Annotated in this window: 113 protein-coding genes and 3 riboswitches (1 of these 116 running past the window's edge); of the genes, 83 read left to right on the forward strand and 30 right to left on the reverse strand. The window is 51.4% G+C overall.

Going from position 1 to position 115,343, the window contains the following annotated elements; translation table 11 throughout:
- Positions 1-112: 112 nt before the first annotated feature.
- From JNE38_RS02265 to JNE38_RS02300, 8 genes are all read left to right on the forward strand, one after another.
- Complete coding sequence (locus JNE38_RS02265; protein WP_203355064.1) at positions 113-1,204, forward strand: sensor histidine kinase; 1,092 nt, start codon at positions 113-115, stop codon at positions 1,202-1,204.
- Positions 1,179-1,835, forward strand: a complete 657-nt coding sequence (locus JNE38_RS02270) for a response regulator (RefSeq protein WP_275296674.1) — start codon at positions 1,179-1,181, stop codon at positions 1,833-1,835. Before JNE38_RS02265 ends, JNE38_RS02270 begins: the two co-directional genes overlap by 26 nt.
- Before the next feature lie 129 nt (positions 1,836-1,964).
- Positions 1,965-2,690 carry a hypothetical protein gene (locus JNE38_RS02275; RefSeq protein WP_203355065.1) on the forward strand — a complete coding sequence of 242 codons (726 nt, stop codon included), beginning with the start codon at positions 1,965-1,967 and terminating at the stop codon, positions 2,688-2,690.
- Positions 2,691-2,715: 25 nt separating this feature from the next.
- Positions 2,716-3,705, forward strand: coding sequence for an FAD:protein FMN transferase (locus JNE38_RS02280; protein ID WP_203355066.1), 990 nt, complete (start codon positions 2,716-2,718; stop codon positions 3,703-3,705).
- A gap of 20 nt (positions 3,706-3,725) precedes the next feature.
- Entirely contained in the window at positions 3,726-4,292 is a 567-nt protein-coding gene (locus JNE38_RS02285) for a ferric reductase-like transmembrane domain-containing protein (protein ID WP_203355067.1), read from the forward strand.
- Positions 4,267-4,962, forward strand: coding sequence for a response regulator transcription factor (locus JNE38_RS02290; protein ID WP_203355068.1), 696 nt, complete (start codon positions 4,267-4,269; stop codon positions 4,960-4,962). Before JNE38_RS02285 ends, JNE38_RS02290 begins: the two co-directional genes overlap by 26 nt.
- Positions 4,955-6,265: a sensor histidine kinase gene (locus tag JNE38_RS02295; protein WP_203355069.1), complete on the forward strand. Its 1,311-nt coding sequence runs from the start codon at positions 4,955-4,957 to the stop codon at positions 6,263-6,265. The genes JNE38_RS02290 and JNE38_RS02295 overlap by 8 nt, the downstream gene beginning before the upstream one ends.
- A gap of 18 nt (positions 6,266-6,283) precedes the next feature.
- The gene (locus tag JNE38_RS02300; RefSeq protein ID WP_203355070.1) at positions 6,284-6,823 is read left to right on the forward strand and encodes a hypothetical protein; all 540 of its coding nucleotides are present in this window, start codon (positions 6,284-6,286) and stop codon (positions 6,821-6,823) included.
- Positions 6,824-6,904: 81 nt separating this feature from the next.
- Here JNE38_RS02300 and JNE38_RS02305 read toward each other — a convergent pair whose 3' ends face one another.
- Together JNE38_RS02305 and JNE38_RS02310 are read right to left on the reverse strand one after the other, a co-directional pair.
- Positions 6,905-7,648: a LytR/AlgR family response regulator transcription factor gene (locus tag JNE38_RS02305; protein ID WP_203355071.1), complete on the reverse strand. Its 744-nt coding sequence runs from the start codon at positions 7,646-7,648 to the stop codon at positions 6,905-6,907.
- Between the two features lie 16 nt (positions 7,649-7,664).
- On the reverse strand, positions 7,665-9,335 hold the full coding sequence (locus JNE38_RS02310; protein ID WP_203355072.1) for a LytS/YhcK type 5TM receptor domain-containing protein: 1,671 nt from the start codon (positions 9,333-9,335) through the stop codon (positions 7,665-7,667).
- Positions 9,336-9,639: 304 nt separating this feature from the next.
- On the opposite strand from JNE38_RS02310, the gene JNE38_RS02315 reads away from it, so the two are divergent.
- From JNE38_RS02315 to JNE38_RS02330, 4 genes are all read left to right on the forward strand, one after another.
- A complete protein-coding gene (locus tag JNE38_RS02315) occupies positions 9,640-10,998 on the forward strand; it encodes an MFS transporter (protein WP_203355073.1) in 1,359 nt (452 codons plus the stop codon).
- Between the two features lie 275 nt (positions 10,999-11,273).
- Positions 11,274-11,441: a cytochrome c oxidase subunit 2A gene (locus tag JNE38_RS02320; protein ID WP_203355074.1), complete on the forward strand. Its 168-nt coding sequence runs from the start codon at positions 11,274-11,276 to the stop codon at positions 11,439-11,441.
- A gap of 24 nt (positions 11,442-11,465) precedes the next feature.
- A complete protein-coding gene (locus JNE38_RS02325; RefSeq protein WP_203355075.1) occupies positions 11,466-11,933 on the forward strand; it encodes a cytochrome c oxidase subunit II in 468 nt (155 codons plus the stop codon).
- 17 nt (positions 11,934-11,950) lie between these two features.
- Positions 11,951-13,624 (forward strand): b(o/a)3-type cytochrome-c oxidase subunit 1, encoded by a 1,674-nt coding sequence (locus JNE38_RS02330; protein ID WP_203355076.1) that lies wholly within the window; start codon positions 11,951-11,953, stop codon positions 13,622-13,624.
- Between the two features lie 226 nt (positions 13,625-13,850).
- On the opposite strand, the gene JNE38_RS02335 is transcribed toward JNE38_RS02330, so the two are convergent.
- Entirely contained in the window at positions 13,851-14,606 is a 756-nt protein-coding gene (locus JNE38_RS02335; protein WP_203355077.1) for an SDR family NAD(P)-dependent oxidoreductase, read from the reverse strand.
- Between the two features lie 157 nt (positions 14,607-14,763).
- Here JNE38_RS02335 and JNE38_RS02340 point away from each other — a divergent pair, with 157 nt between their 5' ends.
- From JNE38_RS02340 to JNE38_RS02350, 3 genes are all read left to right on the forward strand, one after another.
- A complete protein-coding gene (locus JNE38_RS02340) occupies positions 14,764-15,396 on the forward strand; it encodes a nitroreductase family protein (protein WP_203355078.1) in 633 nt (210 codons plus the stop codon).
- 167 nt (positions 15,397-15,563) lie between these two features.
- Positions 15,564-16,145 (forward strand): TetR/AcrR family transcriptional regulator, encoded by a 582-nt coding sequence (locus tag JNE38_RS02345; protein ID WP_238933534.1) that lies wholly within the window; start codon positions 15,564-15,566, stop codon positions 16,143-16,145.
- 94 nt (positions 16,146-16,239) lie between these two features.
- Complete coding sequence (locus tag JNE38_RS02350; protein ID WP_203355080.1) at positions 16,240-17,430, forward strand: MFS transporter; 1,191 nt, start codon at positions 16,240-16,242, stop codon at positions 17,428-17,430.
- Between the two features lie 84 nt (positions 17,431-17,514).
- On the opposite strand, the gene JNE38_RS02355 is transcribed toward JNE38_RS02350, so the two are convergent.
- From JNE38_RS02355 to JNE38_RS02365, 3 genes are read right to left on the reverse strand one after another with little or no spacing between them, the layout of a single operon-like run.
- Positions 17,515-18,936 carry a sensor histidine kinase gene (locus tag JNE38_RS02355; RefSeq protein ID WP_203355081.1) on the reverse strand — a complete coding sequence of 474 codons (1,422 nt, stop codon included), beginning with the start codon at positions 18,934-18,936 and terminating at the stop codon, positions 17,515-17,517.
- Complete coding sequence (locus tag JNE38_RS02360) at positions 18,923-19,630, reverse strand: response regulator transcription factor (protein ID WP_203355082.1); 708 nt, start codon at positions 19,628-19,630, stop codon at positions 18,923-18,925. Before JNE38_RS02360 ends, JNE38_RS02355 begins: the two co-directional genes overlap by 14 nt.
- A 28-nt stretch (positions 19,631-19,658) precedes the next feature.
- Positions 19,659-21,023: a VCBS repeat-containing protein gene (locus JNE38_RS02365; RefSeq protein ID WP_203355083.1), complete on the reverse strand. Its 1,365-nt coding sequence runs from the start codon at positions 21,021-21,023 to the stop codon at positions 19,659-19,661.
- A 219-nt stretch (positions 21,024-21,242) separates the two neighbouring features.
- Between JNE38_RS02365 and JNE38_RS02370 the strand changes: the two genes are divergently transcribed.
- The 3 genes from JNE38_RS02370 (at position 21,243) to rpmG (ending at position 24,133) form a co-directional block, all read left to right on the forward strand.
- Positions 21,243-22,193, forward strand: coding sequence for a hypothetical protein (locus JNE38_RS02370; protein ID WP_203355084.1), 951 nt, complete (start codon positions 21,243-21,245; stop codon positions 22,191-22,193).
- Positions 22,194-22,755: 562 nt separating this feature from the next.
- The gene (locus JNE38_RS02375) at positions 22,756-23,967 is read left to right on the forward strand and encodes a GTP-binding protein (RefSeq protein ID WP_203355085.1); all 1,212 of its coding nucleotides are present in this window, start codon (positions 22,756-22,758) and stop codon (positions 23,965-23,967) included.
- 16 nt (positions 23,968-23,983) lie between these two features.
- On the forward strand, positions 23,984-24,133 hold the full coding sequence (gene rpmG, locus JNE38_RS02380) for a 50S ribosomal protein L33 (RefSeq protein ID WP_203355086.1): 150 nt from the start codon (positions 23,984-23,986) through the stop codon (positions 24,131-24,133).
- 77 nt (positions 24,134-24,210) lie between these two features.
- Here the strand turns inward: rpmG and JNE38_RS02385 are convergent, their stop codons facing one another.
- From JNE38_RS02385 to JNE38_RS02400, 4 genes are all read right to left on the reverse strand, one after another.
- Positions 24,211-25,638 carry a GntP family permease gene (locus JNE38_RS02385; RefSeq protein ID WP_203357389.1) on the reverse strand — a complete coding sequence of 476 codons (1,428 nt, stop codon included), beginning with the start codon at positions 25,636-25,638 and terminating at the stop codon, positions 24,211-24,213.
- A gap of 42 nt (positions 25,639-25,680) precedes the next feature.
- Positions 25,681-26,817, reverse strand: a complete 1,137-nt coding sequence (locus JNE38_RS02390; RefSeq protein WP_203355087.1) for a glycerate kinase — start codon at positions 26,815-26,817, stop codon at positions 25,681-25,683.
- 129 nt (positions 26,818-26,946) lie between these two features.
- On the reverse strand, positions 26,947-28,122 hold the full coding sequence (locus tag JNE38_RS02395) for a CdaR family transcriptional regulator (protein WP_203355088.1): 1,176 nt from the start codon (positions 28,120-28,122) through the stop codon (positions 26,947-26,949).
- 153 nt (positions 28,123-28,275) lie between these two features.
- Complete coding sequence (locus JNE38_RS02400; RefSeq protein WP_203355089.1) at positions 28,276-29,442, reverse strand: cation:proton antiporter; 1,167 nt, start codon at positions 29,440-29,442, stop codon at positions 28,276-28,278.
- A gap of 246 nt (positions 29,443-29,688) precedes the next feature.
- Here JNE38_RS02400 and JNE38_RS02405 point away from each other — a divergent pair, with 246 nt between their 5' ends.
- Positions 29,689-30,039: a cupin domain-containing protein gene (locus tag JNE38_RS02405; protein ID WP_203355090.1), complete on the forward strand. Its 351-nt coding sequence runs from the start codon at positions 29,689-29,691 to the stop codon at positions 30,037-30,039.
- Between the two features lie 57 nt (positions 30,040-30,096).
- On the opposite strand, the gene JNE38_RS30900 is transcribed toward JNE38_RS02405, so the two are convergent.
- The 3 genes from JNE38_RS30900 to JNE38_RS02415 form a co-directional block, all read right to left on the reverse strand.
- A complete protein-coding gene (locus JNE38_RS30900; RefSeq protein WP_269084421.1) occupies positions 30,097-30,231 on the reverse strand; it encodes a hypothetical protein in 135 nt (44 codons plus the stop codon).
- A 39-nt stretch (positions 30,232-30,270) separates the two neighbouring features.
- Complete coding sequence (locus tag JNE38_RS02410; RefSeq protein WP_203355091.1) at positions 30,271-30,552, reverse strand: hypothetical protein; 282 nt, start codon at positions 30,550-30,552, stop codon at positions 30,271-30,273.
- A gap of 127 nt (positions 30,553-30,679) precedes the next feature.
- Positions 30,680-31,093, reverse strand: coding sequence for an Lrp/AsnC family transcriptional regulator (locus JNE38_RS02415; RefSeq protein ID WP_203355092.1), 414 nt, complete (start codon positions 31,091-31,093; stop codon positions 30,680-30,682).
- A 118-nt stretch (positions 31,094-31,211) separates the two neighbouring features.
- On the opposite strand from JNE38_RS02415, the gene JNE38_RS02420 reads away from it, so the two are divergent.
- The 6 genes from JNE38_RS02420 (at position 31,212) to JNE38_RS02445 (ending at position 36,445) form a co-directional block, all read left to right on the forward strand.
- Positions 31,212-31,973 (forward strand): MBL fold metallo-hydrolase, encoded by a 762-nt coding sequence (locus JNE38_RS02420; RefSeq protein ID WP_203355093.1) that lies wholly within the window; start codon positions 31,212-31,214, stop codon positions 31,971-31,973.
- A gap of 132 nt (positions 31,974-32,105) precedes the next feature.
- On the forward strand, positions 32,106-32,699 hold the full coding sequence (locus JNE38_RS02425; RefSeq protein ID WP_203355094.1) for a winged helix-turn-helix domain-containing protein: 594 nt from the start codon (positions 32,106-32,108) through the stop codon (positions 32,697-32,699).
- Positions 32,696-32,956: a hypothetical protein gene (locus JNE38_RS02430; RefSeq protein ID WP_203355095.1), complete on the forward strand. Its 261-nt coding sequence runs from the start codon at positions 32,696-32,698 to the stop codon at positions 32,954-32,956. The genes JNE38_RS02425 and JNE38_RS02430 overlap by 4 nt, the downstream gene beginning before the upstream one ends.
- Before the next feature lie 37 nt (positions 32,957-32,993).
- Positions 32,994-33,575, forward strand: a complete 582-nt coding sequence (gene clpP / locus JNE38_RS02435) for an ATP-dependent Clp endopeptidase proteolytic subunit ClpP (protein ID WP_203355096.1) — start codon at positions 32,994-32,996, stop codon at positions 33,573-33,575.
- 17 nt (positions 33,576-33,592) lie between these two features.
- A complete protein-coding gene (locus JNE38_RS02440) occupies positions 33,593-34,609 on the forward strand; it encodes an NAD-dependent epimerase/dehydratase family protein (RefSeq protein WP_203355097.1) in 1,017 nt (338 codons plus the stop codon).
- A 147-nt stretch (positions 34,610-34,756) separates the two neighbouring features.
- The gene (locus JNE38_RS02445) at positions 34,757-36,445 is read left to right on the forward strand and encodes a methyl-accepting chemotaxis protein (RefSeq protein ID WP_203355098.1); all 1,689 of its coding nucleotides are present in this window, start codon (positions 34,757-34,759) and stop codon (positions 36,443-36,445) included.
- A 63-nt stretch (positions 36,446-36,508) separates the two neighbouring features.
- Here the strand turns inward: JNE38_RS02445 and JNE38_RS02450 are convergent, their stop codons facing one another.
- Positions 36,509-37,864, reverse strand: a complete 1,356-nt coding sequence (locus JNE38_RS02450) for an MFS transporter (RefSeq protein ID WP_428993690.1) — start codon at positions 37,862-37,864, stop codon at positions 36,509-36,511.
- A 13-nt stretch (positions 37,865-37,877) separates the two neighbouring features.
- On the opposite strand from JNE38_RS02450, the gene JNE38_RS02455 reads away from it, so the two are divergent.
- From JNE38_RS02455 to JNE38_RS02470, 4 genes are all read left to right on the forward strand, one after another.
- Positions 37,878-39,698: an SgrR family transcriptional regulator gene (locus tag JNE38_RS02455; protein ID WP_203355100.1), complete on the forward strand. Its 1,821-nt coding sequence runs from the start codon at positions 37,878-37,880 to the stop codon at positions 39,696-39,698.
- A 16-nt stretch (positions 39,699-39,714) separates the two neighbouring features.
- Positions 39,715-40,071, forward strand: coding sequence for a cupin domain-containing protein (locus JNE38_RS02460; RefSeq protein WP_203355101.1), 357 nt, complete (start codon positions 39,715-39,717; stop codon positions 40,069-40,071).
- Positions 40,072-40,159: 88 nt separating this feature from the next.
- A complete protein-coding gene (locus JNE38_RS02465; protein WP_203355102.1) occupies positions 40,160-40,627 on the forward strand; it encodes a metal-dependent hydrolase in 468 nt (155 codons plus the stop codon).
- 23 nt (positions 40,628-40,650) lie between these two features.
- The gene (locus JNE38_RS02470) at positions 40,651-41,535 is read left to right on the forward strand and encodes a proline iminopeptidase-family hydrolase (RefSeq protein WP_203355103.1); all 885 of its coding nucleotides are present in this window, start codon (positions 40,651-40,653) and stop codon (positions 41,533-41,535) included.
- Positions 41,536-41,579: 44 nt separating this feature from the next.
- On the opposite strand, the gene JNE38_RS02475 is transcribed toward JNE38_RS02470, so the two are convergent.
- Complete coding sequence (locus tag JNE38_RS02475; RefSeq protein ID WP_203355104.1) at positions 41,580-43,232, reverse strand: DUF6583 family protein; 1,653 nt, start codon at positions 43,230-43,232, stop codon at positions 41,580-41,582.
- A gap of 280 nt (positions 43,233-43,512) precedes the next feature.
- Here JNE38_RS02475 and JNE38_RS02480 point away from each other — a divergent pair, with 280 nt between their 5' ends.
- Complete coding sequence (locus JNE38_RS02480; RefSeq protein WP_203355105.1) at positions 43,513-44,427, forward strand: LysR family transcriptional regulator; 915 nt, start codon at positions 43,513-43,515, stop codon at positions 44,425-44,427.
- A 121-nt stretch (positions 44,428-44,548) separates the two neighbouring features.
- Positions 44,549-45,652, forward strand: coding sequence for a citrate synthase/methylcitrate synthase (locus JNE38_RS02485; RefSeq protein ID WP_203355106.1), 1,104 nt, complete (start codon positions 44,549-44,551; stop codon positions 45,650-45,652).
- Positions 45,653-45,733: 81 nt separating this feature from the next.
- Here the strand turns inward: JNE38_RS02485 and JNE38_RS02490 are convergent, their stop codons facing one another.
- On the reverse strand, positions 45,734-46,387 hold the full coding sequence (locus tag JNE38_RS02490; RefSeq protein WP_203355107.1) for an MBL fold metallo-hydrolase: 654 nt from the start codon (positions 46,385-46,387) through the stop codon (positions 45,734-45,736).
- A gap of 177 nt (positions 46,388-46,564) precedes the next feature.
- Between JNE38_RS02490 and JNE38_RS02495 the strand changes: the two genes are divergently transcribed.
- Positions 46,565-47,593 carry an NADH:flavin oxidoreductase/NADH oxidase gene (locus tag JNE38_RS02495; protein ID WP_203355108.1) on the forward strand — a complete coding sequence of 343 codons (1,029 nt, stop codon included), beginning with the start codon at positions 46,565-46,567 and terminating at the stop codon, positions 47,591-47,593.
- Between the two features lie 90 nt (positions 47,594-47,683).
- Here the strand turns inward: JNE38_RS02495 and JNE38_RS02500 are convergent, their stop codons facing one another.
- The 4 genes from JNE38_RS02500 to JNE38_RS02515 all read right to left on the reverse strand — a co-directional run bounded on the left by JNE38_RS02500 (position 47,684) and on the right by JNE38_RS02515 (position 53,108).
- Positions 47,684-49,204: an ATP-binding protein gene (locus tag JNE38_RS02500; protein WP_203355109.1), complete on the reverse strand. Its 1,521-nt coding sequence runs from the start codon at positions 49,202-49,204 to the stop codon at positions 47,684-47,686.
- Between the two features lie 460 nt (positions 49,205-49,664).
- Positions 49,665-50,984, reverse strand: coding sequence for a DUF4129 domain-containing protein (locus JNE38_RS02505; RefSeq protein WP_203355110.1), 1,320 nt, complete (start codon positions 50,982-50,984; stop codon positions 49,665-49,667).
- The gene (locus tag JNE38_RS02510) at positions 50,981-52,165 is read right to left on the reverse strand and encodes a DUF58 domain-containing protein (protein ID WP_203355111.1); all 1,185 of its coding nucleotides are present in this window, start codon (positions 52,163-52,165) and stop codon (positions 50,981-50,983) included. Before JNE38_RS02510 ends, JNE38_RS02505 begins: the two co-directional genes overlap by 4 nt.
- A gap of 4 nt (positions 52,166-52,169) precedes the next feature.
- Positions 52,170-53,108 carry an AAA family ATPase gene (locus JNE38_RS02515; RefSeq protein WP_203355112.1) on the reverse strand — a complete coding sequence of 313 codons (939 nt, stop codon included), beginning with the start codon at positions 53,106-53,108 and terminating at the stop codon, positions 52,170-52,172.
- A gap of 383 nt (positions 53,109-53,491) precedes the next feature.
- On the opposite strand from JNE38_RS02515, the gene JNE38_RS02520 reads away from it, so the two are divergent.
- The 11 genes from JNE38_RS02520 (at position 53,492) to JNE38_RS02570 (ending at position 63,392) form a co-directional block, all read left to right on the forward strand.
- On the forward strand, positions 53,492-55,045 hold the full coding sequence (locus JNE38_RS02520; protein ID WP_203355113.1) for a sensor histidine kinase: 1,554 nt from the start codon (positions 53,492-53,494) through the stop codon (positions 55,043-55,045).
- Positions 55,038-55,661, forward strand: a complete 624-nt coding sequence (locus tag JNE38_RS02525) for a response regulator transcription factor (RefSeq protein WP_203355114.1) — start codon at positions 55,038-55,040, stop codon at positions 55,659-55,661. Before JNE38_RS02520 ends, JNE38_RS02525 begins: the two co-directional genes overlap by 8 nt.
- Before the next feature lie 41 nt (positions 55,662-55,702).
- Complete coding sequence (locus JNE38_RS02530; protein ID WP_203355115.1) at positions 55,703-56,857, forward strand: HD-GYP domain-containing protein; 1,155 nt, start codon at positions 55,703-55,705, stop codon at positions 56,855-56,857.
- Between the two features lie 96 nt (positions 56,858-56,953).
- The gene (locus JNE38_RS02535) at positions 56,954-57,163 is read left to right on the forward strand and encodes a hypothetical protein (RefSeq protein WP_203355116.1); all 210 of its coding nucleotides are present in this window, start codon (positions 56,954-56,956) and stop codon (positions 57,161-57,163) included.
- Positions 57,164-57,327: 164 nt separating this feature from the next.
- Positions 57,328-57,885: a signal peptidase I gene (locus JNE38_RS02540; RefSeq protein WP_203355117.1), complete on the forward strand. Its 558-nt coding sequence runs from the start codon at positions 57,328-57,330 to the stop codon at positions 57,883-57,885.
- Entirely contained in the window at positions 57,882-59,198 is a 1,317-nt protein-coding gene (locus JNE38_RS02545; protein ID WP_203355118.1) for a right-handed parallel beta-helix repeat-containing protein, read from the forward strand. The genes JNE38_RS02540 and JNE38_RS02545 overlap by 4 nt, the downstream gene beginning before the upstream one ends.
- On the forward strand, positions 59,188-59,865 hold the full coding sequence (locus JNE38_RS02550; protein WP_203355119.1) for a hypothetical protein: 678 nt from the start codon (positions 59,188-59,190) through the stop codon (positions 59,863-59,865). The genes JNE38_RS02545 and JNE38_RS02550 overlap by 11 nt, the downstream gene beginning before the upstream one ends.
- A gap of 12 nt (positions 59,866-59,877) precedes the next feature.
- Positions 59,878-60,708 carry a hypothetical protein gene (locus JNE38_RS02555; protein ID WP_203355120.1) on the forward strand — a complete coding sequence of 277 codons (831 nt, stop codon included), beginning with the start codon at positions 59,878-59,880 and terminating at the stop codon, positions 60,706-60,708.
- A 261-nt stretch (positions 60,709-60,969) separates the two neighbouring features.
- Positions 60,970-61,728: a TasA family protein gene (locus JNE38_RS02560; protein WP_203355121.1), complete on the forward strand. Its 759-nt coding sequence runs from the start codon at positions 60,970-60,972 to the stop codon at positions 61,726-61,728.
- A 398-nt stretch (positions 61,729-62,126) separates the two neighbouring features.
- Positions 62,127-62,666 carry a signal peptidase I gene (locus JNE38_RS02565; protein ID WP_203355122.1) on the forward strand — a complete coding sequence of 180 codons (540 nt, stop codon included), beginning with the start codon at positions 62,127-62,129 and terminating at the stop codon, positions 62,664-62,666.
- 102 nt (positions 62,667-62,768) lie between these two features.
- Positions 62,769-63,392, forward strand: coding sequence for a TasA family protein (locus JNE38_RS02570; RefSeq protein WP_203355123.1), 624 nt, complete (start codon positions 62,769-62,771; stop codon positions 63,390-63,392).
- A 133-nt stretch (positions 63,393-63,525) separates the two neighbouring features.
- On the opposite strand, the gene JNE38_RS30490 is transcribed toward JNE38_RS02570, so the two are convergent.
- Positions 63,526-63,717, reverse strand: coding sequence for a PLP-dependent transferase (locus tag JNE38_RS30490; protein WP_343071683.1), 192 nt, complete (start codon positions 63,715-63,717; stop codon positions 63,526-63,528).
- A 213-nt stretch (positions 63,718-63,930) separates the two neighbouring features.
- Positions 63,931-64,086: riboswitch (cyclic di-AMP (ydaO/yuaA leader) on the forward strand.
- A gap of 3 nt (positions 64,087-64,089) precedes the next feature.
- On the opposite strand from JNE38_RS30490, the gene JNE38_RS02580 reads away from it, so the two are divergent.
- Positions 64,090-64,674, forward strand: coding sequence for a 3D domain-containing protein (locus JNE38_RS02580; protein WP_238933536.1), 585 nt, complete (start codon positions 64,090-64,092; stop codon positions 64,672-64,674).
- An 88-nt stretch (positions 64,675-64,762) separates the two neighbouring features.
- On the opposite strand, the gene JNE38_RS02585 is transcribed toward JNE38_RS02580, so the two are convergent.
- On the reverse strand, positions 64,763-66,064 hold the full coding sequence (locus JNE38_RS02585) for a homocysteine synthase (protein WP_203355125.1): 1,302 nt from the start codon (positions 66,062-66,064) through the stop codon (positions 64,763-64,765).
- 93 nt (positions 66,065-66,157) lie between these two features.
- Positions 66,158-66,265: riboswitch (SAM riboswitch) on the reverse strand.
- Between the two features lie 83 nt (positions 66,266-66,348).
- Here JNE38_RS02585 and JNE38_RS02590 point away from each other — a divergent pair.
- From JNE38_RS02590 to JNE38_RS02600, 3 genes are all read left to right on the forward strand, one after another.
- Positions 66,349-66,597 (forward strand): hypothetical protein, encoded by a 249-nt coding sequence (locus tag JNE38_RS02590; protein ID WP_203355126.1) that lies wholly within the window; start codon positions 66,349-66,351, stop codon positions 66,595-66,597.
- A gap of 356 nt (positions 66,598-66,953) precedes the next feature.
- A complete protein-coding gene (locus tag JNE38_RS02595) occupies positions 66,954-67,265 on the forward strand; it encodes a rhodanese-like domain-containing protein (RefSeq protein ID WP_203355127.1) in 312 nt (103 codons plus the stop codon).
- 26 nt (positions 67,266-67,291) lie between these two features.
- Entirely contained in the window at positions 67,292-67,918 is a 627-nt protein-coding gene (locus JNE38_RS02600; RefSeq protein ID WP_203355128.1) for an SCO family protein, read from the forward strand.
- Between the two features lies 1 nt (position 67,919).
- Here the strand turns inward: JNE38_RS02600 and JNE38_RS02605 are convergent, their stop codons facing one another.
- Positions 67,920-68,186, reverse strand: a complete 267-nt coding sequence (locus tag JNE38_RS02605) for a DUF3889 domain-containing protein (protein ID WP_238933692.1) — start codon at positions 68,184-68,186, stop codon at positions 67,920-67,922.
- Between the two features lie 312 nt (positions 68,187-68,498).
- On the opposite strand from JNE38_RS02605, the gene rnjA reads away from it, so the two are divergent.
- The 3 genes from rnjA (at position 68,499) to JNE38_RS02620 (ending at position 71,696) form a co-directional block, all read left to right on the forward strand.
- Positions 68,499-70,172 (forward strand): ribonuclease J1, encoded by a 1,674-nt coding sequence (gene rnjA, locus JNE38_RS02610; protein ID WP_203355130.1) that lies wholly within the window; start codon positions 68,499-68,501, stop codon positions 70,170-70,172.
- Between the two features lie 100 nt (positions 70,173-70,272).
- Entirely contained in the window at positions 70,273-70,704 is a 432-nt protein-coding gene (locus JNE38_RS02615) for a BrxA/BrxB family bacilliredoxin (RefSeq protein WP_203355131.1), read from the forward strand.
- Positions 70,705-70,808: 104 nt separating this feature from the next.
- Positions 70,809-71,696, forward strand: coding sequence for an aldo/keto reductase (locus JNE38_RS02620; RefSeq protein WP_203355132.1), 888 nt, complete (start codon positions 70,809-70,811; stop codon positions 71,694-71,696).
- A 92-nt stretch (positions 71,697-71,788) separates the two neighbouring features.
- On the opposite strand, the gene JNE38_RS02625 is transcribed toward JNE38_RS02620, so the two are convergent.
- Positions 71,789-73,021 carry an MFS transporter gene (locus JNE38_RS02625; RefSeq protein ID WP_203355133.1) on the reverse strand — a complete coding sequence of 411 codons (1,233 nt, stop codon included), beginning with the start codon at positions 73,019-73,021 and terminating at the stop codon, positions 71,789-71,791.
- Between the two features lie 196 nt (positions 73,022-73,217).
- Between JNE38_RS02625 and JNE38_RS02630 the strand changes: the two genes are divergently transcribed.
- The 9 genes from JNE38_RS02630 to JNE38_RS02670 all read left to right on the forward strand — a co-directional run bounded on the left by JNE38_RS02630 (position 73,218) and on the right by JNE38_RS02670 (position 83,774).
- Positions 73,218-74,213 carry an LCP family protein gene (locus JNE38_RS02630; protein ID WP_203355134.1) on the forward strand — a complete coding sequence of 332 codons (996 nt, stop codon included), beginning with the start codon at positions 73,218-73,220 and terminating at the stop codon, positions 74,211-74,213.
- 81 nt (positions 74,214-74,294) lie between these two features.
- The gene (locus JNE38_RS02635) at positions 74,295-75,746 is read left to right on the forward strand and encodes a spore germination protein (protein WP_203355135.1); all 1,452 of its coding nucleotides are present in this window, start codon (positions 74,295-74,297) and stop codon (positions 75,744-75,746) included.
- A gap of 11 nt (positions 75,747-75,757) precedes the next feature.
- Entirely contained in the window at positions 75,758-76,888 is a 1,131-nt protein-coding gene (locus JNE38_RS02640; protein ID WP_203355136.1) for a GerAB/ArcD/ProY family transporter, read from the forward strand.
- Positions 76,869-78,029, forward strand: coding sequence for a Ger(x)C family spore germination protein (locus JNE38_RS02645; RefSeq protein WP_203355137.1), 1,161 nt, complete (start codon positions 76,869-76,871; stop codon positions 78,027-78,029). The genes JNE38_RS02640 and JNE38_RS02645 overlap by 20 nt, the downstream gene beginning before the upstream one ends.
- Before the next feature lie 139 nt (positions 78,030-78,168).
- Positions 78,169-78,287, forward strand: a riboswitch (SAM riboswitch).
- Between the two features lie 104 nt (positions 78,288-78,391).
- Positions 78,392-79,405, forward strand: coding sequence for a methionine ABC transporter ATP-binding protein (locus JNE38_RS02650; RefSeq protein ID WP_203355138.1), 1,014 nt, complete (start codon positions 78,392-78,394; stop codon positions 79,403-79,405).
- Positions 79,406-80,071 carry a methionine ABC transporter permease gene (locus JNE38_RS02655; RefSeq protein WP_203355139.1) on the forward strand — a complete coding sequence of 222 codons (666 nt, stop codon included), beginning with the start codon at positions 79,406-79,408 and terminating at the stop codon, positions 80,069-80,071.
- Positions 80,072-80,126: 55 nt separating this feature from the next.
- Complete coding sequence (locus tag JNE38_RS02660) at positions 80,127-80,972, forward strand: MetQ/NlpA family ABC transporter substrate-binding protein (RefSeq protein ID WP_203355140.1); 846 nt, start codon at positions 80,127-80,129, stop codon at positions 80,970-80,972.
- Positions 80,973-81,164: 192 nt separating this feature from the next.
- Positions 81,165-82,805 (forward strand): peptide ABC transporter substrate-binding protein, encoded by a 1,641-nt coding sequence (locus JNE38_RS02665; protein WP_203355141.1) that lies wholly within the window; start codon positions 81,165-81,167, stop codon positions 82,803-82,805.
- 144 nt (positions 82,806-82,949) lie between these two features.
- The gene (locus tag JNE38_RS02670; RefSeq protein WP_203355142.1) at positions 82,950-83,774 is read left to right on the forward strand and encodes a helix-turn-helix transcriptional regulator; all 825 of its coding nucleotides are present in this window, start codon (positions 82,950-82,952) and stop codon (positions 83,772-83,774) included.
- 225 nt (positions 83,775-83,999) lie between these two features.
- On the opposite strand, the gene JNE38_RS02675 is transcribed toward JNE38_RS02670, so the two are convergent.
- Together JNE38_RS02675 and JNE38_RS02680 are read right to left on the reverse strand one after the other, a co-directional pair.
- Positions 84,000-84,245, reverse strand: coding sequence for a hypothetical protein (locus tag JNE38_RS02675; protein WP_203355143.1), 246 nt, complete (start codon positions 84,243-84,245; stop codon positions 84,000-84,002).
- Positions 84,242-85,252, reverse strand: coding sequence for a nucleotide-binding protein (locus JNE38_RS02680; protein WP_203355144.1), 1,011 nt, complete (start codon positions 85,250-85,252; stop codon positions 84,242-84,244). Before JNE38_RS02680 ends, JNE38_RS02675 begins: the two co-directional genes overlap by 4 nt.
- 371 nt (positions 85,253-85,623) lie before the next feature.
- Between JNE38_RS02680 and JNE38_RS02685 the strand changes: the two genes are divergently transcribed.
- The 8 genes from JNE38_RS02685 to JNE38_RS02720 all read left to right on the forward strand — a co-directional run bounded on the left by JNE38_RS02685 (position 85,624) and on the right by JNE38_RS02720 (position 95,972).
- On the forward strand, positions 85,624-87,252 hold the full coding sequence (locus tag JNE38_RS02685; protein WP_203355145.1) for a peptide ABC transporter substrate-binding protein: 1,629 nt from the start codon (positions 85,624-85,626) through the stop codon (positions 87,250-87,252).
- Positions 87,253-87,430: 178 nt separating this feature from the next.
- The gene (locus JNE38_RS02690) at positions 87,431-89,056 is read left to right on the forward strand and encodes a peptide ABC transporter substrate-binding protein (RefSeq protein ID WP_428993712.1); all 1,626 of its coding nucleotides are present in this window, start codon (positions 87,431-87,433) and stop codon (positions 89,054-89,056) included.
- A gap of 374 nt (positions 89,057-89,430) precedes the next feature.
- Positions 89,431-91,080: a peptide ABC transporter substrate-binding protein gene (locus JNE38_RS02695; protein WP_203355146.1), complete on the forward strand. Its 1,650-nt coding sequence runs from the start codon at positions 89,431-89,433 to the stop codon at positions 91,078-91,080.
- Positions 91,081-91,223: 143 nt separating this feature from the next.
- Positions 91,224-91,481 carry a hypothetical protein gene (locus JNE38_RS02700; RefSeq protein WP_203355147.1) on the forward strand — a complete coding sequence of 86 codons (258 nt, stop codon included), beginning with the start codon at positions 91,224-91,226 and terminating at the stop codon, positions 91,479-91,481.
- Positions 91,482-91,486: 5 nt separating this feature from the next.
- Positions 91,487-91,993: a hypothetical protein gene (locus tag JNE38_RS02705; RefSeq protein ID WP_238933537.1), complete on the forward strand. Its 507-nt coding sequence runs from the start codon at positions 91,487-91,489 to the stop codon at positions 91,991-91,993.
- Between the two features lie 157 nt (positions 91,994-92,150).
- Complete coding sequence (locus JNE38_RS02710; RefSeq protein ID WP_203355148.1) at positions 92,151-93,521, forward strand: M28 family peptidase; 1,371 nt, start codon at positions 92,151-92,153, stop codon at positions 93,519-93,521.
- A 195-nt stretch (positions 93,522-93,716) separates the two neighbouring features.
- Complete coding sequence (locus JNE38_RS02715; protein WP_203355149.1) at positions 93,717-95,408, forward strand: N-acetylmuramoyl-L-alanine amidase family protein; 1,692 nt, start codon at positions 93,717-93,719, stop codon at positions 95,406-95,408.
- Positions 95,409-95,420: 12 nt separating this feature from the next.
- The gene (locus tag JNE38_RS02720) at positions 95,421-95,972 is read left to right on the forward strand and encodes a GerMN domain-containing protein (protein ID WP_203355150.1); all 552 of its coding nucleotides are present in this window, start codon (positions 95,421-95,423) and stop codon (positions 95,970-95,972) included.
- Between the two features lie 78 nt (positions 95,973-96,050).
- Here JNE38_RS02720 and JNE38_RS02725 read toward each other — a convergent pair.
- Together JNE38_RS02725 and JNE38_RS02730 are read right to left on the reverse strand one after the other, a co-directional pair.
- Positions 96,051-97,195 (reverse strand): IS3 family transposase gene (locus tag JNE38_RS02725; protein ID WP_203353188.1). Its coding sequence is split into 2 segments (ribosomal slippage): positions 96,051-96,922 and positions 96,922-97,195, totalling 1,146 coding nucleotides; the frame shifts between segments, so codons are not numbered across the junction.
- Positions 97,196-97,312: 117 nt separating this feature from the next.
- Positions 97,313-97,507 carry a DUF378 domain-containing protein gene (locus tag JNE38_RS02730; RefSeq protein ID WP_203355151.1) on the reverse strand — a complete coding sequence of 65 codons (195 nt, stop codon included), beginning with the start codon at positions 97,505-97,507 and terminating at the stop codon, positions 97,313-97,315.
- A 196-nt stretch (positions 97,508-97,703) separates the two neighbouring features.
- On the opposite strand from JNE38_RS02730, the gene JNE38_RS02735 reads away from it, so the two are divergent.
- From JNE38_RS02735 to pstB (JNE38_RS02750), 4 genes are all read left to right on the forward strand, one after another.
- Entirely contained in the window at positions 97,704-98,648 is a 945-nt protein-coding gene (locus JNE38_RS02735; protein ID WP_203355152.1) for a phosphate ABC transporter substrate-binding protein, read from the forward strand.
- Between the two features lie 201 nt (positions 98,649-98,849).
- A complete protein-coding gene (pstC, locus tag JNE38_RS02740) occupies positions 98,850-99,740 on the forward strand; it encodes a phosphate ABC transporter permease subunit PstC (protein WP_203357392.1) in 891 nt (296 codons plus the stop codon).
- A 1-nt stretch (position 99,741) separates the two neighbouring features.
- Complete coding sequence (gene pstA / locus JNE38_RS02745; RefSeq protein ID WP_203355153.1) at positions 99,742-100,632, forward strand: phosphate ABC transporter permease PstA; 891 nt, start codon at positions 99,742-99,744, stop codon at positions 100,630-100,632.
- Positions 100,633-100,645: 13 nt separating this feature from the next.
- Positions 100,646-101,419 (forward strand): phosphate ABC transporter ATP-binding protein PstB, encoded by a 774-nt coding sequence (gene pstB / locus JNE38_RS02750; RefSeq protein WP_203355154.1) that lies wholly within the window; start codon positions 100,646-100,648, stop codon positions 101,417-101,419.
- A gap of 80 nt (positions 101,420-101,499) precedes the next feature.
- Here pstB (JNE38_RS02750) and JNE38_RS02755 read toward each other — a convergent pair whose 3' ends face one another.
- Positions 101,500-103,524, reverse strand: a complete 2,025-nt coding sequence (locus JNE38_RS02755; RefSeq protein ID WP_203355155.1) for a methyl-accepting chemotaxis protein — start codon at positions 103,522-103,524, stop codon at positions 101,500-101,502.
- Between the two features lie 209 nt (positions 103,525-103,733).
- Here JNE38_RS02755 and pstB (JNE38_RS02760) point away from each other — a divergent pair, with 209 nt between their 5' ends.
- The 6 genes from pstB (JNE38_RS02760) to JNE38_RS02785 all read left to right on the forward strand — a co-directional run bounded on the left by pstB (JNE38_RS02760) (position 103,734) and on the right by JNE38_RS02785 (position 109,066).
- On the forward strand, positions 103,734-104,486 hold the full coding sequence (pstB, locus tag JNE38_RS02760; RefSeq protein WP_203355156.1) for a phosphate ABC transporter ATP-binding protein PstB: 753 nt from the start codon (positions 103,734-103,736) through the stop codon (positions 104,484-104,486).
- Between the two features lie 111 nt (positions 104,487-104,597).
- On the forward strand, positions 104,598-105,890 hold the full coding sequence (locus JNE38_RS02765; protein WP_203355157.1) for an arsenic transporter: 1,293 nt from the start codon (positions 104,598-104,600) through the stop codon (positions 105,888-105,890).
- A gap of 119 nt (positions 105,891-106,009) precedes the next feature.
- Positions 106,010-106,402 (forward strand): hypothetical protein, encoded by a 393-nt coding sequence (locus JNE38_RS02770; protein ID WP_203355158.1) that lies wholly within the window; start codon positions 106,010-106,012, stop codon positions 106,400-106,402.
- 6 nt (positions 106,403-106,408) lie between these two features.
- Positions 106,409-107,008 (forward strand): gluconate 2-dehydrogenase subunit 3 family protein, encoded by a 600-nt coding sequence (locus tag JNE38_RS02775; protein WP_203355159.1) that lies wholly within the window; start codon positions 106,409-106,411, stop codon positions 107,006-107,008.
- A 52-nt stretch (positions 107,009-107,060) separates the two neighbouring features.
- Complete coding sequence (locus JNE38_RS02780; RefSeq protein ID WP_203357393.1) at positions 107,061-108,638, forward strand: GMC family oxidoreductase; 1,578 nt, start codon at positions 107,061-107,063, stop codon at positions 108,636-108,638.
- 92 nt (positions 108,639-108,730) lie between these two features.
- The gene (locus JNE38_RS02785) at positions 108,731-109,066 is read left to right on the forward strand and encodes an ArsR/SmtB family transcription factor (RefSeq protein WP_203355160.1); all 336 of its coding nucleotides are present in this window, start codon (positions 108,731-108,733) and stop codon (positions 109,064-109,066) included.
- A 129-nt stretch (positions 109,067-109,195) separates the two neighbouring features.
- On the opposite strand, the gene JNE38_RS02790 is transcribed toward JNE38_RS02785, so the two are convergent.
- Entirely contained in the window at positions 109,196-109,444 is a 249-nt protein-coding gene (locus JNE38_RS02790; RefSeq protein WP_203355161.1) for a glutaredoxin family protein, read from the reverse strand.
- A gap of 219 nt (positions 109,445-109,663) precedes the next feature.
- Between JNE38_RS02790 and JNE38_RS02795 the strand changes: the two genes are divergently transcribed.
- The 6 genes from JNE38_RS02795 to ade form a co-directional block, all read left to right on the forward strand.
- Positions 109,664-109,909, forward strand: coding sequence for a gamma-type small acid-soluble spore protein (locus JNE38_RS02795; RefSeq protein WP_203355162.1), 246 nt, complete (start codon positions 109,664-109,666; stop codon positions 109,907-109,909).
- Between the two features lie 120 nt (positions 109,910-110,029).
- Complete coding sequence (gene acpS / locus JNE38_RS02800) at positions 110,030-110,416, forward strand: holo-ACP synthase (RefSeq protein ID WP_203355163.1); 387 nt, start codon at positions 110,030-110,032, stop codon at positions 110,414-110,416.
- Positions 110,417-110,662: 246 nt separating this feature from the next.
- Positions 110,663-111,700, forward strand: coding sequence for an outer membrane lipoprotein-sorting protein (locus tag JNE38_RS02805; RefSeq protein ID WP_203355164.1), 1,038 nt, complete (start codon positions 110,663-110,665; stop codon positions 111,698-111,700).
- A 187-nt stretch (positions 111,701-111,887) separates the two neighbouring features.
- Positions 111,888-112,166, forward strand: a complete 279-nt coding sequence (locus JNE38_RS02810) for a hypothetical protein (RefSeq protein ID WP_238933538.1) — start codon at positions 111,888-111,890, stop codon at positions 112,164-112,166.
- A 214-nt stretch (positions 112,167-112,380) separates the two neighbouring features.
- Positions 112,381-113,778 carry a coiled-coil domain-containing protein gene (locus JNE38_RS02815; protein WP_203355165.1) on the forward strand — a complete coding sequence of 466 codons (1,398 nt, stop codon included), beginning with the start codon at positions 112,381-112,383 and terminating at the stop codon, positions 113,776-113,778.
- A gap of 212 nt (positions 113,779-113,990) precedes the next feature.
- Positions 113,991-115,343: the 5' portion of an adenine deaminase gene (ade, locus tag JNE38_RS02820; protein WP_203355166.1), read on the forward strand. It continues 426 nt past the right edge of the window; the window shows 1,353 of its 1,779 coding nt (coding positions 1-1,353); its start codon is at positions 113,991-113,993; its stop codon lies off the right edge, out of view.

The raw sequence follows: 115,343 nt of genomic DNA on the forward strand, positions 1-115,343 counted from the left end.
TCGTGTCAATAGCACTAGCGATGGTAGCGAGGTTCAGGGAATTCCCCGATACACAATCTCGCCTGTAAACTCTACAATAGCGGTAAGAAGATTGTCTTACGAGGAGGAGCGCATGAGTACGTGGAGAGAAGAGCTGGGTACGTCCAGTGAAATGATTTCGCTGATGCAGTCCATCTTTGAAGGCGTAAGTGATGCCATCCTGGTGGTAGACCGCGACGGCTTGATCATAAGGGTCAATGCCGCACTGGAGCAAATGACAGGCTGGACCGAGAGTGAATTGGTCGGGATCAAACATATTTGTGAGCTGTGTCTGGGGATGGCGACCTGCATGGAAGAGTCGACCTGTGCCGATTGCTTCTTCAAACAGGTGCAGATGCCTTCCTTTGAGATGCGTCTGCGAACGAAAGACGGCAGGGACTATCCAGTTGCTGCGAGCTCTGCGCGATTGCCGGATGGAACGAACGGCGAGCTGGTGATGGTCATCCGGGACATGTCTGCGCAGCAGCGGGCTGAAAAGGAGCGCTACCAGCACAAGCTGACCAATTACGTGATTCAGGCGCAGGAGGAAGAGCGTAAGCGGATTGCCCGCGAGCTTCATGATGGAGTGGGGCAGGCCCTCTACAGCATCCTGGTCGGGCTCAACGTAGTCGGGCAGAGCCAACTGAGCGACCCGATCCGGCAGCATGTGACAGACCTTTTGCAGATGACGTCCAAGGCGATGGAAGAGGTAAAGCGCATGGCTCTCGAGCTGCGGCCATCCGCGCTGGATGACTTGGGGCTTTTGCCGGCCTTGCGTTCCTTGATGAAGCGAGTGGAAAAAAGCTTTGACATACAGGTCGAGCTGCATGTGCAGGGAGGGCACCGCCGCTATTCGGCCGCCATGGAGACCGCGCTCTACCGCATCGTCCAGGAGGCGATGACCAATACGGCAAAATACGCCAAGGCAAGTCAGCTGGGGATCGTGTTCGAAGACAGAGAAAAAGAAGTTGTGGTGACCATCGTAGATGATGGCGTCGGCTTTGAGGTAGAGAAGGCTTTGCATACGGGCAAGGGCTTGGGTGTTTTTGGCATGAAGGAGCGGGCACAGCTATTGGGTGGCACGGTAGACATCCGTTCGGCTCCCGATGAGGGCACGACTGTCATCGTGCGCATCCCGGTTTCAAAGGAGGAGACAGAACATGGCTATTCGCGTGCTGATCGCTGACGACCACGCCGTTGTGCGCTCAGGGTTGGGAATGCTGATTAACGCCCAGGAGGATATGGAAGTCGTCGGATACGCTGCTGACGGAAAAGAAGCGTGTGAAAAAGCAGTGGACATCCATCCCGATGTCGTTTTGATGGATTTGAGCATGCCTCCGGGGGAAAACGGATTGACAGCCACGGCGAGGCTAAGGGAGACCGCTCCCGAGATACAGGTGCTCGTCTTGACCATGCACGATGACGAGGAATACTTGTTTCGTGTCCTGCAAGCAGGGGCGGCGGGATATATTTTGAAAAGCGCCCCCGATCTGGATCTCATCGCGGCCATTCGGTCTGTGCACAATGGCATGGCGTACCTGTATCCATCCGCGACCAAATCGTTGATCGAGGAATTTCTGCAGATGGTCAAAAGCGGAGAAGAGCAGGCGAAATACGAAATTCTCACGGAACGGGAAAAGGAAGTACTCGTGTTGATCGCCAAAGGCTTCAGCAACAAGGAAATTGCTGAGCAGTTGACCGTCTCTGTCAAAACGGTAGAATCGCACAAGGCGCATATCATGGAGAAGCTGCATCTGCGAACGCGTCCAGATCTGGTGCGGTATGCGATCAAAAAAGGCTGGCTGGATTTTGAATAGGAAGTAGAGAGAGGCGAGACCCGGGACATATGGTTCCCGGGTTTTTCCGTTTTTGAATTTCAGGATATTTTCAGGATGCGCTCGCTATGATGGAGGGGAAGAAAGGACGGAAAGGACTGTAGAGAAGGCATGCGAAAACAATCGAGATGGTCGAAATGGAAAGTGGGAGGCGGTCTGGTGGTCTCCCTGGCAGTTCTCTTCCAGGTGGCGAAAGCAGATCCGGCGTTTGGGAAAGCGGTACAAGCAGCTCAGGAAAATGAGGATGCCTACGACTCCGACGATAGCGAACAGGCATCTTCGGAAATGCTGCCAGTCGTTGAAGGAGACGAAGATGATGACGCAGTGGGGCATGATTTTGAGGGTGCTCTTTTGCATGATGCGGACGAGTCTGGAAAAAGTGAGACGAGCGGGGATGAGCACCCGGATTCGGATGACAGGAGGTCCACTCTCCCGACTGTTCCCGCTGCGTCCATGCAGACAGCGGTTCATAAGCCAGCGGGGCATGCCCCTGTCTCTTCAACTCATACACAAAAGAGCACAGGCTCTTCGAAGCAAACGACAGCTTCCACCCAGGCGAAGGGCGTGTCGACAGCATCCAGTACAGCCCCAAAAGCAGCGACAGCGGTACCTTCTGCTACCAAAACGCCTGCTCCTGTGGTGGATCAAGAGCCGCAGCAGCAACCACAGGAGGCACCGCCTGCGGATATTCCCCCTGCCCCTGAGGAGAGCACAGCAGCGCCGTTGGATGCAAGCAAGGAAGCCAGCCTGGACGCCGCTCCTCAATCAGAAGAAAGCTCGTCCACGAAAACGGAGACCAAGAAGAAAAAGTCACATACGAAAAGCCGCCGATCGTAAATTTCTGCCAAAGGAGTGGGTTTTGATGCAACCAGAGGTGCCCTTGCATGTCTATCGCTCTCGAGCCATGAATACCGAGATAGAGGTGATCTGGGAGAGCCAGGCTCTTCGGAAGAGCCGTGCGCTGGAGAAGATCGCAGACAAGTGGTTCCATGCGGTTGAGCAGCGCTTTAGCCGGTTTATGCCTGACAGTGAGCTTTCCTATCTGAATCGCCAGAGCGGAAGTCTGACGCTTATCTCGGGGGCGATGGCAGAGGTGCTGTCTCTGGCCGAAATCTTTCATATTCAGACAGAAGGCATGTTCAGTCCATTCGTGTACGATGCGCTTCATGCTGCCGGCTACAGCCAGTCCTATGACATCGTGAAACAAGCAGATGCTGTGACGTCAGACAGTTCATGCTCCGGCGCTTATTCCATGACGCTCCATTCAGGCATGAAAGCGGTGCAGTTGCAAGACGGCACGCACCTTGATCTGGGCGGAATTGTCAAAGGATGGTCAGCCGAAAAAATGGCTGATAAGCTGAGACTCGCGTACGGGGTCCGGCGGGGATTGGTCAACGCAGGTGGAGATGTGCAGGTATGGGGGGGCAGCAGCGCGCAAGAGCCATGGCGCATCGGTATTGCCAGCCCGTGGCATCCAGAGGAGGAGCTGGCGATGGTTTCCTTGAGAGACGGGGCTGTGGCCACCTCCAGCTCATGGGGAAGAAGATGGAACCACGCAAAGCATGGCGTCCAGCATCATCTGATCGACCCTCGCACCATGCGTCCCGGCAGCAGCGATGTCATCCAGTGCAGCATCGCAGGAGACAGTCTCATCTCCTGTGAAATTTGGGCGAAGGTCGTTTGTCTGTTCGGGCTGGAGCGTGGACTAGCGCTGCTGCAAACGAAATGTCCGCGCATGGAAGCATTGATTGTTTCCGAGACAGGAGACCTTCATTTGCTCCGGCGGCATCCGCAGGAAAAGGAGAGATGGGAGACGGAGCATATCGATTTTATACATGAGAAGGCCAATTAGGGGAAAGGAGCGCATTTGAAATGACAGAATGGATCTTGCAGCTGCCTACGTGGGAAATGATTCGATTCTTCGGGTTGCTTTCGTATTTTATGCTTTTTGCCGGCGTTGCCATCGGCATTAGCTACAGCTTCCCGGGATGGGCTCCAAAGACAAAGGGGAAACTTTACAGGATGCACGAAGCAGCTTCGGTTTCCGGTATGTTTTTGGGAGTATTTCATGCTATGCTGCTCGTGATTGACACGTACATGCCTTTTTCTTGGCATGAAATCCTGCTGCCGTTTGCCGCTTCGCATGCCCCTGTCATAAATGGTCTGGGAACGATTGCGGCATACGGTATGGTAATCATTATTTTGACGACCGATCTGCGAAACAAGCTGAACAGGAAAGTATGGCGATTGATTCATTTCGCCTCTTATCCCACCTTTGTACTGGCGCTTGTTCACGGAATCAGCGGCGGCACGGACACCAAAGTGGGATGGATCTTTTTATCCTACGTCCTCACGTTTGCGGTCGTCACGATTCTCTCGATTGCCAGAGCCTTTCTAGGAGGGAAACGCAGCCTTGCACATTCTGCTGGTAGAAGATGACCCCAAGCTGGGGCCGCTGATTCAATACAAATTAAGCCAGGACTATCATACAGTCGAATGGGTGGCAGACGCCGAGCTCGCCATGGAGTACCTGCAGCAGACCCACTATGATCTGTACATTTTAGACTGGATGATGCCCAAAAAAAGCGGGTTAATGCTATGTGAGGAAATCCGTGCCCGCAATGATCGCACCCCCATCCTGATGCTGACTGCACGGGACTCCATCGATGATCGGGTGGCTGGACTTACGATAGGAGCAGATGATTACCTGGTGAAGCCATTTGCTTTTGAAGAGCTGTTCGCCCGCATTCATGCATTGGCGAGGCGGATCCCTGTGGCTCTGCATCAGGAACAGAGCTGCGAGTACGCGGGAATCAGGCTGGACAGACAGACGCATGAGGTATGGCGAGATGAAAGGCTTCTCAACTTAACCAAAAAGGAGTTCCAGCTTCTGGAGTTTTTCCTGCGCCATCCGGAAAAAGTGCTCACTCGCGAGCAAATCATCAATTACGTCTGGGGGCTGGACGCGATGATCACTCCCAATGCGGTCGACGCAGCGATCAAGCTGCTGCGAAAAAAAGTGGACGACGGATTCACGCAAAAGCTGATTCACAACGTCAGAGGTGTCGGCTATCGTCTCTATGAAGCGGAGGAGCACGAGCGTGTTTGAGCAGACGAGGAAACGATTGACCCTCATGTACAGCGGGATGCTGGCATTGATATTGCTGGTGGTGTTTGTCGGTTTCTATTGGACGCTCTCCGCCATTATGTTTCGCAACGAGCAGTCACAGCTGGAAGCAATAGGGGAAAAAGCCATTCATGAATGGAAGGAATCGCGGGAGAGAAAGCTCCTTCCCCAGGGCTCGGAGGAGGCCGGGAATCTCGGCGAGAGGAGGATGGACTTCGACTTTTTGCAGCCCAACCAGCTATTCATGCTTCTGACAAAAGAGGAGCAGCTTTTCAAACTGAATGCTGAGCATGACGGTGAGCTAGCTTCGGCTATTCAAACAGCGATTTTGGAGCATGAGCCAGGCGCAGGGAGGATGTCGCACATCTCCGTAACAGCTGCGGGAGAAAACAAAATCTTTGCCGTCTACCGTCCCTTCTTCGCGGAAGATGACGTCCGGCTCTATCTTGCAGAAGACGTTTCCCGCATGGAGCAGCTTCTGCACCAAATGAGATGGGCGTTGATTGTGACCGGAATTCTTTTGCTGGGGGTAGCGGCGCTGGTCGGATACTGGTTTTCAGGACGAGCGATGATCCCGATCAACCAGTCCTATAAAAGGCAAAAAGACTTCACAACGGATGCTTCGCACGAATTTCGCACGCCGCTGAGTGTCATATTGTCATCCGCCGAAATTTTGCAAGAAAAAAAGGAGGCGCTGCCTCCTTTTCACCAAACGGTGCTGCAAAGCATGGTGGACGAGATTCACCGAATGCGCAGGCTCGCGGATGACCTTCTGACGTTGGCCAGAAGTGATGTCGAGACCAATCAAAAGCGCTCATTTCAGCGAGTGGAATTGCACGATCTGATTCGCGAGGTCGCAGAACGGATGCAAATCAAGGCATCTGCTAAAAAAGTAAGCGTCGTTAACCGTGTCGCTCTCGAAGGGGCATATCTGTTGGGGGACGGCGACTCCATCCGTCAGTTGTTCTACATTTTGCTCGATAACGCCGTAAAGTACAGCGAAGAAGGGAACGAGGTAGTCGTAGACGCGGTTCTGGAAGGGCCAAACCGGGTGGCATGCTCGGTTCGCGACTACGGAAACGGAATCCCTGAAGAAGATTTGCCGTATGTATTCGAGCGTTTCTATCGCGCGGACAAGGCACGTTCGCGGGATGTGGAAGGAACGGGCCTCGGGCTGGCAATTGCGGCCCAAATCGTGAAAATGCACAAAGGCCAAATCAGCGTTAGCAGCACCAAGGAACGAGGCACTGTATTCACCGTTGCCTTTCCGATCATATTGAGTTAGCCAAGAGGTGATTTTTTCATGACAAGCCAAGCGAAACCGCATTGGATACAAAACAAGACAGAACGAATCTGGGTATACATCGCCCTTTTGCTGGCTTCATTCATCGTGCTGGGGGGGATCTGGCAGCTTTATCAGTATCCGGGTGGCACCTTTCACACGCGGGCATTCAAATCAGTCTTCAAGGACAACGGCTCTCTGGCAAGGCTGGCGGTTTTTGTCGTTCTCGCCCATTACGCCATTTTGTTTCTGTTTAAGAAGGGTCTCGTGGAACGGTGGGACAAAGTGAAAAAATGGCTGATAACGGCATCGCGCTTGGCTCGCAAATGGCATACGCCTGCTGCCCTGGTGGCGTTGTCGCTTATCGTCCTGCATGTTGTCGGAGCATTTCTGTACGGAATTGAGCTCAATTTTGAGAATGTGAGCGGACTGCTCGCACTCTGTGTGCTGCTTCCTGTACCAATATCTGGGCTTCTGCGGTACCGAAAGCTGGATAAGAAGTGGCATTTGCGTTCAGGACTCGCGTTTGCTGTTCTTTTTTTCGTGCATGCTTTTCTTTAATGAAGTTGCGAGAGATGAAAAGCGGAGAGTAGGCGGCGCATAGGCCGAGCTTACTCTCCTCTTTGTTTTGGGTAGGTGCCGTCACAGGTTCATCATGCTGCGAAACGCTTTGACTTTTCCTCTGCTGACAGGAATATCCGTCTGGCTGTCGTCGTTCATCTTGATCAAGTACGTATTGTTGAACCAAGGGATGATTTCCTTGATCTGTTTCACATTCAGGATGTAGTTTCGGTGGCTGCGAAAGAAAGAGCCCGACCGGTTCAAGATCGTTTCCAGCTCATTGAGGGACAAGTCGCATTTTTCGATGCTCTCCTTTGTCGCAATGAACAAATCTCGTTCCCGGACAAAGGCGAAATAAATGCTGCTCACCTGGATCGGGATAATCTTGTTGTTTTTGCGGATGCAGACTTGCTCATCCAGCATCGGGACCGTCGCTGCGCGATCGTACACATCCGGCTTATTCAGAAGCGTCTTCACTTTTTTGATCGCATCATCCAGCTGAGATTCAAGGATCGGTTTGGTCAGGTAGCCAACAGCCGGAGTCGAAAAAGCTTCCAGCGCGTGCTCATAAAAAGCAGTCGAAAAAATAATCAGCGGAGGCTTGGACATCTGGTTCAATTTCTTGGCGAATTCGAGGCCGCTCATGCCAGGCATGTGAATATCGAGAAAAAGCAAATCTGGCTCGGAATGGACGATATGGGGCAGCGCATCGATCGGATTGTAGTGGATCGATGTCACTTCGATATCGATATATTTTTTCAGCAAGTATTCCAATTCGGAACAAATAGCCGGTTCGTCATCAATAATAACCGTCTTCAAGAACATGTAGTTTCACATCCTTTCAGGAATCGGATAACGGGGCAGCGAAAGATACGATCGTTCCGGCACCAAGCTTGCTTTGAATCTGCAGGCCGTACTCTTTTCCGTAGATGGATTGCAGCCGCTGATGGACATTGGAAAGACCGATTCCCTGGGAGTGGTGGTTCCAAATTTCGGCCAAACGCTCCTCGCTGATTCCCACCCCGTTGTCTTCAATGCAAATTTTCACCTCATCGCCGTACTTCTCTACGCGAATCGTAAGCAGGCAATCGCTCACTTTTGGAAACAGGCCGTGGTGAATGGCGTTTTCAATGATCGGCTGCAAGGTCAGGATGGGCAATTTTCGTGTCAGCAGTGATTCATCGACCTCCATGTTCACTTTCAAGCGGTTGGCGAACCTGACCTTTTCGATTTCGAGGTAAGAGGTAATTCCGTCCAGCTCTTCCTGCAAGCTGTGATAATTCCCCTTGCTTTTCAAATTGCGTCTGAAAATGTCGCTTAAATTGCCGATCAGATTTCTCGCCTGTTCAGGGTCTGTCCGACAATAAGACATGATGGTGCCCAGCGTATTGAACAGGAAATGCGGGTTGATTTGCGCTTGCAGGGCGTTCACCTCTGCCTGCTGCCGCATCTTGGTATGATACTCGATCTCGGCCAGCTCGATTTGGACCGATAACAGCTTGGCCAAGCCGTCCAGTAAATTCAGGTTGGTCTGGTACGTACTGAAGGAAGAGCTTTTCAAGTAGAATTGCAGCGTTCCAATCGGCTGGTTGTGATGGCACAAGGGTGCGCCGATGACCGTTTTGAGCCGAAGCGAGCGGGGAGCGGCTAGATCTTTTTCGTGGTGCACCACTGCATTTTGGCTCAATACGGATTTTGCCACCTGTGCGCAGAGCGCCTCTTTATCCAAATGATTCTCTAACACATTTCCCCTTGCGCTGAGCAGCTTCTCACGGTCGGTAATGGCGACTGCGTCCACCCTGGCGATTTCACGAATGATTTCAGCGGTTTTTTCAGCCGAATCCAGATTCAGTCCTGTCCGGAGATGAGGCAGAGTCTGGCTTGCAATGGACAAGGCAAGATTGGCTCCCTGAGCACCTGACTGGTCTTGGATCATTTTCATATTGAGAAAAATACGAGTGAAGATCAACAGTCCTATGACTGTCACGAGCGTAGTTGGAATGGCGATTTTTATCTCCAGCTCCAGTGCCGCCGAAAAAGGCCTCGCGATGAGCAGCACCATTACTTTCTGGATCAGCTCGGCTGTCACGCCCACCAGCACAATATGGTACCATTTCAAGCGAAACAGATTGATCTTGGTACTGACCATTCCCCCGAAGAGGCCGGCCATGACGGTCGAGATGGCACAAGCCGCAGCGGTAAATCCGCCAATCGAATAGCGATGAATGCCTCCGATGACGCCGGAAATAAAGCCGACGACAGGCCCCCCGATCAACCCGCCCACAACGGCCCCGACAATGCGCGTATTGGCGAGCGCATCATTGATCCGGATTCCATGCTCGGTTCCGATCACGGACAGGAGACCGAACAGCGCGGAGAGGATCAATACCCGCATCCAATTGTTTTTTCCGTATACGATGTTTCGAAAGTAATCCAGCTGGCCGAGGATGAGGGAGATCACCGCGATGGCGGAGATGTTTTCCAGCAGTCTGAGCAGCATAGTGAAATTCATAGTAGCCCCCTTATGGTAAAGGGTATCTTGATCCCGCTGATAAATCAACGCAACTCAAATGGGAATATTGGCAGGTCAGTTACCGATTTTGCACGCTCAGGACAATGAGATAGATGCGTGATAAATAATCGCTCTAAAATAGGGACAGTTCAGATTATTCGAATCGGTTTTCGGGAGAAAATGAAATCCCTTTCAAAGCAAATGATGCCCCCCTTGCGTGAGCAAAGGTATTGTTTCATTTGCAAGCGGTTTCAATATCTCCCTTGCAAATTAGGTTCGGGTCAAACATGAGGAGGGTGCAGCTATGAATCAATCGAGCGATCGCGAAAAGTCGCGGCGCATCACAAGTAACATCTTTAAAGGTTCGCTCGGGAACCTGATCGAATGGTACGACTGGTATGCCTATGCTGCTTTTGCGGTATATTTTTCGTCCCAGTTCTTTCCGAAAGGTGACCCGACCAGCCAACTGCTGAATACAGCAGCCGTATTTGCCATCGGGTTTTTGATGCGTCCCATCGGGAGTTTGCTCTTGGGACGCTACGCTGACCGTCACGGGCGCCGTGCAGCGCTGACGCTGTCCGTCACCATCATGGCCGGCGGATCCTTGGTGATTGCTTGTACGCCAGGCTATGAAACGATCGGCGTGTTTGCTCCTATCATTCTCGTCCTGGCTCGCCTGCTCCAAGGCCTGTCGCTTGGCGGGGAATACGGAACATCTGCCACGTATTTGTCCGAGATGGCTGACAGAGGTCGTCGCGGTTTCTACTCCAGCTTTCAGTACGTCACACTGATCAGCGGCCAGCTGGTGGCGCTGGGTGTGCAAATTATTTTGCAGCAGATCCTTAGCGAAGCAGATATGCACACATGGGGCTGGCGCATTCCTTTCGTGATCGGTGCATTGGGCGCTCTGGCTGTACTGTGGCTGCGCCGCAGCATGGACGAATCCGAACAGTATGAGAAAATGGGCTCGAAAACGCGGGACAAGGCCGGTACGCTAAAGGAGCTGATGAAGCATCCGAAGGCAGTGATGGCGGTAGTCGGTTTGACTCTCGGGGGAACCATCGCATTCAACACGTACACGACCTATTTGCAAAAATTCATGGTGAATACAGTAGGACTGCCGAAAGAGGAAGTCAGCTGGATTAACTTTATCGCTTTGTTCGTATTCGTGATCCTGCAGCCGATTGCCGGCGCGCTGTCCGACCGGATTGGCCGACGTCCACTGCTGATTGGCTTCGGGGTTCTGGGAACATTGTTTACCGTTCCGCTGTTCCTGATCATGGAACAGACGAAAAGTCCGTACATGGCTTTCGTACTGATGCTGGTTGGTCTCATCATCGTCACAGGCTATACGTCCATCAACGCGATCGTGAAAGCCGAGCTGTTCCCAACGGAAATCCGTGCGCTGGGCGTTGGTTTCCCGTACGGGGTGACCGTGGCGATCTTCGGGGGTACAGCGGAGTTCATCGCGCTGTGGTTCAAGAGCATGGGTGTCGAGTCGCTCTTCTATTACTACGTAGCCGCTTGCATCGCATTGAGCCTCGTCGTCTACTGGCGCATGGGTGAGTCGTCGAAAACTTCCCAGATCGAAGCCGAGCTGGATGCTGAAAAAGGCAAAAAAGCTGCGGATCATCGCAAGGTGTCTTCCAAGGTAGCAAACTAACATTTTCGAAAAGCCTATCCGCCAACCTGACGCACATGAAGATGTGCCGGGTTGGCGGATTTTTTGCTGCAAATCTCGAGCTTCCGGATGTGACCAGCTTGCTTGCAGGCTGGTCATTTTGCTGTGTCTAACCTGTGACAGAAACTGGATAATATCAGGGTGTTTTCCCCTCACTTTAGGGGATTTCCCCGAATTACTTCGACCGCTGCCGCGGGATAGAATGAAGGCGTAACGGAAACACGCCATGAAAGGCAAAAAGAAAGGAGGAGAGAACGATGGAGACGCAGACAAACAGCCCGAAAAAGAAGCCGGGTCAAAAGCAAACAGGCCCGCAGACGGGAGAAGAAAATCTCCAGGGAACGTTTGCCGCTGTGCTGATCGTCGGAGGGATCATTCTCCTCAGTTGGTTTGGCGTATTTGGCCTTTTCCTGGAACGTGCATAAGAGGGGAAGCAAAGGAGGGTACGTATGCATTTGCATCGGTATGAAAAAATTTGGTTGATGCTCGGCGGTGGCGCCTTGGCGTTGTTTATCCTGCTGCTGTGCGTCAATGCGTTTGCGATGGGGATGGCGCCACCCAGCAATATGGAAATGATTGACCCGGCGAAGGTCACGGAGACGCCGCCTTTTGATAAACCGGGCCTGAAGCAGGTAGGCGATCAGGAGTACGACGCCTACATGACAGCTTTTGCATTTGGCTTCTCGCCAACGAAGATGGAAGTCCCGGTCGGTTCTACGGTGAACTTTCACGTCACGAGCCCGGATGTCATCCACGGTTTTCAGATACCCGGAACGAACGTCAATTTTATGGTGATGCCCGGGCATATCAACTCGGCGACCTACACCTTTGACAAACCGGGCGAGTATCTAATCATTTGCAACGAATACTGCGGCGCCGGTCATCAGGTGATGGCGACCACGATCATTGTGAAATAAAGGGAGGTGAATTTCATATGGTAATCGCACGAAAGGTTGAAACGGATCGGCTGCCTGCTGCTGTCACACGTCCTGCTGCCCGCCTCGGATTGTCCTATGTTTGGGTGGCGTATATCGCATTTGGACTTGCGGCTCTGGCAGGGATGCTGCAAGGCATGGTGCGTGGCGGGATCATCGAGCTGCCTAGCTGGACGAATTACTATCAGATTTTGACTGCCCACGGTGTGCTGATGGCACTTATTTTTACCACGTTTTTCATCGTCGGCTTTCTTTTGACTGGCGTAGCGCGCACGACGGGCGGATCGCTGCATGGAACGGCTCTCGGATGGGGCTGGGCTGGCTGGATTCTGATGGTCTTGGGTACATTGATGGCCGTCGTCACCATCGTGATGAACGAGGCTTCGGTCCTGTATACGTTTTATGCGCCACTGAAGGCATCCCCGTACTTTTACGTGGGAGCGGCGCTTCTGGTCGTCGGCAGCTGGTTCGCAGGCTTTGCGGTTTTTGCCAGCTACCGTAAATGGAAACGGGAGCACCCGGGGCAGATTTCGCCACTCTTCGTCTTCATGTCGGTCACGACGTTTGTGATGTGGATCATCGCGACGCTTCCGGTAGCAGTCGAGGTTATTTTTCAGCTCATTCCCTGGTCGCTGGGCATCTCTCCGACGATCAACATCATGCTCAGTCGCACCTTGTTCTGGTTTTTCGGGCATCCTTTAGTTTACTTCTGGCTGATGCCGGCCTACATCGCTTGGTATGTGTGTGTGCCACGGATCATCGGAGGGAATGTTTTCAGTGACTCGCTCAGCCGTCTCGCGTTTATTCTCTTGCTGCTGTTCTCGATCCCGGTCGGCTTTCACCATCAGTTGATGGAGCCGGGCATCTCGGCTGGGTGGAAGATGATTCACGTGACGCTGACGCTCATCGTCGTCATACCGTCGCTCATGACTGCCTTCTCCATGTTTGCGATCTTCGAATCAACCGGACGCAAAAAAGGAGGGCTGGGCCTCTTTGGCTGGCTGAAGAAGCTGCCATGGACGGATGTGCGCTTTTTCGCACCGTTTGCAGGGATGCTGTTCTTTATCCCAGGGGGAGCGGGCGGAATCATCAATGCAAGTAACCAGATCAATGCCGTGGTGCACAATACCATTTGGGTAACCGGACACTTCCACATTACCGTGGGGGCCGCAGTGGCACTGACGTTCTTTGGGGTCAGCTTTTGGCTGATACCGGTACTGACCGGCCGCACACTCACTCGCACTGCGAATCGGATGGGAATGGTGCAGACTGTCTTTTGGTCCGTAGGGATGTTCCTGATGTCGTTTGCGATGCACACGATGGGACTCTCAGGGGCGCCGCGCAGGACTGATTATACGACCTATATGGATCATCCGACGGCATTGGGCTGGATGGATTATCAGCGGATGATGGCATTCGGAGGCGGTCTGCTGTTCGTATCGGCGATCCTCTTGATCCTGATTCTTTTGTACCTGACATTCTACGCACCGAAAGGGTATATGGAGTACCCGATCGGAGAGACAGAGAAGGAACAGCATGTCCCGCGTTTGCTGGAGCGCTGGCCGGTATGGATTGGTCTCGTCGCTTTCCTGATCGTGCTCGCTTACGGCTATCCGATCTTGGAGCAAATCCAGCACCAGGCACCGGGCTCCCCGCCGTTTAAAACTTGGTGATGTAGAAAAATCCACTCGTTTTTAGCAACGAGTGGATTTTGGCGTGTGTGCGGCTACTTTTTGTTTGGCTACAAGGCGGCCCATTCGGTATAGGCAAGAATCAGAAAGCCGATGGCAATCAGCCATAACGCGAGCACTCTGAGGTCTTCCTCTTCAAATGGCATGGAACTCCTCCTTTATCTCTTGGTAGTACCAAGGTATTCAAAAGGAGGGGCATTGGTTTAGCCTACGGCAGGTAAATCATTTTGCGAGTCATCCCGCCGTCGATGACCAGCTCGGTTCCGGTAATGAAATCATTGTCCTTTTGCGTCAAGAACAGGCAAGCGCGGGCAATGTCATCCGGCACACCGACACGTCCGGCCGGGTGCTGTTCGTGATCCTCTGGACGAAGGGCGGAGTAATCGCCATTTTCAATCCATCCTGGGGAGATCGCGTTGACACGGATGCCGTCCGGACCGAGTGAAACAGCCAAGGCGTGGGTCAAGGCGAGAATGCCGCCTTTGGAGGCAGCGTATGCCTCGGTATTGGGCTCAGACATGTGCGCACGGGACGAAGACATGTTGAGGATCGCACCGCCGCCGTGCTTGCGCATGATTTTGGCCGCCTCCCGCGAACCGAGGAAAACGCTGCGCAAATTGGTATTGAGTATATGATCCCATGCCTCCACTGCGAGCTCGTAGGGAGATTCCCAGGTGGAAAGGCCGGCATTGTTGACCAATACGTCCAGTCTCCCCCAGCGTTCGTCTGTCATCTGCATCAACTGCTCGATGTCCTTCGGCTGGCTGACGTCTACCTGGTGGAAAGTAGCGGTTCCAGTTGAGCTGTCTGATGCATTTATGGCTTGGGCTGCCGCTTCGCCCATTTCTGCGTTCCGCTCGGCAATTACCACATGAGCGCCATGGGCCGCATACATTCCGGCGATAGCCCGTCCGATACCGCTGCCTGCTCCCGTGACAATGACAATCTTATCCGTGAATTGCATTAAGATCCCCTCCAAACAATAAGAAAGTGTGAACGATCCGGTTGTCCTGTGAAAAAACTGTAAAAATGGTAAAAACATGATTGCAAAATGTATCTAACTATAATAAAGTAAGTATCATCTTTTGGTGAGATCACCGAAATTAGAGGAGGTCACTTTTGTGCAAACTGAAATGAAATTAACAGCCGAACAGGCGATGGAAGCGAGACATAGCGTACGTAAATACGATCCGAATGCTGTGATTCCCCAAGGCGAACTGAACGAAATTCTGCGTCTGGCTTCTACAGCGCCTTCCTCATGGAACCTGCAGCACTGGCGTTTTCTCGTGGTGACCGATCCGGCAATCAAGCAAAAGCTCCTGCCAATCGCCTACAACCAGCAACAAGTAGTGGATGCCTATGCTACTATCATCATACTGGGAGATCTGGAAGCAGACAAGGCGGCAGCTGTCGTATACGACAAGGCGCTGGCGAAAGGTCTGGTGTCTCAGCAAGTGCGTGACACAATGGTCGGTCAGGTCGAGGGTGCTTACAAGAACAATCCGGAAATTGCCCGCGACGAGGCTATCCGAAATTCCTCCTATGCAGCTATGCAGCTGATGCTGGCTGCCAAATCGAAAGGGTATGACACCTGCCCGATGGGAGGCTACGACAAAGCGAAGTTGATTGAAGCTTTGAACATCCCGCCTCGCTACATCCCGTCGCTGATGCTCACACTCGGCAAAGCGAGCGTGCAAGCACATCCGACCGAGCGTCTGAGCCTGGACGAGTTGGTTATTGAAAACAGCTTCTAATCAATGCAAATAGGAAAAGGGAGCGCTATCGCTAGCGTTCCCTTTTTTACTGCTTCTAGAGTATCCCTATTGTATTTGACTGATCGTTACAAAATATCTATAATGGTACTCATTCCCAGTCTCACATGTAAATAACGAACATGGGTCCAGGAAAGGAGCTGGTTGATATGAGCGCCAGACCTCGAGAATTCAAAGATACAGCCGTGATTGATGCAGCCATGGAAGTGTTCTGGGAGCATGGCTTCGAGGGCAGTTCCACGGAAAAATTATGCGAGCGGACAGGTCTCGGCCGGGGAAGCCTGTACAATGCGTTCGGCAGCAAGCAAGCGCTATACGAGAAGGCGTTGGAACGCTATCAGGAGCTGGGCATTGAAATCCAGGTGGATGTATTGGAACAGCCGGGACCAGTGAAAGACAGGCTGCGTGCCCTCATGGTGTGGGGGATCGACCAGGATTTCGATGGAGCAAAGCGGCGTGGCTGTCTCTCGATCAATGCAGCGATTGAGCGTGGAGTGAAGGACGCGGAGGTAGCACGTTTGGTGGGCGGTCATGTGGGACGACTCGAACAGGCGTTGTGCCATGTCATTGCAGTCGGTCAACGTTCAGGTGAGATTACCTCCAAGCGACCGGCCTTGGAGCTTTCCCGATCCTTTTTGAGCAGCTTTTACGGTCTGCGTGTACTGGGCAAGATCGTAGAGGATCGCCGTGTACTGGAGGATATCGTGGAAGGAACGCTGGCTGCTTTGTAATTTGTCAGCAAGTTGCTCATGGGCAATTTGCGCTCAGTTTTGTACTGATCATTACAAAATTAGTGAAAAATTGAGGGATAGGAGAGAAGGAATCATGCCATTTGCCGTCTATGTGCTAGGGTTGATGATTTTTTCCATGACGACTTCGGAGTTCATGGTGGCAGGGATGATGGCGTCCCTTTCGGAAGAATTCGGGGTGTCTGTCGCTGCTGTTGGTTATCTGATTTCCGCTTATGCCGCAGGGATGATCGTGGGCGGTCCGCTGCTGACGGTTGGATTGTTGAAGGTTCCGCGGAAACAGGCTTTTCTGGCATTGGGCGGTGTCTTTCTCGTCGGGCAGACTCTGGGAGCTCTCGCCACCAGCTACGAAATGATGATGGCGGCGCGAGTGATCACGGGCATTTCGTCAGCTGCGACTTTTGGTGTTTCTTTGTCCATTGGTTTTACCCTTGTCCATCCCGGAGCTCTAGGGCGTGCAGCTTCTGTCATTCTCGGAGGATTGATGGTCGCGACGGCCATTGGGCTTCCAGCGGCTATGGTGTTTGACCAGTACTTCGGGTGGCGGGCCAGTTTCTGGGGAGTCGTTGTTTTCGTCCTGCTATCGGGAGTGCTCGGGCAATTTGTCATTCCAGCTACACCCAAACCGGAGTCCGTCAGCATTCGTGGAGAGCTGGCTGCTTTCCGCAATGGGAACCTGTGGGCGGCGTACGCCACGAGCATGCTCATTATTGGAGCGACCTTTGCTGCATTCAGCTACTTTTCTCCGATCCTGACTGACCTCACTGGCTTTGGCGCGGCCATGGTTCCTCTGCTGTTGGGGATTTATGGTGTCGCGACGGTTGCTGGGAATATCGTGACGGGCAGGTTCGCCGATCGATACATGATGCCAATTTTGATCGTCGGGCTTCTCACATTGACGGTGGCACTGGTATTCTTTGGACTTTTTGCCCACAGTAGTGTTGTCGCCATGATTGCGGTTATCGTGGTTGGTCTGGCAGGTGTCCCGATGAATCCAGCGATGACGACTCGGATCACACGAGTTGCCAATACCGGATCATTGGTTACGACCGTCCATGGTTCTGTCATCAGTTTCGGCGTAGTGGTAGGATCATCGCTCGGCGGGCTCACCATCGACGCTGGCTACGGACTCGCGTCACCGCTATGGGTAGGTGCTGTCTTAGGGATCATAGGTCTCCTGTCTCTGCTGCCTTTCCTACGTGATACAAACCGCAGACAACAAACTAAAATGCATGAAAAGAAAGTGGCAAATTGCGTAGAGCAATAAGAGAACAGATGGACATGGGGGACCCATTTCCTACCATGTGTGGTGAAGGGCACGAAAAAGGGCAGGAGAGTCTTCACGCTCTTCCTACCCTTTTTCTGCGGATTCAGGAGTGCTCATAGCCTCTGCCACAGGCAAATCGACGGTGATAGTCGTACCTTGTCCGAGGATGCTGTTTACGAATAAACGACCCCCGTGGAACTCGATAATTTCCTTGCAGATGGCAAGCCCCAGGCCGCTCCCGGATTGCTTGGACCGTCCTTTGTAAAACTTCCCGGTGATATGCGGCAAGTCGCCCTCATCGATGCCCTCCCCCGTATCGGTTACGGAGATGATCAATCTGCGGGCAGATTCAGCTGCTGTGACACTGATCGTGCCCCCGCGCGGTGTAAATTTGAACGCATTGTCCAGCAGATTCACGAAAACCTGCATGAGACGGTTGAAATCTCCCATGACTGCCAAGGGAGAAGAGGGGATTTCCATCTGAAGGTCCACCCGTTTGTCCTGGGAGCGAATGGCAAACTGCAGATGCACGTCGTCCAGCACTTCCCGCAAATCCATTCGCTCCAAGGAGAGCTTCATCTCGCCGGACTGAAACTTGGAGAAGTCGAGCAGCTCCTCCACCAAGCTGATCAGGCGATCTGTTTCCTTGGAGATGACCTCCAGTCCCAGCATCGTTTCTTCCGGTTCATCCAAGCCTCCGGAAATCAGTGTCTCACTCCAGCCCTTGATCGAGGTCAGGGGGGTTCGCAGCTCATGAGAAACGGAGGAAATAAAATCGTTTTTCAGCTTTTCGTTTTTACCGATTTCCGCGGCCATGTAGTTAAACGTCTCAGCCAAGGTCCCTACTTCATCGTCGTAGCGTTTGGCGGCACGTGCTGAGAAGTTGCCGGTTGCCATTTGCGTAGCGGCTTTGGTCAGATCTTCGATGGGATCGACAATGCGCTTTGCAATGATCAGGCTGAGGGCAAAGGCGAAAAACACGACGCCAGCCCCAACGCCAGCTCCGTACAGGGCAATCTGGTTGACTGCTTGATAGAGAGGCTCCGCTGAAATCGTATAGCGCAGGACCCCCGAATATTCCGTTTCAAAGGTAAGCGGGGTGGACACAGCGATGACACGCTCGCGAGTCATGGGGCTTTTCCCCACATGGATTCCTGTCATCCCCTTCAAGGCGTCCAGCACATCGGGCGTTTGGATCACTTCTCCTGTCTGAAAGCCGTACGAGTTCAGAATGACCTTGCCGCTGGTATCCAGGACCTCGATCTTGGCGTATTCCTCGTTCGAGGCGTTCTCCAGAATGTAGCGCGCCTTGTCTTTGAGGCGATAGCCGGTCGCGTATTTATTGATAAAGTTGGTAAATGTCGTGGAGCGGGTCACCAAGGCTTCGGTCGCTGTGCCGAAGTAGTAGGTGTGCACAGCCCAGTAAAACAACCCTTCCAGCACGAGAACGATCAAGAGCAGGATCAGGCCGAAATAGACGATCAGCCGGGTCCTAATTCCCTTCATCGGAAACTTCCTTTCGCCATAAATACCCGTAACCCCATACCGTCTCCAGGAAGGCGGGATGGGCAGGGTCGTGCTCGATTTTTTGGCGGATGCGGCGGATGTTGACGTCGACAATTTTCAGGTCGCCTACGAAAAATTGCCCCCAGACAGCTGTCAGGATTTCATCGCGGCTGATGGCCTTGTTGGCATTTTCAGCGAGCAGCTTGATAATCGCAAATTCTTTGGGAGTCAGTACGATTTCCTGATCTTTTTTAATCAGCTTCCGTTCATCCAAGAGGAGGGTAAACGGATGGATGTCGATTTCATTCTTTTCCACAGGAGACTCGATGGGGGAGAGTCGTCGGTGCAGCGCTTTTACGCGAGCCAACAGCTCTGCCGGACTAAAGGGCTTGCTCACGTAATCGTCTGCACCGAATTCCAGTCCCATCACTTTGTCCAGCTCCTGGCTTTTGGCGGTAAGCATGATGATCCCGAGACGAGGGTATTTTTTGCGCAGAAGGCCGCAGACCTCGAAGCCATCGATGCCCGGCAGCATGACATCCAGGATGGCGATCTCGATATCCTGATGGATGCCGGCCAGCTCCAGCGCTTCTTCCCCTGTCGCTGCTTCCACCACCTCGAAGCCTTCCCGCTTCAGGTTGATGCGGACAAAATCACGGATTGATTTTTCGTCTTCCAGCAGCAGTACTTTCATCTTGTGCGACTCCTTTCCCGTTTCGTGTCTAAAAGCGCAAACGCATCTGACGGTACAGCTGACGAATCTCATCCGGCGTCAGGAGCATCGTTTTATATTCCTGCATAGCAGACTGGTTCAGTTCAGGAGAACCCTGCGGCTGAATCGCCACATTTACCTGCTTACCTTCTTCTTTGAGTAAGACGTAAGGCACGTGCTTTTGTTTGAGGTCATTTTCAAATTGGCTCCAGGACTTCTGCGGGACGATCTGGATCGTGAGCAGCTCCGCTTTTTTCTTGCTCGTCTCATCGAAGTAGAGGAAGTGGATCGGAGGGATTTCCGGCTCCTGGCCTATCTCGATGGTATACTTTCCATCCCATTTCTGCGGGATTTGAAAATCGATTCCGTACGAGTAGTTCTGGTAATGATCTTCTACGTGAGTGAGTCCGGTCGCGCCGTCCCAATGGAAGTAGGAAGAAATCCATGGGATGGCGGCCATAGGCAAATCGTCGGTACCGAGCGGTTGGGTACTGACACCTATTTCGATGATGCCATCGTCGTTGATGTCCTCGCTGTAGAGCGGATAGGGCTTGAAGGTCAGGTCCATTTGGCCGTCGATCTTGGCCAGAGGGTTGCGCAGCTGGCCGTTGTCCCACACTAGCAAGTCAGTGGAGGCCGAGTGTGCTCCGAGACCGGCTTCGATGAAAAGTCCATTCTGATTGGCGGAAGCTTTTCCGATAATCGCTTGCTCATAACCATTCACAGAGCCATCCAGCTCCAGCTCTGTCAGCTTTCCCAGCTTCTTTTGCGTGGCGCCGTAGACCTGGGCTTTGGAGGTCAGGTTATTGTGATCGTGTATGACCAGGGCGAGCTCGGAAACATGGTCTCCGTTCAAATCACCCACAGCCATGACGGAATACGTCTGCTTCAACAGCTCTTGCAGGCTTCCTTCCGCGAGTGAGTAGACGGAAAGCTCCTTGTTCAGGTCGTCTCCCCCGCCAAAGCCGATCATCATCTCAGGGATATGGTCACCCGTTATGTCTGTAAACATGACGTAATCGAGCTCGCTGCCGATTCCTGTGAAAGAAGCGACCTTGGCCCAGTTTCCCTGTTTTTGCGAAAGGATCAGGACGCCGATCTCGTAATCCGTTTTTTCCGACTTGTAGAAAGCCGTGACCTCCGGGGAACCATCGCCGTCCAGATCCTGCAACGACACGGCGCTTGATTCGTCCGGATGCGTGGGGACGGTCAGCTGAGAGCCGGGTGGCAAAAATTGCATCACGGCCTGATTGATCGATTGTTGGTCGCCATCTGCGGAAGGGGCGCGCATCAATTCGTTGGGCGTATCGGTAAGTCCGCATCCACTGATCAGCATCGTGGAGATCGCGGCAACGTATAGCCATGCCTTTTTCATGAGGAGAATTCCTTTCTGTTTCTAGGTCGATTGACTCTATTGTAGCCTGATAGACTCATAAAGTTGTTGCAAACCGGTAAAAAAGCGGTAACGAATCAGGAAAATATTACTTGCAACATTTGGCTTATCTCCATCGTTAAAAATACGACAGGGAAGGACATACATGGGTGTAACGTTTTGGAAATAGAAAAGGAAACCCGGTAGAAGGAGGACGATAGTATGAAAGCTTGGCATAAATCTTTGGTGGCTGTCGCATGCAGCGGCGCGATTCTGTTAGGCGTAGGTCTAGGAGCCGATCCGGTTCAAGCGAAAGCACTCAATACACAATCCTTTGCATCCGTTGTCCTATTGCAGCCGCAGACGAATATTCCGTTTCACATTCAATTTGCAGATGGCTTCAAGGTGAATGTTACGAACGGTCTGACGAAAGCAGTCAGTACATTCGATGTGTCTGCCAATAAAGCAACCTATGTACGACAAGGAGTGTACCAAGTAAACGGCAAGTTGGCAAAGAGTATGAACGGCTTCTCACAAAAGCTGGCACAGTTGATCCCGTATTATGATGCCAATGGCAACCTGCGTTGGAAGGGGCAGCAAATGATCTGGGGCGTGAACGGAGAAGACCGCATCGCCGTTGCGACCAGCGTGTGGAACATCGTCGACAAGAAGCCGCAGCTGCTCAGCGTCACTGTGCAAAAGGGAGATTGGGACAACTTGCCGTCGGCTGAAGTAGATGTCAACAGCGGGTTCAGCATGGGGAAAGACATTACGTACGTGCTGGATACGAAGTACGCCGATGTGACAGGGGATGGCGTAGCGGACAACGTCTTTTTGATCGGAGACAAAATGGGCAGCGCCATGAACCTGCGAGCAGACCATCTGCGTGTCGTCGTGCGCGAAGGAAAGTCCAATCAGCAAACGTTCATTTCCGTAGGTCAACGTGACAGTGGTCACATGCCAAAGCTCGCCATTGCGAATGGCAATCCGGATGGCATCAAGGACATTTTGGTGACCATGCCGAATGCAGCGGGTAATACCTACAGCCTTTTGACCTGGAAGGACAATCGACCTGAGGCAATCGTCGACCAGGCGCAGCTGAACACGGGAAGCGTGTACCAGCCGGTCATTGGTCCTTATGGTGAAGCTGTTGCGATGAAAAAGCTGAAATAGTTCATAAGGGCTGCTGTGAGGAGTAGCCAGCTGATTCACATCATCGAGCTTTTCTAAAGATTTTCGAGGCATTTTCAGGGCATTCACGAATGATTGGGCAACGTTCTTTAAGCTCAAAAACAGATCAACATTATGAGAACTCCTTTTTCACCATGTGAAGAAGGAGTTTTTTGTGTTCAGGGGTTCAGTTTTCATGAAGACTTCAGAACTGCCCAGGAAAAAGGAGAAAAAAGCGAAGGTATTAGGGACACAGCCCAGGCGAAGTGGAAAAAGGGGAACCTGCCTTTAGCGTCCACCTTGAAACTGCTCCCTGAAACGACCACTTTGGACGCGGGTTCCACTTTTGGAGCGGAGCCGTACAGGGATGACCGCTGCGCAGGTGTCCCTACTAACCGCAGCGTTTTCTCCTTTTTCCGTCCCGCCACTACAGCCATTCGTTTAGTCAGAGGGTTTTTAAATCGTAACAATTACGTTTTATCTTGACAAAAGCAACCGTGGCCATGTAGCATAATCATCAAATCGTAATGTTTACGGTTTACAAACTCGAAGGAGCGATTGCTGAATGGAAGATAGCCGGATACCCGTAACCGTGCTGAGTGGATATTTGGGAGCAGGCAAGACGACCCTGCTCAATCATGTGCTGAACAATCGTGACGGATTGCGCGTCGCCGTCATCGTCAATGACCTGAGTGAAGTGAACGTGGACGGAGCGCTCGTATCGCAAGGCGGCGGGATTTCCCGCGTAGACGAAAAGGTAGTAGAGATGTCAAACGGCTGCATCTGCTGCACGCTTCGAGAGGACTTGCTTACTGAAGTCGAGCGATTGGCTCTGGAAGGCCGTTATGATTACATACTGATCGAATCAACTGGCATTGGTGAGCCGGTGCCGGTCGCCCAGACGTTTACATATGTCGACGAAGAGAACGGCATTAATCTGTCTGAGCACTGCCGTCTGGACACCATGGTCACAGTCGTGGACGCATACCGATTCTGGCATGACTTTTCCTCGGGAGAAAGCTTGCTCGATAGGGAGCAGGCAGTGGGGGAGGAGGATACTCGCGAGGTCGTCGATCTGCTGATGAGCCAAATCGAGTTTTGCGATGTCCTCATCCTCAATAAATGCGATCTGGTCGACCCACAAGATCTGCTGCAGCTGGAAGGAGTTTTGCGCAAGCTGCAACCGCAAGCCCGGTTGATCCGCTCCAAACGGGGACAGGTAGATCCACACGAGATTTTGAATACAGGCTTGTTTGATTTTGAGCGGGCGAGTCAATCAGCAGGATGGATCGCGGAGCTGGAAAAGGAAGAGCACACGCCAGAGACAGATGAATATGGGATTTCATCATTTGTCTATCGGGCCAGGCGTCCCCTGCATCCCGAACGCTTTGGCAAATGGCTCAGCCAATGGCCGGAGGAAGTGGTTCGAGCCAAAGGATTCTTTTGGCTCGCGACCCGCAATGATTTCGCGATGACACTCAGTCAGGCGGGTCCATCGATTGAAGTCGGAATGGCAGGATTCTGGACAGCAGCGCTGCCAAACGAGGAGCGGAGCGCTCTTCTGGCCGAAGACCCTGAGTGGGCGAATACCTGGGACCCCGTACACGGGGATCGTATCACAGAGCTTGTGTTCATCGGGATCGACATGGAACGTGAGCGAATCGAAAACGAACTGAATTCTTGTCTTCTGACGGATGAAGAATACAGCGGGGACTGGTCGAAGCTGCCAGATCCGTTGCCCACGGCAGACACAGTCGTCGAGACGATGATTTCTTAATCAGGGGGAGGATAACATGCGCGTCAAGATCACGCTGCAATGCACCGAAACAGGGGATCGCAACTACATCACCACAAAGAACAAGCGCAATCACCCCGAGCGCCTGGAGCTGAAGAAGTACTCTCCGCGCTTGAAGCGCTGCACCCTGCATCGGGAAACGAAATAGGTGGCCAAAGCAAGAAAAAGCTCTCCACCCTCGTCTGTTTTCGGCGAAGGGGAGAGCTTGAATGGTTTGGTGGCACTTTACAGCAGGATCAGTCCCAAAATCGCTACGACAATGATACCGGTAATGCCCTGAACCAAAGTAGCCAGCGTCTGTGCGCGATAGGCAGTAGTCAGGCTCATTTTGGAGAACTGGGTGACGACCCAGAAGTAAGAGTCGTTTACGTGGCTGACGACCATTGCGCCGCAGCCAATCGCCATGACGGTCAGCATTTGGCCGATCGGCACCGTGCCCATCATCGCATCCAGACCGAGCGAAGGCAGCAGCGGCATGGCGATGGTGGAGGTGATGACGAGAGAGGCGGTAGAGCTGCCTTGGGCCGTTTTGATGACCGCTGCAATCAGGAAGATCACGATGAGTCCGCCTACTCCGACCAGGGCGACATTTCCGTCGAGCAAGGTCTTGATATAGTCCGCAATCGGCGTAGCCTTGATCACAGCGCCAAGAGCTCCACCCGCACCGGTAATCATGATGATGATCGCTGAATCCAGGAGACCGTCGCCCATCCACTTCGTTAGAGTCTCTTCGCTGCGTTTTGGCAACAAACCGAAGATTGCGAACAAAAGCCCGACAAACAAAGCGTTGACCGGCGTACCGAGGAAGGTAAAGAGCGTATTGGTGAAGCCGCTGGTCATCAGCACCTTGTTGCCTTGTGTGTCCGCACCGACAGGGAAGTTGGCGAAGGAACCGATCGCCATCAGGATGATCGGGATCAGGATCGGAGCGAAGGCAGCAAAGCCCGACGGCAAGGTGCCGAAACGCTTTTTGTACTCTTCGAATGTTTCTGTAGCTTCATCCAGCTCAGCCGGGAGCTTGTCAGCCACTTTTCGCGCCCAAATGTGACCGGCGAGAGCTACCGGTATGGATACGATCAAGCCGATGACGATGACCCAGAACAGCCCGTCTGGACCGATTCCGACGTTCGTCGCCGCAGCGATCGGACCTGGAGTGGGAGGAACCAGAGTATGCGTCGCATAAAGTCCTGTAGATAAAGCGACCGCCAGTGTGACGACGCTTACACCAGTCTTTTTGGCCAAGGACTTTTTCAGCGAAGAGAGAATGACGTAACCGGAATCGCAAAATACAGGGATAGAGACAATCCAGCCAATGACGGTCATGGCTATCGCCGGGTGTCGATCCCCGAGAAGGCGGAGGACGACTTCCGCCATTTTGACAGCGGCACCGGAGTTTTCCAATATTTTTCCGATAAGAGTACCAAAGATGATGACAAGTCCAATGCTGGTGATGATGCTGCCAAAGCCACCGGCGATTTCTTTTCCGATATCGGCGATGAGCGGCTTTTCCACTCCGTTCAAGGTACCGACGAGGTTGGTGAGCAAGGCGAAAATGTAAGTACTGCTGATGATGGATAAGAACGGGTGAAGCTTCCATCTGGCTGTAGCGTAGACGATGAAGATAATGCTCAGAAGGAGTAAGAGTAAAATAATCGGGCCAAGCGCTACTACTTCAGGACTCATGACGTACCTCCTTTATATCTGTTTGGCAGTGTAAATGCGCACGGCCTGCTCAGCGGCCAGCTCCAGCAGCTCGGCGGCCTGCGCCATGGATTGCTCCAGAGACATGGGATTGTTGGCAATGCTCAGTACTGCCGTGACACCTTCCTTATACAGGGCATCGATTCCCTTTCCGATCGATCCAGCCAAAATGATGACGGGTATGCCGTGTTCCTTTGCCAGCTGCGCGACACCGCATGGCGTTTTTCCTTGAGCGGTTTGAAAGTCGACTTGCCCTTCCCCTGTAAATACAAGGTCTGCATCGGTCAGAGCTTCTGCCAGATTCGTCGTTTCGCGGACGATTTCAATACCGGATTGCAGGTGACCGTTCAAAAAGGCCAGCAAGGCACCGGCAACTCCACCCGCGGCACCTGTTCCAGCCAGATCATGAATCGCAATACCTTCAGCCGCATGAATCAGATCGGCAAAGTGACGCAGATTGTCGTCCAGCTGCAGAACCATTTCAGGTGTTGCTCCTTTTTGCGGACCAAACACATGAGAAGCGCCATTCGGGCCGACAAACGGATTCGTAACGTCGCAGGCGATGACAAACTCGCAATTCGCCAGTCGCGGATCTGCCTGGCTGCGGTCAATGCGCCTCAGCTTTGAAAGCTCACCTCCCCCAAAAGTCAGCTCCTGATTGTCCTGGTCCAGGAGCCTGAAGCCAAGGGCTTGGAGCATGCCGGCTCCTCCGTCGTTGGTAGCGCTTCCGCCGATGCCGAGGATAAATCTGCGGCAGCCGAGGTCCAAGCCAGCCTGTATCAATTGCCCAAAGCCGTAGGTCGTAGTGAGAAGGGGATTTCTCTCCTCCGCTGTGATCAGGTACAGACCGGATGCGGCTGCCATCTCGATGACGCAGGTAACTCCATCTCCGAGGATGCCAAATGGGGCACGGACGTCTCGGCCGAGCGGGTTGATGACGGTGGTTTCCAGCAGTTTGCCGCAAGTAGCGTCAACGAGGCATTGCAGGGTACCTTCGCCGCCGTCGGCCATGGGCTTGATGACAATCTCGCTATGTGGCAGCGCCTTGCGAACACCGGCCCCTATGGCTTCAGCTGCTTGCTTGGCGGTAAGACTTCCTTTAAACGAATCAGGGGCAATGACAATTTTCATGATGTGGGACCTCCTTCGGTTGCTAGTGACTCTGTCTTCATCACGCTGCCAATGGATATGTTAACTATACTGAAAGCGCTTCAAAAATACATTTTGCAAAACGTACAAAAAATGCTGTCGAAAACGTATTCACTTTTGTGAGAAGTATCCAATGCCTCCGAGGCGATGCATTTCGAGAGCCAGCTGGATGCGAAAGGCATCGGCAAAGCTGCGTGGATTTTTGCCCAGCATGGCTTCGATCCGTTCCAGCCGATACAGGAGGGTGTTTCGATGGATGTTCAGTCGCAAAGCCGCGTTGGTGAGATTTAGGTCGGAGGAAAACAAGGCCTGCAAGGTGTCCATCAGCTCCGGATGCTGGACGAGGGTCCCGAGAATTTGCTCAACAGCTCGCTTTCGGGAGGGACCAGGCGTTTCGATCAGCATCAGCTCCAGTGTGGCGTCATCAAAATGACAGATCGGTCCTTTTTCCGGAAAGCTTTCAATTACCTGCAAGGTTTGCTGCGCTTCCTTGAACGAGTGTTCCAGATCGCGGATACGATCGTAGCGATTGCCCATCGTAATCAAGAGGCTGTCGCCAAGGATAGGAGACAATGCGGTCCGCAGACGCTGAGCCGCTTCTGACAGGTATTGCTTGACGTGCTGATGGCTGCGGCAGTGGCGCAAATCCGTGACGATGATCCAGCGGTTATGACTTACGGCCGAGATGCACACTTGCTGTGGCTGGTAAAAGCATGCGGCCATTTTGGAAAGCCATTTTCTGCGCGAGGGGCTTTCCGTCCATTCGCCTGTAGGGGCTGCCTGTACGATGATGATCGAGCGTGGACCGCTCAAATCCAAGCCGAGGAGCTCCCCGCGAGACTGGACGACGGCGGGGGAGGGATCGAGCGTTCCAGAGATAATATCCTGGATCAAAAAGTTGAGAGAGCGCTCTTCCATCGCCATCTGCTCCGTCAAATAAGCCTGCTGGAGCATCATTTCGGTCATCATGCGCACGGCCTTGCCAAAAGGAATGACTTCCCGGGGAGAGCCGGATATGCCGATGACGCCGACAATTTCCGTATCAAAGAAAATGGGCATGTTGATTCCCGGGCGCGTTCCCGTCCATTTGCGGCTCTCCGATGCGGTGAGCACGATCTCTTCTCCGGAGGCGATGACCTGCCTCGCAGCTTCGTGAAAGGTATTGATACGCTTGTCGTCACTTGAGCTGATAATGATGCCGTCCTTGTCCATGACATTGATGTTTAGCTGCGTGACTTCCATCGTACGGCTGACAATCTTATCGGCGAGGAATTTTTTCAGCTTCATACGGTTCTCTCCTTCCGACTCATTGGCTCAGGAATGTTTGATCTAAAAATTATAATGGAGAATCCTGTCTGTTTTCACGAAAAAAGCCCTCCCGCAGAATCAATCGATTGAAACGATCCAGCAGAGGGCATTTTTGCCGATGGAGTGCGGCGACTATGCGTTTTTTTTCAAAGCCATGGCTTCTTTCTTTTTCTCTTTATCCGCGAAGAAGATCTTCATCATGGGCGGCGTCACGATGGTGGTCACCAATACAACCACAATCAGGACGGCAAACATGTCGGCAGTGAGCAGCTGGCTCTCCAGACCGATGGCGGCGATAATCAGCGCGACTTCACCACGGGAGACCATCGCTGATCCGATAGCCATGGAATTTCTCCACGGAAAGCCAGCCATTTTGGCACCGAGCGCACCTCCCAGCAATTTGGACACGATCGCCAGCACGCTGAGAAGAACGATGATCCACAGGTTTTCCAAGATTCCGGCAAACTGGGCGGTAACCCCAACCGAGGTGAAGAAGACGGGAACGAAAAACGAATAGCTGATCGTTTCGACTTTGTGAGTGATTTCTTCGCGATAGTTCGTCAGGCTGATGGCCACACCGGCGATATAAGCTCCGATGATAGCAGCCACACCCGTATATTCCGCGAAATAGGCAAACAGGAAGCAAAGGATCAAGCCCGCTGAAATCACGGATTCCGTGACTTGCAGAGGAGCGAATTTTTTCAGTACCCACGGAACGACTTTCCAGGAAACCAGGAGGATGATCGCAAAGAACACGACCTTTTTCAGGATGACCATACCCAGATTCACGTCGCCGCCGGCAAAGCTCATTAAGAATGCCAAGGCGATAATCACCAGAACATCGTCGATGACGGCGGCACCCATGATCGTAGCGCCCTCTTTTGATTTTAGCTTCCCTAATTCCTTCAAAGTTTGCACAGAGATGCTCACGCTCGTGGCGGAAAGCAGAAGGCCCAGGAAAACAGATTCAATAGAAGAGAGTCCCAAAGCCAGCCCGGCTGCGTATCCCATTGCCAGTGGCGCGATGATTCCCATGACGCCGACCGAGGTGGAAGCTTTGGCTGTACGCTTGAATTCATCGATATCCGTTTCGAGACCAGCCAGAAACATCAGCAAAATGACACCGATCTGACTGATTTCCTGGAGAATTTCTGTGTTCGTAACGAGCCCGAGCACACTCGGCCCGAGTACAATCCCGATCAACAGCTTTCCGAGAACGGAAGGCTGACCCAGACGCACGCTGATGTCCCCGGCAATCTTGGAGGCGATCAGGATGACGGCAATTTGGAAAATAAGCATGAGCATTCCCCCTTCGATGTGTGATGAAAATGCAAAAGGAGCCTGTAATCACAGGCCCCTTTTTGTCAATTCAGCGTAAAAAAGACAAAAAGAACCCTATGATGACAGGCTCCTCCATTAACAAAAATAATATTCACTTGATCGATCTCTTACATTTTAGCATGAGGTGTGATAAAAGTAAATCCATACAGCAACAGTGGTAGGAAATAGCAGAGGGAAAGCTGCACAAGAACAGGGGGAGAGGCAATGACAAAGAAAATCAGCAAGGAAACCGCAGAGCACTACATGTGGGGAGGCTCTTGCGACGGCTGGCATTTGGTCAAAGGTCAGGAGCTGAGTGTCATTCATGAGCGGATGCCGGCCCAGACTGCAGAGGTGCGTCATTACCATGAGCGAGCCCGCCAATTTTTCTTCGTGCTGTCGGGACAGGCTGTGCTCGAGGTAGAGGGTGTCCGACATGCGTTGGGGAGTCAAGAAGGTGTGGAGGTACCGCCTGGGGCAGCGCATCAAATGAAAAACGAGGGCGAGGAAGCGGTTGAATTTCTGGTGATCTCCCAGCCTACGACGCGAGGAGATCGCATCAACGAGGAGTCGTGAGCAAAAAGGCACAAAAAAAGCCTGATCGTCTAAGGGACGGCCAGGCTTTTGGTCTCGTTATTTCCAGTTCACGAAATCGGACATTTGTACGAACGCGTCAGCCAATGCGTGAAGGCTCTCTGCTGTTTGGAAGGCAAAGATGGGCAGGCTAACGGCAAACAATAAAGCTTCTCCGATGTATTTGGCGATCATAAGATCTACCTCCTTTTTGGTAATTACCGCGAAACGGGTCTATCCAAAAATCAGGTGATCGTATGTATCTGCTTCGCCATCTGCGTGCTGCATACGCCGAAACATTCGTGTGCGCAGCGGTTGCCTTGCCGCCATCGGATAGGTCTCCACCATACCGGGATTAATGCCGGGTTGGTAAGCATCGCTCTGGTGCCATTCAATAGCCAGATTTCGCGGAGTCACGCTTCGTCTCAAGTAGAATATCGAAGTGAAGCAGCCCACGAACAGGGCGAGCAAGGCGAAGAAATCCTCCAGGGAAAGCAGCAGCAAGAAGTCTTCCATGGCGATTCTCCTCCTTTCTTTTGGCAACGCAAGAACCAGTGTTCTTGGTAACCATGATTCTACTCCTGTTCACATAATCAGGCAACCCTAAATCATGGCAGAAATTGCTTCAGTCTAAATCGTTATCCTATTTCATCTTGCCGATGGAGAGACTGATTCGGTAATTCCCGAAAGCCAAAAGCCCATCCAGCAGGGCATTGAGAGCGGTCTGGTCCGGAACGTTCACGATCAGGGAATAGCAGCCTTCTCCACTGGTGCGATGCGCTTCTACGATGTCAGGGCAGTTTGAGATAAAGCGAAGGAACGGCTGATGATCGTTGGTTTTCATAAACATCGAGATGAAGGCAGTCAGTGCGGGGCTGACTTTCGAGGCATCGATGATGGTCGTATACCCTTGAATGATTCCCTGTTCCTCCATCCGCCTGATTCGATTTCCTACCGCTTGGCCGCTCAAGTGCACTTGCTCCCCGATATCCTTCCACTGCAAGCGACTGTTTTCCCGCAGGAGGGCGAGGATGGACTGATCCGTTTGATCGAGCATGAACGATCTCCTTTCACGGTGAAAGTGAACCAATGCCGCTTCTTTCGCGGCAACAGCTACGTCCGTCGTAAAATAAGGCTAGTGATTCTTATTATAACTGGCAAAGGAGAGATCGAACATGCACATTCAGCTCGTGCGGCATGCGACGCTGCGAGTAGCGTATAAAGGACGTACCCTCTTGGTGGATCCCATGCTGAGCCTGGCAGGGGAATTGCCTGCAACTGTCAACACGCCGAATCAACGGCCGAATCCCGGGGTGGAGCTGCCAATGCCTGCTGAGGAAGTTCTGGGCGGTGTGGATGCCATCCTGATTACCCATACGCATACGGATCATCTGGACGAAGCTGCCGTCAAACAGCTCCCCAAGCATTTGCCGATCTTCTGCCAACCGCCCGATCGGGAAAAGCTGCAGAACCATGGGTTTGAGCAGGTGATCGTGGTCGAGAGTGAATACGTGTGGGAAGGAATACAGCTTTACCGGACAGGTGGGCGTCACGGTACAGGCGAAATAGGAGAGAAAATGGGGCCGGTATCCGGGTTTGTACTCCAGGCAGAGGGAGAGCCTACGTTGTACTTGGCTGGCGACACGATTTGGTGCGAGGAAGTGGAGCATGCTCTGAAATCTCATCGCCCAGATGTCATTGTTCCATTCGCAGGAGCAGCTCATTTCCTGGTGGGAGACCCGATTACGATGACGAAGGAAGATATCGTACAGCTGGCACAAGCAGCTCCAGGCAGTCAAGTCTTCGTCGCGCATATGGAAGTGTGGAATCATTGCCTTCTCAGCCGCGATGAGCTGCGTGAGCACCTGACAAACAACCATTTGTCTGAGCGGGTACAAGTGCCGCAGGATGGCGAGAAAATCGAATACAAGCGCTGACTTGCAGATCGCGCTCGGTAAAAGGCTCCGCTGGACAAGCGGAGCTTTTTTGTACTCATCCAGCATTTGACAAACGGAAAACTACGTAATAAACTATTTTTACGTAAATGATTAATGTCATGAGGTGTTTTTGTGGCACATGAACAACTGGAAACCTATGTCGTCGAAGCTCCTGAGCAGGCGATGGCATTGCTCAACCCACTGCGAGCAGAAATATTGAGCCGTTTGGCTGAGCCGGCTTCAGCAGCAGAGGTGGCACGCGGAATCAATGAAATCCCCCAACGCGTGAACTACCATCTGAAGGCGCTGGAAAAGGTGGGCTTGGTGCGCAAGGTCGGAAGCCGTCAGGTGCGCAATCTGGTTGAAGTGCTCTATTTAGCCATCGCACGTACCTATGTATTATCCGAAGCGTTGAACTTTGCAAACGAGACGATTCAACAGATGAAGGATCAGGGAGCGCTGTCGCACCTGATTCATACGGCGGAAAGAATCAAGCGGGATGCGCTCGCACTGATGGAGCGATCCGATCGGGAAGAAGAGATCCCGAGCGCGACGCTGGACACCAGCATCCGTTTGGCAAGCGCCGAGCAGCGCAGTGCGTTTGTCGAGGAGTATGTGCAGCTGGTCAACCAACTGGTGAAAAAGTATCAATCCAAAGCAGAGGGGCAGGAAACGTACCAAGTGATTCTCGCGGTTTACCCCAAAGAAGGAGGAGAAGAATCATGAGAACAGAGTCCACCTCACAGAGTAAATCCAGACCGGTAGTGGTGTGGGAGAGCCGTCCCGAACGGCAGGCAGGGAACGTCATTTCACTTCCGTCTCGCGCTGGGCATCCCGGAGTCATTCAGGAGGAGTCCGTCAAGACGTGGACAGTCGGCCCGGAAGAGAATCCGGCTGTGATCACGGAAGTCTCTTCCGGATTTCACCGGAGAAGCGCTCCGGCTGCGACGCCTCAGGCGACTCGCATGAGCATGGCGGCATAATCAGCGAAGATGTATGAAATCAAAGGAGGCGTTATGGATGAATCTCATTCCGGTAGTTGTGGAGCAGACCAGTTACGGAGAACGTTCGTATGATATATACTCCCGCTTGCTCAAGGATCGCATCATTTTTCTGGGTAGCGCCATCGATGATCAAGTCGCCAATGCTATTGTGGCCCAGCTTTTGTTCCTCGCAGCGGAGGACCCGAAAAAAGACATTCATCTGTACATCAACTCCCCGGGTGGATCGGTGACAGCGGGGATGGCGATTATTGATACGATGAATTTCGTGCAGCCGGAGGTATCGACTATCTGCACGGGCATGGCTGCTTCCATGGGAGCCATGCTGCTGGTGGCAGGTGCGCAAGGCAAACGATACGCCCTCCCCAACGCCGAAGTGATGCTTCACCAGCCGTGGGGAGGAAGTCAGGGGCAGGCGAGCGATATCAAGATCGCTGCAGATCGCATCTTGAGGCATCGCCATATGCTCTATTCGATCATTGCGGAGCGCACGGGCAAGACCGTCGAGCAAATTGAAAAGGATGCAGACCGTGACTACTTCCTTTCGGCGACGGAGGCTCTGGAGTACGGCCTGATCGACAAGGTCATTGAAAAACTGTAGGAGACGGGGGTGCCTGGATGAAGATCTTGTTTTTGGGAGGAACGCGGTTTATCGGTCCGCATGCAGTGAAACGAATGGCGGAGCTAGGTCATGAAATTGTCGTATACAACCGTGGCCAATCTTCTGACGCGCAATCTCTCCCAAAAGGAGTCGCTTCGCTCACAGGAGACCGAGCAAGACTAGGAGAATCCCGCGATGCATTTCGTGCATTTTCACCAGACGTCGTCGTTGATTTGTTCCCTTATTCAGAAGCAGATGCACGTCAGCTCATGGAGACGTTTTCGGGAATAGCAGGTCGTGTAGTAGCGATCAGCAGTTGTGACGTGTATCAGGCCTTTGGGCGAGTGAACCGGATCGAATCCGGACCGCCGGAAGAGGGAGCACTGACGGAGCAGTCGCCATTGTGCGAAAAGCGGTACCCTCTTCGGGGAGCACGAGCTGATCTGAGCGATTACGACAAAGTGCTCGTGGAGCGAGTCGTCATGAGTCATGAGAGTCTGCCGGGAACGATCCTGCGCCTCCCGATGGTCTACGGGCCCGGCGATTACCAGCATCGCCTCTATCCTTATCTGCAGCAAATGCGAGACGGCCGCTCCGTGATTCTCATGGAGGAAGGATTTGCATCGTGGCGCTGGTCTCGCGGTTACGTAGAGGATATCGCAGAAGCCATCTGTCTGGCAGCGTTGCACGAGAAGGCTGCGGGACAAATCTATCATGTCGGGGAAGAGTTTGGCTTGCCGATGCGTGAGTGGGTCGAGCGCATTGCCGCTGGAGCAGGGTGGAGGGGCGAGATTGTAACCGTACCCGCTGCTGACTTGCCCCCTCATTTGGTGATGGATATCGAGACAGGGCAGCATATTCAGCTGGATACGAGCAAAATCAGAAGCGAGCTGGGATATGCGGAACGACTTTCGCCGGAAGAAGCCATGAGCAGGACGATTGCGTGGGAGAGTGCGAATCCGCCGGAGAATGTGGCGTGGATGATCGATTATACGGCTGAGGATGACTATCTGGCACGACTAGGTGTGAAATAGAATAGCCCATGAAAAACTCCGCGTGGCATGCGGGGTTTTTTGTTTGTGGCGACGTTTGACGGCGATTCGGACGGGGAACAGGTAGTGTGGGGGTCCGACCGTATTCCGCAGCGACCCCTTGCACACCATCCAAACAGGAGGCTCCTCATGAAAATCAGAACGAAATTCATCATTGCGTTTGGTGTGATCCTAGCGATCATGCTGAGCTCCGGGACTCATATGTACGTTCAAACGAAAATGCTGACAACCTCCTACACTGAGCTGCTCGTCGAGGCAGAGCTCCTCACGTCCCTGCGCGAAATGCAGTTTGTCATGACGGGACGAAACAATGACGAACGAGGTTACTTTTTGACCGGTGATGACTCCTATACAAAGGAGATGCAAGCGCGGGTCGAAAAAATCGGTGGCCTTGCTGAAAAAATAAATAAGAACCAGCATGCTGTCTTGAACTATGGGCAAGATTTAGGACCGCTAAAGGAATTTATCAACGCTTATTTGGAAGCGAGCCAAAAAGCTTTGGATGCCTATGGGAGCGGAAATCGGGAAGAAGCGATTCGACTCCATTTCGGGGATGAGAGAGAAGCGCGAAAGCAACTGGACCAGCGGATTGACGAACTGACCAATAAGGTGATCGCGGAGAAGGAAAAGACTACAGCCAGCTTGGAGGCGCAGCGAGTCACGTCGGAAATCGTCCAAGTCATCTTTAGCATAGCGGGTGTGCTGTTTGCTATCTTGATCGGAGCATTTCTCGTACGTGCTATCGTCATTCCGCTGCACCGAGTCAATTTGCAGCTGAAGGCTATCGCAGAGGGCGAAGGAGATCTGACACAAGAGCTGTCGGTCAAGTCCAAGGACGAGATCGGCATGCTGGCAGACTCCTTTAACCGGATGCTGCGCAATCTCCGTGAGCTGATCTTGCAAGTGCGCAGCCATGCCGAGCAGGTGGCAGCTTCTGCCGAACAGCTGACAGCCAGCTCGGAGCAGACGAGCAAGGCGACCCAGCAGATTGCCGAGACCGTTCAGGAAATGGCTGCTGGCAGCGAGCATCAGGCACAGAACGTGGAAGCCAGTCACAATGAGGTAGTGGGAATGGCACAGGGCATCGGGCAAATCGCAGCACGTGCCGAAAACGTATCGTCGACCGCGATTCGGACATCGGATCTTGCTACAGACGGAAATCAGGCGATTCAGCTGGTCGTGACGCAAATGGACGGCATGGGTGAAGCCATGGAGGGTCTGTCTCGATTGGTGAGCGGCTTGGGGGAACGCTCTGAGCAGATCGGCCAAATCGTAGACGTGATAACCGGCATTGCGGGGCAGACGAACCTGCTGGCGCTGAATGCCGCGATTGAGGCGGCTCGTGCAGGCGAGCATGGCAGAGGTTTTGCGGTCGTGGCCGACGAAGTGAGAAAGCTGGCCGAGCAAGCGGCGGCCTCGGCAGGACAGATCACACAGCTGATCGAGGTCATCCAGCACGAGACGCGGGAGGCGATCCTTTCCGTAGAAAGAGGCTCTCAGCAGACGGCGCTGTGCATGGATGGCGTCGCTTCGGCTGGAAATGCCTTCGCACATATTCGAGACGCGGTGGTTCGTGTTGCAGCGGAAGTCCAGGATGTCTCGGCTGCCTCTCGAACGCTCACCGACAGTACAGAGAAGGTGGCGGAATCGATGCGCGTCATTGCCAGTGTGACACAGCAGGGTGTATCCCGCACATTGGACGTGTCGGCGGCAACGGAAGAGCAGCTGGCTTCCATGGAAGAAATCCACACGTCGGCAGCGTCGTTGGCTCATTTGGCGGAAGAAATGGAGAAGCTGATGGGGAAATTCAAGGCGTAGTCGAGCGGCATATCGAATAGAAAGAAGCCACAGGCAGTTCTCACACTGCTTGTGGCTTTTTTGCTAGGCAAGACGCCAGAGGGTGAGCCTGCGATACACGAGAAAGATCAGCAGGTTGCCCACAGCTGCCGCGAGGAAAGCCGCCCATGGCCCCTGCCAAACGGTCACCCAGCCGGAGCCGTAGATGGAGAATACCATTCCCAGCTTGAAAATGGAGCCGGTGATGCCGCTGATCCGGCCGATCATGTGCGCAGGAGTGGTTTCCTGCCGAAACGTCCAGATGCAGATGCTTTCAATCGTACCGATCATGCCGGACAAAAAGAGTGACAGGCAGAGCATCCATGTGCTTTGTGCCAGGGCCATGAGCAGGTAAGAAACGGACAGCAGGAGAATCGTGGTGCCCAGGATCTTTCCGGTCGGAAAGCGTTTGCGCAGCCTCGCGACCAGTGTACTCCCGATCAAGCCGCCTACCCCCGCCGCAGAGAGCACGAGACCGAGCTGGGAATTGTCTAGCTTCAGATGGTCCTTTGCAAAAAAGATGATCATGGCGTCGTACACGCCTGAAGTGGCATTGAGGAAAATGACGAGAATGGTAATCATCCACAGGGGGCGATTGGAAAGCAGCTCTTGCCAGCCTGCTCGGAAATCCTGCCAGAAAGTGCCCTGCTGCGCGGCGATGGCGGGATGGCTCTCCTTTTCGAGGAACGATACCGCAATCAGCGCGATGAGGTAGGCAAACCCGGTTATCAGCAATCCGTTGTGGAGACTGGACAGCAGCAGGATGAACCCGGAGATCGCGGGCCCCATAATGTCGATCAGGGTAAAGAGAAAGGAAAAACGGGCGTTGGCAGAGGTAAGCAGCGGCCTTGGGACCACTTGCTTGATGATGCTGACCCGGGCATTTCCGTAGCCGTAGTTAAACGCCATCAGCAGAAAGCCGGCCACGTAAAAGTGAATGACCGCAGCTTGACCGGACTCGACCAGTGCATACAAAAGGAACAGGAGCACCATTTGCCCAAAGACCATCCATTGGGACCATCGCTTTTTGGAGAAACGGTCGACGAGCACACCAATGAACATGGCCAATAGCAGGTTCGGCAGGAACTCGATGCTTTTCATCGCGGTCATGGTGAGCGGCGAGCGGGTCATATCGTACAAAATTAGAGGCAGGGCAAGCTCGTAAACCTTTGCGCCACAGGTGACAAATGCGGAAGTCAAAAACAGGATGAGAAACGGACGGTTGCGCCAGATAGAGGTGAATGCAGGTGCTTCTGGAGCAGTGACAGCCTGTGTTTTCGGGGACGACATGGTAAAAACCTCCTTCTCCTTTTCCATTGTAGCTAGGAAAAGGGGAAGAAAAAGGGTAGAGTAGTAATTACTGAACTTCCCCTTTTGGATTGCGGAAAGGTGATACGTCAAAGAGGTGGCAACGATGCAGATTGCCTATCATTATTTGCGGCTCCGCCAGCATTTTGCCCATGTAGCAGAGGGTGTCACTCAGGAGGTGAGCCTTCCTGAGCTGGCCGACATCTTCTGCTGCACGGTGCGAAATGCGAAAATGGTCGTCAAGCAGCTTGTGGAGCAAAAATGGCTCGAATGGATTCCGGGCAGAGGCAGGGGGCACGTCTCCCAGATCATTTTCGTGAAGACCAAGGAACAGATTGTGATTCCGATCGCGCAGGCGTACGTCCGACAGGGAGATTTGGAAAAGGCGATGCTGCTGTTAAATGAGTGGAGCGTATCCGGTAAAATGAGAGAGGGCTTTTTTGACTGGCTATCCGGACAGTTCGGTTTTCGTACGGAAGAAGGGGAGGGGGAGACGCGGGCGCGGGATACGCTGCGCATGTCGTTTTATCGAACCATCCCGGCACTTGACCCGGCATTCGTTGGCAGGGTCACGGAGTCTCATATGGTCAAACAAATTTTTGACACGCTGATTCGCTATGATGAGAAGCGAGGGGCATTTCATCCTCACCTCGCCCATCACTGGGAGACGAATGCAGATGGGACCGAGTGGACGTTTTACTTGCGCAAAGGAGTGCTTTTTCACCATGGTCGCGAGCTGACGGCGGACGATGTAGTCTGGACCTTAAAGCGACTGGCCGACCCATTGACTGGCTCTCCGTATCTTTGGATGCTGGAGGATGTGGAGGAGCTGTCCGCTGTTCGGGACACGATCGTGAAAATCAGGTTGAGGCGCCCCAATCGCATGCTGCTGTCCATTTTGGCCTCCGATCGCCTGTCCATCGTTCCAGGAGACATGGTGCAGCAAAAAGGAGAACGCTTTGCCCGTGAGCCGGTGGGCAGCGGCCCCTTTTGTCTCGTGGAAAACAGCGAGCAGATGTTTATCTTGGATGCATTTCCTTCGTACTTTCTGGGGAGGGCTCATTTGGATCGGGTGGAAATATGGATCGTGCCGGAAAACAAACGCACGCAGGAAGTGATTCCTTCCATAGCGGGTGAAGTGCATGTCCTCCAGCCGATGCTGGACGTAAAGGGACGAAGAGAGGAATGGCAAGAGTTTCAGCAAATGGAGAAGGGCTGCAAGTACTTGGCCTTCAACCTAAATCGCAGTGGTCCCTCGCAGAATCCCGCCTTCCGTGAGGCGATCCATCGTTTGGTGGATCGAGAAAAGATGATTCGGGAAGTGGCGGGGCGGCGGTACATACCTGCAAACGGCTTTATTTTGGATTGGCAAGAGCATGGCTATGACGCTTCCCCAGTGGATCCAAGAGATGCACAAGCCCTGCTCGCTGCATGCGGATATCGGGGAGAGGCGCTTGTCCTCTACACCTATAAGGGCGCGGGAAATGAACAGGATGCCGCGTGGCTGCAGCAGCATTTGCGTGAGTTGGGGGTTGCCGTGGAGCTTTTCATCGTTCCCATCGAAGAGCTCGGTAAACCGCAGACGCTGAGCGAGGCCGACATGATCTTGGCTGGAGAAGTTTTTGATGACCAGCTGCTGCTCGGGATGATGGAGATGTACAAGTCCAGCCGTGGCTTTATTCGCCTCCTATGGGACAAGCAGCTGCGGGAGGAGATCGATCAGGAGATGGACAAGCTCATGCTGGAGGGGGATCCAGCCAGACAGAAAAAGTGTTTGATACGGGCAGAGGAGTTGCTGAAGGAACGGTCGGCCTTATTGTTCCTGTTCCATTCTCTCCAGCAGTCTGCCTACCATTCTGCGCTGGCGGGCGTTTCGCTGAATGCATTGGGCTTTGTCGATTACAGAGACATCTGGTTCAAGCCGTAAAAAGGGGGAAACAACGATGAAGCTGTTTCGTTTTGATCAACAGGTGGGGCGCAAGATAGATCGGTTTGATTCTGTCCATGCGACGATATCCCGGATCGTACGCACCCCGGATTCTGTCCATATCGGGTGCATGCATTTGGATGCTGGAGGCGTTGTCGGCTATCATCCGGCTGTCGCTGCTCAGCTTTTTCTGGTCGTTTCCGGGGAAGGCTGGGTCCGCGGAGAAGACGACGAGCGGGTGCCGATCTCGGCGGGTCAAGCTGCCTTTTGGACCGCTGGAGAAGGGCATGAGTCGGGTACTCAAACAGGAATGGTTGCCCTCGTGATCGAAGGAGAGGGACTGGAGCCGGAAAACTTTATGCCCTCGCTGTAAGCATGTCTGTGTAAAAGAAAATCGGCTTGCCAAAAACACTCACGAGCAGAAGAATCCCTACTACCAAAGAAAGTCGGTGTGAAAGGCAATGACGGGGAAAACGCATTTGTTGCTTGGGGCCATGGCTGGCTATTACGGGTACCCTTCGTGGAAAGGAATCGCGATGGGAGCAGCGATGGCTCTCCTGCCTGACATCGATCAGGCAAGAAGCAAGATTGGACACAGGCTGAGACCGTTGTCGTCAGCACTGCAAAAAGGAATTGGTCATCGTACCGTGACGCACTCCTGGGTCATGCTGCTGCTGCCAGCCATGTTGTTTGGCGATACGCTTATGGCTCAGGCGGCTTTGTACGGGCTTTTGTCCCATCTGATCAGTGACGCCATGGTCGGGCGCATCCAGTTTTTATGGCCGATCAAGCAAGGGTGGATTGGCATCAGACTGACCAAATCCATGTACATGGCGGTTGATCGCCTCGCATTCTACGTGGCGATCGTCTATCTTCTGTATTGGGGATACAGGGGTGGAGCCGAACAGCTCGTCCATAGCTTATCATAGTAGGAACACATGGAGGGAAGCTCATGGAACACAGAGAAGGCTATATTGAAGTGCCGGGTGGAAGGGTTTGGTACAACCTGTTGGGGGAGGAAAACCGGAACGAGACTCCCTTGATCGTCCTGCACGGCGGGCCGGGAAACACGCATGATCCGCTGAAGTCGGTCCTGCACGTGCTGGCTGACGAGAGGCCGGTCATTTTCTACGATCAGCTGGGCTCGGGAAATTCGGATCGACCGACGGATGACTCGCTGTGGCACACGGAGCGGTTCGTGGAAGAGCTCATGGATATCAGAAAAGCGCTCGGACTGGACGAGCTGCATATCCTGGGGCACTCTTGGGGAACGATGCTAGCGGCTGCGTATCTTGTGGATCGCAAGCCTGCAGGGGTCAAGAGCGTGATTTTCTCCAGCCCTTGCCTGAGTGCTCAGCGCTGGAAAGAGGACGCTGATCGCTTTCTTGCGCAATTGCCAGAAGAGGTGCAGCAGACGATTGCACGTCATGAGGAGCAGGGAACCACGGATTCGCCAGAGTATCAGGAAGCCATGAAGGAATACTACCGCAGACATGTGTGCAGAATCGATCCTTTGCCGACTGTCATGGCAGAAAGCCGGCCAAAAGGCAACAAAGAGATTTACATGAAGATGTGGGGACCTTCCGAGTTTTGTCCGACAGGGAATCTAAAGACGTTCGACTATACGCCGAAGCTGCATGAAATCACCATTCCTTCGCTTTTCGTCTGCGGGCGGTACGATGAAGCGGCACCGGAATCGACCCAGTACTATCATTCTCTCGTGCCAGGCTCCGAGTTCCGTGTCTTGGAAAACAGCTCCCATGTCGGCTATTTGGAAGAGCCGGAAGCGTACATCTACACTGTGAGAGACTTTTTACGCCGAGTGGAGGCCAAATAAAAAAACGCGGGGCGTGTGCTCCCGCGTTTTTAATGTTTCATCAGCTACGGCATCATGAATTGCTGCACAAGCTCCGCGTTATCTTGCATGAATTTTTGTGCTGCGACGCCCACTTCCTGCTGGATGCCCATCATTTGCTCGTCGGTGACGGTAGCGAAATTGATGGAGTTATCCGCACCCATGGCAGGGATTTCCAGGGACTTTCCGAATTCCGCTTTGGATTTCAGCTTGAAGCTCAATCCTTTTGGCATATCCGGTGTCGGGTTTTCAAAATTCACTTTAACTGTGCCTTCGGAATCGACGCTGCTATCTGTTTTGGTCTCAGATACCGCTACGCTGCCGGAAAGAGAAACCGGCTGCGGCTCATATTCGTCTTGGAAAGAGAGGGTGAAATTGTAGGTGCCGCTCTCTTTCTTATCTTCCTTGGTTGTCTCGAAGGTCGTTTTGAAGTCCAGCGTGTTCTTCGCTTCTTCTTTGATCACGACACCTACGTTGCCAGTAGTCTTGCCGCTTTTCTCAGATGCTTTGTAGGTCACGGACAATTCGCTGTTTTTCGCATCTTCCGGATTCATCAGGGAATAACGATAGTAGGAATCTCCGCCGTTTTGATAGGCGACATTGTTCCAGAAGACCTGCTCTTCATTGCCTTTCTCGCCTGTGAACAGGAGCTTGCGGGACAGGATTTGATGGTCGTTGTCGATCAGCATGACCATTTTCAGCTGCTCTTTGCTGGTGGAGGTATTATCCTTCAGATCTGCGAGCATGTCGTCAAAGCCTTTATCGTAGTTTTTCTTGAACTCTTCCTTGGACAGCTCCTCTTCGACCTCATAGCCGCTGTCTTTCATCAGAGTAGAGACGTTGTGGTAACGCGTGTAGATCAGATCAAACAGCTTTTGGTCGGCTTTGGCTTTTTCCGTGATTTGCGTAGCGAGTGCGCGTGCTTCTTCTTCGGTGAAGCTCACGGTCACTTCGCGAGCACTTGCCTGGAAGCCTTCCTCGGAGAACGCAACGTCCTTTTTCATAGTGACTTGACTGTCCTTCAAGCTGTTGGCGTAGAGCAGCGCATAAGGGGTGAGCACGCTTTTCACTTCATCCTGCTTGATGGAAATGGCATTGTACAAGTCATTGTAAGTCATAAAGCGTTTTGGCAGATCTTGGCCAAGCTTTTGCTGAAGGGCTTCGCGGTCCTTCAGATCGAGGTAGCCGTACTTGGCATAAAATTCAGGGAGACGGAAGCCGACGAGGGTGTCATTCATGAAATATTCCAGGGTAGCCAGCTTTTTGTCTTTGAGATGTACCTCTAGATTCCCGGACTGCTGATGCTTTTGCTCATCGATGTTGCTTTGCATGACGAGTTTTGCGTCCTTTAGCAGATCGAGGATTTTTTGCGCTTGCGGGTCAGGGATCGTAGCATCGAGATTGATATCGCTGAGCTCGGTAGTGGAGTGGACAGGCTTCTCCAGATACGGCTTCATGTAGTCTTCGTATTTTCCGTATGCCTGCGAGATGTCATCAGAGAACTTCAGCATGCTTTCAGCTTCTGATTGCAGATAAATGGTTTTGGCGCTTTTGAACATATCCAGCTTCGCGTACGCCGTTCCCAGTCCTCCCAAGACCAGGACTGCTGCCGCACCGATAATCAGCAAAGGCTTCTTGTAGCTTTTGCGCGGTGCGGTCACATTTGTTGCGGTTTCCATGAGGTTCCTCCCTTGTTTTCTCTCTCTAATCTGAAGTGCGGATGTAAAAAGGTTTTTCGCACTCGATTTCGTATTGTACCATAAGGGAGAAAGATGAACGCGTTCATTAGTAAGATATTACTAAAAACAGGAAATAAGTCCCAAATCAGGGCGGCAGTACTTGCAGAGTTGCATGTACCCATCTGTTTCTTCATGATTAGGAGAGAGTGATTGAAATTGCGGGTACGTCCCGTTCGATATCAGCCTTCTAGCCAGCAATCATTTTGAGGAGGGATAGCAAGTGGATTTTCGCGTGCTGCAAACGTTTTTGGTAGCGGCTACGACGGAAAATTTTCATCAAACGGCCGAAGCACTGTTTATCGCTCAGCCAACCGTCAGTCAGCATATTCGGCAATTGGAAAAAGAACTGGGGATTGAGCTGTTCGAGCGTGTAGGGAAGCGGGTGCGCCTCACAGCCGCGGGAAAACGTTACTTGCCGCATGCGAAAGCACTCTTGGAGCAATGGCACTACGGGGTCGAGGATTTGCAGGCATGGAGACAGGGCTATCGAGAAAAGCTTCATCTGGCTGTCTCGCCCATTATCGCTCGTGCCCGGTTATCCCATTTACTGCACCGCTACACCAAGCTGTACCCGGACGTGGATCTGTCCATAAAGATCGCGGACTCGGTGGAGATCGGTCCGCTGGTGCAAAGCGGACAAGCAGATATTGGCTTGACGAGAATGCTGCCCGGAGAATTTCAGTTGGCCACGTATCTGCTTTATGAAGATCCTGTCGTGTTTGCGGTTCCGTCCAATGGAGGAGATATGGAAGCCCCGCTGCCGGATTGGGAGGCGGAGCTTCAGTCCAAGCGGTTGTTGACCCACAATCACCCAGGTTACTGGGATGAATTGCTGCTTCTGCTGCGTCAGCGAGGACTTTCCTTGCGTACGATGGCAGTCTCGCAAGTGGATATCACCAAGCGCTTCATCGAGGAAGGATTGGGGGTTTCCTTTTTGCCGCGTACCGCTGTCAGCCGCGACTTGTTTGAGAATCGCTTCATCGAGCTGCCGACGCCCGGTCTCGTTTTACCTAAGGTGGCTTCCTATCTCGTGATGCCAAAGGGGGGCGTCAGCGATACCGCCCAGCGTTTCGTCGATATTTTGCACTCGTTGTACGCACCCATGCCGCCTGTTGTGATCTCCGGTCGGTCCTAGGGTTTATCGAGGATATATCGATTGTGATTTGTAATCAAAATTGCCCCTATGTTCTATTTCATTTACGATTCGCTATCGGATATACTAAAAGAAAAAGAGACGGTTACAAGGAGTGGGATCAATGAGTAAACAACATACGTTGGCAATTGGTCTGGATGGAATCGCAGTAGCGGAAACGGATTTGAGCCTGGTAGACGGAATTAATGGCTTGCTGGTATACCGCGGTCATTGGGCGCGTGACTTGGCGATTCATCACACATTCGAAGAAGTAGCTCACTTGCTCTGGTTCGGTCATTTGTCAAGCGCAGAGGAACTCGCAGACCTGAGCAGTAAACTTAAAGCGAATCGTGAACTGCCTGAACATGTGAAAGGCATTCTGAAGCTCATCCCGGCTGATGTCGACATGATGAGCGTATTGCGCACCGGTGTTTCCGCACTGGGCAGCTCTGTGAACGGATGGCCTCCAACCATCGATGAAGTGATCTCATTGGCAGCGAAAATGCCGACGATCGTCGCTTATCGCTTTGCCTGTCTGGAAGGCCATGAGCCACTGGAGCCAAATCCGGAGCTCGATCACACCGCGAACTATCTGTACATGCTCAAAGGCGAAAAGCCGAATCCAGCTCACGTTCGCGCATTGGATGCCTACCTGATTTTGACGCAGGAGCACGGCATGAATGCCTCTACTTTTGCTGGACGGGTAGTCAGCTCGACGGAATCTGATCTTATTTCTTCCATCACGGCGGCCATCGGAACCTTGAAAGGACCGCTGCACGGCGGCGCACCATCTGAGGTAACGGAAATGATCGAGGCGATCGGCACCAAGGAAAATGCAGAACCGTGGCTCCGCAATAAACTGGATAACGGCGGACGCCTCATGGGCTTTGGCCATCGTGTCTACAAGACCGTCGATCCTCGCGCGACCGCTTTGCGCGTAGTCGCATCCCAGCTGTCTGCCAATGATCCGTGGTTTGATCTGGCGACACATGTAGAAAAAGTAGGCTTGAAGCTGCTGGAAGAATACAAGCCAGGACGCAAACTGAATACCAACGTCGAGTTCTTCGCAGCAGCTGTGATGCGTGCGGTAGGACTGGACGATGACCTGTTCACACCGACCTTTGCCGTCAGCCGTGTCGTAGGCTGGAGCGCACATGTGCTGGAGCAGGCTGGCAAAAACCGCATCATCCGCCCGCAATCCAACTACATCGGCACCATGCCCGAGTAAGGATCGGCGTGGGTATAAGCAGCACCCCCTTGGGAGAGACCTAAGGGGGTGCTGTTTTTTGGCAAGTGGATCGGTATTCGTCTAGAGAGAGCGAATCTGTTCGCGTATGCGGTGCGTACTGATGCCTCCGTGATAACAGATGACCGATGCGATGTCGAAGTCGGCATATTTTTTCAAGGACTGCTGGGCTGCGTCGAGGTCCAAAGTGGTCGGTCCATGGACGCCCATCAGTTTACCGTCCACACTGTACATGGAATCTCCTGCGATCAGCGTTTTGCTTCTGCGTACATAGAGGCTGATATGGCCCGCGGTATGTCCGGGAGTATGGATCACCTGTATCCCCCCGCAAAAGGGGAGCTCCTGCCCATCTGCCAGCAAATCGGTGACGGTTCCTTTTGGCGGATGTTCGAGATGAGCATCTTTGATTAAAGGGAGATCTCCCTCGATGTAGGGTTTTTCCTGTTCGTGTGCGAATACGCGGGTTCGTCCGCCGGTTTCCCGCAAGATTTCGGGCACATTCCCGATATGATCGAGGTCTTGATGGGTGAGGATGATCGCCTTCAGCTGATCAAACGAAGTGCCGGTTTTCTCCACGGCAGCTCGCAGCTCAGTAAACTGCCCGGGGAATCCAGTATCAATCAAAATGGCGTCTTCCTGATCGCGCAGCAGCGTGGGGTGAATCGTCATCCCGTGAAAGGGGAGGTGAAGCATGTGTACGCCTTTACAAGTATCCATGGCAGCAGCACCTTTCGTAAAATTATTTTTTTACGTATCTTTATATTATTGCGGTTCAAGCTTTTCCGTCCATTCAATCTTCCGGACACACTTTAAACCGGTTCAAACTGTAGGGAGGCATTGCACAACCCCCTGTAGTTTTGGCATGATGGTGAAAAAACAAGAGGAGTGGAACAAATGGCGCTGTTGTCTTCCCCGTTTCAAATAAAAGGACTTACCCTGAAAAACAGGATCGTCATGCCTCCAATGTGCCAATACTCGGTTGACGCGCATGACGGTACGCCAACAGACTGGCATTTTGTTCACTACGTTTCCCGCGCGATCGGGGGAACCGGACTGATCATCGTGGAGATGACAGACGTGGAGCCTGATGGACGTATTTCAAACGGCGATCTGGGTCTGTGGTCAGACGAACAAATTCCCGCTTACTCTCGAATTGTCTCGGAAGTACATAAATACGGAGCAAAAATCGGAATCCAGATCGGTCATGCCGGGCGCAAAGCCGAAGATGCAGAGGTACCTGTGTCCTCGTCGGCTATTGCTTTCCCAGGCTCCAGGTACAAGACGCCTCGTGCCTTGACTACCGAAGAGGTCCAAGGCATGGTGGTGAAATTTGCCGAGTCCGCCAGACGCGCTGTCGAGGCTGGCATGGATACCATCGAGATTCATGGCGCGCACGGATATTTGATCCATCAGTTTCATTCTCCGCTGACGAACAAGCGTGATGACCAATACGGCAAAGACCCTGCGCTGTTCGGCGTCGAAGTCATTCAGGCTGTGAAAAAAGTAATCCCGGCTGACATGCCACTGATCATGCGAGTCTCCGCTGTAGAGTATGTAGATGGTGGATACGGATTGGAGTACAGCACAAAGCTGTGCCGCCGCTACCAAGAAGCAGGCGTGGATGTATTCCACCTCTCCAGTGGCGGGGAAGGTCCGATTGGCTCTGCTGGACGTCCAGGCGTTCATCCGGGCTACCAGGTTCCGCTGGCGCGTGCGATCAAACAGGCTTTGAACGTACCGGTAATCGCGGTGGGGAATTTGGACGATGCCAAGCTGGCAGAAGCCTCAATCGGAAATGGTGACACGGACCTCGTGGCAGTAGGACGCGGAATGCTGCGGGACCCGTATTGGGCGCTGCACGCCATTCGTGCCCTCTCTCCTGAGGAGCTTCAACCGCCGAAACAATATGGACGTGCCTTTTAAGGATCTTTAGCTGAATAAGATAAAATGAAAGCAGTCTTTTGCCCGGGTTTTTGGGGCAGAAGGCTGCTTTTTTGCTGCGAATATGGGACGTCAGGAAAGAGGCGGAAAGGAAATGGTGAAGCGTGTGCCTTTTCCACACTCACTCTTGACGTCAATTTCGCCTTGCATGGCTCGAATCAGGCTGAAAGCAACCATGGTGCCGAGACCGGTGCCTTTTTCTTTGGTGGTAAAAAAGGGAGTTCCCAAGCTTTGCAGCTGCTCCTGGTCCATTCCATTCCCTGTATCTTCAATGATGATCGTAATGTTTCCATCGATGACCTGCAGGGTGATCATCAAATCTCCGTTTCCCTCAATGGCTTCGATGCCATTTTTCATGAGATTAATGAGAGCTTGGTGGAGCTTCTGGCGGTCCCCCCAGATGTGCAGCTCCTGATTCGCTTTTTTGATGTGGAGAGCGATATTTCTCATGCTGGCAAAAGGATGAATCACCTGAATGATGTAATCCAATTCTTTATTTACGTTTAGCGAAACATCACTTTCCATAGAAGGTTTGGCAAAGGTGAGGTAATCGCTGATGATATGCTCGGCCCGATCCAATTCCTTCAGGCTAAGATCGATATACATCAGCTTTTTTCCTTGGGATAGGGCAGGATCCCGCAGTAATTGAATAAAGCCACGGGTCACCGTCAGCGGGTTGCGTACCTCGTGAGAAATACTCGCTGCCAGATGGCTTACCGTCTGCAGGTGCTCGATTTTCTCCAGCTCCGTGTTCAATTGCTGCTCAAAAAGCAGCTGCTCGAGCTGTTTTTCGAGAACCATTTTATCCGTATTGTTCCGGAGATGTACGGCCCAATTGCAGATATGTCCGGACGCGTCGTAAATCGGAGTAATGGACAGGATCATTTGATATTCCTGTCCGGCATCGGTGATCCGAATGGTATCCAAAAGCTCCAGACGGGCGGCATCCTCAGCGTGCGCTGGTTTTTCGAAAGCAATGACGTGTTGAAAGTAATCGCTCATCTGCTTGACGAGGTTGGGCGGGATAGAGGGGCACTGAAGAATGTGAAATCCCTCCAGACTGCTCTTGGACCATCCGAGCAGACGGGAAAATGCGGAATTGGCAAAGACAATCGTAAATTCCAGGTCTAGAAGCATAATCGGATCCCGATTGTGTTCGATGAATGATTTGCACAGCTCCCGCGAGGAGTGGAGCGCTTCCGCCTCTTTTTTCTTAAGGGCCGTGATGTCTCTCATGTAAATCGTGACGCCGACGGTTTGTCCGTCGAGCTCAAGGGGCACGGCTTTCACCAAAAGCTCCACTTCTTGATTGCTCTCGTTATGTACAGTGATTTCAAATTCGCTGCTCTCGCCGAGGACTGCACGTTTGAAGTAATAGGGGAAGGTCTCGATCTCATCCGGGACGATCCTGTCCTGGAAATGAGTGAGCGACCATTCATTATTGTGTATGCCAAACCAATGGGTAGCCGACGGATTCACGTAACAAAGGTTTCCTAAAGGATCCATGACACAAACCGCTTCTGTGTGATGGTCAAACAAAAAGCCAAAGGGGTAAGTGGATAAAAACTGATGTACATCTGTACTAGTTCTCAACAAGAACACCTCTTTTGAATATGGGGGATATCGTGGGTCGTCAGAACATTTTGGATCAATTTTCCACACCCTTTTCATTGTAGAATGATTCTGACAAGATATCCATAAAACAAAGTACCTGATCTTCCATCCTGTACTTGCAGATATTTCGGATAAAAGTCCCTCTGCTTCGGAACAAAAAAAGACAGACGCCGGAATGAAAGCAAGCGTCTGTCTCTGTACGGTAGAGTGGGTATATTTTACCAGGCGCACTCGTGATGCTCTGGAAAGAGCGTACGCAGGAGTGATTGCGATCATCCGTATCTCATCCCACTTTTAAACGATTGATTAATTCAGCCGTAATCGCGGCATTTACCCGGTAAAAACCGCCTGCTTGCCCGTGACCGTAGGGGAACGTGCCCACTCGGCTCCCAGAGCGTTGAGAATGTCCCTAACACTTGTGGGTATACATGACCAACTGTCATCCTCTTGGCGTCTCTTTGAGCGATTTGACCGCCTGCTGCAAGACTGCCAGTTCCTCAGGAGTGAGAGATTGCTCACGATAGCGATGCTTTTCGTAGGAAGCGGTAATGGTCGTCGCCAGCTGGAGGAGGACAGGGTCATGCCGGTGCTGCCGCAGACGTTTCACATATTCCTGACTGGTCTCGGAGCGGTTGATGGGCACGCCGAGTGAAGCGGTGTGTTTCAAAAATTGATAGTAGGCGTATCGAACGGGATCGTCTTCAGGCCCGGGAGTCCTTTTCAACCACTGACGCACATCCCACAGAGGCGTTTCGTCCTCCTGGTCCGTGGCGGCGAGCGGAGTCCAGATTGTGCTAGCGGCGAGGCCTTCCGTTTGGGGAGCGTCATTTTTACGATAGCGCCGCTTCCAAATCAAACGGGCTAGTCCCAACACAATGACTAAAGAGGCTGCTGCGATCAAATAAGGCTGCAAAAGCTCGATGAGAGATTCCCCTTGATCCATCGGAAAGTAAGCCTGCTCATCTACCTGACCCTGATTGTCCAGCAAGTCGTTGACTCTCCCATCCTTCTCCAGCACTCCCGAAAGACCTTCTGCCCAAGAGGACAGCTTCTCTAGGAGAGGCTCAACCAACCAGTACAGGCCGCTGCCGAGGGGGCCCTTCACCCATGACCAGAGCAGGCTGAGAGCCCCGAGTATCGCAGTGGCTATGAGCAAAAAGCCGGTGGCTATCAGTGTATGGGACGCTAGCACCTGTCCTGCCAGCTTGATGCGCAGGAGGGCAGGGAGGCGAGTGGTGACGGTTTGCTCGCGAGTGACGTATTCGAGCAAGCTGAGCAATAGATAGCTTGCGAGAGCAGATCCCAGCATCCAGTAGTAGGTAGAGGCATGAAAGCTGTCTGAGTGAGTGGCTGTCCCGTACAGCCCTCCTATTACCAGCTGGATGAGGCTGATCATCAGGAGCAGTATGAATCGGCGCTGCAAAGTGGCATGGCTGATTCCTTCCGAGGCGACTGCTTGCATTCGCCAAAAAAACAGGGCAGCGACAATCAGAGCTAGCAACCAAGAAGAAAAGGCCAGGTAGCCGAGTAATCCCACTCCAGCGACAATCAGATAAAGAACAAGCGTGAACAGCGGATTGCGGCTGCCTTCATGATAGGCGATGCCGCCGATGACAAAGAGCAGCGAGGCAATGGTGCCAACTAGCAGGAAAGGGCCTAAGCCGGCCTTCAGATAGCCAAACAGCATCAAGCCGCCAGCGAAAAGCAAAGCTTCCAGCCAAAAGGCCAGTGTCCAGCGTCCAATCGTGGTCGTGATCATCGAGCAATCAACCTCCCGATCCGTGATGCTTCATTGCGTCGAAGCACGGGCTGTTCTCCGGATACATCCAGTACCGCTACTTTGTGTCCGCGGCGGAGCAGTCTATCGATTGCCTGCTCGGTATCCTCATCCAGGCGTGGTGTAATCAGCAGAATGGCTTCCTTGGACGGGCTCTCTTCCAGTCTCCGGAGGATCGGGGCGATTGGTGTCGTGATATAATGATGCATTTGCGCCAGCTGGGTCATCACATGCAGATGATGGTTCTTGCCGCTTCCCGCAGGCATATGGAGGTGGGCACGGCCCCGTTGCTTCACGCTCATGAACAATTCGTATCCTAATGACTGCTTGCGGAAGAGGACAGATAAAGCTGCCAGACAGGATATCGTGCGCTCGTTGACGGCATCGTTGTGACGCTGCTGCAAAGGCTCGTACGACGGCAGAATGTGTCCGACAACCCGCCAGTCTGGACGAGCGGTATGCTCAAATACGCGAGTAGCCAATGACCCCGTTTTGGCAGTGGCTTTCCAGTTGATATGCTTGAAACGGTCTCCTGGCACATAGGGACGGACGCCTCGCTGAAAGGTGACATCCTCCAGCCGGCGCTGGCGGGACAGCCTGCTACCATCCGGTTCGGTATCCGCTAGCGAGATGGGCGGCAGCGGGAGCGGCAGCGGATAGACCAGCATGGAAAAGGATACCTTCAGTGGAATCGAGCTTCCTTCTTCGGCGAACAGCGGGAGTGTTTCGGACTGGACATCCGTGAGCCAGATGACTCCGCGCTTATGTGGCGTGATCGTCAGGATGCGCTCTACGCTTTGCCGCATCGGCAGATCGAGCCGTAGACGTACCGCTGTCCGCTGATTGCTCACTTTCACCTCATCCGCACCCTCCACTGTGACATGTTCAGGCAGTGTCAATCGCAGCCAGGTAGCAGGGAGAGGGAGCCAGGATCGGTTGTGCAAGCGAACGGTGATTTGTACAGGCGTCCCCGGCATGACGCGAGTCTGGTCTGCGATCCATTCGAGATCGACCCAACGGCGCATGTTTGCGAGCCACCAGTTCTGCGCAGCCGGCATGAAAAAGAACAACCCTCCAAACAGCCAGAGAAACCAGCTCCCGGAAAACAGGGCGAACAACAAGAGGAGAAATCCGATGACGTGAAAGGTTTGCTTCGTGTTCATGTGACTACACGCTTTCTTCGACAGGAACCGGCACGCTTTGCAGGATTTGCTGGGTGACTTCCGATTCTGTCACATGGAGCTCGGCCTCCATCGACAGGCGAATCCGATGGGTGGCGAGGCTCGGAAACACGCCTTTGACATCGTCCGGCAAAACGTAGGTGCGGCCTGCGAGGAACGCCGCCGCCTGTGCAGAGCGCAACAGAGCGAGCATGGCGCGCGGACTGATGCCAACCTCCACGGAGCGATGGGTGCGGGTTGCTTCTGTCAGGTCGATGATGTAATCCTCCACAGCTTTGCTCACATGGACGAGGGTTACTTCGCGCTGCAATGCGGCGATCTCAGAGGTGCTGATGACCGGTTCGATTTTTTCCAGTGGGGACTCGCTGCGAAAACGTCTGAGAATCTCCCTGGCATCCTCCTGAGTCCCATAGCCGAGCGACAGCTTGAACAAAAAGCGGTCTAATTGCGCTTCAGGCAGAGGGTAGGTACCTTCCGACTCGATCGGATTTTGGGTGGCAATCACGAGCATGGAAGAGGGCAAAGGCAGGGTGATCCCTTCGATGGTTACCTGTCGCTCCTCCATGCTCTCGAGCAAGCCGGATTGCGTGCGAGGAGTAGCCCGATTTATCTCATCCGCGAGCAGTACATCGGCGAATACCGGACCTTTGCGCAGCTCAAACTCTTGTGTGCGCTGATTGTAAACATGCAGACCGATGACATCGGACGGTAATAGATCGGCGGTAAATTGAAGGCGGTTATAGGTTCCTCCGATCGCCTGAGCGAGGGTCTTGGCAAGAACGGTCTTTCCCATGCCGGGCAAGTCCTCGAGAAGCACGTGACCTCGAGCGAGCAAAGCCGTCACGAGTAGGCGGATTTGATCCTCTTTTCCAACAATCACGCGGTTCATGCTGGCTATCAGATGTTCCAAAGTAGACTGAGCCATGGAAATTCTCCTTTTTTTCGAGGGTTGAGGGACAGAGTCCGAGTACTCATTATACAAATGTTATCCTATTTTTGCCAAATTTCCGAAAAGAGTGAGCGAGGTTTGCTCGAACCGAGATCAGCGCTCTAATAATTCTCTCAAAATGCAGGTGACATCAAATATGAACATATTACCATATTCAATATCCTTACTATGCAAAATTCGAGATATTGCTAACATGAATGTCGAACCTATGTAACGATGGGTATAGGAATGATAGGTATCAAGTCCTATCAATGTTCGACATTTTTCAGATATTGTCAATGTTTGACAAGATCTAGTACGATAGATGTGTCTTAATTTTCCGTCGTTTGCTAGGATTAGAAGAAACGGAGCCCTATCTCATGGATTGGTTGCTGAAAGAATTCCGTCATGTCGTGTACTTTCTTCAATGGGTACTTCTCCTGGCTTTCTGCTTTTTTTATATGGACGCACCGAATTCGGATTCACAATCGTTTATCGCTTTCCTGCTCATCGTCCTGGCGTACGTGAGTATTCTGTTCTACGCGCTGCCGCGAAAGCGATGGTTTTTGCTCGGACTGGTCGATATGGGCTTGGCCTTGTTTTTTATCATCCAGACCGGAAAATGGAGCAGTCCGTTCATGTTGTACGCATATACCACCCTGTTGTGGCTGATGGTGGTTTTGCGGTTTGAACAGGTGCTTCTGATCGTCGTTTTGTTCCTCATATCTGCTTCCCTGCTTCAGGAATGGCTTCCCTTCACCATGATTCCAGCTGACATGAATTTCAACCAGCTTCGCTTGCTTCTCGATATCACACTATGGGCTAGCATGACCTTTTGCTTCTTCGCTTTGCTGCGTTCGATTAAGAGTATGTATGCGCGATGCTACCACGTGTTTTTATACATGCAAAAGGTAGCTGCCAGCTCCACAATGAATTTGTGTGCGACCACCGAGCAGATGGTACGGCGTGTCTTTCGCTCGGAACAAGCGTTTTTGTGTCTTTATCAGAGCCTCGATGGAGAGGGAGATTGGAAGCGTGAGTACTATTTGAACACCTTGCTCGACGCGGGAGCCGAGGAATGGGAGAGCGTCAGGACCGAGCTTTTGGATGATTACTCCGGACGCAAGGATACATATGTCTGCATGCCGCTGCGTATGGATGGGGAAGCGTGGGGATGCCTGATCTTCTCGATATCGCCCAAGCGGGTATTGAATCGGGGAGAGCGCCTTTTGCTTCGAGTGATTTCCCTGATCATCTGTCAGCACAGAAAGCAGCTTCGCGCCCACTATGAACTGGCCCAATCCCTGCACGAGGAGATGCGGCGAAATCTGGCGCAGGACATGCACGACGGTTTGGCTCAGCAATTGTTCTTCTTGTCGGCCCAAATGTTTCAGTTGAAGCAGTCTTTGCCGCAGGAGGTACGGATGAGCATGGCCGAACGGCTGGAGCAGATCGAAGAACGCATCAAGTGGTGTCATGGTGAAGTGCGGCATACGATTACACACCTCAAGAAGTTCAGGGAATCAGAGCAGCTGGCGGAGGCAATCGACCAGCTCCTGAAACGGATGACCGTAGGAACGGATTTGCAGGTGCGCTTCACGTCGAAAGGAAGGGTACTGGAGGAAGAATTGCCCGTACTCGATGCGATTTACCGAATGGTGGAGGAGGCGACTGCAAATGCAGTCAAGCACGCACAGGCACGCATCCTCACGGTCAGCGTGGAAGCGTCATCGGTACAGGTAAAGGTACGTGTGCAAGATGACGGCATCGGCTTTGTCGCAGAAGAGAATACAAGGGAAGCCAAGTATGGGGTCGTGGGCATGCAGGAGCGAATCGCCCAGGTCGGCGGTACCTTGCATATCCGTTCCAAGCCGAGTGAGGGTACGGAAATCATGGCCATCATACCGAGAAAGGGAGTGGGGATGTATGGATAGCGTAAGGCTGCTATTGGCAGACGATCATCGCATCGTTCGCGAGGGACTGAAAATGATTTTGGAGAGCTCCCCGCGCTATACGGTTGTAGAAGAAGCAAGCGATGGAGACGAGCTGTTATCCAAGGCGTTGTCCGTAAAGCCTGACCTGATTGTCTCGGATTTGAAAATGCCTGGCATCTCGATCATAGACGGCTGCAAAGTGCTCAAGGATCAGCTGCCCGATATCAAGGTATTGATACTGACCGCTTTTGATGAAAGCGAAGATGTGTTTCGGGCATTGGAGTCCAATGTGGACGGGTATATCATGAAGGACACCGTTCCCGAGCAAATTTTGCATACGATGGACATGGTGATGATGGGATATTCCTGCTTCCAATCCAAGCTGCAGCGTAAACGAAAGGAAGAGCCGGATGTAGCTTTCACGGATCGGGAGCAAGAGGTCTTTCAGCTGATCGTCGAGAATTTGAGCAACCAGGAAATTGCGCAGCGTCTCTATATCTCGGAGGCTACGGTCAAGACGCACGTCAGCAGCATTTTGCGAAAGACAGGGCAACCCAACCGCTCTCAGGCGGTCTTGTACGCATTAAAGAAGGGCTTGGTCAAGGTAGCTCCTTAAGGGGCGGCCATCACAAGGAAAACGGTAAAGAAGGGTAGTCGATGAGACAGAGGAAAAGAAACAAAAACCACGCCAGTTACCTAGCGGATGCCATGTTTTACTGGATCTCCATTTTGGTTAGTGCCGATGCGGTAATGGCGATCCTCTTGCAGGCACTGGGAATCATTTCGAACGAATGGACAGCGATTGTCGGTTTGGTCGTGTGTGCGGCTGTCAGTTGGACGGTCTACGTTCTGCACAAGCGTTACGTGCTGCCGGAGACTTACTCTCTTCATGCCTCTGCCTTTTTGTGCACGTCCTTGCTCTTGTTTTTTTGCCTGTACAATCCCCAGCAGTTTACCGGATTGTGGACTGTTTTTCTCCTTTTTCCTATCTATCTCAGTTTTTTTTACGATCGCTCACTCGTATTGGTATGGAGTTCGATCAGTTACTTGCTGTATGCGCTCAGCCTGGGAACCGGACAGAGCCAAGCGTTTAGCATGGATATCTTCTTCCATCTGACGCTGGCGGCCGCGAGCGCGATCTGCACTTGGATCGGATATTCGACTCTCCAAAAAAGAATGGGAGAGGCCAAGATCGCAACGCAAGAACATAACCGCGAATACGCCATCACACTGCTGAATACACTGGTTCCGATCGTCGAGCGCAAGACGCAGATTAGCAGCCGAGAAATTGAACAAATGAGCCGGCTGATCAAGCGGATGCTGCGAGAGTTCCCTCATGACCAGGTGACCGATTGGGAAATCAAGCTGCTCTCCTTATTGCATTACGTCAGCCGCATCAAATTTCCCGATTACGTGTTCGAGACAGATGAAAAGCTGACGACGTTTGAATTCCAAATCATTCAGGAGCATTGCCAGTTTGGCTACGAAATGTTTCAGGAAGAACCGTCCTTTGCCAGAGTCGTACGTGCGCTGCAGGATCATCATGAGCGCTTTGACGGGACCGGCTACCCCAAAAAGCTGAAGGGAGACGACATCATTCTCCTGGCGCAAATTTTGGGAATCGTCGAGAGCTTCCTGGCGATGACGACGACGCGGACGTACCGGCAGACCTCCTCGATTGAAGAGGCATTTGAGGAGATATGCACGATGGCAGGGACGGCTTATGATGAAAAAGTGGTCAAGGCATTCGTCAAATCGGTACAAATTCATTCGCCCACCAAAGTATCCAATGTCCCTCCAATGGTCGGATAGCCTCCGCCCGATGGATAAAGAGAATCAGACTGATTTCCGATAGGCTTTCCGCTCTTGGCTTGGTAGAGTAGAGTAAGGAAAAAGGGGGGGAGGCACATGATGCAAAAATGGTGTGGGCGTTGCAAACGCCACTCGTTCAGCAGCGGAGATTGGTACCGTTGGATATGTCCGTACTGTAACAAGGATCTCACCATGCAAAAGGCTTCTCCCGCGACGATCCGGTTTATCCTGGTTCGCCCCTTTGCTCCCTATCGCTATACGCTGACCGATAGCCAGCTTCTACAACGCGACGAAAATACCGCCTGATACGGGCGGTATTTTTTTGTCCCTCCTCCTGTCTCATCCTTCAGTATGAGACAGGGTCAGCCTGCCTGCCAAAAATCTTCCTCCTTCCAAGCGGCTGGAGTCCCTCCGGTGGTGGAAGATATGGGGATTCGAACTTCGTACAATGAGACAAAGGGGTGGTCGGAGTGGGAGTCGTCTGGACAAAACGCATAGGGCTTGGTCTGCTTGCTCTTTTTTTCATCTTGAATCTGTTCCTGTACGCAAGCAGTCAATGGAACTCGGACCGGATACCCGGAATGGGCAACTGGCGAGTCTTATCCGTGCTGACAGGCAGCATGTCGCCGACGATCGATGCTGGGGACATGGTGATTGTGAGTCGCTACATCGGAAAAGTGCCCCAGACGGGAGACATCGTCACGTATTGGAAAGACGATCAGTCTCGCTCTCTCATTACGCACCGCGTCATCATGCGGCTCGAAAACGGCTATCTGCAAACAAAAGGAGATGCCAACCACGAGGCAGACGGAGGCTGGACGGACCCGAACCGTTTGGTAGGACAAGTGGTTTATACGATTCCGTATGCAGCAGCACTCCAGCAGCTTCTCAAGGAACCGTTGATGATGCTTCTCATATTGAGTGGCTTTCTGATTTTCGTTGTCTATACACAGCGTCGATCTGGCGCCAAACAGGATTTGAAACCGGCTTCGGTCGAGAACGAGACGATTGAGGGGGAACTAACATGAAGTGGGAACAGGTGAAAAACTGGCCGTGGAAGCGGATCATCGTCGGAACCGCTGTCATCTCTTCCATTGCAGCGAGCACCAGCTTTGGGACGTACGCGTATTTTACGAGCCAAGTAGAGGATTCGACCACCTTTGCAGCGGGGAGGTTGGAAATCAGTCTGGGTGAGAATCGAGCAAAATTCCAGGCGGAAGCCGACCAGCCCTTCCTGCCAGGCGTTCGCGTGGAGAAGACGCTGAGTGTGGAAAATAACAGCGATGTGCCGGTGAAGTACGCCTTGCTAGCGGAAAAAGCGGGAGGAGATGACGTCGTCTACGATCAGCTCGTAGCGGAAATTCGCCGCACCAGCGACGACGAGCTGCTCTACCATGGGCGAATCAGCACCCTGACCCAGGCGAACGTCGTCATCCCTGAATTGGAAAAGGGCGAGCGGGACCAGTTGCAATTTACCGTTTATTTGCCAGAAAGCACAGGGAATGAAGTGCAGGAAAAATCGGCAGAGGTCAACTTCGGCTTCCTGGCTACGCAGCAAGACAATGGCGATTACTTTGCACAGAGTGGGCCTGTCATGACCTTCACCCCTCAGGACTTGAGTGGAAAGCAGCTGCTGGACACGATGAAGCTGGCTAACCGTGTGGGCGAAGAAGAAAGCGCCAAGCACAAGGATGGCGAGGCGGCAAAGGGAATGACCTTTGTCTTGGCAGAGGGCTCTTATGATTTGAGCGGCATGGAACTCCCGAAACACATTACCTGGAAGGCAGCACCTGGCCAGGAAGGCAAAGTCATCATCCGGGCCGATGAGCTAGAAGTACACGATGCTTCCTTTGAAGGAATTCGCTTTGAAGGGCGGGGGACGGGATTGTTGGTCGGCTCCAACGTCAGCTTCCGCAATTGCACATTTGGCAGCGGATTCGACGAGGCTATCCGGACGGCGGGAGCAGTGGACGAGCAAACGGAAGAGTCCGAGAGCACCAAAGTCCTCGAAGGGCTGACGGTAAAAGACAGCGTCTTCGAAGGAGCCGACCAGGCGATTGTTCTGAATCAGACCATCAAAGCGGCATTGATTGCCAATAACACATTCAATGGCGGTAAACACGCCGTCGTCATAGCCAATGACAAGGAAACGCAGGTCCAGATTGTCGATAACGATTTCACCAAAACAGGCCAATACGCCGTGGAGAGCGGCGGAGTGCGGGTAGGTGATGGCATTGACGGATTTAAGGAGATCGAGGGAGAAGTCGTCGGGACGAAGAAGCTGGCTCTCCATTTGTACAAAGCAGATCTGTACCTGGAAAACAACAAGTATGCAAAATGAGCAGAGCGGACGATATTCCAGATCACGCTCGCGGTCCAGAGGGAGAGCGCGCTTTGCCCTGCTTCGGGATCAGATCATCGGGAGTGTCTTCCTAGTGGGTGTCGCGCTGTCCATGTGGGGGCAGCCGGCGACCACGTACAGCTGGATGTGGCAGGAGATCAAGGACACCGGGCATGATTTTGCTGTCGGGCTTCTCGATATATCATCGAGCAGTTTCGCTAGCGAGTGGCAAGTCATGCAAGGAGGCAATCAAGTCGTGGATCTGTCGAAAATGATACCGGGTGATGCCCGTCAGATAAAAGCGACACTTTCGAGGGGCGCAAGCGATTTGGACTTTCATTATAAAATCGTGGCGCGGGTAAAGGATACCGGTACGCCCGGAGCGGCACAAAAGCTAGAGGAAGTGCTGCGCATGCGGATTACCGAAGGCAGCCAGGAAGTCGTATACGACGGTCTGGTCAGAGATTTGCATCAGGAACAGCCTGGGATCGTCCGTGCGAATGGAACGGAGGGCGATTTTTCGGCGAATGAGGGAGATAAGTCATTTTTCATTTCGGTGTATTTGCCGGCAGAGGGCGTCGATCATTCCTACCAGTCGCTCAGCGGGGAGCTGGAGCTGCGCTTTTTGGCAAAACAGGCTACACCGAATGCCATTTTTGCAGAGTAAGGGGGGAACCACTTGAAGAGACTGGCGATGGGGTTGATGGCAGCTGCACTTGCGCTGAACATCGTGCCTCTGGATGGAACGCTCTCATTTTTGACCAGTGAAAAGAAGCAGGTGTCCCCCGTTTCAACGGGTACCAATGAAGACGTCTTCGTGACGGATGCGAACCGGATTGATTTAAAGACGAAGGTAGAGAAACGGACGAAGATCACGCGTAAGGTAAATGCAGACGGATCTTCATCGGAGACCAAGGACAGCAGGCTTTCTGTACTGGAGGGCTCTCAGGTCATTTCCTTTACGCCCAAGCGGCCACATCTGGATCTCGATGTGGAAAATATGACAGTGACAGGTGATGCTGCGAGTGAAGTCGTGGTGGAGCGCCTGGCAACGGACAAAGAAATTTCCTTTCGCATTTCCCATAGCCGCAAAAGTGCATGGGATAAGCGAAAAAGCGAAACAGAAAAGGGAGAGCTGCGGGTAACGGCACTGGGAGGCTTTTACTCCCTGTCGATTCCCTTGACGATCAGCACATCCTATCGGGAATCGACTGACTTGACGGAGGAGGCTGCGCCGAATCCGAGCACGCCGGGGACTTCAGACACACCGAGTACACCTGACACGCCTACTACACCTGCGCCGGGAGGAAACACGACGGAACCTGCACAGCCACCGTCTGCCGGAGAGGAGACACCAGCGACGCCACCCACTGATTCCAGCGGCCCGGCACCCCCATCTACACCCGACACGGGGACCGATCCCCCCGTGACGGATACGCAGGAGGGTACGCCATCCGGTTCCCCAAGTACTCCAGATGACCCACCTGCGAGTGATTCCGCGCGTCAGTGAAGATGGAATGACGACGGCCGCACAAAATACCCCATACTTGCCCAGCGAGGATGTCCTTGCTGGGTCTTTTTATGAGGACGACCGACTGAAAGGAGTAGACTCTCTCATACTGAAGTAGAGGGTAACAATCCTACGGGGCACTCTCTACAATTGCCACTCATGAAGGAAGTCACTCATCCCTCAAAAACCTACAATGAAAAATAATGGTAGAAGATAGAACTTTTCATTCATCATACGGAAAACCGAATAAGGAGGAATAAAATGAACATCAAAAAACAATTCGCATTATCACTGGCATCAGTAGGAGTCGGAGCTGCTCTACTTGGTGGGGGCACTTACGCTTGGTTTAACAGCACGGCGACCATTAGTGAAAACGAGTTCGCTGCAGGTACGCTTGATATGGAGGTCGCTGCAGTCAACGGCTACCAAATCAAGTTTGACCTGAAAGACTTAAAGCCCGGAGATTATATGACCAGAAGATTTGACATTAAAAACACAGGCTCCTTAGATATTAAGGAAGTCCTGCTGCAGCTGAACTTCAATCCGGAGACTGATTTCAGCGAAGGAAAAGCCCCGGATGGTAACGAGAATGTTAATGTTTCTGCGGGTAAAAAAGCGAGTGCCTTGGATTATCTGAGCCAATATGAAATTCAGTTTTTCAAGACGGAAGCGGAATCTTCCTACACGACGAGCGATATGGACCTCTTGAAGCAGCTCAAGTGGAGATTAGGGAAAAATTCGGTCACTCTGCGAGACCTGTATGAGCTCACCCAGACAGAACGGCTCGATATTGCATACCGCAATCTTTTAAATCCAAAGCCCGGAACCAATACGGCGGATGATGATCAAATTGAAATGAAAATTGGGTTTATCAATAATGAACAAAAAAATCCTGATGGCACGTATGTTCAAAATAAATACCAGGGTGATTCCATCAAGATTGCGTTTGACCTGGAAGCAACCCAATGGGAAGGGATCAAGCGTGACAATGGGGACAAGCCACCCATTATCGTGGACTAATAGGATCCAGGTTGAAGGTGGGTTCAGAAACCCGCCAGTTTTGCGCATAGCAACACTTCTGACAAATACCAACTATAGCATTTGGTGCAGCTTACCTAATTGATGGTATCACCCCTAGAGAAGCATAATCATAAGGAAGCCGTAAGCGATGACCCGACATACGGTATTGTAACAGGCTCATGCATATGCATGAGCCTGTTTTTTGTGGTTACTTGAAAAAGTCGATATTCAACTCATCCTCTGGTATGAGGGGAGCAAGTGATGAGTGTGAGGAGCGTTTCAACCGTGCAAGTGTGGAGAATCACCCTGAAGCAGGAAGATAAGATGTTGGAAAATCCGTAAGATTAAAACTGTGAACGGCAAACATTCGCTCCAAAGAAAGCGGGGGATAAAAGTTAGTGGCCTTACTCAAAAAAATCATATCGATACTGACCAGTACCCTACTAATCGTTGTGATTGCCATCACGGGTTTCCTGCTCGTCGGGAAAATGAACGACGGAAAAACTATGCTGTTTGGTAACCAACTCATGGTGGTTCTAAGCGGATCTATGTCTCCAACATTTGACACTGGTAGCATAGTTGCTGTTGGCCCGGTTGACTTCAAAGAAGTGCAGACCAACGACATCATCACTTTTAAGGATCCTGAAGGCAGAACGATTACACATCGTGTCGTCGAAATCAAGGATGATCAACTAATAACCAAGGGCGATGCAAATGACGGAAAAGACACATCTCCAGTAACATCAGATCGTTTCATTGGAAAAGTACAGTACTCCATTCCGTATATTGGATTTTTCATCGAGTTTGCCAAATCTGGCACAGGGATGCTGTTCCTCTTAGGAATACCTGGTGTTTATCTGATCGTAAGCCAAGTTTGGAAGTTGCTCAAAATGATCAAAAACGAGGACTCCAATACGGCAACAAAGTCACAAGCATAAATCACCTCAACCGGTGATACCTTGGGGGCTGGTAACAGACTCAATTCTGGTATCAGGCTTCAAGTCATCATAAAAAAATTATTCCTTTAGGGGGAACTGAGAATGAGCTTGAAAAAACAATTTGCAGTAACATTGGCATCTGTGGGTCTGGGAGCAGCACTGATTGGCGGAGGAACTTTCGCATGGTTCAACGCAACAACTGAGGTTGCAAATAATACGTTTGCCGCTGGTACAATGGCGATAGGTACTCAACCGGCACAAGGTGTATTTCAAGTAAGCAATATGAAACCAGGTGACTGGGCAGTTAAGACCTTCCAAGTACAGAACAAAGGGTCCTTGGATATTAACAAAGTATTGATGGGCTTAGATTATACAATCAATGACGTTGGGAGTAACCAGTTGGATGCAGATGATTTAGCTAAAAATTTGAAGGTATATTTCCTCGCAAGTGACGATAATACAGCTACTCCTTTTGATGACCAAATAATCATCAATCCTCTCTTCCCAAATCAAGGAAAAACATTGAAAGAGTTTAAAGAGCTTAATCAAGTAGATGTTTCTAGCTTGGGCACTAAATTGTCTAACTTGAAACCAAATGGAGAAGACCGGATCTTCATTGGTATCAAATTCGTAGATGATAATGCAGACCAAAACCGATTCCAAGGTGATGGTGTGAATATCAAATTCAAGCTGGAAGGCAAACAAACTTCCGGAACAGAAAAATAGTATTAAATCAGTTCTTGAATGAAGCCCTACTCTTTAGAGAGTGGGCTTCTTTTGTTATTAAACGAAAAAGAGGTGGGATAAGTTCATACCTTTTTAAATCTATTTTTCTATTGGACTTAGCATTCCTAAAAGTTTACACGCCAGACTGAGCCACAGCCACCTTTAACGCATACCTCAAATCCCCGATAATATCACCAATCGTTTCGGTCCCAATCGAGAAACGGATCAACCCCGGGGTAATCGACGCAGTTTCCTGCTTCTCCTCTGACATCTGCTTACTCGTAGGATGAGTGACCAGCGATTTGGAATTTCTGACATTTGCCAGATGAGAGAAAAGTCATGGGGATTCGATCAGTATCTTGCCTTCATTTACGCCGACATTATATACCAAAAGTAAGTCAAGTGAGAATGGCGCCTGAACTATAATCGCAGGTATTTCACTGCCTGATGGGGAAACTAGAGTCTCCATTCCATTAGCGAATGGGATGTCAGGGTTACCAATATTTTGCCATTTACCCCCGTCAAACGAATGTGGTAATTTTTTGGGAAGCCAAAACTTCTGCTAGTGAAGTGCGGGGGACGATTTTCTTCGCAAATTCTTTCCGTTTGCGATTGGGGTGAAGCGCACATGCGCAGGGTTGACTCCTCAACCCGAATCCGACAACTAACCTCGCAGGCAGTTGAAAGGAGATCAATAATGAAAAAACGTTTCAGGGCAAAATCATTTGTAATGATGGCGTTAGGTTTCTGCTTGGCAGTGATCTCAACACCGGCATTCGCTGCTTCCTCTACCTACCAGATTAAAGCAGACGACACCTTCTACAAAATTTCCAAACAGCATAATGTGCCTTTGGCATCGATTCTACAGGCTAATCCCGGAGTAGATTCACAGAACCTGCAACCGGGGCAGACGATCCAGCTGCCAGTTGCCAAACAAGTGAAGACAGCTTCAGGTCCAACTCGTCCTTACAGCAAAATAATCAAAGCTGTGGCGACCGCCTATACAGGATCCGCGAAGGAAAACGGCGGATGGGCAGGGGTGGATTACTTAGGAAACCCGCTCAAAGTGGGTACGATCGCAGTCGATCCAGATGTGATCCCACTTGGTTCCACTGTATACATCACAGGGTACAAGCATGGCGCGCTTCCTGCGAACGGTATGATCGCGAAAGCAACCGACATCGGTGGTGGGATCAAAGACGCGCGCGTGGACATTTATGTGCCTGGTCATGATGCAAGCGATTTCGGCATGCAAAACGTTCAAATTTATGTGTTGAAGTAGTTTTGTTCGAGCGGTAATAACCTGAAAATGATCGAAAGGGCCTCCTGCATTTCTGCAGAAGGCCCTTTTTGCGCTTCTTTTGTTTGAACTATGCCGTGACCTGCTTTACCGCCGCTTTCAACGCCTGCTCCAAATCCCCAATGATATCCGCTATCGACTCCGTGCCGATCGACAGACGGATCAACCCTGGGGTAACCCCCGCTGCTGCCTGTTCTTCCTCGTTCATCTGTTGGTGAGTGGTGCTCGCAGGATGGATGACCAATGACTTGGAGTCTCCCACGTTAGCCAGGTGGGAGAACAGCTTCACGGATTCGATCAGCTTTTTCCCTTCGTTCAAGCCGCCGCGGATGCCAAAGGTGAGGATAGCGCCAGCGCCTTGAGGCAAGTATTTCTGTGCCAGCTCATGATTCGCGTCGCCCTCGAGTCCAGGGTAGCTGACCCATTCGACAGCAGGATGGGAAGCGAGATACTGTGCGACTGCCAGAGCGTTTTGGCTATGACGCTCCATGCGCAGATGCAGGGTCTCCAGCCCTTGCAGGAACAAGAAGGAGTTGAAAGGAGCTACGGCAGCCCCGATGTCTCGCTGAAGCTGGACGCGCGCTTTGATGATGTAAGCGAGCGGTCCGACAGCTTCGGTGTAAACGACACCGTGGTAGCTTGGATCCGGGGTAGTCAGGCCAGGGAACTTGCCGTTGTTCCAGTCAAACTTGCCAGAGTCTACGATGATTCCGCCGATGGCTGTGCCGTGTCCACCGATGAATTTGGTCGTGGAGTGGACGACGATGTCTGCACCGTGTTCGAAAGGACGGCACAGGATCGGGGTGGCAAACGTATTGTCGACGATCAGAGGAACGCCATTCTCATGAGCAATGTCCGCAATGGCTTGCAGATCAGCTACGTCAATGCGCGGATTTCCGATCGTTTCGCAGAAAAAGGCTTTGGTATTCTCATTGATGTATGCCCGGAAGTTTTCCGGATTGGAATGGTCGACGAAATGGACCTTGATGCCAAGGCGCGGAAGAGTGTGGGCGAAAAGGTTGTAGGTGCCCCCGTAAAGGCTGCTGGATGCAATGACTTCATCGCCAGCCCCAGCGATGTTGAGAATGGAGAAAGTGATGGCTGCCTGACCAGAAGCGGTTGCCAGCGCACCGACGCCGCCTTCGAGCAGAGCGACCCGTTTTTCAAATACGTCCTGTGTAGGATTCATGATGCGCGTATAAATGTTGCCCATTTCTTTGAGCGCGAACAAATCTGCCGCATGATCGGTATCGCGGAAGACGTAGGAGGTCGTTTGATAGATCGGAACCGCGCGTGAACCTGTTGCGGGATCGGGCTCCTGCCCTCCGTGTACGGCAATCGTTTCCGGCTTCCATTGTTGCTGATCAGACATGACCATCTCTCCTTTTTTTCTGTGGGTATGATAAGGTATAAAAAAACGGAGCTATCCTCTGAGTAGAAGAAGCTCCGGTCATACACGGACTCTCGTTCATCTCTCAGAATCTATGGATTCTGCAGGAATTGGCACCTCGCATCGTTACATGCAGGTTGCCGGGCTTCGTCGGGCCTGTCCCTCCACCACTCTTGATGAAAACCGAAATCTGTTGTTGTCTTAATTGTATGAAAAGGAATACTTTACTGTCAATATTCAATAATTCAGTTATCAGGGAGGATTAAATGGGAATATCAGATAATCAGCAGCAGACAGGGAAAAAGAGCATGGCATTGCGAGCGGCGTGGATCATTCCGAACGTGCTTTGCTACTTTCTTCTTATCTATATGGGGGTATTTGTAGGCAAAAACGCTGAGCACTTGGAGGAGATCAATCGGCTGGCCATCTGGTTGTTTATGCTAGTCGTGATGTTCATGGTATCGGCGTTCGGTACGTTTCGTATCGTGTACTGGATCAAAAAAGGAAAGCTGTGAACGGAATCGGAATCAGCGGCCAAACAAAAAAGGGCACGTGCTGTGCCCTTTCTGTACGAAAGAAATTAGTCCTTTTTGATGGTTGCGTGAGTTCCGTCGCAATTTCCTTCTGCGTTTTTGGTTTGACCGCATCTACAGGTTCCCATTCTTTTCCCCTCCTTTTCTTCTCTAAATAATCATTATAGATAATTAACTAATTACATACAACTTGATTACGATTAGTAATAAGGTTATGCTGATTTTGGCAAGATTTCGTTTTTTGGACAAAGCGAGGGCTTTCGAAAAGCAGTAGCACGTATGATATGATTGGTTAGAAAACAAGCGGATATTTTTACATAGCAGGGGGTATTAGTACGATGAGTAATGGCGTAAAGGAAATAACTCCAGAAGAATTGCTGGCAAAGCTGGATGCCAATGAAGAGGTGCAAGTGATCGACGTGCGTGAAGTCGATGAGTGGAATGCCGGGCACATCAAGCAAGCCAAGCTGATTCCTCTAGGCTTTTTGCCGCATCGCATCGAGGAGCTGGACAAAGATGTTCCGATCGTGATGGTTTGCCGCAGTGGAGCACGCAGCCATATGGCAACCGAATACTTGACTGCACAAGGCTTTGATGCAGCAAACATGGTAGGCGGAATGCTGGCGTGGCCAGGAGAGAAAGAACTGTAAGGATAGGCAGGGGGAGGAAGTAAATCGTGAGTGAAAGCAAAGTGCAGCAGCAGGGAGGGGCTCTGCAGCGTCATTGGTTTACCGTGCTTTCCGGCGTGTTAATTCTGGCGATTGTCGGTGTGTTCGGGTACAACTACATGACCAAAGAGCAGATTCCTGTCATGAAAGCACTAAACGACTTTTCTTTGGATAACACCAACGGGTCCACGTACACTTTCTCGGAGGGAAAAGGGAAAGTACGCTTGGTTGAATTCATGTTCACCAATTGCCCGGATATTTGTCCTGCGACTACGTACAACATGTCCAAGCTGCAGGATCAATTGAAGGAAAAGGGATTGTTTGGGGATAAGGTCGAGTTCGTGAGCATCACGTTCGATCCCGACTTTGACACTCCTGAAGTTTTGCAGGCGTATGCCGAGAAATTTAAGGCGGATAGAAGCGGATGGAAATTCCTGCGCGGGGATGCCCAAGCCATCGAAAAGGTGACAAAAGACTTTGGCATCGCCGTGATGAAGCAGCCGGATGGCTCGTTTGCCCATACCGCGCGCATGTTCCTCGTCGATGAAGACGGAAACATGCGCCGCGCGTACGGGATGGCCGCCGAAATGGACATGGAGCAGATGATGAAAGAGATGGAGGAGCTGGCTGACTAGCTTACCTCGTTTCCTCAAAGCGGACTTTCAGGACCTTTTCGGTTTTCGTTTCAAATTCAATATGAACCAATAACGCCCGCATGCGATTGTTCTCCTGGAGCAAGAGCTTGAACGTCTCCTCTGACGTTGTGGGCGTTTTTGTTTTTCTGCCTACGTGCAAGTAATCGACCACTTTGGCGTTCGGGTAGGTCTTCATGGTTTGCTGCATGGCGATTTTTCCCCATTTGGCATAGGGAGGTTGAGCTTCCGCGATCGGGCTTGTCCACATTAGCGTGATGCCCAGCAGAAGGGCGGTAAGAATGGCTGTTCCCTTAGATTTCATCGGTCTCGACTCCCTTTTCATTGATGTGAGGCTCCAATGTGCGGTAGTTTGCCCATTTCCTTACCGAAAAAGCCGGGTTTCTTGCTTTCTACCTCACGGATTTTGTACAATTTTCCAATGGGCAAGTGCGATCATTGGATAAGGCTCTGGCTGATCGCCTTTTCTTCGCATGGAATACAAGACAGGATGAAACGAACGCCTCGCGTTGTGTTACAATAAGAATGGCATGCTTGGTTCGGGTTCCCAAAATCATGCACGATGAAGTTAGGAGGAAAGAGATTGAGCGACGTTAAGATTTTCGCAATGGGCGGCCTCGGCGAGATCGGAAAAAACATGTACTGCGTCGAGTATGAGGATGAAATCATCATGATTGACTGCGGGGTGAAATTCCCTGAGAACGAGATGTTCGGGATCGATCTGGTCATCCCCGATGTTTCCTATCTGGTGGACAACCAGCATAAAATCAAAGCACTTTTGTTGACGCACGGACATGAAGATCACATCGGGGCGATTCCTTATGTGATGAGACAAATCAAGGTGCCAATTTACGGTGGTCGTCTGACCCTGGGCTTGGTCAAGGCGAAGCTGGAAGAGCACCGCATGCAAAACGATGTCAAACTGATTCCGATTTCGGAAGACACGGAAATCTCCTTTGATCGGTTGAAGGCGACGTTTTTCCGAACGAACCACAGTATTCCTGATTCGTTCGGGGTTGTGGTGAACACACCTGAAGGCATGGTCATCCATACAGGCGACTTCAAATTCGATATGACACCGGTCGGACAGACGACGGAGTACGGCAAAATTGCCCGCATTGGCGCGAGCGGAGATGTATTGGCTCTGCTGTCGGATAGCACCAACAGTGAGCGATATGGCTTTACGATGTCTGAGCGAACTGTCGGCGAAGGCATTCTGGATGTGGTCCGCAAAGCGCGCGGCCGCATTATCCTCGCGACGTTTGCTTCCAACGTTCACCGCTTGCAGCAGGTCGTAGATGCTGCCGAGCAATGCAACCGCAAAGTGGCGGTTATCGGGCGCAGCATGGAAAAGGTATTTTTGATTGGACAAGAACTGGGCTATATTCAGATGCCTGAGGGTATGCTCATCGACATCAAGCACATCGACAACTACGCGGACAATCAGGTATTGATCATTTGTACGGGCAGTCAGGGCGAGCCGATGGCAGCTTTGACACGGATCGCTTCCGGTTCACACCGCACGGTTTCGATTTATCCGGAAGATACCGTCATCATCTCGGCCTCGCCGATCCCTGGCAACACGATCAACGTGAGCCGCACGATCGACAAGCTGTACCGGGCAGGCGCCAATGTCGTCCTCAACCAGGACTTTGACATCCACGCCTCCGGACACGGAAGCAGCGAAGAGCTGAAGCTCATGCTGAACTTTATTCGTCCCAAGTACTTCGTGCCGATCCACGGGGAGTACCGAATGCTCAAGACTCACTCCAAGCTGGCGCAGCAGGTGGGAATTGACAGCAGCAACATCTTTATCATGGACAATGGCGATGTGCTGAACTGCAATCGGGAAAAAGCGTGGCTCAGCAAGGTTCAGGCAGGCATCGTCTTGATCGATGGCAGCGGCGTAGGTGACGTCGGCAACATCGTTCTGCGCGATCGCAAGCATCTGGCGGAGGACGGTCTGATGGTCGTCGTCGTCAGCCTGGATATGAAAAACTTCAAGATCCTGACAGGCCCAGACATCGTGAGCCGTGGCTTCGTCTACGTGCGCGGGTCTGAATCGCTCATTCAGGAGGCCACGATGCTGGTTCGTCAGCGCCTGCAGGAAGCCTTGGAAAAGAAAATCAAGGAGTGGTCGGAGCTGAAGGCGCAAATCAACGAAGTGATCAAGCCGTTCATTTACGAAAAAACCGGCCGCAACCCGATGATCCTTACCATTTTGATGGAAGTGTAGCCAGCTGCACTTCCTGATTCTCGGGCGGACATGAAGCGGGTATAATAGAAGTAATGGAAATACGTGAAACAAAATGTGAATCACAAAGGAGAGTTGCCCTATGATGTCTTATGAAGCATATATGAGCCAAGTAATCCAACCGATGCGCGATGAGCTGACTCGCAATGGTTTCCAAGAGCTCCGCACGGTGGAAGAAGTGGAACAAACGCTGCCAAACGCAAAAGGCCTCACGCTGGTAGTAGTGAACTCCGTATGCGGTTGCGCGGCTGGTCTGGCTCGCCCGGCTGTGGTGCATTCCCTGAAGCACTCGACCAAGCCTGAAAACATCTACACCGTATTTGCCGGTCAAGACAAGGAAGCGACTGCGAAAGCTCGCGAATACTTTGAAGGCTATGCGCCATCTTCCCCGTCCTTTGCGATCATGAAAGACGGCAAAATCATGACCATGATCGAACGTCATCAGATCGAAAACAACGACCTGCAAACCATTGCGAACCTGCTGACGAACGCTTACGACACTTACAGCAAATAAGCAAACAGCACATTTACAAGACGCTCGGTTCCGGGCGTCTTGTTTTGCAGATCGGATTGGATAAATTTGAAAGCGGTTCAGGTGAAGAAAGGGGACTAAAGCGGATGCAGACCCGTTCGTTTGGACGAGACCCGCACCAGGTGTCACTCTTGGGATTTGGTGCGCAACGCATCGTGGATGAGCATGACTGCACGGAGGAAGAAGCGATTGCGATCATTCGCCGTGCAGTAGAGGCGGGAGTCAACTATTTTGATACGGCTCCCAGCTACAGCGGGGGGCAGTCGGAAACACGCGTGGGACTGGGCCTAAAAGGACTTCGCGACAAGGTGTGGATCGCGACCAAGACAGGAGGACGCACCCGGGACCTCGCCCTGAAGGATTTGGAAGGCAGCCTGAAGCGCCTTCAGACCGACTATGTCAATGAGTGGCGCATGCATAATATCATGCAGCCGCACGATTTGGAGGCGATTTTCGCCAAGGGTGGTGCGCTCGAAGCCTTGATCGAGGCCAAGGAGCAGGGGCTGATCCGAAAAATCAGCATCAGTGGTCACACCGACCCTCGTCTCTTGGCGGAGGCCATTCGCCGATATCCTTTCGACAGCGCCCTCGTGGCTTTGTCTGCGTTAGATCACTTCATCTACAGCTTCGCGCATGAGTTTGTTCCGCTAGCGGTCGAGAAGGGCGTAGCGGTGATTGGGATGAAGGTCATGGGGCTCGGAAAGCTGGCGCCATGGACAGAGCAGGCGCTGCGCTATACTTGGAGCCTGCCGGTGACGACGTCCATCCTGGGGGTCAGCAAAATGGAGGAACTCGAAGCCGATCTGGAGGCTGCCAATCGCTTTGTTCCGATGACAGACATCGAACGTGTTGCTTTTTTTCAAGAAATCATGCCGTTGGTTCGTCCCGATGTCCTTCGCTGGAAGGCGAGTGAGTGGATGTCCGGAAGTTGGTACCAGCTGCCTGACCTCCCATTTGCAAAACCACAACCGTAACGATTCCCCATAAAAAAACCGTTCGTTTTCTCTTTATGAGTAACGAACGGTTTTTCATTTGCGTCAAACCTATTGGATGAGGGCAATGGGCATTACTCTGTGTGTCCCGAGGGAGCAGGGCGATAGCGGTGGAAGGACGCGTGCACCAGGCAAAGAAGGACAGCTGTCGAGGAGACGGCGGTTGCCAGCAGCAACGTCGGCTCAACTCCGCCTTGATCGTACATATAGCCCATCGCAAGCGGGCCTAACAAGCGCCCGAGAGCCGTGATGGCCCCGACAATTCCAAGGTAAAACGGTGCAGCGTCACTCGTTTTTTCCGTGATGAAGGTAGGGATCGTGGGTGAAATCAGCATCTCGCCAAACGTAGTGATGATCATGCCTATGATAAAGGCGATGTAATTGCTGTGGAAAAGGAGCATGAACCCAAAGCCGGCTCCGTAAGCAACGGCACTCGCAACCAACTGGGCTGACAAGCTTTGACGCAGAATGCGTTTGAACCAGCCTATGATGGGCTGACCTGCAAAAATGATAATGCCATTGATGGTCCACAGCCAGCTGTAGTTTGCCAAAGGCATGCCCAAGCCGGTCAAATGGGGGGCAACCCCCGTGTTCCAGACGGTGGTCGAGAAGAAAATAGAGCCCGCGCCCAGCGCCATAAACAGGTACAGCTGGTAGCGATACAGCAGCCTCATGGTTTCGCCGGTTGTGCGCTTTTGTGCCTGTGCTGCCGAATCACCGACTAATTCTTGATGAGAGATATGCTTCATAAAGATGAAAAAGAAAAGGGCAAACAGCAAGGTGCTGGCACTGTTCAACAAAAAGGTCAAGGAAAAGGAGATGGCTGCCACGATGCCGGCAAGGGAGGTTCCGATGGCCATGCCCAGATTGTTGCTCACGTATACGACATTAAACAATTCGCGGCGCTGCTCCTTCCAGCGAAAACCGATGAAGGCCTGAATGGCAGGGGAAGAGAGATTGAAGGTCAAGCCGAGTCCAACCATCAGTGCCAGGTAGAGATTCCAGCTGCTGGTGAACGGAATCGCCAGCTGAATGCAGCCTTGCAAGAGCAAGGAACCAACAATGAGCCGTTTGGCACCCAGTCGATGGAACAGAGAGCCGCCGACGAATTGACCGATGATTCCGGCAAGTGACTGCAGCATGAGGGCAAAACCCGCCTCGGTCATCGAGCGTTGCAGGACCGTATGTACGTATAAGGTAGTTAGCGGCCACATGAAAGCACTTCCTGAAGCGTTGATAAAGCTAGCCACCAAGAATAGCAATGCTTCCCGCGGATAACGCTGCAAAAGGGAGGTTGGTGAAATCATGGAACTCATCCTTTTCGGTAAGTTATGGGAAAAGTATAACTCTTTTTATATACTTTGTAAACTAAAATGTTTAAAAAATAAACCTGCCTCCCGAACCAAATAAAGGCTGCTCCACAAGTCGCAGTTTCGAGTATACTAAACAAAGCGGAGAGTCGAATTAACATTGACACAGAGACTAAAGGTGGAGTCATTCTCTATGCGAATATGGAAACGAATGTTGTTAATTGTACTTGTAGTGATTGCTGCGACAGCAGGCTACTACGGGTATTCCTTTTATCAGTTTGCGCAAAATATCCAGGAGCCCAATGTTTTCACCCCGCCTGTTGATGGTGGAGCGGCGACCAAGGCTGCGGAAATTCCACAGTGGGACGGGAAGGACCGCGTCAATATCCTGCTGATGGGTGTTGACCGCAGAGGTATGAAGAATAATGGATTGCCTCGTTCTGATTCCATGATGCTGGTGAGTATCGATCCTGTCAGCAAGCGATACGATCTGTTTTCGATCCTGCGGGATACGTATGTCGACATCCCGGGCAACGGGAGCTCCCGAATCAATTCGGCGATTGTAGACGGCGGACCGGAGCTGGCGATGAAAACGGTCAGCCAATTTACAGGCTTACCTGTTGATCGTTATGTCATTACCGATTTCGAAGGCTTCAAGGCATTGATCGATTCCGTCGGTGGAGTCGAATTGGATGTCGAGAAAAATATGTATTACCATGACCCGACGGACAAAGGCGTGTACGATATTAATTTGAAAAAGGGAGTCCAGCAGCTTGACGGTAATAAAGCGCTGCAATACGTGCGCTTCCGCCATGACGCCACTTCCGATTATACGCGTACTGAACGTCAGCGTAAATTATTGGCAGCGGTAGCCGATCAGATGAAAAAAGGGACGACCCTGATCCAGCTCCCTTCGATTTTAAAAGAAGTGACGCCTTACATCCAAACCAATATCGGTACGATGGATATGCTGAAGCTGTCCTCACTCGGACTTAACCTCAACACGCAAAGCCCAGGGAAGTACCAGCTTCCTCCAATGGGAATGTTTAGAGAATCCCATCGGGCTGGCTCCGTACTGGTACCAGATGTAGATCAGGTCCAGTCTTTTATTCAAGAAACGCTTCAGCCAGCTACTGAACCAACTGGTGCAACCGTGGAAGATCCATCGACAAGCAGCACGCCTCAATGAGCGTGCTGCTTTTTTTTTGGAACCATCCTGGAGTTTTGGGGAAGACTATCCATGATTTGCATTGTGTGGAGGTGAAGGTGGATGGATCAGGAAATGGCGCACAGGTGGTTAGCCAACACAGGAGACCTGATCGTAGAACACATCGATGAGCCGGATGGCCGTGTGCGTCTGTACTATCTTTCCACCATGGCAGATGCGAAGGTCGTATACAACGAATTGATCCCAAAGCTTCGCATTCTCCAACTGGAGGATGCAAGCATAGCCGAAGTGGAGAGGCAGCTGGGGGTTGCCAGCAGCAACCGCGTCTACGGGGTGCAAGAGGCAGTTAGTCGAATGATACAAAATTGCATCTATGTGCACGTTCAGGACGCTGCATACGGTCTTGCCATCCCGAGTGACGGCACGGCGGGAAGGAACATCCAGGCGCCTGAGGTGGAATCGGTTGTTTTGGGACCTCAGCTCGCCTTTGTCGAAGAACTGCATGTCAACCTGAGCATCATCCGGAAGTACATGCCGACCACGCATCTCTTTCATGAGCGATTGGCGGTAGGAAAAGAAATCCCGATTGATGTTTCCCTCTTGTATCTCGAGAATATCGTAGATCCGGAAAATGTGAATACGGTGCGCCAGCGCATACAGGAATTGAATATTGACAGCCAACTCGATTCCAGTATCCTCGCACAGTACATCGCGGATAATGAGCGCTCCTTGTTTCCTACACTTCAGATTACCGAACGGCCGGACCGCGTCGTACACGGCTTGCGGCAGGGCCAGGTGGCGATTTTTGTCGAAGGAAGCCCCTTTGCTTTGCTGGGGCCGACTACGCTGCTGCAGTTTTTTCAGTCGCCGGATGACTATTACTTGCGCTGGGTTCTGGCAACCTTTAACCGTACGATGCGGATGTTTGCCATGATCCTTTCTTTGCTGCTTACACCCGTCTACGTGGCTGCACTCACTTATCACTATGAAATGGTCCCGGCCGATCTGCTCCTCTCGCTGGCACAATCCCGATCGCGCGTTCCTTTTCCCCCGCTCTGGGAGGCGTTCTTGATGGAGATCATTATCGAGCTGCTGCGGGAAGCTGGGGCAAGGCTCCCGACAAAGGTCGGCCAAACAATTGGTATCGTGGGCGGTATCGTAATCGGACAGGCGATCGTTCAAGCCGGGTTTACCAGCAACATACTGATCATTATTGTCGCACTCGGGGCTCTTTCTTCTTTCATTGCGCCCAGCTATATGATCGGCTCCACGATTCGAGTCATCCGCTTCCCCATGATTTTACTCGCCGGTCTGCTCGGCGCGATGGGGATTGTGATCGGCTTCAGCTTTCTGGCCAGCCATTTGCTGCGGCAGACCAGTCTGGGACGCCCCTACATGTATCCGCTCTATCCGGTTCGCTTTGAGGATTGGAAGGACGGATTTATCCGAGCACCGCTATCCTCCTTATGGCAGCGCTTCAAGTTCCTTAATCCACAGCTGAAGCAACGCTTCAATCGAGAGCAGGCACAGATAAAGAAAGACATCGACGAGTGAGCGAGGCCCATATGAACATCAATGACAATGTAAAACCGACAAATACCATATCGGCGTATTTAGCAGGATTTCTTGTTCACGGCACTCAGATCGGTGTGGGTGTGTTGGGCTTTCAACGAATCGTTGCCCAGGAGGCTGGACATGATGCCTGGATTTCCGTTGTGTTGGCAGGGCTCCTCACACACTTGACCGTTCTGGTGATCACCAAGACCTTGGCGTGCTACCCGAGTGCGGATATATACGGCATACAGCTGGATGTTTTCGGTAAATGGCTTGGTGCATTCTTAGGGGTGATTTATTCGATTTATTTTTTCCTATCAGCAATGGTCATTCTCCGTACATATGTGGAAGTCGTCCAGACCTGGGTGTTCCCCAACCTGCCGACCTGGGTCTTGTCCGCTATCATCCTGCTTCTCGCCGTCTACACGATTATGGGTGGAATCAGGGTGGTGGCAGGGTACACGTTCTTCTCCGTGAGCGTGACCATCTGGCTTGTCTGCGACTTGTATTATCCGCTGCAATTTGCGCAGTGGGAGTATCTGTTCCCCATCCTGGAAGCGAACGCAGGTCAGTTGTTCAAAGGAATGATCGGGATGTCCTTGAGCAGCATCGGCTTCGAGATCTTATACGCCATCTATCCGTATATTCAAAATAAGGAGAGGCTTCCCCGAAGCGTCCAGACCGGGGTGCTGGTCACCAACCTCATCTATACATTCGTGATGATCGTATCCCTGGTATTTTTTAGCCAAGGACAGCTCGTCAGGACGATCTGGGCGACACTTAACCTGAAGAAGATGGTTTATTTCCCCATCCTGGAACGGTTCGAGTTGATCGCGATTTCCATTTGGCTGCTCGTGGTTCTCCCCAATATCATGGTCTTCATCTGGTCATCTGCACGCGGATTCAAGCGTCTCTTTGGGTGGAATTTGAGAAAGACGATGATTTTGATCGTACCCGTCATTTATTTCATATCCCTGCTTCTCGTAAGCCGAAATGAAATCAATAAATTGAACGACATTTTTGCCAAAATCGGCATGTATACGGCGTATTTGTACCCTTTCTTGCTTTTTGTGCTGGTCAAATGGAAGCAACGGAAAAGGCGCATGAAGGAGGGGACGGCTGATGCGACAGTCCACGAATAGTTCGTTTGGGACAGGCAAACGGTTTTTGAGCATGTGGTGTGCAGTGACCCTGCTGATCACGGGCTGCTCGGACAGGCAGATCTTCGACGAGACAGGGTTGGTGACCGTCGTCGGCTATGATCTGCAAAAAGACGGCAACACTCGGGGAACCATCGTCATGCCTTCGATCAATCCGGAAGCAAAAGAAAAAATCCAGTTGATTTCTGCTGTTGCGAAGACAAGCAAGGGCATCCGGGACCAGGCGAATTTACAGTCAGACAAGAGAGTGCTGGGTGGTCAGCTGCGTGTCGCTCTGTACAACGAGGCGCTGGCCAAACAGGGATTGGGAAGCATCGTTGACACTCTCTATCGGGATCCGTCCATCTCCAGCCGGCTGTATCTGTGCGTGTATGAGGGCTACACCTACGATTTGCTCACTTATCCGTACAAGGAACTGGGAAACATCGGGATCTACATGTACCGCATGATCGAGCAGAACGTGAGGGGGGAGAAAATCCCGTCTACCACGATGCACGAATTCTTCCGTGCTTACTACGATCACGGGATAGATCCGCAGCTACCCTACATCGTGAGAAAGGGAAACGAGATCCAAATCAAGGGAGTCGCTCTGTTTCAAGGCGATCGCTATGTAGGGTGGATCAGTCCCAAGGAGGCCTTTCTCATCAAGATGATCCATGGAAAGTTCAGGATTGGCAGCTACGACACGGCTGTTCCGTCCGAAGTGTTTGGCAAGCATGTGGAGCATCTGAAAAATAAAGCGAAGGATGTGCAGCTCGTTTTTGACACCATCTCTTCTAAATCGCGAGTCAAGCTGACGAAGGAGTCACCCGCCCACTTTGATGTGAAAATCAAGTTGAATGCGCGCATTTTGGAATTGACAGTCCCCTTGAAAGTGGATGAACCAGACATTTTGAGCATGATGGAACGAGCGCTGGAAAAAGAGATGGAGGGGAAGCTGCAGCGAATCGTGAAAAGAATGCAGGAGATGGATGTGGATCCGGCCGGGTTTGGGGTGATCTACCGAGCCAATCGCCGGGGAATGGGAAAGATGACGACCAGTGAGTGGCGGAAGATGTTCAAGGAGGCCACATTCAGGTTCAAGGTGGACGCAACCATCATTCGAAATGGTGTTATGGATTAAGTATCAATTAATTTGCATTGCAAAAAAACATTTTTTCCTCGTATTTCTATTGACGTACGTTTTTCAAAAGGGATATAATCCGATTTGTATCACGGAAACATTGAAATGCGAAATATGAACATAATATACGTGGAAATCTTTCTTATCAAGAGAGGCGGAGGGACAGGCCCTATGAAGCCCGGCAACCGGCCCAAGTCAATGACATGGGTGTCGCGGTGCCAATTCCTACAAGATTGAATGGATCTTGATAGATGAGAAGGGTGGATGCGAACGTTATAGACGTTGCAGCCCCTTTTTCGTTTGTTGAAAAAGGGGCTCATTATTTATCGATCATAGAAGTACTTGAATGGGAGGTGGACTCGTTGATTCAATTGCGTAATTTGCAAAAGAGCTATCAAGTGCAAGGAAAGACGATTCCCGCATTGCACGGGATCGATTTGACGATAGAAAAGGGAGAAATCTACGGGATTATCGGGCATTCCGGTGCCGGTAAGAGTACGCTCATTCGTTGCATCAATTTGCTGGAGCGTCCTACTGCTGGACAGGTGATTGTGGATGGGGTAGATCTGACCCGTCTGGATGACCAAAAGCTGCAGGAACAGCGCCGCCAGGTAGGCATGATTTTTCAGCACTTCAACCTGCTGTCTTCGGCAACGGTAGGAGACAATGTGGCGTTTCCGCTGAAATTGGCAAAGCGTCCAAAGCAAGAGATCCGCAAAAAGGTGGACGAGCTGTTGAAGCTGGTCGGGCTGGAAGCGCATCGGGACAAATACCCATCGCAGCTGTCCGGCGGTCAAAAGCAGCGCGTGGGGATCGCCCGTGCGCTGGCAAACGATCCAAAGGTGCTGCTGTGCGACGAGGCTACATCCGCACTGGATCCGCAGACGACCAATTCCATTCTGGCATTGCTGCTGGATATCAACCGCAAGCTGGGATTGACGATCGTCCTGATCACGCATGAGATGCACGTCATTCGCTCGATCTGCGACCGTGTCGGGGTCATTGACGGAGGTCGCATCGTTGAGTCCGGCAAGGTGCTTGAGGTCTTCCTGAAGCCTCAGCATCCGACCACTCAGGAATTCGTGGAGCAGGTAGCGGACTCATCAGAACTGCGTGAAGCAGTCGCTCATGAAAAAGCGACAAGCAATCGAACCATCGCACGAGTCACCTTCCTCGGAGAGCAAACCTATCAGCCGATTTTGTTCCAGACCATGCAAGAGACCGGTACGGTATTCAGCATCTTGCAAGGAACGATCTCGCGCATGAAGGATACACCGTATGGTCAGCTCGTTGTTGAGCTGGAAGGCGATGCACAGCAAAGCATGCGTGCAATTGAAACGCTGCGGCAGCGCGGCCTTGAAGTGGAGGTGATTTAAATGGGATTGACGCTGGAAAATGTGGACTGGAGTGAAATCGCAGAAGGTACCGGGGCAACGCTAACCATGCTTGGGTTCTCTACCTTGTTTGCGGTATTGATCGGTTTGCCGGTCGGTATCATCCTGTTCCTCACATCTCGGGGTCAGCTTTTGGAAAATCGCGCGTTCTACTCGATCGCTTCGATTGTCGTCAATATCTTGCGTTCCGTACCCTTCATCATTCTCATGATCCTGCTGATTCCATTCACCAAAGCGATCGTGGGCACATCCTTAGGCGTGCTGGGGGCAATCCCGCCGTTGGTCATCGGTGCGGCTCCGTTCTTCGCCAGACTGGTAGAGACCTCTCTGCGTGAAGTGGATAAAGGCGTGATCGAAGCGGCTCAATCGATGGGTGCCTCCAACTGGCAGATCGTATGGAATGTCCTGCTGCCCGAGGCGCGGTCCGGTCTGATCGCGGCGATTACGATTACGACGGTAACGCTCGTATCGTACACCGCCATGTCCGGGGTTATCGGCGGCGGAGGTCTGGGTGACCTGGCGATTCGCTACGGCTATCAACGCTTCCAGACTGATGTCATGATTGTTACTGTCGTGATTTTGCTCGTGTTGGTGCAGATCTTGCAATCCTTTGGGGACAGGCTGGTCTTGAAATTCAGCCGCAAGTAAGATCTTTCCATAGATAAAGCTTTACAAGAAGCAAAGAAAAAAAGGGGGATTTTCCGTGAAGAAATTAGTGGTATCTGTACTGTCTACTGTATTGGCATTCTCTCTGGCAGCTTGCGGCAGCAAGCCTGAAACAGCTCCAGCTCCAGCTGAAGGCGGTGCACAAGGCTCCCAAGGCGGCCAAGAAGTAACCCTGAAAATTGGTGCTACTCCCGTTCCGCATGCAGAAATCCTGAAATACATTCAGCCTAAGCTGAAAGATCAAGGTGTAAACCTGGAAATCAAGGAATTCACCGACTATGTACAACCAAACGTACAAGTAAACGAAAAACAACTGGATGCAAACTTCTTCCAGCACAAACCATACCTGGAGCAGTTCAACAAAGACCAAAACATGGACTTGCAACCAGTGACAGCGGTGCACATCGAACCATTCGGCGCATACTCCAAGAAAATCAAGAAAATCGACGAATTGGCTGATGGCGCAACAATCGCTCTGCCAAACGACCCAACCAACAACGGCCGCGCGCTGGCTCTTCTGGAGAAACACGGCTTAATCAAGCTGAAAGAGGGCGTAGGCATCAGCGGAACCGTAAAAGACATCGTAGAGAACAAGAAAAACCTGCAATTCAAAGAAGTAGAAGCAGCTATGCTGCCACGTGTACTGGAAGAAGTGGACCTGGCGCTGATCAACACCAACTACGCGCTGGAAGCGAAACTGGTTCCAACGACAGACGCTTTGATCCTCGAAGACAAGGAATCCCCATACGCGAACTACCTGGTAGCTCGTCCTGACAACAAAGATTCCGAAGCGATGCAAAAACTGGCGAAAGAACTGAACTCTCCAGAAGTAAAACAGTTCATCGAAGAGAAGTACAAAGGTGCGATCGTACCAGCATTCTAAGAATAAATTTAATTGATCTATAAACAATAAACCCAACTGGTCCATGTGGCTGGTTGGGTTTATCTTTTTTAATAAAAGTATAAATATTCATAAAATTAAATGAAATCTATCCAAACCCCATTCTCAAAACAGCTGCCAGTCGAGTATATTTTGGTGGAACTTGGAAATTGTTTGACAAGGGGGAACATTCAGATGAAAAAGAGAGTGAGTATGCTTGCTGGTCTTACATTGCTCGTCGGGACTGTACTGGCAGGCTGTTCCGGCGGAGGGCAACCCTCAGCAACGGAACCGTCCAAGCAAGAGACGGCTGCACCAGCAGATGAGAAAAAGCCGCAGGTATTCCGTGCCAATCTGACGAGCGAGCCTTCTACTGCAGACCCAGGCTTGGCCAAAGATGCCACTTCAGGGGCTGTCGTGCGCGCAACCTTTGACGGATTGACCCGTCTGGACAAGGATTCGAAGCCGATGAAATCGATGGCGTCTGATATCAAGGTGTCCGATGACAACCGCGTCTATACGTTTACGATCCGGGATGCGAAATGGAGCAATGGAGACCCGGTGACGGCTCACGACTTTGAGTATGCCTGGAAGCGTGTGCTGGATCCGAAGCTGGGGGCGGAATACGCCTATCAGCTGTACTACATCAAGAATGCGGAAAAGGTTCATACCGCCAAGGCGAAGCCGGAGGAATTGGGCGTCAAGGCGCTCGATGACAAGACGCTGGAAGTAACGCTGGAGAACCCGACACCCTTTTTCCTCGAGCTGACGGCGTTCTACACCTACTATCCGGTCGACAAAAAGGTAGTCGAGGCCAATCCAAACTGGGCGAACGAAGCTGCGACGCACGTAGGAAACGGGCCATTCAAAATGACTGGCTGGGAGCACAAGAGCAAGATTGTCCTGGAGAAAAACGAAAACTACTGGGAAAAGGACGTCGTGAAGCTCGATCGGATCGAATTCGCCATGATCGAGGACGACAGCACGGCCTTGTCCATGTTTGAAAACGGTGAGCTGGATTGGGCTGGCCAACCGCTCGGGGGATTGCCTACCGATGCCATCCCATCTCTGAAGGATGCAGGAAAACTGGTCGTTCATCCAAAAGCGACGATGTACTGGTTTAAGATGAATACCACAAAGGCGCCGCTGAACAACGTGAAAATCCGCAAGGCGCTGTCTTATGCGGTGAACCGTCAGGAGATCGTCGATAACATTACGCAGGTCGGTCAAGTGCCGACGATGGGGATGCTGCCGCAATCCATGATCATCAAAAAAGACGGCTACTTCAAAGACCATGATGTCGAGACGGCAAAACAGCTGCTTGCAGAAGGCCTGAAGGAGCTGGGGCTATCCTCCCTGCCTCCAATCACCCTCTCGTACAACACGACCGACCGTCACAAGAAAATCGCAGAAGCTCTGCAGGATCAGTGGAAAAAGGGTCTGGGTATCGACGTGAAGCTGGCGAACAAGGAGTTCAAGGTGCATCTGCAGGATATGCACGAGCTGAACTATGACATCGGACGCATCGGCTGGAACGCAGACTTCAACGATCCGATCAACTACATGGAAATGTTCCGCGACCAAAACACAGGTAATAACGATACAGGCTGGGAAAACGAAAAGTACAAACAGCTGCTGCAGCAATCGGCTGTAGCCAAGGATCCGGCAGAGCGCACCAAGCTGTTTGCAGAGGCCGAGCAGATTTTCATGGATGAGATGCCTTTGATTCCTCTCTTCACCGATGTAGACGTATGGGTGCAGAGCGAAAAAGTGAAAGGCGTGCAGGTGGATGGTCTCGGTTTCATCGATTTGAAGTGGGCGGAAATGGTGCAGTAAAGAAAGTGCATACACGGCACGGATCGGGCCTCCTTTTGTGTGCGATTTCCAAAACAGAATTGTATTCGAACCTGTCAACCACTATTCTTATGGTAAGAAACGAGTGACAGACTGTTTTGGAAAAGACGCCAGGAGGTGCTTCCGATGAATCCAGCTGTTAACGAATGGCCAAAAGGTGTCCTTCACTTGGCCGGTAGCGAACAAAAATTTTCGCTCATGAGGTACGCCCCTTCGGCGGAGACGGAATACTTTGTCCAGCATTACTGGATTGTTCGCTGGGATCTCCGGGGACGGGAGCCTTATCACCAGACGGTCATTGCTCATCCGAACGTCAATGTAGTCTTTGAAAAGAACTGCACGCGTATTTACGGAGTAGGAAAGTCAACCACGGTACGAGTGGTGCAGGATCATGGATGGGTGATTGGCATCAAGTTCAAACCCGGCGGCTTTTATCCGTTCCTTGGCGATCCGGTGTCCCGTTTGACCGACAGTTCCGTACCACTGGAAGAGGTCTTCGGCATGGAGAGCAGGGGACGGGAGCGATTCATTCTATCCGCGCCTGATGATCAGAGCATGGTGAGTCGGGTAGAAGCGTTTTTGGTTGAGCGTCTGCCGGAAAAAGATCCGAACGTCTCACTCGTTCACGAGATGGTCTTGTCCTTTCGTGATGACCGGAGCGTGGTCAGGGTGGAGGATGCTGTTCGTTTAACTGGAATGAACAAAAGAGCCATGCAGCGATTGTTTGACCGTTACGTGGGGGTTAGTCCGAAATCGGTGATTAAGCGATATCGACTTCATGAAGCGGCGATGCGCATTGATCAGGGAGAAGTGGCTGACTGGCTGGATCTCTCTACTGAACTGGGGTATTACGATCACTCACACTTCATCCGCGATTTCAAATCGATCGTCGGAATGTCGCCTGAAGAGTATAGAAAAAAGGTAGAAAAAGTGGCTGCGCCGGGGCAATAGCCCCCAATGGGTACAAGTCTCATATGCACTGCCAATGGATCGGAACCCTGTAATTCCGATCTGAATATGAAAAAAAGCAGGGCTTTCCTCTGGAGAACGTTCCAAGGGAAGGCCTTGCTTTCTTTATACAGATAAGAATTTATAAGATTCTTATCCAGTATAAGTGCAACTAAGGCTCCGCCAAAAGCTTGGCGGAGCCAAGTTTTCTAATGAGGGGGATTTTTATTAGCCGATATAGCGAGGACGCTTGAAACCTGCCTCCTTCGTCGCAATGACGATGATGCCTTCCTCCGGGTCCAATACGGAGGGGCCGTTATGATAGATCACACCTTGGAGAGGAGGAATTTGTCCATAGACTTTTCTCGCGCGCTGGGCCAGAAGCGAGCGCCATACCTGGCGGGAGACATGTCTGGAGACGGGTCTGACGAGGCCGGCTACGGTCATGTGGGCATGCGGCTTTCGGTCGGTCATGGCAAGGTTCCCCTTTCTAAAATGGTTTCAAAGTAATAGAAGAGATCCTCATTGATACGAATGAGCTCATCGGCGATATCAGGCAGCTCGAGTGTGATGTCCTTGGCTAGCAGATGAATGGTAAAGACGAAAATTTTAGCGACGGTGAAGCTGAGAATCAGCTCTTTTTCGAGTCCGTACTTTTTCCCCGTGTAAGAGATCACTTTTTGATTGCTCAAGAACGAGTCTACAACATAACTGCGATCTTGGGGGTTACTCCCATTGTATTCCAAAAGATACGTTTTTGCATGATCTTTTATTGCGCCGGAGCAGCCAATTTGCACCAGGGATTTTCCATCCTCTGTCAATTGAAAGAGCGTGGTTCCCTTTACGCGAAAGTCAGCCAAGGGGCAAAACTCGTTGTGGAGAGCCCCCAAAATGGAGTGAATCCGCGGAAGCATCCGCTCACTTGACTCGATGGCCGACAGCATAAAGCGCGCGTGAGATTCCAATGTCCGTATGTACCGCTGCAGCTCTTCTTCGGGTACGCCGTGCTGGATCGGCCCATGCTTGTGGAGCAGTCGCCTGATGAGATGGCAAGCCGAACCGATTTTCGCAGGGAGCATATTCGGATTCGTCGTATGGTCATAGGTGACGGGAGTAATGCCGAGCAGATCGGTAGGCAGGTGCATGCCAGGCACATGGCGGGGAGTCATGAAAAACACGCGTTCAATCCCCAGCTTGCCGGTAAACAATCCGAATTCGAACAGCACGTTGTCCCGCACCGTTTTCACTTCCTGATTTCGGTAATGTGTCAGGTCATCCGGTGTAAAGGCAAAGATGGCGAAGTCGACCTGCTTGGTCATTCCGATGAGGTCGTGCAGCGTGACGCTTCCAGGTTCAAATATTCCCTGTGGCCAAACGATACAATCAGCATCGTGTTCCAGTGCGTTTTGAATTTCATAGGCGATGGGGAGCCCCTCTACGGAGGAACCGATGAAAATCTCAGGCTTTTGCCGTTGTCCCATGCTGCCACTCCCTTCCCGGCAACCAGTACTTTCCAATTTCTATAATGTAAGTGTAGAGGAAGGTGCGGCGTTTGCATAGTTTTTTTGGTCAGGGGAATACTTTTTATGTTAATCACCGAAATTTATTTCCCTTTACATAATTTGATGTTCGGATAAAACATAATTAAAGTTAGTTAAATTCTCTTTAATATGACTAAAAATGCTGTATATTGTTCCTGAAGCTTTCAAACGAATCAGACAGGCGAGCCGTACACACCGATCTGCCTGGTTCCTTTCAATAACCATCTAGTAAAACGCTTTCGCCCATTGTTGGGCAGCCTCAATAGAGGTTTTCTTCTGGTTTTACCGACAATAGAGGGGGTCAAAAAACTATGAAAAAAAGTGTATTCGCAGCGATGAGCTCGATTCTTGTGCTGAGTGCGGCACTGGCTGGTTGTGGCGGCGGAGATAATGCAGCTAGCGGGCAAAGCGGACAAGCTGCTAACGAAGAAAATAAAGGACCAAAAGTACTGCGCATGAACCTGCACAGTGAACCGCCTACAGCAGACCCAGCGCTGGCTGAGGATTCTACTTCCGGTGCCCTGCTGCGTGCGACTTTCGATGGTCTTACTCGCATTGGTGAAGATGGCAAGCCACACGAATCCGTTGCTGAAAAAATCGACGTTTCCGAAGACGGCATGACGTACACCTTCCATCTGCGTGATTCCAAATGGAGCAATGGCGACGCTGTAACCGCAAAAGATTTTGAATTTGCCTGGAAGCGAGCGCTCGATCCGAAAACGGCTTCCAACTACGCTTACCAGCTCTACTACCTGAAAAATGCTGAGGAATACAACCTGGGCAAAGCGAAAGTGGAAGACGTCGGCGTAAAAGCGCTGGACGACAAAACGCTGGAAGTGAAGCTGAAAAACCCAACTCCTTTCTTCCTGGAGCTGACAGCATTCTACACCTACTTCCCTGTAAACCAAAAAGTGGTGGAAGCGGATGCGAAATGGGCGGGAGAAGCGAAAACCCACGTGGGTAACGGACCGTTCAAATTGGAATCCTGGGAGCACAAAAGCAAAGTGGTTCTCGTGAAAAACGATAACTACTGGGATAAAGACGCTGTAAAACTGGACAAGATCGACTTCTCCATGGTTGAGGATGAAAACACCGAGCTGTCCATGTTCGACAACGGCGATCTGGATTGGGCAGGTGCACCTCTGAGCGCGCTTCCTACCGATGCGATCCCAGCTCTGAAAGATTCCGGCAAAATGGAAACTCGCCCGATCGCGGGTACGTACATGTATAAATTCAATACGGAAAAAGCGCCTTTCAACAACGCTAAAATCCGTAAAGCTTTTGCTTATGCAATCAACCGTCAAACCATCATTGACAACGTAACCCAAGCGAACCAACAGGCTGCTATGGGTCTGGTGCCGCCAACCATGGCTGTATCGTCCAACCCGTACTTCAAGGACAATGATGTAGAGACAGCGAAAAAATTGCTCGAAGAAGGTATGAAAGAAGAAGGCATCACCAAGCTGCCTACTCTGACTCTTTCCTACAACACTTCCGAAGGCCACAAGAAAATTGCAGAAGCGATCCAAGACCAATGGAAAAAAGCATTTGGTGTGGATGTGAAGCTGGAAAACAAAGAGTGGAAAGTATTCTTGGACGACATGCACCAAGGAAACTTCCAAATCGCACGTTCCAGCTGGACTGGCGACTTCAACGATCCAATCAACTTCCTGGAGCTGTTCAAGTTTAAAAAAGGCGGCAACAACGACACCAACTGGGAAAATCCAAAGTACCAAGAGCTGTTGAACAAATCCGCTCTGGAAAAAGATCCAGAGAAGCGCAAAGCGATCCTGGCAGAAGCAGAAGCATTGTTCATGGACGAAATGCCAGCAGCGCCAATCTACTTCTATACTCATTCCTACGTGAAGAACGAAAAAGTAAAAGGTGTTGTTCTCGACGGTCTGGGCTTCGTAGACTGGAAATGGGCAGACATTCAATAAGAAAAGGCGCATAGCGCGCTATCCGGAGAAGGGCAGAGGCCCTTCTCTTTTTTTTTTGTACAGATAAGAATGCCCTTTGGGTGCAAAAGCTTGGCGAAGCCAAGTTTTCTAATTTTCATTGAAAGGATTTGGAAATATAAGTAAAATGGAAAGGATTGGAAAAAGGAGAGGAGACTATATCGTGAAGCGACTCTTGAGTGCGACAATGAACGGGCTGCTCTGTGCCAGTGTGCTGGCAGCAGCTGCCGGTGCAGCTATGGCGGCGGATGCCAAGCCAGAGCAGAAAGCGGAGCAATCTGTAAGAAAGGAAATGTATCTGAACCTGTATTCCGAACCTCCCACACTGGACCCGGGACTTGGTGAGGAAAACCTTTCTTTCGCGGTGATCCGTGCGACCTTTGACGGGTTGACCCGCATCGGTGCAGATGGCCAGATTCACCCGTCGGCAGCCGAGAAGATAGACATTTCGAACGACCTGAGGACGTATACCTTTCACCTGCGTGAGGCCAAATGGAGCAATGGTGATCGGGTGACCGCCCGCGATTTTGAATACGCCTGGAAACGGGTGCTCGATCCCCGTACTGGAGCTAATTATGCCTATCAGCTGTATGCCATCAAAAATGGGAAAAAAGTGAACCGGGGCGAGGCGAAAGTAGACGATCTCGGAATCAAGGCGCTGGATGACAAAACCCTGCAGGTGACGCTGGAAGCACCGACTCCCTATTTCTCGTTGCTGACTTCCTTCCCAAGCTACTATCCGGTGAACCAGAAAGTGGCCGAATCGAATGGGAAGTGGGCAGATGAAGCGGCAACACACGTCGGGAACGGACCCTTTAAACTGGAGAGCTGGGATCACAAAGAGAAGCTGGTATTGGCAAAAAACCCGACTTATTGGGACAAGGATGCCGTGAAGCTGGACAAGCTCCATTTTACCATGGTGGAGGATGAATACACCGAGTTCGCCATGTTCGAAAATGGCGAATTGGATTGGGCAGGTTCACCCACAAGCTCGCTCCCGTATGATGAACTTCTCACGCTGAGAGAGGACGGCAAGCTGAAAACGCAAGGCATCGCGGGCACGTACTGGTACAAGTTCAACACCGAGCAAGCTCCATTCAACAACGCAAAAATCCGCAAAGCATTCGCCTACGCCATCGATCGTGCAAGCTTGATTCACGATGTCCTGCAAACAAACCAGATTCCAGCTACTGCAGCGGTCCCGCCGAGCATGACGCTCAAGGAAGGCGGCTACTTTACCGATCATGATGTCACAACCGCGAAGAAACTGCTGGCAGAAGGGATGAAGGAATCAGGAATCACCAAGCTGCCGCCGATCACGCTGAGCTTCAATACTTCCGAAGCGCATAAAAAAATCGCCGATGAGATCCAAAGCCAATGGAAGGAAAATCTCGGAGTAGATGTGCAGCTGGTAAACAAAGAGTGGAAGGTATATATGGAAGATTTGCATGAAGGCAACTACCAGATCGGACGTATGGGTTGGCTGGGTGACTTCAATGATCCGATCAATTTCCTGGAGCTGTACAAGGAAAAAGACGGGAACAACAACGACACCAATTGGGAAAATCCGAAGTACAAAGCACTTCTGGACCAGTCAGCAACCGAAAAAGATCCTGCTAAACGTCTGGCCATTTTGACAGAAGCCGAACAAATTCTCATGGACGAGATGCCGATCATGCCGATTTACTTCTATACAAATTCCTGGGTGCAGGACGAAACGCTGCAAGGGGTAGTCATAGATGGCCTCGGCTATGTCGACTTCAAATGGGCAAGCTTCACAAATTAAGAGAAGGAGAAGGGCGCTGAAGCCCTTCTTTTTTGTTTGTCACTAAGATAAAGAATGGTGAATGAATAAAAAATCATAAAATTACAAATAGTATATCTTTAATCAAATAAAGTCTACCTGGTAAGGACAGGAATGGATTTTGCGACTGTTCAATTTTCTGGTGGATGAAAAAAACGGCGCTAAATCAACGTTTTGCAGCCGAAGTTAGAGCGAGGAATCTTTTTCCGTATTATTTTATCGATAAATTAATTTTTATATTTGGTTAACTATCTTTATAAATAAATAAAAATTTATTAAATCAATCTAAAACATGTTTAAAAATAATATAAAAGGATGTATATTGATAAAAGATTTAGAAAAGGGGGATAAATGGCATGAAAAAGAATGTTTTCGTAGCAATGAGTTCCATCCTCGTACTTGGTGCAGCACTCGCAGGTTGCGGCGGCGGTAAAGAAGCGGCAAAACCAGCAGACAACGCAAGCCAAGGAAGCGCTCCTGCCGCAGAAGCTCCTGCAGCTGGACCTAAAGTATTGAAATTGAACCTGCACTCCGAGCCACCAACAGCTGACCCTGGCATCGCTGAAGACTCCACTTCCGGTACCATCGTTCGCGCGACCTTCGAAGGTCTGACTCGTACAGGTGCAGACAGCAAAGTACATGAAGCTGCAGCGGAAAGCTACACTGTTTCCGAAGACGGCAAAACATATACATTCAAGCTGCGTGATGCAAAATGGAGCAATGGCGACCCTGTAACAGCGAAAGACTTTGAATTCGCATGGAAACGCGCTCTGGATCCAAAAACAGCTTCCAACTACGCTTACCAGCTCTACTACATCAAGAACGGTGAGAAATTCAACAAAGGCGAAGCGAAGAAAGAAGATGTTGGCGTAAAAGCGGTCGACGACAAGACTCTCGAAGTGACGCTGGAAAACCCAACACCATTCTTCACCGAGCTGACTGCATTCTATACTTACTACCCAGTTAACCAAAAAGTCGTTGAAGGCAACGAAAAATGGGCTGGCGATGCAGCGACTCACGTGGGTAACGGTCCTTTCAAACTGGAAGGCTGGGAGCATAAGAACAAGCTGACCCTGGCAAAGAACGACAACTACTGGGATAAAGACAATGTAAAATTGGACAAAATCGAGTTCTCCATGGTAGAGGATGAGAACACCGAGCTGTCCATGTTTGACAACGGTGAAATCGATTGGGCTGGTGCACCACTGAGCTCCCTCCCAACTGACGCGATCCCAGCACTGAAAGATTCCGGTAAGATGAAAAGCCAGCCAATCGCGGGTACTTACTGGTACAAGTTCAACACCGAAAAAGCACCATTCAACAACGTGAAAATCCGTAAGGCGTTCGCATACTCCATCGATCGTCAATCTCTGATCGACAACGTACTGCAAACAGGCCAGCTGCCAGCAACAGGTGCGGTTCCACCGTCCATGGCTCTGAACAAAGACGGCTACTTCAAGGACAAAGACCTGGAAACAGCGAAAAAGCTGTTGGAAGAGGGTATGAAAGAAGAAGGCATCACCAAACTGCCTACTATCACTCTGTCCTACAACACTTCCGAAGGTCACAAAAAGATTGCAGAAGCGATCCAAGACCAATGGAAAAAACAACTCGGCGTAGACGTGAAAATCGAAAACAAAGAGTGGAAAGTTTACCTGGAAGACCTGCACCAAGGAAACTACCAAATCGGACGCATGGGCTGGTTGGGTGACTTCAACGATCCAATCAACTTCCTGGAGCTGTACAAAGACAAAAAAGGTGGAAACAACGACACCAACTGGGAAAATCCAAAATACAAAGAGCTGCTGAACCAATCCGCTCTGGAAAAAGATCCAGAGAAGCGTAAAGCAATCTTGGCACAAGCTGAGCAAATCCTGATGGATGAAATGCCAATCATGCCAATCTACTTCTACACCAACTCTTGGGTACAAAACGATAAAGTTTCCGGCGTAGTGTTGGATGGCCTCGGTGCTGTTGACTACAAAAACGCTGACATCGCGCAATAAGACAATCTTTCGCGATGAACAAAAGAGGGACGCCTTGCGCGTCTCTCTTCTTTTTTTCCCGTTTCATGGACAAATGACCAATCCATTCAGCTACTCCCTACATAGAGTGAAAAGGAACAAACTGTCTTTCGGGGGGATTTGCTATGGACATCGGGAAATTGCTCAGCATTGTAAAGTCAATTCCCAAGGATAAGCTCAAGACGGATGCAGGCATCAGGGAAGTGATTCGCGATCTAGGCAAAAAGACTGGAAAGAACTTTACGGAACAAGAGCTAAACAGCTATGTGGCCCAATTCCGCAGCATGATGCGGACGGAAAATGTAGGCAGCCTGATCAATAAGCTTTCCAAGAAGGGCTTTGACGCAAAAGATCTCAACAACCTTAAAAAGCGCTTTAAATAGTCGCCATGCACAATCAGAAGGGAGGTGGGACTATCGCCGTCAAGACGAAAAAAAGGCACAGGCCGGCCGGTTCCCAGAACCTGCTCGAGACCATGAACAAGCTGGCTCGTGACCACACATTTACCAACGAGCAAATGATGCGTGAGATGATTCATGTACGCCAGGAGCTTCAAGATATGAAAAATGCACTGGGCAAAATGAACACAAAGTCTGGAACCACGCAAAAGCGCGGCAGCCTTTTGTTTGGAGCTCGCCGCCCGCCGGCACCTAAAGAGGTGGAGAAGCCGAAACCGGCATTTGCATTGGAAGATTTGCTGCCGCTGTTGCCCCATCTGAGCAGTGCATTTCCTCAATTGAAGAACCCGAAAGTAGCAGAATCCATCAAAGTCCTCTCCAATCCCGCCGTGGTGTCGATGATTCAGCAGTTTTTGGCGAACGGTGGATTGAATATGCTGACCGGCAAGCAGGTAGAGCAGGTGAGCAAAAGAGAGCGGCGGGGCTTATTCCGGTAACGGAGAGAGGCGTTTATTTAAAAACGCCTCTTTTTTTTAGAAGCGAAAACTGTCAGTAGATGCATAAAGTTGTCAGACTATTACATCTATACAAACAATTTGCATTCGCACATAATGATATGTGAATGAAAAAATTCTTTTTACTAGGAGGACAAGCATGCTAAAAAAATCGGTAATTCCCTTCTGTTTACTGGCAAGTTTGACGTTCGGAATGACTGCTTACGCAGAACCTCATCCATCAGACAGTGCTTTTGACAACAAGATTGTAAAAAGAATTAAAGTCGAAAACATTTATCAAACCGTCAAGGATCTTTCGAAAGAACCGAGAGTGGCTGGAACCTCGTCTGAACGCAACGCAGTCAAATATATTGAAAAAAAGTTTCAATCGTATGGGTATGAGACAGAGCGACAACCTTTTGAGTTCTACAGCTATACGGGACCCACTGATATTGAGTTTTCCGTCATTGGTTTTGAAGACGCAGAATGGGAACTTGGCAATTTTACATACGGGGTGAATGGCAATGTAACCGGCGAGCTGGTGGATGCCGGATTAGGCCGGGTGAGGGACGTGGCCGATCTGGATCTGTCCGGAAAGGTGGCACTGATCAAGCGAGGCGAGATTCCGTTTGCGGAAAAAGTGAAAAACGCGGCGGATAAAGGGGCTGAGGCAGTCATTATTTTCAACAATACCTCCGGGGTGATCAACGGTACGCTCGGGGAACCGGATGATAGCTATGTGCCTGTCCTCGCACTCACGCGGAGTCAAGGAGAAATGCTGCTGGAAAAGCTGGATGATGGGGAAGCCCTCACTGCAACCGTTACGGTAGAGGGGGCTGAAACGAAGGAAAGCACTTCTTACAACGTGATTGCCACCAAAAAACCGGATCGAAACAAGGATAACGGGCAAATCGTGATTGTCGGAGCCCATCACGATTCGGTAGAAGGTGCACCAGGTGCGAATGACGATGCCTCTGGTACCGCAACCACGCTGGAGCTGGCGCGAGTCATGGCAAATATGCCGACGGATACGGAAATCCGCTTCATCACATTCGGCGCGGAAGAGAATGGGCTGCTCGGCTCGTACGCTTATGTGGAGTCTCTGTCCGAAAAAGAAGTGGAAAAAACAGTGGGCATGTTCCAGATGGACATGGTCGGAAGCCGCGATGCAGGCAAGCTGATCATGTACACCGTAGATGGCGAGAAAAATGTAGTCACCGACCTGGGAGCGGCTGCTGGATCAAGGTTGTCCGAGACGGTCAACTACGGTCTGGAGGGACGAAGCGACCACGTGCCTTTTGCGGAAGTGGGAATTCCGGCAGCCCTGTTTATCCACGCTCCTGTCGAGCCTTGGTACCATTCGCCTGAAGACACGATCGACAAGATCAGCAAGGACAAGCTGCAGGAGGTCGCCGAAATCGTCGGGGCTGCTGTCTATCAGATTGCGCGTCCGGACACACCTGCACTGGAAAATGCACATGTCGCTCCAGGGCCTGTGGATTATGAATTTGAAGAAAGAGAACTGGAATAGGGATAGCCCTATCACAAAAAAAGGTGCCGTCAAAGGCACCTTTTTTGCGTGGTGGCAAGATGATTAGTAGAATGCAAGTTTTTTGGTTCCAAAAGACTATAAACTTTACAGATCAAAAAGCGTCTAATAGAATGGTGAACGTTGCACGATTGCTGAAGCCAACGAAAAAAAACAGACATCACGGAGGAGGTCAGGATGAAAAGAAGATTGTACCCTCTGCTGCTATCACTGCTGGTCCTGCTGTTTATCCCCGGTTGGGCGGCGGCAAGCAGTGCTGAGGAGGAGAAAGTCAACCTCATGATCGGTGGACAAGCTGTTTCTCCTGAGGTGCCGCCTGTGATCAAAAACGGTCGGACCCTTGTTCCAGTCCGTGTCATCGCTGAAGGTCTTGGCGCGGATGTAGCTTGGAACGAAGCAGCTCGAACAGCTACCATTACGAGGGGGAACCAGCAGCTCTCCCTAACCCTGGACTCCACTGGGGCAAAAGTCAACGGCAAGCAAGTGAAGCTGGACGCGGCACCTGTCATATCCAAGCAGAGAATGCTCTTGCCATTGCGCTTTGTCGGAGAGTCATTGGGTGTTACCGTTGGGTGGGACAATAGCTCCCGTACGGTCATTGCCAACGAAACGCCAGAAGTCGAACTCAACGGCCGCAAACCAGCCGGGGCAATCGGTCTGTACCAGGTGGACGACACCATGTATGTGACGGCACAAGCGGTGGCAGATCAACTGGGTCTGAAGGGATTTCAATGGAGTCGTCCTGAACGTGGGAAGACGATTGACGACAAGCTCGCTCTTCCGGTGAGCCAATTGGAATCCGAACTAGGTGGTTCCTTTACCTGGAACCAGAAAAAGAATGTGTTGGAAATCGAACGTCGCAACCGCTTGACCGATGTTTCCCAAGAAGGGGATCTGGTACGAATCGATACTTCGATGTCCGTGCGGGCAGAATCCTTTACATTGGAAGGTCCCAATCGAATCGTGTTGGATTTGCCGCAAACGGCTCTGGATGATGATCTCTTGGAGCTCAGTCGACGGAGCAACGACGGAGTAGTGAGTGTTGGGGAAACCGAGGAACATGACCCGGATGCCTCCCTCGACGAAGATCAGGATGAAGATTCACAGCTGGATGAGACTGCTGAACCGTCCGACTCTTCTGAAGAGCAGGATGCCCAAGCGAGTGAGCCCGAGGCGAAACCGCTCATTGCTTCTCTGCGCTACAGCCAGTACAGTGCGTCCCCTGACACGGTGAGGGTCGTCATTGAGCTGAACCAAAAGAGTCAGTATAATGTAGCGTATACGGATGACGGCATCGAAGTGAAGGTCACACCGAAGCCGCAGAAGACCGGATTTTTGATCGTGGTGGATGCCGGACACGGCGGAAAAGACCCAGGCACACTTGGCGCTGCGGGCAATCACGAGAAGGATTACAATCTGGCGGTAGCGAACAAGGTCGTCGCGCTGCTGGGGCAGTATAAAGAGTTCCAGGTGGTTCCGGTGCGCACGACAGACGTGTTCTACGAGCTGTCGGAGCGGGTCGCGATCGCCAATGAGCGGAATGCGGATTTGTTCCTCTCGATTCACGCCAATGCTTTCCCTAAGGCAACGGCTGGCGGTACGGAGACTTTCTACTATAATGCCAACAGCAAAACGTTTGCCCAAATCGTACACAAACACCTGCAAGGTGCAACGCAGTTTACGGATCGAGGATACAAACAGTCAGGCTACTACGTCATCAAGAACACGAAGATGCCAGCTGTTTTGACCGAAACAGGATTCCTCTCCAATCCTTCTGAAAATGCCAAGCTGACCAATCCGGCATTCCAGGACAAGATCGCCCAGGCACTCGTTGCAGCCATTCGCGAATACTATCAGTCTTACCAGTAAGGGAGGCTTTCGATGAAACGTCGTCAAATGATTGGGATGGCTGTTTTGGCCACACTGCTCGTAGCCGGTTGCGGACAAAAGGCGGCACCAGCGCCAACACCGACTGCTCCAGCCGAACAGACCACAGGCTCGAATCAACCACCTGCGACTACCGAGCCGAAGCTGACCAAGCAAACCATTTCTGTCTATTACTCAGATAACAATTTGATGGAATTGCAAAAGGAAGAGCAGGAAATTTCTTTTGCCGAAGACATCGAGAAATATAAAAAGACGCTCGAATTGTTGGAGAAACCGAAAAAAGCGGACGAGCATGTACCGCTATGGACGGATTTCCACTATCATTCCGTCACATTCGATAAGGGAACGGTGACGATCGACGCGGACAGCAAGAACCAGTACAACATGGGGTCGAGCGGTGAAGCGATGGCATTGGATGCCTTGAAACAATCGCTGTTTCAATTCCCGGAAGTAGAACGCATCGTCATTCTAGAGGATGGGAAAAAGGTAGAATCGCTGATGGGCCACATGGAAGTGTCGGAGCCATTGACGAGAGACAAGCAGTAAAACAAAGAAGCGGCATAGCCTGTTGATTCAGGGGACTGACCCCCGTCCGTAGGACAGGGATCAAAACACCTTAGCCATTTAAGCAGCCAGTTGCCGAAATTGAATCGGTGACTGGTTGTTTAGTTTCGTTTGAATGCGAATTGAGTTATAGTAATGAATGTAGTTTTGGACAATCTGTACAACGATGGCCGTCGTCGTACAGATAAAATTATCGAGATAGAACGTTTCAGACTTTAGTGTGGAATGAAACGACTCGATGGGGGCATTATCAGCGGGCGTACCCTTACGGGACATGCTCATGGTAATGCCTTTTCCCTTTACTGCTGCTTGATACGCCTGAGACGTATACACGCTGCCCTGATCGCTATGAAGCATCATTCCAGGTTGGTCTGGCAGTTGATATAGCGTATCGAGGACTAACGATGTGTCTTGCTTGTCAGAAATACTGTATGCCACAATCTCACCGTTGTACAAGTCCATGATGCTCGATAAATATAAAAGTTTACTTCCGTAAGGTAAATAAGTAATGTCGGTCACTAATTTCTGCATTGGGGCACTTGCTTGAAATTGTCTCAGCAGGAGATGATCTGCTACATAAGAAGGTTGACCTGTTGTCTTGCGCTTCTTCACCTTCACTCGGCATTGTAGTTGTTCACGCTGCATGATACGTTGTACTCGTTTATGATTAATAGACATCTCAGCTCGCATCAGAGCTGTAATCTTTCTATACCCATAACGGAACTTATGTTGAATACATAATTGCCGAATCTTTCCCACAACGAGATCCTCGTTTCTTTTCCCGTATGCAGCTTTCCAACGGTAGTAGGTAGAACGAGGGATACCAAGCCACGCGCAAGCTTGGCTCACACTTACTTGCCCACGAATGGACTCCATCCAAGGAACGATTACTTCTGGTGACACCTCCTTTCCCACTCCTCTAACTTTTTTAGAACGTCCAGTTGTTGTTTTAGAAAACGATTCTCTGCTTTGACCTGTTCCAGTTCAGAATCGTACATCGGCCCTCTTCCAAAACTGTATTGCTTTCCTACAGGTTGCTGAAGACGATGAACGTCTCCACTACGATACCAGCGCATCCACTGTTGAATTTGGGTCTTATTTTTTATATTTAGTTCTTGCATGATCTGCTTTTTGGTGACGCCTGCAAGACGCATTTCAATTGCTTTCATTTTAATTTCTACGGGATAACTAACTCTTGTTGCCAACGCAAAAACACCTCCAAGGTTGTCCCCATATCTTACGACATGGTTGTTTTCTCTTGAAGGTGTTTTGATTTGTCTCACATTACGGGGTCAGTCCCCAGGTTGTGCCGCTTCTTTCTTTTATGTCCGTTCCCGTTCGCTGACAAAGAACTTGATCGCGTAAATGCCAGCCAGTCCTACGAGCGTATACACGATCCTGCTCATGAGAGTGCCCGCCCCTCCGAAGAGAGTGGCAATCAGATCAAATTGAAGAAGTCCGATGAATCCCCAGTTGAGGGCGCCGATAATGACGAGCAGCAAGGCGAGTTTTTCCACGAATGTCACCTCACTTCAAAAGGGATAAACGAATGTTTCCCGATCTCCTTCTCTTTTATCCCAAACATATCCGTCACATTTTTGATCTTTAAAAAACCTTAACAATGCCAACACAAAACAACAACATTCGACCTGTATAGTTTGTACTTGTAAGAGAGAAAAACAAACCGACCCTTTTAAGGAGGATTTTCATCAAATGAAAAAACTCAGCAAAATGTTCATGGCATTGACTTTTGTGGGTGCACTTCTCGCGGGCTGCGGAAGCAACAATGCTGCTCCGGCACCAGCTCAGCAACCGGCTGCTCAACCTTCGACACCAGCTCCGGAAGCTAACAATTCAGGTTCCGCTACGACTTCTCCCGGTGAGCCGGTAACTGCTGTCGGTTCTACCGCTTTGCAACCCCTGGTTGAGCAATCAGCCAAGGACTATATGGCAAAGAATCAAGGCGTTCAAATTCAAGTGCAAGGCGGAGGTAGCGGTACTGGTCTGAGCCAAGTGGCAAGCGGCGCTGCAACAATCGGTAACTCCGACATTTTTGCTGAAGAGAAAAAAGGAATTCCAGCAAACGAGCTGGTCGACCATAAAGTAGCGGTAGTCGGAATGGCTGCAGCTGTAAGCCCCAAAGTGAAAGTAGACAACTTGACGAAGCAACAGTTGATCGACATCTTCACGGGTAAAATCACCAACTGGAAAGATGTTGGCGGCGACGACATGAAAATCACCCTGGTAAATCGTCCGAAGTCCTCCGGTACTCGTGCAACTTTCAACAAGTTCGCTATGGACGGTAAAGAAGAAGCGGAAGGCATCACAGAGGATTCTTCGGGTACTGTTCGTAAAATCATCGCAGAAACACCTGGCGCAATCGGCTACCTGGCACTGTCCTATTTCAATGATTCTGTAAAAGCGTTGAAACTCGATGGCGTAGAAGCAAATGCAGAAAACATCACTACCAATAAATATCCAGTATGGGCTTATGAGCACATGTACACCAAAGGCGAACCAACTGGCAATGCAAAAGCATTCCTGGAGTTCATCCTGTCCGACGAAGTTCAAAAGAAAACCGTTACGGATCTGGGCTTCCTGCCAATCACAGACATGAAAGTAGAACGTGATGCGGAAGGGAAAGTAACGCAAAAATAAGAAGACATGAGCACAAGCGAAATAGAGGGGTGGGGGGGCACTTACCCCTCATTTTGCTTGCGTAGATGGGCAGCAATTGTTTTTCTAGGGAGGGAAATTATGAACCGTCGTAGTGAAGGGTCAACGATCATTGTAGATAAAAAGGTCGTGGGTGACGCCAAGAAGTCTGACAGCGAACGTCAATCTCTGATTGCTAGAAAAATGCTGACGTACAACAAACGTCAATTCACCGAAAACATCACCGGTAGGACCGTAGCGTTGGTATGTGCGGCTTTGCTGGTCATTGTCGTCTTGTCGATTACCTATTTTATTGCATCCAAAGGGCTCTCCACGTTCTTTGTTAATGGCGTGAGCATTAGTGAGTTTTTAACCCAGGTGAAATGGGATCCTGAGGGTGAGCCGGCCATGTACGGGGTATTCCCGTTTATTCTGGGTTCATTTCTGGTCACAGCCCTGGCGGCCATTATTGCAGCGCCGTTAGGAATCGGTGCAGCTATTTTCATGACGGAGATTTTCCCGAACTTCGGTAAAAAGGTGTTGAAGCCGGTTATCGAGCTGCTCGTGGGAATTCCTTCGGTTGTTTACGGTTATGTTGGTCTCAGCTTGCTCGTCCCATTCATTCGGGAACAATTTGACGTATTGGGCTTCAGCTTGCTGGCCGGTGGACTTGTGCTGGCATTGATGATTCTTCCTACGATCACAAGCGTGGCGACAGATGCGATCGAGGCAGTACCGCAAGACTTGCGGAACGCATCCTTGGCATTGGGCGCTACTCGTTGGCAAACGATTTGGAATGTCGTGCTGCATTCTTCCCTTCCAGGCTGCTTGACAGCCGTAGTACTGGGGATGGCCCGTGCATTTGGGGAAGCACTCGCTGTGCAGATGGTTATCGGAAATACGACAAAGCTCCCAGGCAGTCTGCTGGATCCAATCAGCACCCTGACGAGCGGAATTACTTTGAACATGGGGAATACGATTCAAGGCACTCCTTATAACAATGCACTCTGGTCAATGGCTTTGCTGCTCCTCGCGATGTCCTTTGTCTTCATCATGATCCTGCGCTTCCTCGGCAGAAAAAGGATGGTGAAATAAAATGAGAGCAAGAGTGATGGACCGCGCAGCTACGGTCGTTCTGACACTGATTGCGATTTTGATTATCGGTACGCTGGTAGGCTTGCTCGGTTTTATTTTGACCCAGGGCTGGCACAAGCTGAATCTGGACTTCCTCACTTCTCCGCCTGATATCGTGAATGCAGGTGGCGGGATTGGACCGCAATTGTTCAATTCCTTGTACTTGCTCGTATTGACGATGCTGATTGCCTTGCCGCTCGGTATCGGAGCAGGTATTTATATGGCTGAATACGCACCGGATAACAAGTTTACCCAGTTTATCCGGATGAGCATAGAAGTGTTGTCGTCGCTCCCATCGATCGTCGTGGGTCTGTTTGGTTTGCTGGTCTTCGTAAACATGACCGGCTGGGGTTACACCTTGTTCTCTGGCGCATTGGCTCTGACGGTGTTCAATTTGCCGCTGCTGGTTCGCGTGACCGAGGATGCTTTGCGCAACGTTCCGCGCAGCCAAAAGGAAGCGAGCTTGGCATTGGGAATTACGAAATGGCGCACGATTGTTTCTGTCATTTTGCCTGCTGCGCTCCCAGGGATCATCACCGGTGCGATTCTCGCGTCGGGTCGTGTGTTCGGGGAAGCGGCAGCGTTGCTCTTTACCGCCGGAATGTCTTCACCTAACTTGAACTTTACCGACTTTTCGTTTGGCAGTCCTACCTCGCCGCTCAATCCATTCCGCCCAGCCGAGACATTGGCTGTGCACATCTGGAAGGTAAACAGTGAGGGATTGACGCCGGATGCCCGTGATGTTGCCGATGGTGCTGCTGCTGTACTGATTATTGCCGTACTGCTCTTTAACGTTTCCGCTCGTTGGTTTGGCACATGGGTATACAAGAAGATGACGTCGGGATCCAACTAAGGAGGGTGTAGCTATGTCCGTACTCACCATGCAAGATACGATCATCCAAACCCGCGACGTTTCTGTTTTTTACGGGGAGAAGCGCGCGGTAAACAATATTAACATGGATATTGAACGCAATTCCGTTACAGCATTTATCGGCCCGTCTGGCTGCGGAAAGTCCACGCTCTTGCGCAGCCTGAACCGGATGAACGACCTGGTTCCGTCTTGCCGTGTCACCGGTTCGATTGTCGTCGATGGCATTGACATTAACAGCGAACAAGTCAATATTGAAGGACTGCGTCAAGTTGTCGGGATGGTATTCCAACGCGCGAATCCTTTCTTCAAGTCCATTTATGAAAATATCGCTTTCGCACCTCGTTTTCACGGAATGAGAGACAAACGTGAGCTGGATGAGTTGGTGGAAACCAGCCTGCGAAAGGCGGCGCTCTGGGATGAGGTCAAGGACCGCCTGAAGGATTCAGCGCTCTCCTTGTCCGGTGGTCAGCAGCAGCGTCTGTGCATCGCTCGTGCGATTGCGATGCAGCCGACGATCCTGCTCCTGGATGAGCCGGCATCTGCGCTGGACCCGATTTCCACCATGAAGATCGAGGAGCTGGTCATGCAGCTGAAGGAAGAGTACACGATCGTGATCGTGACGCACAACCTGCACCAGGCTGCACGCATTTCTGAGAGAACGGCATTCTTCCTGTTGGGAGAGCTAGTGGAAATGGATGAGACCTCGAAAATCTTCACATCGCCTGAAAATGAAAGAACGGAAGCGTACATTAGCGGCCGTTTTGGATGAGAAAAAGCCCTTCTTCGCATGTCTGCCATGCCGGAAGGGCTTTTTGCATGCAATCGGTAGGAGCGATGAGAAAAGCTCTCCTAGGCGGAGAGCTTTTCTTCGGTTTGAAAGAAGCTGATTTCCTGCTCCAGATCTTCAATGATGGCAGTGAGCCGCTCTGAATCGTGCAGGAACTGTTCGGATAGGGAGAGGCTCTCTTGCGTAGCGGCAACCGCTTGCTGCGTGCCAGAGACGACTTCCTGAGCAGATAACGAGAGGTTGTCCACTCGCTTCTGAATGGATTGACTTTGCTGATGGATGGAGACGGAAAGCTGTCTGATCGTTTCAAACTGTGAAGTGATCGTCTCGCTGATATGGACGGTTTGTTGGAAGATATCCGTCGCTTGATGGAGTGTCTGAATGCCGCTGATCGTCGTGTGATCCGTCAGCTCCAGACAATCGGAGACTCGCTCCATCCGTGTCTCCCCTGATTGAATGACCTGTTCGATGCGGGCAGTCGCTTCTTCGGTTTGCTCGGACAAGAGTCGGATTTCATCGGCAACGATTCCGAAGCCCAGCCCGGCCTGGCCCGCTCGAGATGCCTCGATCCGTGCATTGAAGGACAGCAGCTTGGTTCGTTTGGATATTTGCGAGATCAGGTCGAGGATCTCACGGATATCCACCATGCTTTCTTTCATCGCCGACATGGCGTGGAGCGAGGATTTCATGTCTTCCGAGATCTTGAGCATGCTGTCCTTTAATGAATCGATGGATGAGGATGCCTTCACGCTTTGCTTCACGGATTCCCGGTTTTGCTGGACTGCGGATTCCATAGAGTCTGTGATGCGAGACATTTCCGATGTGATGTGAGCCATGATGGAGTGGATATCATCGATCTGCACCTGCTGATGGTCCATTTCCTGCGAGAGTCGCTCCGTTACGGTTACTACTTCGCTCTGCATGGCGTGTGAGTGACGAGACCCGTTTCCGACAGTATGGGCGACCTGCTTGACATCCACGAGCACATGCTGGATTTTGCCGATGATCGAACGAATCTGCTGACTCATGCTATTGAAGCTGTCTGCGAGCTGGCGGATCTCGTCATTGCTATGAACCTTCATCGTTTGAAACAGATTGCCTTCACTGAAGGAGGACATTTTTTGCTGGACTTCCTTGACCGGTTTGATGATTTTGCGGACGAACAAGTATAAAAGAGCGGCGAGTGCGCAAAGCCCGACGATGGATATTGCGAGAATCGTCAGCTGCAGCGCATGGACTTCCCGCTTGACCTCCGCTACGGATTGAACGACGATCATGCCCCATTTGAGCGACGGGTCGTACTGATAGGCAGCGTAATAATCAGCTCCGCTAAGCGTCAGTTGCTTGAATCCGGATTGACCCGCCACCACATCTTGAACGACGCTGAGCTGGTTCATGTCAGGTCTCTTGAGGGCATACGTCTTGTCAGGATGAGCGACAAGCTTTCCTACCCGGTCGACGATCATGGCGTATCCCGTGTCACCCAGCTTGATCTGTCCGATGAACTCACTGAGCTTGGGAACAGAGACGAAGGCTACGATCACTCCGACGGCTTCTTCGTCTTCGTTACGCAACGGGAGGGATACGGCGATCTTGGGAAATTCGGTCTGGGAAAACTGGAAAACATCTGAAACGAATGTGGTTTTTTGGTCGATGGCTCCTGTAAACCAGTCTGTCTTTCGCGGATCGTAGTCAGTGCTCAGTGGTGAGCTGGGAAAGGTCAGGTAACGCCCATCCGTCGTCGCTACTTGGATTTCGGAGATGGTTGGATTGCTTGTCACGATATCGGACAGGATCCCGAATGTTTGTCCGTTTGACAGTTTGCTGTTTTTGTACGTGGAACCAAAGGACTGCAAGGCGGTTTCGATGGTGTGCACACGACTGACGGCTTTCTGCAAGGCAGAACCGGTGGCATCTTTCAACTGCTGGTTGGTTTTTTCATTCAGCATGGCTTCGGATTGATGACTGATGAAAAATGCTGCGATGGACATCATGCCGACGACCATGGCCAATATTCCGAAGAACAGCCGGGTGAAGATGGAGCGATAATGAATAGACGAATTGCCGTTACGTTTTTTTCTCAGCATCAAGTGCTCTCCCCTTATATGACAAAACGTTCAGCTTCATTGTAGGAGTTGCCAAGGAGGGAGTATATGGTTTGGCAGTAACATTTACCAGATCTTTACCTTGGGTGAAATCTTTATGGAAACTTAATAAAGATCATACAGAGTCCTAACATTGGCAAGCTATAGTGAATGAGAAAGTATGACGCCATTTACGAAGGAGCGAAAACCGTATGAGTGTGATTGCAGTCCGGGAGTTAAACCTCTTCTACGGTAATAAGCAGGCCCTCTATGATATAAATCTTGATGTGGAATCCCATTCGATCACTGCTTTGATCGGCCCGTCTGGCTGCGGGAAATCGACCTTTCTGCGGACATTGAATCGGATGAATGATTCCGTCGCAAATACAAAGATCACGGGAAGCGTAAAAGTGTTTGACGAAGACATCTACAGCTCGAGCGTTGAGGTGGAGCGTCTGCGAAAAAATATCGGGATGGTGTTCCAGCATCCGAATCCGTTTCCCAAAAGCATTTACGATAACATCACGTATGGCCCCAAGCTGCACGGTTTGACCGACCGTGACAAGCTGGACGAGATCGTGGAGAACAGCTTGAAAGCGGCTGCGTTGTGGGACGAGGTCAAAGATGTGTTGAAAAAGCCTGCGACGGGGCTGTCTGGCGGTCAACAACAGCGTCTGTGCATTGCGCGTGCGCTCGCTGTTCAGCCCAAAATCTTGCTGATGGATGAACCGACATCTGCTCTGGACCCGATCTCGACGGCCAAAATCGAAGAGTTGCTGGAGGAGCTGAAAAGCGTGTACACGATTGTCATCGTGACGCACAACATGCAGCAGGCAGCGCGTATTTCTGACAAGACCGCCTTTTTCCTCAATGGCGAATTGGTCGAGTTTGACATGACGCCGGCAATCTTCCAAAATCCATGCGATAAACGAACAGAGGATTATATTACCGGACGTTTCGGATAAGGACGAATTGTAGTAAGGTAGGAAGAGTAGGCTCATGAGTCTGCTCTTTTTCGCGTTTTTCAGCAGGATCAATTGAACGACAAACCATGGTCAAAAGAGGAGAATTTTAAAGTGGTCTTTATCTCAGTACTCATTTTTATCGCTACACTGACCTTGGTGATTTGGCAGCCGCGGGGATTGTCAATCGGTTATCCGGCAGTCGGAGGAGCCCTCCTGGCGCTGGCTACAGGCGTAGTGACGTTTGCGGACGTGGCAGAGGTTACGTCCATTGTCTGGAACGCGACGTTTGCACTTGTCGGGATCATTATCATTTCGCTTGTTTTGGATGAAATCGGATTTTTTGAATGGGCGGCCTTGCACATGGCCCGGCTGGCAAAGGGTAGCGGCCGCTTGATGTTCACGTACGTCATCTTGCTGGGAACGGTCGTCTCTGCGCTCTTTACCAACGACGGTACGGCATTGATACTGACCCCGATCGTCCTGGCGCAGGTGCGTGCGCTGCGGCTCGATCCCAAGATGGTGCTGGCTTTCGTGATGGCCAGCGGATTCATTGCGGATACGAGCTCGCTTCCCTTTGTGGTGAGCAATCTGGTGAATATCGTCTCCGCGGATTATTTCGGGATCGGTTTTGCGGAGTACGCTGCGCGGATGGTGCTGCCCACGCTCTTTTCCGCGGGTGCGAGTCTTGCTGTCCTGTTTTTCTATTTTCGCGGTAGCATCCCCAAAGTGGTGGATGTGACGCAGCTGAAAAGTCCTCGTGAGGCTATTCGAGACCAGAGGCTGTTCCTTCTGGCTTGGCCGATTCTCGCGGTGCTGCTAGTCGGATTTTTTATGAGTGAGTCCTTCCACGTCCCCGTCTCTTTTATCGTCACAGGAGCTGCACTCATCTTCTGCTTGGCTGCCAAAAGCAGCCCGGTTATCCAGATGCGCCGCATACTGAAGGAAGCTCCGTGGGTCGTCGTCATTTTTTCCATCGGGATGTACGTAGTGGTCTGGGGCTTGCACAATGCGAAATTGACGGATCTGGTGAAAGCGATGCTGGATACGCTGATGGATGACGGGTTGCTGGCCATGACGATCGGAGCTGGCTTTATTTCCGCCATCCTTTCGTCCCTGATGAACAACCTGCCGACCGTGATATTTAACGCCCTTGCCATCGACTCTACGGGGGCAGACGGAATCATGCGCGAAGCCATGATCTACGCCAACGTCATCGGCAGCGACCTGGGGCCCAAAATCACTCCGATCGGCTCCCTGGCGACGCTCCTTTGGCTGCACGTTCTCGGCAGAAAAGATGTCAAGATCACGTGGGGGCAATATTTCAGGACAGGCATTGTTCTTACAGTGCCGACCTTGCTGATTACACTGTTTGGCTTATATCTGACGTTGATATGGTTCGGTTGATGGATTGGCCCGCTGGCAGGATGTTGCCAGCGGTTTTTTTATTCGTGCGCAAAAGACGAGAATAGTACCCCATACACCCGGAAAAAATAGGCGCAAACGAAGAAGAGGAGGAAGTTTCCATGTGGCATGGTTGGCCGATTGAACGTGTCCTCATTTTGTTTACAGGACTTGCTTTTGCATTGGTAGCGGTACAGGTCACATTGTTTCACTCCCGACAAAACTTCCGTCACTGGGCGATGTGGGTGCCTGTCATAGAGCTACCGATATTTGCGGTTACGGCCATTGTTCTTTCCTTTGTGGATGCAGGGTGGCTGCGCTGGGTGTTTGCCTTCATGATGGTTGTCGGGATGGCTGGAGGGCTGTATGGCGGTTATTTGCACACGGTAGGAGTGGGGCAACGCGTCGGTGGCTTTTCTCAGGGACAGAATTTCCAGGTCGGGCCGCCGATTATTCTCCCACTGCTCATAACTGCCGTCTCTGCGCTGGGGCTCATTGCCCTGTATTGGGGGTGATGGCACATGGCAGAAGAACGTCGATATCCCGGCTATGACGTCTGGGAGCAGCATACCGAGTGGGATGGTCACACGAAAAAGGTCGTGGGCGCCAGACGAACGCCGCAGGTCTCCCATCAGTTTTTTACGCAGCCGGAGGCCATGCTGCTGCAGACGATCGTCAGTGTGCTCGTGGATGACCATCGCTTGGAAGTGCTGACCTACATCACGCAGCATCTGGATGATTCCGCGGCGAGTCCGATTGGGGAATCCCAGCGAAAGGTCGGATTACCTCCGAAAAAGGAGCTTTATCGGCTGGGGCTTGCAGGGGTGGATGCTGTGAGTCACGAGAAGTACGGAGCAGGCTTTGTGGCATTGAAGCCCGAGCAGCAGCAGGAAGTTTTGCAGGCCATTTCACAAAGCCAGACCGAACATGGGCAAGCGTGGGCAGGAGTGGTCCCGGCAGACTTTTTCAAGCGAATCCTCCATGATACCGTGTCGGCGTATTATTCGCACCCGCTGGTCTGGTCCGATATCGGCTATGGGGGACCAGCTTATCCGCGCGGGTATGTCCGAGTGGAGAAAGGATTGACAGATCCGTGGGAGGCGAAAGCAGATGGCAAGTGATGACCGGGTCATGCACCATAGCGATCACTATGATGGGCATCGTTCCCGCCATATGGACAATCGGAAATACGCAGATGGAGCGGATGTGTGCATCGTGGGAGCCGGTGCAGCTGGCGGGGTGCTCGCCTACGAGCTGGCAAAAGCCGGACTTCGCGTAGTCGTGATCGAAGCAGGGCCATTCTGGGATCCCCAGAGCGATTTTGCCAGCGACGAGCTGTCCATGCGGCGATTGGCCTGGCAGGAGACGCGGCTCGTGGCGGGGAAAGATCCTCTGCGACTGGGGCACAACAATTCAGGGCGTGGAGTAGGGGGAGGAACCGTTCATTTTACGGGTGTATTCCTGCGGTTTCATGAAAGTGATTTTAAGATCAAGACATTGGATGGGGTAGGCGAAGATTGGCCGATCACCTATCAGGATCTGGCTCCGTATTACGACAAGATCGAACGGGAAATTGCCGTCTCCGGACCCTCGCATTTTCCGTGGGGTGCATTTCGCGGGCCCTATCCATACCCGGTGCGTGAGCCGATCAGCGCCAATTCCCAGCTGTTTCGAGAGGCTTGCGAAAAGCTGGGCTACGATAGCGTGGTTGCACCGCTTGCGATCCTGTCTGGGCCGTTCGATGGGCGGCCGCCGTGCATCAATCGGGGGTTTTGCAATCAGGGCTGTATGCCGAATGCCAAGTACAGCGGATTGATCCACCATATTCCAAAGGCTATTGCGGAAGGAGCGGAAGTGCTGTCCGACTGCATGGTCACGGAAATATTGACGGCAGGCGACAAGGTCAGTGGCGTGCTGTTTACGCACGATGGCTTGACGCACCGGCAGATGGCCCGGGTCGTCATTTTGGCAGGCTTTGTGATTGAAACGCCACGGCTGCTCTTGAATTCGGCGACCTCCCGATTCCCGGACGGCCTTGCCAATTCCAGCGGGTGGGTAGGCAAAGCGATCATGCCGCATTCCAGCCACGACGTGTACGGTCGTCTTCCTGACGAAGTGCGGCTGTACAAAGGGACCCCGGTGCTTGCACTCACGCAGCATTTCTATGAGACTGAACGTGATCGCGGATTTGCTAGGGGCTATACCTTGAACGCGCACGGAGCAAGACCTGTCTCCATGGCAGGAGCGATTGCAGCTGAACGTGTGGACGGATCGTTTTTATGGGGGAAACAGCTCCGGGAGACGATGCTGGACTACAACATGTACGCGCGAGTGACGCTCGTAGGGGAAGTGCTGCCTCATCCGGACAATGCCATTACGCTCAGTGGGGAAAAAGATGAATACGGAATGCCTGTCCCCAAAGTAACCTTCAGCTACCAGGAAAATGACCGCTTGCTCTATCAGCATGCCATAGGCACAATGGAGCAGATCATAGAAGCCATGGGTGGAATACCGGAGCACGTCGTCTCGGATACGGCACATTTGATGGGAGGATGTCGGATGGGGAACGATCCATCGACCTCGGTCGTAAACGAGTTTGGTCAGTCGCACGACATTTCCAACCTTTTCATAGCAGGTGCTTCTACCTTTGTCACATCCAGTGCCAGCAATCCGACAAACACAGTAATGGCGCTGGCTGCACGCACCGCGGATAAGCTGATCGAGGCCATGAAACAGCGTGATGTCCCGTGAGCATTCACGGAACTTTTACGTTCATCTCTTCCCCACCGAACAAAACATATTGTATACTGGGAAACAGATAAGCAAGGCAAAGGTGGGTTAGTATGGATATGGATTTAATGCAGGTACTGTTTTTGTCCGAGGTTTATAAGCTGCTTGGTGACAAGACGCGACTGACGATCATGGCTCTCCTGCAAGTGCAGTCCCTATGTGTTCGTGATCTCGTGGAGATTCTGCAGACTTCCCAACCCTCTGTTTCCCAGCACTTAGCGAAGTTAAAGACACATGGTTTGGTAAAAGAGCGGAGGAAGGGACCATGGGTTTTCTACTCGGTAAATACAGAGTGCGCTCCTGCAGTTCAGCAGATTTTGTCTAATTTGCCGGATATGTCGCCTGTCATCAAACAAAAATCAGCCGAGAATGAACCATCTTTCGGCTGATCCGTCTTTTGAAAGCGTTAGATCACTGGAGATCTAGCGCTTTTTTTACGTGGTAAGAATGGAACGCGGCAAGCTTCCATTCTGGAACGCATAAGGGCTTCCGCTATACGCGGTCGCTCATCTGTGATCTTACAGCGATAAAGCCTTTTTTATTTCTTCCTTGTCAAAACCGTGAATGACGTATTCCTCGCCATTGTCTTTCTTGATATGAGTGACAGGGGTCATGCTGGCACCCAGATTGATGGCTTCCTGGAAGTACGTGTCGTTTTTGCGAATATCGCGGTCCTCAAAAGCAACCTGCTGGCTGGTGAGCCACATTTTTTCCTCTTGGCAAGGTCCGCATGTAGTTTGCGTGTAAATAATGACGGTAGTAGCCATAGGGATGGCGCTCCTTTCTTATTGCAGAAGTAAGAAACATTTCTTTCGCTTTTTAACGGGTAATTCCTGCCTGAGCCTGCACTTCTGAAAAGGCCCAGTACTTAGCTTGTGCGAATCGGTGCTTTTGCTAACTCGGCGATTTTGGGAAAAACAGGATGGATACCTCCACCTTGACCGGTACAAATTATATTCAGTGACGTCGAGGAGGTGAATGGAACGATGCCTAAACAAAACAAACAAGCTGGAATGAACCGTGCACAAAATGCTGCTACTGAATTCGCTAGCGAGACCAACGTGTCTGAGGTTCGCCGTCAGAACCAACAATCCGCTGCGAACACTGGTGCTGGTGCAGCTGGTCAAACCGCTACTGAATTTGGTAGCGAGACCAACGCGTCTGAGGTTCGCCGTCAGAACCAACAATCCGCAGCGCGATCTGCTGGCCAAGCTGGCCAAGCTACTGAGTAGTAGCAAGGCACTGCAACCCTCGCTTCTTGGCGGGGGTTGTTTTTATTTCACCTTGCCAACAATGGATGGGGAGTGATACGTTGACAGCAGAAATATGCAGGACAGGAGCGGAATGGATTCATGATTCTAGGTATTGGCATCGATATGATTGAAATCGAACGAATCGATAGACTGTTGAAGAGGCAGCCGAAAGCTTGCCAGCGTTTTTTAACCGAGGCGGAGCGGGCGCTGCTTGCGGGAAAGTCTGAGACGAGGCAGTCCGAGCTGGTAGCAGGACGTTACGCTGCCAAGGAAGCGGGAGCAAAAGCTCTGGGGACAGGGATCGGGGAGGTATTGAGCTTTCTGGACATGGAAATACTGCCGAGCCGCAGTGGAAAGCCAGAGATGTCATTCCAACCAGAAGTCTATCGAAGACTTGGGCTGGAGCCTTCTCGCATTCGGGTTCACCTGAGCATTTCCCATAGCCAATCTCATGCGATTGCGCAGGTTGTTGTGGAAGAGCTGTAACTTGTCTGCATATTGGGACGAGGATGGACATACATTTATATCGCGTAGATCAGGAGGGACTACCTGCTCTTACACAGGAAGGGTAAGTCTTGAAGCCGATCCAGCGATATCGAGTCCCACTCCCAGAAGAAGGTGCAGAATATTGACACGATGTGTGCCGAAGAGGCGAAGGACTGACAGATTTCCCAGGAAATAGACAGGGATGCCCTTCTTTGTCGAAAATGTTGACAAGGAGGAGTTCATTGAATGAAACGGGCAGCTTTTCCACTGGTGTTATTGTTGGTCTTTACCCTGCTGCTCGGCGGCTGCTTTGGTCAAAAAACACCCGAAGATGTGGTGAGTGACTTGAGCGGTACGCTGGACAAGATGGCTGGCTACAAGTCTCAAGCAGTGTTGACCATGCAAACTGGCTCTACTCCCATGGAGTACGACGTGCAGGTATGGTACGAGAAACCCACCAATTATCGGGTAGCACTGACTTCCAAGCAACGTGGCATCACTCAGATTATCCTGCGGAATAGCGAAGGGGTTTTCGTTCTCACGCCACATTTGAACAAGAGCTTCCGCTTCCAGAGCGGTTGGCCAGAAAACAACGGACCACTCTATCTGTACGAAACGCTCATTCGCAGCATTATCGACGATGCGGAGCGTCAAATGAAGATGGACGACAAGCAGTACGTCTTTGAAGTGAAAGCAAATTACAGTGGAAATCGCTCGTTGACCAAGCAGAAAATTTGGCTGACGGAAGATTTCAAACCGACACATGCAGAAATTATGGATTCGAGCATGAATCCGCTCGTGAAGATCGACTTCTCGGAATTTGTGTTCAATCCGTCTTTCGACAAGGATGCCTTTGACAAGGATCGCAACATGACGACAAGCTCACTGACTTCCATCCCTACAATGGCTCAGCCGAATGGACAAGTGGCTCAGCTGCCGTCCAGTCAGTTCGGTGTAATCGTACCCACTTATGTGCCACAAGGGGTGCAGCAAGGCGATATCGAGCCGGTCACGCGTGATGGAGTGCGCACAGTCGTATTGAGCTACAAAGGAGCCTACAACTATAAGCTGACAGAGGCACGCCCGACCGAAGCATCGGTTTCCTACGAGCAGGGCATGCCGATTGATCTAGGCTTTACCATTGGGGTTCTGGCACAGACGACAGACAATCGACGCTACCTCACATGGGAGCTGGATGGCGTAGAGTTCATGATGGCAGGAGATCTGCCGGAAGAAGAAATGGTGAAGGTTGCCCAGTCGACTTACGGCATAGGCGGCAAATAATAACGGGAGAGGGGACGGTGCGAACCGTCCTCTTTATTTTTTTTCCGCCTCACTATCTGGAACGCAAAAACCCTTCCTTTGCTTCAGGAGAGGCTATCATGGTTGCACACGGCTTTCCCAACAGTTTTCCACTTTTCTCAAACGGGAATCTAAAAATGCCCAGGGCTTTGGTACGAATGAGGAGCTCTTGTCCCTTCTGAGTCTGGATGAAGCCAAGCTGCAGGAAGAGCTGAAGGCTGGCAAATCATTGGCTGAAGTAGCAGGGGTCCAAGGCGTGGTAGAAGACGATGTGATCGCGCTTTTGGTGAAGCAGCACGAGGAAAGACTGTCGGAAGCTGTAACGGCTGGCAAACTGACTCAAGAAGAGGCGGACAAACGCAGCGAGGAGATGGAGGCGTTTGTGAAAAATATGGTGGAGAACAAGCATCAGCCAAAAGAGAGTACAGATGAGGCCGAACAAAAATAGGGGAGATTGAGCAGGGGCAATGCCTCTGCTCTTTTTCTTTCCTCCGGATTTCCGACGAGAGTGGAGGAGGTGGAAATGTGGAAAAGCAAAATGAACTTTCCCTACAGTTTTCCACTTTTCTCAAACCGGAATCTAAGAAAGCCCATGTACACTTAGTCTTGTACCAGAGGAGGTACATAAATCAAGCCAAGCGATGAAAGGATGGAGAGAATATATGTTTAGCAAAGCAAAGATGGGTATGCTCATGGGAGCGATGGCAGCCGTACTGAGTATCGGAAGTCTGGGAAGCGCACTGGCAGCTGACACGACACAGACTCAAACACAAACACAATCCCAAGATTTGAATAAACCGGCAGAAGTCAAATTTGGAGCAGGAAAAATGGGGCACCGAGGTGGTTTCGGAATCTCCATGAAGGAAAACACAGAGCTGCTGTCCCTCCTGAAGCTGGATGCAGCCAAGCTTGCGGAAGAGCTGAAGGCAGGTAAAACGCTGGCGGCTGTAGCAGAAGCTCAAGGAGTGGATGAAGATGATGTGATCGCACTTCTCGTGAAGCAGCAGGAAGAAAAACTGGCAGAAGCGGTGAAAGCGGGCAAGCTCACGCAAGAGCAGGCTGACAAGATGAAGGAAAACGCTGCCGATCGCATCAAAGAACAGCTGGAAAACACGCATCAAGGCAAAGGCATTGGCGGTGGCTTCGGCTTTGACAAGAACGAAGAGCTGCTGTCTCTCTTGAAGCTGGATGCGGGCAAACTGCAGGAAGAGCTGAAAGCCGGTAAAACGCTGACAGCGATCGCAGAGGCACAAGGTGTGGATGAAGACGATGTGATCGCCCTTCTGGTGAAGCAGCAGGAAGAAAAACTGGCAGAAGCGGTGAAAGCAGGCAAGCTCACGCAAGAGCAGGCTGACAAGATGAACGAAAACGCTGCCGATCGCGTGAAAGAACAGCTGGAGAGAACGCATCAAGGCAAAGGCTTTGGATTCGGCTTTCGCTTTGATGACAACGAAGAGCTGCTGTCCCTTTTGAAGCTGGATGCGGATAAATTGCAGGAAGAGCTGAAGGCAGGCAAAACGCTGGCAGCGATCGCGGAAGCACAGGGCGTGGATGAAGAAGACCTCATCGCACTTTTGGTAAAACAGCAGGAAGAGAAGCTGGCGGAAGTAGTGAAAGCCGGCAAGCTTACCCAAGAGCAAGCGGACCAATTGAGCAAAAATGCAGCTGAGAAAGTAAAAGCGATGGTGGAGGCCACCCATCAGGATCGCGGACACGGAAAGGGCTTTCACTTCGGAATCGGGAAAAGCGAAGAGCTCCTGACTCTGCTGAAACTGGATGAAGCCAAGCTGAAAGAAGAGTTGACTGCAGGCAAAACGCTGGCAGCAATCGCAGAGGCACAAGGTGTGGATGAAGACGATGTGATCGCCTTTCTGGTGAAGCAGCAGGAAGAGCGACTGGCAGAAGCGGTAAAAGCCGGCAAACTCACTCAAGAAGAAGCGGACAAGCGAAGCGAGGAATTCAAAGCTGTGGCCAAAAAAGTTGTGGAAGGAACGTTTGAAAAAGTAGTCTTCCCAGGGAAAGACAAGACTTCTAAAGAAGAAACCACGACGGAACAATAATTCAATCAGCAACTAGGATGTCCCCCAAAGTAGGCAAACTACGAAGGGGGCGTCTTTTTTTTGTATGGCAGTGTAATTTGAAGACTTTATGATATTTAATTGGGTTACCACATGAAATATTCTTCTCCACCCCAGCCCCAATTGCGCATTTCTCCGAATTGTACTATTGTAGATGTTAAAAATTTTTTTAGCGAGGAAGAGGTGTAGCATCTGTGTCCGTCTCCAAAGAAGTCTTGCGAAAACGTATTGCAGTAGCAGCAGGCAGAGAAAAAGCCGATACCGTCATCAAGAACGGAACCATCATTGATGTGTTCAACGAGGAACTCTTGCAAGGCGATGTGGCGATTGCGGATGGAGTGTTTGTCGGCATCGGCCAGTATGAGGGGCACAATGAGATTGACGCCGCAGGAAAATACATCTCGCCCGCTTTTATTGACGGGCATGTGCATATCGAGTCTTCGATGGTCGTTCCGTCGGAGTTTGCCCGTGTTCTTCTGCCGCACGGAGTCACTACAGTCATTACCGATCCGCATGAAATTGCCAATGTGACTGGTGCCAGAGGCATCGAGTTTATGCTGGCAGAGTCTGAAGGGCTGCCATTTGATGTAAAGGTCATGCTGCCCTCCTGCGTTCCAGCGACATCTTTTGAACATTCAGGTGCTGTGCTGGAGCAGTCCGATCTCGATCCGTTCCTCTCCCATCCGAGAGTGCTGGGATTGGCTGAGGTCATGGATTACCCGGCCGTCATGAATGGGGCAGAAGGCATGCTGGATAAACTGGCAGCGACATTGGCGCTAAACAAGCAGATCGATGGACATGCAGCCGGACTGGATGCAAAGGCGATCAATGTATACCGTACGGCGCAGATCAAAACCGATCATGAGTGTGTGAATGTGCAGGAAGCAAAGGAACGCTTGCAGCGAGGAATGTACCTGATGATTCGTCAGGGGACGGCGGCCAAGGACCTGGAGGCTTTGCTTCCCGTCGTAAACGAACGCAATGCGCGCAGATGCTTGTTTGTGACCGATGACAAACACTTGGACGAGCTCATTCGGGAAGGAAGCATCGATCATCACGTGCGCATGGTGATCCAGCGAGGCATCCCCGCAATAACCGCCATCCAGATGGCGTCGCTGAACGCGGCAGAATGCTTCCGGCTGCATGACAAAGGGGCGATCGCTCCCGGGTATACGGCTGATTTCCTCCTGCTCGACGATTTAGAGGAGCTAATCATTGGCCAGGTGTACAAAAATGGCAAGCTGGTAGCGGAGCGTGGGGCAGTGGTGGAGGGGATTTTCCCGCAGCCTTCCGCAGAAGCAGCGAAGATGGGGGAAGCGCTGACGAACAGCGTGCGAATCAAGCCGCTGACCACGGAACAATTGGCGATCCCGGTAAGCAGCGGAAAGGCGCATGTCATTGGGGTTATCCCAAACAAGATCGTCACAGAGCATCTCTTGATGGAGGTGCCGACAGTGCAGGGAGCGTTTGTCCCTTCTAGTGAGCGCGATTTGCTGAAAATGGCCGTAATCGAACGCCATCACCTGACAGGGAATGTAGGGCTTGGC

The organism is Brevibacillus choshinensis (assembly GCF_016811915.1).
Classification (GTDB): domain Bacteria; phylum Bacillota; class Bacilli; order Brevibacillales; family Brevibacillaceae; genus Brevibacillus; species Brevibacillus choshinensis_A.

Coding starts and splice junctions, on each gene's coding strand:
- JNE38_RS02665 (WP_203355141.1), top strand. CDS start 81,165: ATGAAAAAGAGAGTGAGTATGCTTGCTGGTCTTACATTGCTCGTCGGG.
- JNE38_RS02535 (WP_203355116.1), top strand. CDS start 56,954: ATGATGCAAAAATGGTGTGGGCGTTGCAAACGCCACTCGTTCAGCAGC.
- JNE38_RS02525 (WP_203355114.1), top strand. CDS start 55,038: ATGGATAGCGTAAGGCTGCTATTGGCAGACGATCATCGCATCGTTCGC.
- JNE38_RS02545 (WP_203355118.1), top strand. CDS start 57,882: ATGAAGTGGGAACAGGTGAAAAACTGGCCGTGGAAGCGGATCATCGTC.
- JNE38_RS02605 (WP_238933692.1), bottom strand. CDS start 68,186: ATGTGGACAAGCCCGATCGCGGAAGCTCAACCTCCCTATGCCAAATGG.
- JNE38_RS02585 (WP_203355125.1), bottom strand. CDS start 66,064: ATGTCTGATCAGCAACAATGGAAGCCGGAAACGATTGCCGTACACGGA.
- JNE38_RS02780 (WP_203357393.1), top strand. CDS start 107,061: ATGGACAATCGGAAATACGCAGATGGAGCGGATGTGTGCATCGTGGGA.
- JNE38_RS02510 (WP_203355111.1), bottom strand. CDS start 52,165: ATGAACACGAAGCAAACCTTTCACGTCATCGGATTTCTCCTCTTGTTG.
- JNE38_RS02755 (WP_203355155.1), bottom strand. CDS start 103,524: ATGCTGAGAAAAAAACGTAACGGCAATTCGTCTATTCATTATCGCTCC.
- pstB (WP_203355156.1), top strand. CDS start 103,734: ATGAGTGTGATTGCAGTCCGGGAGTTAAACCTCTTCTACGGTAATAAG.
- JNE38_RS02300 (WP_203355070.1), top strand. CDS start 6,284: ATGACAAGCCAAGCGAAACCGCATTGGATACAAAACAAGACAGAACGA.
- JNE38_RS02445 (WP_203355098.1), top strand. CDS start 34,757: ATGAAAATCAGAACGAAATTCATCATTGCGTTTGGTGTGATCCTAGCG.
- acpS (WP_203355163.1), top strand. CDS start 110,030: ATGATTCTAGGTATTGGCATCGATATGATTGAAATCGAACGAATCGAT.
- JNE38_RS02805 (WP_203355164.1), top strand. CDS start 110,663: ATGAAACGGGCAGCTTTTCCACTGGTGTTATTGTTGGTCTTTACCCTG.
- JNE38_RS02345 (WP_238933534.1), top strand. CDS start 15,564: ATGAGCGCCAGACCTCGAGAATTCAAAGATACAGCCGTGATTGATGCA.
- JNE38_RS02705 (WP_238933537.1), top strand. CDS start 91,487: ATGCACAATCAGAAGGGAGGTGGGACTATCGCCGTCAAGACGAAAAAA.
- JNE38_RS02465 (WP_203355102.1), top strand. CDS start 40,160: ATGACGGGGAAAACGCATTTGTTGCTTGGGGCCATGGCTGGCTATTAC.
- JNE38_RS02815 (WP_203355165.1), top strand. CDS start 112,381: ATGTTTAGCAAAGCAAAGATGGGTATGCTCATGGGAGCGATGGCAGCC.
- JNE38_RS02710 (WP_203355148.1), top strand. CDS start 92,151: ATGCTAAAAAAATCGGTAATTCCCTTCTGTTTACTGGCAAGTTTGACG.
- JNE38_RS02620 (WP_203355132.1), top strand. CDS start 70,809: ATGCAGACCCGTTCGTTTGGACGAGACCCGCACCAGGTGTCACTCTTG.
- JNE38_RS02580 (WP_238933536.1), top strand. CDS start 64,090: ATGAAAAAACGTTTCAGGGCAAAATCATTTGTAATGATGGCGTTAGGT.
- JNE38_RS02655 (WP_203355139.1), top strand. CDS start 79,406: ATGGGATTGACGCTGGAAAATGTGGACTGGAGTGAAATCGCAGAAGGT.
- JNE38_RS02420 (WP_203355093.1), top strand. CDS start 31,212: ATGCACATTCAGCTCGTGCGGCATGCGACGCTGCGAGTAGCGTATAAA.
- JNE38_RS02775 (WP_203355159.1), top strand. CDS start 106,409: ATGGCAGAAGAACGTCGATATCCCGGCTATGACGTCTGGGAGCAGCAT.
- JNE38_RS30900 (WP_269084421.1), bottom strand. CDS start 30,231: ATGATCGCCAAATACATCGGAGAAGCTTTATTGTTTGCCGTTAGCCTG.
- JNE38_RS02310 (WP_203355072.1), bottom strand. CDS start 9,335: ATGAATTTCACTATGCTGCTCAGACTGCTGGAAAACATCTCCGCCATC.
- JNE38_RS02615 (WP_203355131.1), top strand. CDS start 70,273: ATGATGTCTTATGAAGCATATATGAGCCAAGTAATCCAACCGATGCGC.
- JNE38_RS02505 (WP_203355110.1), bottom strand. CDS start 50,984: ATGATCACGACCACGATTGGACGCTGGACACTGGCCTTTTGGCTGGAA.
- JNE38_RS02550 (WP_203355119.1), top strand. CDS start 59,188: ATGCAAAATGAGCAGAGCGGACGATATTCCAGATCACGCTCGCGGTCC.
- JNE38_RS02390 (WP_203355087.1), bottom strand. CDS start 26,817: ATGAAAATTGTCATTGCCCCTGATTCGTTTAAAGGAAGTCTTACCGCC.
- JNE38_RS02735 (WP_203355152.1), top strand. CDS start 97,704: ATGAAAAAACTCAGCAAAATGTTCATGGCATTGACTTTTGTGGGTGCA.
- JNE38_RS02410 (WP_203355091.1), bottom strand. CDS start 30,552: ATGGAAGACTTCTTGCTGCTGCTTTCCCTGGAGGATTTCTTCGCCTTG.
- JNE38_RS02700 (WP_203355147.1), top strand. CDS start 91,224: ATGGACATCGGGAAATTGCTCAGCATTGTAAAGTCAATTCCCAAGGAT.
- JNE38_RS02405 (WP_203355090.1), top strand. CDS start 29,689: ATGACAAAGAAAATCAGCAAGGAAACCGCAGAGCACTACATGTGGGGA.
- JNE38_RS02325 (WP_203355075.1), top strand. CDS start 11,466: ATGCATTTGCATCGGTATGAAAAAATTTGGTTGATGCTCGGCGGTGGC.
- JNE38_RS02275 (WP_203355065.1), top strand. CDS start 1,965: ATGCGAAAACAATCGAGATGGTCGAAATGGAAAGTGGGAGGCGGTCTG.
- JNE38_RS02475 (WP_203355104.1), bottom strand. CDS start 43,232: ATGGAAACCGCAACAAATGTGACCGCACCGCGCAAAAGCTACAAGAAG.
- JNE38_RS02675 (WP_203355143.1), bottom strand. CDS start 84,245: ATGACCGACCGAAAGCCGCATGCCCACATGACCGTAGCCGGCCTCGTC.
- JNE38_RS02520 (WP_203355113.1), top strand. CDS start 53,492: ATGGATTGGTTGCTGAAAGAATTCCGTCATGTCGTGTACTTTCTTCAA.
- JNE38_RS02595 (WP_203355127.1), top strand. CDS start 66,954: ATGAGTAATGGCGTAAAGGAAATAACTCCAGAAGAATTGCTGGCAAAG.
- JNE38_RS02350 (WP_203355080.1), top strand. CDS start 16,240: ATGCCATTTGCCGTCTATGTGCTAGGGTTGATGATTTTTTCCATGACG.
- JNE38_RS02515 (WP_203355112.1), bottom strand. CDS start 53,108: ATGGCTCAGTCTACTTTGGAACATCTGATAGCCAGCATGAACCGCGTG.
- JNE38_RS02320 (WP_203355074.1), top strand. CDS start 11,274: ATGGAGACGCAGACAAACAGCCCGAAAAAGAAGCCGGGTCAAAAGCAA.
- JNE38_RS02795 (WP_203355162.1), top strand. CDS start 109,664: ATGCCTAAACAAAACAAACAAGCTGGAATGAACCGTGCACAAAATGCT.
- JNE38_RS02305 (WP_203355071.1), bottom strand. CDS start 7,648: ATGTTCTTGAAGACGGTTATTATTGATGACGAACCGGCTATTTGTTCC.
- JNE38_RS02770 (WP_203355158.1), top strand. CDS start 106,010: ATGTGGCATGGTTGGCCGATTGAACGTGTCCTCATTTTGTTTACAGGA.
- JNE38_RS02270 (WP_275296674.1), top strand. CDS start 1,179: ATGGCTATTCGCGTGCTGATCGCTGACGACCACGCCGTTGTGCGCTCA.
- JNE38_RS02715 (WP_203355149.1), top strand. CDS start 93,717: ATGAAAAGAAGATTGTACCCTCTGCTGCTATCACTGCTGGTCCTGCTG.
- JNE38_RS02460 (WP_203355101.1), top strand. CDS start 39,715: ATGAAGCTGTTTCGTTTTGATCAACAGGTGGGGCGCAAGATAGATCGG.
- JNE38_RS02490 (WP_203355107.1), bottom strand. CDS start 46,387: ATGGATACTTGTAAAGGCGTACACATGCTTCACCTCCCCTTTCACGGG.
- JNE38_RS02680 (WP_203355144.1), bottom strand. CDS start 85,252: ATGGGACAACGGCAAAAGCCTGAGATTTTCATCGGTTCCTCCGTAGAG.
- JNE38_RS02400 (WP_203355089.1), bottom strand. CDS start 29,442: ATGCTTATTTTCCAAATTGCCGTCATCCTGATCGCCTCCAAGATTGCC.
- JNE38_RS02645 (WP_203355137.1), top strand. CDS start 76,869: ATGCGACAGTCCACGAATAGTTCGTTTGGGACAGGCAAACGGTTTTTG.
- JNE38_RS02625 (WP_203355133.1), bottom strand. CDS start 73,021: ATGATTTCACCAACCTCCCTTTTGCAGCGTTATCCGCGGGAAGCATTG.
- JNE38_RS02485 (WP_203355106.1), top strand. CDS start 44,549: ATGAGTAAACAACATACGTTGGCAATTGGTCTGGATGGAATCGCAGTA.
- JNE38_RS02375 (WP_203355085.1), top strand. CDS start 22,756: ATGGAAGATAGCCGGATACCCGTAACCGTGCTGAGTGGATATTTGGGA.
- JNE38_RS02560 (WP_203355121.1), top strand. CDS start 60,970: ATGAACATCAAAAAACAATTCGCATTATCACTGGCATCAGTAGGAGTC.
- JNE38_RS02315 (WP_203355073.1), top strand. CDS start 9,640: ATGAATCAATCGAGCGATCGCGAAAAGTCGCGGCGCATCACAAGTAAC.
- JNE38_RS02355 (WP_203355081.1), bottom strand. CDS start 18,936: ATGAAGGGAATTAGGACCCGGCTGATCGTCTATTTCGGCCTGATCCTG.
- pstA (WP_203355153.1), top strand. CDS start 99,742: ATGAGAGCAAGAGTGATGGACCGCGCAGCTACGGTCGTTCTGACACTG.
- JNE38_RS02635 (WP_203355135.1), top strand. CDS start 74,295: ATGGATCAGGAAATGGCGCACAGGTGGTTAGCCAACACAGGAGACCTG.
- JNE38_RS02790 (WP_203355161.1), bottom strand. CDS start 109,444: ATGGCTACTACCGTCATTATTTACACGCAAACTACATGCGGACCTTGC.
- JNE38_RS02630 (WP_203355134.1), top strand. CDS start 73,218: ATGCGAATATGGAAACGAATGTTGTTAATTGTACTTGTAGTGATTGCT.
- JNE38_RS02430 (WP_203355095.1), top strand. CDS start 32,696: ATGAGAACAGAGTCCACCTCACAGAGTAAATCCAGACCGGTAGTGGTG.
- JNE38_RS02470 (WP_203355103.1), top strand. CDS start 40,651: ATGGAACACAGAGAAGGCTATATTGAAGTGCCGGGTGGAAGGGTTTGG.
- JNE38_RS02440 (WP_203355097.1), top strand. CDS start 33,593: ATGAAGATCTTGTTTTTGGGAGGAACGCGGTTTATCGGTCCGCATGCA.
- JNE38_RS02640 (WP_203355136.1), top strand. CDS start 75,758: ATGAACATCAATGACAATGTAAAACCGACAAATACCATATCGGCGTAT.
- pstC (WP_203357392.1), top strand. CDS start 98,850: ATGCTGACGTACAACAAACGTCAATTCACCGAAAACATCACCGGTAGG.
- JNE38_RS02590 (WP_203355126.1), top strand. CDS start 66,349: ATGGGAATATCAGATAATCAGCAGCAGACAGGGAAAAAGAGCATGGCA.
- JNE38_RS02285 (WP_203355067.1), top strand. CDS start 3,726: ATGACAGAATGGATCTTGCAGCTGCCTACGTGGGAAATGATTCGATTC.
- rnjA (WP_203355130.1), top strand. CDS start 68,499: ATGAAGTTAGGAGGAAAGAGATTGAGCGACGTTAAGATTTTCGCAATG.
- JNE38_RS02785 (WP_203355160.1), top strand. CDS start 108,731: ATGGATATGGATTTAATGCAGGTACTGTTTTTGTCCGAGGTTTATAAG.
- JNE38_RS02495 (WP_203355108.1), top strand. CDS start 46,565: ATGGCGCTGTTGTCTTCCCCGTTTCAAATAAAAGGACTTACCCTGAAA.
- JNE38_RS02280 (WP_203355066.1), top strand. CDS start 2,716: ATGCAACCAGAGGTGCCCTTGCATGTCTATCGCTCTCGAGCCATGAAT.
- JNE38_RS02455 (WP_203355100.1), top strand. CDS start 37,878: ATGCAGATTGCCTATCATTATTTGCGGCTCCGCCAGCATTTTGCCCAT.
- JNE38_RS02685 (WP_203355145.1), top strand. CDS start 85,624: ATGAAAAAAAGTGTATTCGCAGCGATGAGCTCGATTCTTGTGCTGAGT.
- JNE38_RS02335 (WP_203355077.1), bottom strand. CDS start 14,606: ATGCAATTCACGGATAAGATTGTCATTGTCACGGGAGCAGGCAGCGGT.
- JNE38_RS02365 (WP_203355083.1), bottom strand. CDS start 21,023: ATGAAAAAGGCATGGCTATACGTTGCCGCGATCTCCACGATGCTGATC.
- JNE38_RS02695 (WP_203355146.1), top strand. CDS start 89,431: ATGAAAAAGAATGTTTTCGTAGCAATGAGTTCCATCCTCGTACTTGGT.
- JNE38_RS02370 (WP_203355084.1), top strand. CDS start 21,243: ATGAAAGCTTGGCATAAATCTTTGGTGGCTGTCGCATGCAGCGGCGCG.
- JNE38_RS02530 (WP_203355115.1), top strand. CDS start 55,703: ATGAGACAGAGGAAAAGAAACAAAAACCACGCCAGTTACCTAGCGGAT.
- JNE38_RS02720 (WP_203355150.1), top strand. CDS start 95,421: ATGAAACGTCGTCAAATGATTGGGATGGCTGTTTTGGCCACACTGCTC.
- JNE38_RS02670 (WP_203355142.1), top strand. CDS start 82,950: ATGAATCCAGCTGTTAACGAATGGCCAAAAGGTGTCCTTCACTTGGCC.
- JNE38_RS02395 (WP_203355088.1), bottom strand. CDS start 28,122: ATGAAGCTGAAAAAATTCCTCGCCGATAAGATTGTCAGCCGTACGATG.
- JNE38_RS02330 (WP_203355076.1), top strand. CDS start 11,951: ATGGTAATCGCACGAAAGGTTGAAACGGATCGGCTGCCTGCTGCTGTC.
- JNE38_RS02265 (WP_203355064.1), top strand. CDS start 113: ATGAGTACGTGGAGAGAAGAGCTGGGTACGTCCAGTGAAATGATTTCG.
- clpP (WP_203355096.1), top strand. CDS start 32,994: ATGAATCTCATTCCGGTAGTTGTGGAGCAGACCAGTTACGGAGAACGT.
- JNE38_RS02570 (WP_203355123.1), top strand. CDS start 62,769: ATGAGCTTGAAAAAACAATTTGCAGTAACATTGGCATCTGTGGGTCTG.
- pstB (WP_203355154.1), top strand. CDS start 100,646: ATGTCCGTACTCACCATGCAAGATACGATCATCCAAACCCGCGACGTT.
- rpmG (WP_203355086.1), top strand. CDS start 23,984: ATGCGCGTCAAGATCACGCTGCAATGCACCGAAACAGGGGATCGCAAC.
- JNE38_RS02415 (WP_203355092.1), bottom strand. CDS start 31,093: ATGCTCGATCAAACGGATCAGTCCATCCTCGCCCTCCTGCGGGAAAAC.
- JNE38_RS02360 (WP_203355082.1), bottom strand. CDS start 19,630: ATGAAAGTACTGCTGCTGGAAGACGAAAAATCAATCCGTGATTTTGTC.